104 protein-coding genes, 9 tRNA genes and 1 riboswitch (1 of these 114 running past the window's edge) are annotated in these 113,921 nt (G+C 72.5%); of the genes, 63 read left to right on the top strand and 50 right to left on the bottom strand.

Annotated elements, in window-relative coordinates; translation table 11 throughout:
• From B085_RS41880 to B085_RS0109505, 3 genes are all read left to right on the top strand, one after another.
• Positions 1–714: replication initiator (locus tag B085_RS41880; RefSeq protein ID WP_018558342.1), on the top strand; the 714-nt coding region annotated here is incomplete at its 5' end.
• Entirely contained in the window at positions 711–923 is a 213-nt protein-coding gene (locus B085_RS0109500; protein ID WP_018558343.1) for an excisionase family DNA-binding protein, read from the top strand. The genes B085_RS41880 and B085_RS0109500, both read left to right, overlap by 4 nt.
• Positions 923–2,083 carry a tyrosine-type recombinase/integrase gene (locus B085_RS0109505; RefSeq protein ID WP_018558344.1) on the top strand — a complete coding sequence of 387 codons (1,161 nt, stop codon included), beginning with the start codon at positions 923–925 and terminating at the stop codon, positions 2,081–2,083. The genes B085_RS0109500 and B085_RS0109505 overlap by 1 nt, the downstream gene beginning before the upstream one ends.
• Before the next feature lie 51 nt (positions 2,084–2,134).
• On the opposite strand, the gene B085_RS0109510 is transcribed toward B085_RS0109505, so the two are convergent.
• A tRNA-Gly gene (locus B085_RS0109510) sits at positions 2,135–2,208 on the bottom strand.
• Positions 2,209–2,707: 499 nt separating this feature from the next.
• On the opposite strand from B085_RS0109510, the gene dcd reads away from it, so the two are divergent.
• Both dcd and B085_RS0109520 read left to right on the top strand, forming a co-directional pair.
• The gene (dcd, locus tag B085_RS0109515) at positions 2,708–3,283 is read left to right on the top strand and encodes a dCTP deaminase (protein ID WP_018558345.1); all 576 of its coding nucleotides are present in this window, start codon (positions 2,708–2,710) and stop codon (positions 3,281–3,283) included.
• A gap of 4 nt (positions 3,284–3,287) precedes the next feature.
• On the top strand, positions 3,288–3,788 hold the full coding sequence (locus B085_RS0109520) for a phosphoribosyltransferase (RefSeq protein ID WP_018558346.1): 501 nt from the start codon (positions 3,288–3,290) through the stop codon (positions 3,786–3,788).
• 120 nt (positions 3,789–3,908) lie between these two features.
• Here the strand turns inward: B085_RS0109520 and B085_RS0109525 are convergent, their stop codons facing one another.
• Together B085_RS0109525 and B085_RS0109530 are read right to left on the bottom strand one after the other, a co-directional pair.
• Positions 3,909–4,766: a Yip1 family protein gene (locus B085_RS0109525; RefSeq protein WP_026250852.1), complete on the bottom strand. Its 858-nt coding sequence runs from the start codon at positions 4,764–4,766 to the stop codon at positions 3,909–3,911.
• A gap of 106 nt (positions 4,767–4,872) precedes the next feature.
• Positions 4,873–6,354 carry an FG-GAP and VCBS repeat-containing protein gene (locus B085_RS0109530; RefSeq protein WP_158689701.1) on the bottom strand — a complete coding sequence of 494 codons (1,482 nt, stop codon included), beginning with the start codon at positions 6,352–6,354 and terminating at the stop codon, positions 4,873–4,875.
• A 184-nt stretch (positions 6,355–6,538) separates the two neighbouring features.
• Here B085_RS0109530 and B085_RS41885 point away from each other — a divergent pair, with 184 nt between their 5' ends.
• Complete coding sequence (locus B085_RS41885) at positions 6,539–7,348, top strand: thioredoxin domain-containing protein (protein ID WP_018558349.1); 810 nt, start codon at positions 6,539–6,541, stop codon at positions 7,346–7,348.
• A 96-nt stretch (positions 7,349–7,444) separates the two neighbouring features.
• On the opposite strand, the gene B085_RS0109540 is transcribed toward B085_RS41885, so the two are convergent.
• Positions 7,445–9,712: a (Fe-S)-binding protein gene (locus B085_RS0109540; protein ID WP_018558350.1), complete on the bottom strand. Its 2,268-nt coding sequence runs from the start codon at positions 9,710–9,712 to the stop codon at positions 7,445–7,447.
• Positions 9,713–10,066: 354 nt separating this feature from the next.
• Between B085_RS0109540 and dnaK the strand changes: the two genes are divergently transcribed.
• From dnaK to B085_RS0109560, 4 genes are read left to right on the top strand one after another with little or no spacing between them, the layout of a single operon-like run.
• On the top strand, positions 10,067–11,911 hold the full coding sequence (gene dnaK, locus B085_RS0109545; protein ID WP_018558351.1) for a molecular chaperone DnaK: 1,845 nt from the start codon (positions 10,067–10,069) through the stop codon (positions 11,909–11,911).
• Positions 11,908–12,579, top strand: coding sequence for a nucleotide exchange factor GrpE (gene grpE / locus B085_RS0109550; protein ID WP_018558352.1), 672 nt, complete (start codon positions 11,908–11,910; stop codon positions 12,577–12,579). Before dnaK ends, grpE (B085_RS0109550) begins: the two co-directional genes overlap by 4 nt.
• Positions 12,580–12,612: 33 nt before the next feature.
• Complete coding sequence (dnaJ, locus tag B085_RS0109555) at positions 12,613–13,791, top strand: molecular chaperone DnaJ (protein ID WP_026250853.1); 1,179 nt, start codon at positions 12,613–12,615, stop codon at positions 13,789–13,791.
• A gap of 4 nt (positions 13,792–13,795) precedes the next feature.
• Positions 13,796–14,260, top strand: a complete 465-nt coding sequence (locus B085_RS0109560) for a heat shock protein transcriptional repressor HspR (protein WP_018558354.1) — start codon at positions 13,796–13,798, stop codon at positions 14,258–14,260.
• 28 nt (positions 14,261–14,288) lie between these two features.
• On the opposite strand, the gene B085_RS0109565 is transcribed toward B085_RS0109560, so the two are convergent.
• Both B085_RS0109565 and B085_RS0109570 read right to left on the bottom strand, forming a co-directional pair.
• On the bottom strand, positions 14,289–14,831 hold the full coding sequence (locus tag B085_RS0109565; RefSeq protein WP_018558355.1) for a hypothetical protein: 543 nt from the start codon (positions 14,829–14,831) through the stop codon (positions 14,289–14,291).
• Positions 14,828–15,994 (bottom strand): ImmA/IrrE family metallo-endopeptidase, encoded by a 1,167-nt coding sequence (locus B085_RS0109570; RefSeq protein ID WP_106434905.1) that lies wholly within the window; start codon positions 15,992–15,994, stop codon positions 14,828–14,830. Before B085_RS0109570 ends, B085_RS0109565 begins: the two co-directional genes overlap by 4 nt.
• Positions 15,995–16,444: 450 nt before the next feature.
• Here B085_RS0109570 and B085_RS45535 point away from each other — a divergent pair, with 450 nt between their 5' ends.
• Entirely contained in the window at positions 16,445–16,909 is a 465-nt protein-coding gene (locus tag B085_RS45535) for a hypothetical protein (RefSeq protein ID WP_158689702.1), read from the top strand.
• Here the strand turns inward: B085_RS45535 and B085_RS41895 are convergent.
• The 5 genes from B085_RS41895 to B085_RS0109600 all read right to left on the bottom strand — a co-directional run bounded on the left by B085_RS41895 (position 16,867) and on the right by B085_RS0109600 (position 21,120).
• Positions 16,867–17,079 (bottom strand): hypothetical protein, encoded by a 213-nt coding sequence (locus tag B085_RS41895; protein WP_018558358.1) that lies wholly within the window; start codon positions 17,077–17,079, stop codon positions 16,867–16,869. The genes B085_RS45535 and B085_RS41895 overlap by 43 nt on opposite strands.
• A gap of 132 nt (positions 17,080–17,211) precedes the next feature.
• Positions 17,212–17,856: a nucleotide exchange factor GrpE gene (grpE, locus tag B085_RS0109585; RefSeq protein WP_018558359.1), complete on the bottom strand. Its 645-nt coding sequence runs from the start codon at positions 17,854–17,856 to the stop codon at positions 17,212–17,214.
• The gene (locus B085_RS0109590) at positions 17,853–18,992 is read right to left on the bottom strand and encodes a tetratricopeptide repeat protein (RefSeq protein ID WP_026250855.1); all 1,140 of its coding nucleotides are present in this window, start codon (positions 18,990–18,992) and stop codon (positions 17,853–17,855) included. Before B085_RS0109590 ends, grpE (B085_RS0109585) begins: the two co-directional genes overlap by 4 nt.
• Before the next feature lie 22 nt (positions 18,993–19,014).
• Positions 19,015–20,610, bottom strand: coding sequence for an Hsp70 family protein (locus tag B085_RS0109595; protein ID WP_026250856.1), 1,596 nt, complete (start codon positions 20,608–20,610; stop codon positions 19,015–19,017).
• 105 nt (positions 20,611–20,715) lie between these two features.
• Positions 20,716–21,120: a pyridoxamine 5'-phosphate oxidase family protein gene (locus B085_RS0109600; RefSeq protein ID WP_018558361.1), complete on the bottom strand. Its 405-nt coding sequence runs from the start codon at positions 21,118–21,120 to the stop codon at positions 20,716–20,718.
• Positions 21,121–21,463: 343 nt separating this feature from the next.
• Between B085_RS0109600 and clpB the strand changes: the two genes are divergently transcribed.
• The gene (clpB, locus tag B085_RS0109605; protein WP_018558362.1) at positions 21,464–24,061 is read left to right on the top strand and encodes an ATP-dependent chaperone ClpB; all 2,598 of its coding nucleotides are present in this window, start codon (positions 21,464–21,466) and stop codon (positions 24,059–24,061) included.
• Between the two features lie 106 nt (positions 24,062–24,167).
• Positions 24,168–24,692, top strand: coding sequence for a YbjN domain-containing protein (locus B085_RS0109610; protein ID WP_026250857.1), 525 nt, complete (start codon positions 24,168–24,170; stop codon positions 24,690–24,692).
• Between the two features lie 112 nt (positions 24,693–24,804).
• Here B085_RS0109610 and B085_RS0109615 read toward each other — a convergent pair whose 3' ends face one another.
• Complete coding sequence (locus B085_RS0109615; RefSeq protein WP_018558364.1) at positions 24,805–25,968, bottom strand: pyridoxal phosphate-dependent aminotransferase; 1,164 nt, start codon at positions 25,966–25,968, stop codon at positions 24,805–24,807.
• 111 nt (positions 25,969–26,079) lie between these two features.
• Here B085_RS0109615 and B085_RS0109620 point away from each other — a divergent pair, with 111 nt between their 5' ends.
• From B085_RS0109620 to B085_RS0109685, 14 genes are all read left to right on the top strand, one after another.
• Positions 26,080–26,364, top strand: coding sequence for a hypothetical protein (locus B085_RS0109620; protein WP_026250858.1), 285 nt, complete (start codon positions 26,080–26,082; stop codon positions 26,362–26,364).
• 295 nt (positions 26,365–26,659) lie between these two features.
• A complete protein-coding gene (locus B085_RS0109625; protein ID WP_018558366.1) occupies positions 26,660–27,202 on the top strand; it encodes a DUF2617 family protein in 543 nt (180 codons plus the stop codon).
• A gap of 110 nt (positions 27,203–27,312) precedes the next feature.
• Complete coding sequence (locus tag B085_RS0109630) at positions 27,313–28,881, top strand: polyamine aminopropyltransferase (RefSeq protein WP_018558367.1); 1,569 nt, start codon at positions 27,313–27,315, stop codon at positions 28,879–28,881.
• Positions 28,882–28,938: 57 nt separating this feature from the next.
• The gene (locus tag B085_RS0109635) at positions 28,939–29,847 is read left to right on the top strand and encodes an SRPBCC domain-containing protein (RefSeq protein ID WP_018558368.1); all 909 of its coding nucleotides are present in this window, start codon (positions 28,939–28,941) and stop codon (positions 29,845–29,847) included.
• A 9-nt stretch (positions 29,848–29,856) separates the two neighbouring features.
• Positions 29,857–30,687, top strand: a complete 831-nt coding sequence (locus B085_RS0109640) for a hypothetical protein (RefSeq protein WP_018558369.1) — start codon at positions 29,857–29,859, stop codon at positions 30,685–30,687.
• Between the two features lie 10 nt (positions 30,688–30,697).
• The gene (gene pyrE, locus B085_RS0109645; protein WP_037731532.1) at positions 30,698–31,237 is read left to right on the top strand and encodes an orotate phosphoribosyltransferase; all 540 of its coding nucleotides are present in this window, start codon (positions 30,698–30,700) and stop codon (positions 31,235–31,237) included.
• Positions 31,238–31,427: 190 nt separating this feature from the next.
• A complete protein-coding gene (gene fbaA, locus B085_RS0109650; protein ID WP_018558371.1) occupies positions 31,428–32,450 on the top strand; it encodes a class II fructose-bisphosphate aldolase in 1,023 nt (340 codons plus the stop codon).
• Positions 32,451–32,525: 75 nt separating this feature from the next.
• Positions 32,526–32,939, top strand: coding sequence for a DUF3151 domain-containing protein (locus B085_RS0109655; RefSeq protein ID WP_018558372.1), 414 nt, complete (start codon positions 32,526–32,528; stop codon positions 32,937–32,939).
• A 206-nt stretch (positions 32,940–33,145) separates the two neighbouring features.
• On the top strand, positions 33,146–33,979 hold the full coding sequence (locus B085_RS0109660) for a tryptophan 2,3-dioxygenase family protein (RefSeq protein WP_018558373.1): 834 nt from the start codon (positions 33,146–33,148) through the stop codon (positions 33,977–33,979).
• Complete coding sequence (gene kynU, locus B085_RS0109665) at positions 33,972–35,198, top strand: kynureninase (RefSeq protein ID WP_018558374.1); 1,227 nt, start codon at positions 33,972–33,974, stop codon at positions 35,196–35,198. Before B085_RS0109660 ends, kynU begins: the two co-directional genes overlap by 8 nt.
• A 3-nt stretch (positions 35,199–35,201) precedes the next feature.
• Positions 35,202–36,146, top strand: a complete 945-nt coding sequence (locus B085_RS0109670) for an alpha/beta hydrolase family protein (protein ID WP_018558375.1) — start codon at positions 35,202–35,204, stop codon at positions 36,144–36,146.
• A gap of 96 nt (positions 36,147–36,242) precedes the next feature.
• Complete coding sequence (locus tag B085_RS0109675; RefSeq protein WP_018558376.1) at positions 36,243–37,538, top strand: histidine kinase; 1,296 nt, start codon at positions 36,243–36,245, stop codon at positions 37,536–37,538.
• Positions 37,535–38,203, top strand: coding sequence for a response regulator (locus B085_RS0109680; RefSeq protein ID WP_018558377.1), 669 nt, complete (start codon positions 37,535–37,537; stop codon positions 38,201–38,203). Before B085_RS0109675 ends, B085_RS0109680 begins: the two co-directional genes overlap by 4 nt.
• A 24-nt stretch (positions 38,204–38,227) precedes the next feature.
• The gene (locus B085_RS0109685; protein ID WP_018558378.1) at positions 38,228–39,445 is read left to right on the top strand and encodes a cytochrome P450; all 1,218 of its coding nucleotides are present in this window, start codon (positions 38,228–38,230) and stop codon (positions 39,443–39,445) included.
• Between the two features lie 79 nt (positions 39,446–39,524).
• Here B085_RS0109685 and B085_RS0109690 read toward each other — a convergent pair whose 3' ends face one another.
• Both B085_RS0109690 and B085_RS0109695 read right to left on the bottom strand, forming a co-directional pair.
• A complete protein-coding gene (locus B085_RS0109690) occupies positions 39,525–41,108 on the bottom strand; it encodes an ABC transporter permease (RefSeq protein ID WP_018558379.1) in 1,584 nt (527 codons plus the stop codon).
• Complete coding sequence (locus B085_RS0109695; protein WP_037731521.1) at positions 41,105–42,061, bottom strand: ABC transporter ATP-binding protein; 957 nt, start codon at positions 42,059–42,061, stop codon at positions 41,105–41,107. Before B085_RS0109695 ends, B085_RS0109690 begins: the two co-directional genes overlap by 4 nt.
• Before the next feature lie 101 nt (positions 42,062–42,162).
• On the opposite strand from B085_RS0109695, the gene B085_RS0109700 reads away from it, so the two are divergent.
• Positions 42,163–42,624, top strand: a complete 462-nt coding sequence (locus tag B085_RS0109700) for a GbsR/MarR family transcriptional regulator (protein WP_234018538.1) — start codon at positions 42,163–42,165, stop codon at positions 42,622–42,624.
• Positions 42,625–42,640: 16 nt separating this feature from the next.
• Here B085_RS0109700 and B085_RS0109705 read toward each other — a convergent pair whose 3' ends face one another.
• Positions 42,641–43,429: a hypothetical protein gene (locus tag B085_RS0109705; RefSeq protein WP_018558382.1), complete on the bottom strand. Its 789-nt coding sequence runs from the start codon at positions 43,427–43,429 to the stop codon at positions 42,641–42,643.
• A gap of 188 nt (positions 43,430–43,617) precedes the next feature.
• Between B085_RS0109705 and B085_RS0109710 the strand changes: the two genes are divergently transcribed.
• The 4 genes from B085_RS0109710 (at position 43,618) to B085_RS0109725 (ending at position 47,910) form a co-directional block, all read left to right on the top strand.
• Positions 43,618–44,901 carry an adenylosuccinate synthase gene (locus tag B085_RS0109710; protein ID WP_026250860.1) on the top strand — a complete coding sequence of 428 codons (1,284 nt, stop codon included), beginning with the start codon at positions 43,618–43,620 and terminating at the stop codon, positions 44,899–44,901.
• Positions 44,902–45,026: 125 nt separating this feature from the next.
• A complete protein-coding gene (locus B085_RS0109715) occupies positions 45,027–46,385 on the top strand; it encodes an aspartate aminotransferase family protein (RefSeq protein ID WP_018558384.1) in 1,359 nt (452 codons plus the stop codon).
• 127 nt (positions 46,386–46,512) lie between these two features.
• Positions 46,513–47,199 carry a GntR family transcriptional regulator gene (locus tag B085_RS0109720; RefSeq protein ID WP_018558385.1) on the top strand — a complete coding sequence of 229 codons (687 nt, stop codon included), beginning with the start codon at positions 46,513–46,515 and terminating at the stop codon, positions 47,197–47,199.
• 57 nt (positions 47,200–47,256) lie between these two features.
• Positions 47,257–47,910: a hypothetical protein gene (locus B085_RS0109725; RefSeq protein ID WP_018558386.1), complete on the top strand. Its 654-nt coding sequence runs from the start codon at positions 47,257–47,259 to the stop codon at positions 47,908–47,910.
• A gap of 30 nt (positions 47,911–47,940) precedes the next feature.
• Here B085_RS0109725 and B085_RS0109730 read toward each other — a convergent pair whose 3' ends face one another.
• Entirely contained in the window at positions 47,941–48,690 is a 750-nt protein-coding gene (locus B085_RS0109730; RefSeq protein ID WP_037731522.1) for an SLATT domain-containing protein, read from the bottom strand.
• 203 nt (positions 48,691–48,893) lie between these two features.
• On the opposite strand from B085_RS0109730, the gene purD reads away from it, so the two are divergent.
• The 4 genes from purD to B085_RS0109750 all read left to right on the top strand — a co-directional run bounded on the left by purD (position 48,894) and on the right by B085_RS0109750 (position 54,633).
• Entirely contained in the window at positions 48,894–50,144 is a 1,251-nt protein-coding gene (purD, locus tag B085_RS0109735; RefSeq protein WP_018558388.1) for a phosphoribosylamine--glycine ligase, read from the top strand.
• 190 nt (positions 50,145–50,334) lie between these two features.
• Positions 50,335–52,014 carry a hypothetical protein gene (locus tag B085_RS0109740; protein ID WP_234018539.1) on the top strand — a complete coding sequence of 560 codons (1,680 nt, stop codon included), beginning with the start codon at positions 50,335–50,337 and terminating at the stop codon, positions 52,012–52,014.
• Between the two features lie 144 nt (positions 52,015–52,158).
• Positions 52,159–53,667, top strand: coding sequence for a N,N-dimethylformamidase beta subunit family domain-containing protein (locus B085_RS0109745; RefSeq protein WP_037731533.1), 1,509 nt, complete (start codon positions 52,159–52,161; stop codon positions 53,665–53,667).
• 69 nt (positions 53,668–53,736) lie between these two features.
• Positions 53,737–54,633 (top strand): phosphoribosylaminoimidazolesuccinocarboxamide synthase, encoded by an 897-nt coding sequence (locus B085_RS0109750; RefSeq protein WP_018558391.1) that lies wholly within the window; start codon positions 53,737–53,739, stop codon positions 54,631–54,633.
• 209 nt (positions 54,634–54,842) lie between these two features.
• Here the strand turns inward: B085_RS0109750 and B085_RS0109755 are convergent.
• From B085_RS0109755 to B085_RS0109770, 4 genes are all read right to left on the bottom strand, one after another.
• Positions 54,843–54,915, bottom strand: a tRNA-Gly gene (locus B085_RS0109755).
• A gap of 402 nt (positions 54,916–55,317) precedes the next feature.
• Positions 55,318–55,390: transfer RNA gene (locus tag B085_RS0109760), tRNA-Gly, on the bottom strand.
• A 45-nt stretch (positions 55,391–55,435) separates the two neighbouring features.
• A tRNA-Gly gene (locus tag B085_RS0109765) sits at positions 55,436–55,507 on the bottom strand.
• 141 nt (positions 55,508–55,648) lie between these two features.
• Positions 55,649–55,966, bottom strand: coding sequence for a histone-like nucleoid-structuring protein Lsr2 (locus tag B085_RS0109770; RefSeq protein ID WP_018558392.1), 318 nt, complete (start codon positions 55,964–55,966; stop codon positions 55,649–55,651).
• Positions 55,967–56,227: 261 nt separating this feature from the next.
• Between B085_RS0109770 and purS the strand changes: the two genes are divergently transcribed.
• The 9 genes from purS (at position 56,228) to purM (ending at position 65,470) form a co-directional block, all read left to right on the top strand.
• On the top strand, positions 56,228–56,473 hold the full coding sequence (gene purS / locus B085_RS0109775) for a phosphoribosylformylglycinamidine synthase subunit PurS (RefSeq protein ID WP_026250862.1): 246 nt from the start codon (positions 56,228–56,230) through the stop codon (positions 56,471–56,473).
• Positions 56,470–57,153 (top strand): phosphoribosylformylglycinamidine synthase subunit PurQ, encoded by a 684-nt coding sequence (gene purQ / locus B085_RS0109780; protein WP_018558394.1) that lies wholly within the window; start codon positions 56,470–56,472, stop codon positions 57,151–57,153. Before purS ends, purQ begins: the two co-directional genes overlap by 4 nt.
• The gene (gene purL, locus B085_RS0109785; RefSeq protein WP_018558395.1) at positions 57,150–59,399 is read left to right on the top strand and encodes a phosphoribosylformylglycinamidine synthase subunit PurL; all 2,250 of its coding nucleotides are present in this window, start codon (positions 57,150–57,152) and stop codon (positions 59,397–59,399) included. The genes purQ and purL overlap by 4 nt, the downstream gene beginning before the upstream one ends.
• A 97-nt stretch (positions 59,400–59,496) precedes the next feature.
• Positions 59,497–60,435, top strand: coding sequence for a hypothetical protein (locus tag B085_RS0109790; RefSeq protein ID WP_018558396.1), 939 nt, complete (start codon positions 59,497–59,499; stop codon positions 60,433–60,435).
• Entirely contained in the window at positions 60,396–60,599 is a 204-nt protein-coding gene (locus B085_RS0109795) for a DUF4177 domain-containing protein (RefSeq protein WP_018558397.1), read from the top strand. The genes B085_RS0109790 and B085_RS0109795 overlap by 40 nt, the downstream gene beginning before the upstream one ends.
• 46 nt (positions 60,600–60,645) lie before the next feature.
• Entirely contained in the window at positions 60,646–61,443 is a 798-nt protein-coding gene (locus tag B085_RS0109800; RefSeq protein WP_018558398.1) for a maleylpyruvate isomerase family mycothiol-dependent enzyme, read from the top strand.
• Between the two features lie 49 nt (positions 61,444–61,492).
• The gene (locus tag B085_RS41900) at positions 61,493–62,656 is read left to right on the top strand and encodes a hypothetical protein (protein WP_158689703.1); all 1,164 of its coding nucleotides are present in this window, start codon (positions 61,493–61,495) and stop codon (positions 62,654–62,656) included.
• A gap of 200 nt (positions 62,657–62,856) precedes the next feature.
• Positions 62,857–64,374 (top strand): amidophosphoribosyltransferase, encoded by a 1,518-nt coding sequence (gene purF / locus B085_RS0109810; RefSeq protein WP_018558400.1) that lies wholly within the window; start codon positions 62,857–62,859, stop codon positions 64,372–64,374.
• Between the two features lie 28 nt (positions 64,375–64,402).
• Positions 64,403–65,470: a phosphoribosylformylglycinamidine cyclo-ligase gene (gene purM / locus B085_RS0109815; protein WP_018558401.1), complete on the top strand. Its 1,068-nt coding sequence runs from the start codon at positions 64,403–64,405 to the stop codon at positions 65,468–65,470.
• A 79-nt stretch (positions 65,471–65,549) separates the two neighbouring features.
• On the opposite strand, the gene B085_RS0109820 is transcribed toward purM, so the two are convergent.
• Both B085_RS0109820 and B085_RS0109825 read right to left on the bottom strand, forming a co-directional pair.
• Entirely contained in the window at positions 65,550–65,918 is a 369-nt protein-coding gene (locus tag B085_RS0109820; protein WP_234018540.1) for a DUF3073 domain-containing protein, read from the bottom strand.
• Positions 65,919–66,244: 326 nt separating this feature from the next.
• Entirely contained in the window at positions 66,245–67,351 is a 1,107-nt protein-coding gene (locus tag B085_RS0109825) for a Leu/Phe/Val dehydrogenase (RefSeq protein WP_018558403.1), read from the bottom strand.
• Positions 67,352–67,490: 139 nt separating this feature from the next.
• Here B085_RS0109825 and B085_RS0109830 point away from each other — a divergent pair, with 139 nt between their 5' ends.
• Both B085_RS0109830 and bldC read left to right on the top strand, forming a co-directional pair.
• Positions 67,491–68,381 carry a hypothetical protein gene (locus tag B085_RS0109830; protein WP_051102021.1) on the top strand — a complete coding sequence of 297 codons (891 nt, stop codon included), beginning with the start codon at positions 67,491–67,493 and terminating at the stop codon, positions 68,379–68,381.
• A 485-nt stretch (positions 68,382–68,866) separates the two neighbouring features.
• Positions 68,867–69,073, top strand: a complete 207-nt coding sequence (gene bldC / locus B085_RS0109835) for a developmental transcriptional regulator BldC (RefSeq protein ID WP_003949541.1) — start codon at positions 68,867–68,869, stop codon at positions 69,071–69,073.
• 263 nt (positions 69,074–69,336) lie between these two features.
• Here bldC and B085_RS0109840 read toward each other — a convergent pair whose 3' ends face one another.
• From B085_RS0109840 to B085_RS0109875, 8 genes are all read right to left on the bottom strand, one after another.
• The gene (locus tag B085_RS0109840) at positions 69,337–69,516 is read right to left on the bottom strand and encodes a DUF6274 family protein (protein ID WP_018558405.1); all 180 of its coding nucleotides are present in this window, start codon (positions 69,514–69,516) and stop codon (positions 69,337–69,339) included.
• A 166-nt stretch (positions 69,517–69,682) separates the two neighbouring features.
• Positions 69,683–69,757: transfer RNA gene (locus B085_RS0109845), tRNA-Asp, on the bottom strand.
• 72 nt (positions 69,758–69,829) lie between these two features.
• On the bottom strand, positions 69,830–73,756 hold the full coding sequence (gene hrpA / locus B085_RS0109850) for an ATP-dependent RNA helicase HrpA (protein ID WP_018558406.1): 3,927 nt from the start codon (positions 73,754–73,756) through the stop codon (positions 69,830–69,832).
• 262 nt (positions 73,757–74,018) lie between these two features.
• Positions 74,019–74,095, bottom strand: a tRNA-Phe gene (locus B085_RS0109855).
• A gap of 4 nt (positions 74,096–74,099) precedes the next feature.
• A tRNA-Asp gene (locus B085_RS0109860) sits at positions 74,100–74,174 on the bottom strand.
• Positions 74,175–74,492: 318 nt separating this feature from the next.
• Positions 74,493–74,565 (bottom strand) — tRNA-Glu (locus tag B085_RS0109865).
• A 79-nt stretch (positions 74,566–74,644) separates the two neighbouring features.
• A complete protein-coding gene (locus B085_RS0109870) occupies positions 74,645–76,225 on the bottom strand; it encodes a metallophosphoesterase family protein (RefSeq protein WP_037731523.1) in 1,581 nt (526 codons plus the stop codon).
• Positions 76,226–76,305: 80 nt separating this feature from the next.
• A complete protein-coding gene (locus B085_RS0109875; protein WP_018558408.1) occupies positions 76,306–76,656 on the bottom strand; it encodes a metallopeptidase family protein in 351 nt (116 codons plus the stop codon).
• A 275-nt stretch (positions 76,657–76,931) separates the two neighbouring features.
• On the opposite strand from B085_RS0109875, the gene B085_RS45540 reads away from it, so the two are divergent.
• The 5 genes from B085_RS45540 to B085_RS0109900 all read left to right on the top strand — a co-directional run bounded on the left by B085_RS45540 (position 76,932) and on the right by B085_RS0109900 (position 82,317).
• Entirely contained in the window at positions 76,932–77,420 is a 489-nt protein-coding gene (locus tag B085_RS45540) for a hypothetical protein (protein WP_018558409.1), read from the top strand.
• Positions 77,421–77,652: 232 nt separating this feature from the next.
• The gene (locus tag B085_RS0109885) at positions 77,653–79,785 is read left to right on the top strand and encodes a DEAD/DEAH box helicase (protein WP_026250865.1); all 2,133 of its coding nucleotides are present in this window, start codon (positions 77,653–77,655) and stop codon (positions 79,783–79,785) included.
• 237 nt (positions 79,786–80,022) lie between these two features.
• Positions 80,023–81,570: an amino acid permease gene (locus B085_RS0109890; protein ID WP_026250866.1), complete on the top strand. Its 1,548-nt coding sequence runs from the start codon at positions 80,023–80,025 to the stop codon at positions 81,568–81,570.
• Between the two features lie 89 nt (positions 81,571–81,659).
• A tRNA-Lys gene (locus B085_RS0109895) sits at positions 81,660–81,732 on the top strand.
• 291 nt (positions 81,733–82,023) lie between these two features.
• Positions 82,024–82,317, top strand: coding sequence for a hypothetical protein (locus B085_RS0109900; protein WP_158689704.1), 294 nt, complete (start codon positions 82,024–82,026; stop codon positions 82,315–82,317).
• Between the two features lie 9 nt (positions 82,318–82,326).
• Here B085_RS0109900 and B085_RS0109905 read toward each other — a convergent pair whose 3' ends face one another.
• The 3 genes from B085_RS0109905 to B085_RS0109915 all read right to left on the bottom strand — a co-directional run bounded on the left by B085_RS0109905 (position 82,327) and on the right by B085_RS0109915 (position 83,369).
• Complete coding sequence (locus tag B085_RS0109905; RefSeq protein WP_037731524.1) at positions 82,327–82,527, bottom strand: hypothetical protein; 201 nt, start codon at positions 82,525–82,527, stop codon at positions 82,327–82,329.
• Positions 82,528–82,992: 465 nt separating this feature from the next.
• Positions 82,993–83,175 carry a hypothetical protein gene (locus tag B085_RS0109910; RefSeq protein ID WP_018558414.1) on the bottom strand — a complete coding sequence of 61 codons (183 nt, stop codon included), beginning with the start codon at positions 83,173–83,175 and terminating at the stop codon, positions 82,993–82,995.
• Positions 83,172–83,369: a hypothetical protein gene (locus B085_RS0109915; protein ID WP_158689705.1), complete on the bottom strand. Its 198-nt coding sequence runs from the start codon at positions 83,367–83,369 to the stop codon at positions 83,172–83,174. Before B085_RS0109915 ends, B085_RS0109910 begins: the two co-directional genes overlap by 4 nt.
• A 148-nt stretch (positions 83,370–83,517) precedes the next feature.
• Between B085_RS0109915 and B085_RS0109920 the strand changes: the two genes are divergently transcribed.
• The gene (locus tag B085_RS0109920) at positions 83,518–83,766 is read left to right on the top strand and encodes a GntR family transcriptional regulator (protein ID WP_026250868.1); all 249 of its coding nucleotides are present in this window, start codon (positions 83,518–83,520) and stop codon (positions 83,764–83,766) included.
• A 407-nt stretch (positions 83,767–84,173) separates the two neighbouring features.
• On the opposite strand, the gene B085_RS49980 is transcribed toward B085_RS0109920, so the two are convergent.
• Positions 84,174–84,332, bottom strand: coding sequence for a hypothetical protein (locus B085_RS49980; RefSeq protein ID WP_018558417.1), 159 nt, complete (start codon positions 84,330–84,332; stop codon positions 84,174–84,176).
• Between B085_RS49980 and B085_RS41905 the strand changes: the two genes are divergently transcribed.
• Positions 84,331–84,744 carry a hypothetical protein gene (locus B085_RS41905; protein WP_018558418.1) on the top strand — a complete coding sequence of 138 codons (414 nt, stop codon included), beginning with the start codon at positions 84,331–84,333 and terminating at the stop codon, positions 84,742–84,744. The two genes, B085_RS49980 and B085_RS41905, sit on opposite strands and share 2 nt — an antisense overlap.
• 85 nt (positions 84,745–84,829) lie before the next feature.
• Here B085_RS41905 and B085_RS0109935 read toward each other — a convergent pair whose 3' ends face one another.
• The 3 genes from B085_RS0109935 to B085_RS0109945 form a co-directional block, all read right to left on the bottom strand.
• Positions 84,830–85,252: a hypothetical protein gene (locus B085_RS0109935; RefSeq protein ID WP_018558419.1), complete on the bottom strand. Its 423-nt coding sequence runs from the start codon at positions 85,250–85,252 to the stop codon at positions 84,830–84,832.
• A gap of 183 nt (positions 85,253–85,435) precedes the next feature.
• The gene (locus tag B085_RS0109940) at positions 85,436–87,343 is read right to left on the bottom strand and encodes a SpoIIE family protein phosphatase (protein WP_018558420.1); all 1,908 of its coding nucleotides are present in this window, start codon (positions 87,341–87,343) and stop codon (positions 85,436–85,438) included.
• 18 nt (positions 87,344–87,361) lie between these two features.
• A complete protein-coding gene (locus B085_RS0109945) occupies positions 87,362–88,042 on the bottom strand; it encodes a class I SAM-dependent methyltransferase (RefSeq protein ID WP_018558421.1) in 681 nt (226 codons plus the stop codon).
• A gap of 307 nt (positions 88,043–88,349) precedes the next feature.
• Between B085_RS0109945 and B085_RS0109950 the strand changes: the two genes are divergently transcribed.
• Entirely contained in the window at positions 88,350–90,179 is a 1,830-nt protein-coding gene (locus B085_RS0109950) for a hypothetical protein (RefSeq protein ID WP_026250869.1), read from the top strand.
• Between the two features lie 12 nt (positions 90,180–90,191).
• Here B085_RS0109950 and B085_RS0109955 read toward each other — a convergent pair whose 3' ends face one another.
• Positions 90,192–91,358 (bottom strand): Ig-like domain-containing protein, encoded by a 1,167-nt coding sequence (locus B085_RS0109955; protein ID WP_018558422.1) that lies wholly within the window; start codon positions 91,356–91,358, stop codon positions 90,192–90,194.
• Between the two features lie 349 nt (positions 91,359–91,707).
• On the opposite strand from B085_RS0109955, the gene B085_RS0109960 reads away from it, so the two are divergent.
• Entirely contained in the window at positions 91,708–94,086 is a 2,379-nt protein-coding gene (locus B085_RS0109960) for an endonuclease/exonuclease/phosphatase family protein (RefSeq protein WP_026250870.1), read from the top strand.
• 53 nt (positions 94,087–94,139) lie between these two features.
• Here the strand turns inward: B085_RS0109960 and B085_RS0109965 are convergent, their stop codons facing one another.
• Complete coding sequence (locus B085_RS0109965; RefSeq protein ID WP_018558424.1) at positions 94,140–95,024, bottom strand: helix-turn-helix transcriptional regulator; 885 nt, start codon at positions 95,022–95,024, stop codon at positions 94,140–94,142.
• A gap of 553 nt (positions 95,025–95,577) precedes the next feature.
• Here B085_RS0109965 and B085_RS41910 point away from each other — a divergent pair.
• The 4 genes from B085_RS41910 (at position 95,578) to B085_RS0109985 (ending at position 101,513) form a co-directional block, all read left to right on the top strand.
• On the top strand, positions 95,578–95,946 hold the full coding sequence (locus B085_RS41910) for an effector-associated constant component EACC1 (RefSeq protein ID WP_018558425.1): 369 nt from the start codon (positions 95,578–95,580) through the stop codon (positions 95,944–95,946).
• 37 nt (positions 95,947–95,983) lie between these two features.
• Positions 95,984–98,470: a caspase, EACC1-associated type gene (locus B085_RS0109975; protein ID WP_018558426.1), complete on the top strand. Its 2,487-nt coding sequence runs from the start codon at positions 95,984–95,986 to the stop codon at positions 98,468–98,470.
• Positions 98,467–99,885, top strand: coding sequence for an extracellular solute-binding protein (locus tag B085_RS0109980; protein ID WP_018558427.1), 1,419 nt, complete (start codon positions 98,467–98,469; stop codon positions 99,883–99,885). The genes B085_RS0109975 and B085_RS0109980 overlap by 4 nt, the downstream gene beginning before the upstream one ends.
• Before the next feature lie 217 nt (positions 99,886–100,102).
• A riboswitch (cyclic di-AMP (ydaO/yuaA leader) is annotated at positions 100,103–100,242 on the top strand.
• An 11-nt stretch (positions 100,243–100,253) separates the two neighbouring features.
• Complete coding sequence (locus B085_RS0109985; RefSeq protein ID WP_018558428.1) at positions 100,254–101,513, top strand: M23 family metallopeptidase; 1,260 nt, start codon at positions 100,254–100,256, stop codon at positions 101,511–101,513.
• Positions 101,514–101,637: 124 nt separating this feature from the next.
• On the opposite strand, the gene B085_RS0109990 is transcribed toward B085_RS0109985, so the two are convergent.
• Positions 101,638–101,919 (bottom strand): hypothetical protein, encoded by a 282-nt coding sequence (locus B085_RS0109990; protein ID WP_018558429.1) that lies wholly within the window; start codon positions 101,917–101,919, stop codon positions 101,638–101,640.
• A gap of 166 nt (positions 101,920–102,085) precedes the next feature.
• Positions 102,086–102,850, bottom strand: a complete 765-nt coding sequence (locus B085_RS0109995; protein ID WP_018558430.1) for a DUF6227 family protein — start codon at positions 102,848–102,850, stop codon at positions 102,086–102,088.
• Positions 102,851–103,011: 161 nt separating this feature from the next.
• Between B085_RS0109995 and B085_RS0110000 the strand changes: the two genes are divergently transcribed.
• Complete coding sequence (locus tag B085_RS0110000) at positions 103,012–103,881, top strand: PfkB family carbohydrate kinase (RefSeq protein ID WP_018558431.1); 870 nt, start codon at positions 103,012–103,014, stop codon at positions 103,879–103,881.
• An 18-nt stretch (positions 103,882–103,899) separates the two neighbouring features.
• On the opposite strand, the gene B085_RS0110005 is transcribed toward B085_RS0110000, so the two are convergent.
• Positions 103,900–104,130 (bottom strand): hypothetical protein, encoded by a 231-nt coding sequence (locus tag B085_RS0110005; protein ID WP_018558432.1) that lies wholly within the window; start codon positions 104,128–104,130, stop codon positions 103,900–103,902.
• Between the two features lie 15 nt (positions 104,131–104,145).
• Positions 104,146–104,658: a hypothetical protein gene (locus B085_RS49230; protein ID WP_158689706.1), complete on the bottom strand. Its 513-nt coding sequence runs from the start codon at positions 104,656–104,658 to the stop codon at positions 104,146–104,148.
• 356 nt (positions 104,659–105,014) lie between these two features.
• On the opposite strand from B085_RS49230, the gene B085_RS0110010 reads away from it, so the two are divergent.
• Both B085_RS0110010 and B085_RS0110015 read left to right on the top strand, forming a co-directional pair.
• Complete coding sequence (locus B085_RS0110010; protein ID WP_158689707.1) at positions 105,015–105,398, top strand: hypothetical protein; 384 nt, start codon at positions 105,015–105,017, stop codon at positions 105,396–105,398.
• A gap of 25 nt (positions 105,399–105,423) precedes the next feature.
• Positions 105,424–105,642 carry a DUF2277 domain-containing protein gene (locus B085_RS0110015; protein WP_018558434.1) on the top strand — a complete coding sequence of 73 codons (219 nt, stop codon included), beginning with the start codon at positions 105,424–105,426 and terminating at the stop codon, positions 105,640–105,642.
• 178 nt (positions 105,643–105,820) lie between these two features.
• Here the strand turns inward: B085_RS0110015 and B085_RS49985 are convergent, their stop codons facing one another.
• The 7 genes from B085_RS49985 to B085_RS0110055 all read right to left on the bottom strand — a co-directional run.
• Entirely contained in the window at positions 105,821–107,830 is a 2,010-nt protein-coding gene (locus B085_RS49985; protein ID WP_234018547.1) for a DUF6114 domain-containing protein, read from the bottom strand.
• A 20-nt stretch (positions 107,831–107,850) separates the two neighbouring features.
• On the bottom strand, positions 107,851–108,507 hold the full coding sequence (locus B085_RS0110030) for a DUF6230 family protein (RefSeq protein WP_018558436.1): 657 nt from the start codon (positions 108,505–108,507) through the stop codon (positions 107,851–107,853).
• An 86-nt stretch (positions 108,508–108,593) separates the two neighbouring features.
• Positions 108,594–109,247: a DUF6230 family protein gene (locus B085_RS0110035; RefSeq protein WP_018558437.1), complete on the bottom strand. Its 654-nt coding sequence runs from the start codon at positions 109,245–109,247 to the stop codon at positions 108,594–108,596.
• A gap of 41 nt (positions 109,248–109,288) precedes the next feature.
• Positions 109,289–110,917, bottom strand: coding sequence for a PrsW family intramembrane metalloprotease (locus B085_RS0110040; protein WP_018558438.1), 1,629 nt, complete (start codon positions 110,915–110,917; stop codon positions 109,289–109,291).
• Positions 110,918–110,984: 67 nt separating this feature from the next.
• Positions 110,985–111,743 carry a tRNA (guanosine(46)-N7)-methyltransferase TrmB gene (gene trmB / locus B085_RS50635; RefSeq protein WP_018558439.1) on the bottom strand — a complete coding sequence of 253 codons (759 nt, stop codon included), beginning with the start codon at positions 111,741–111,743 and terminating at the stop codon, positions 110,985–110,987.
• A gap of 12 nt (positions 111,744–111,755) precedes the next feature.
• A complete protein-coding gene (lhgO, locus tag B085_RS50640) occupies positions 111,756–112,985 on the bottom strand; it encodes an L-2-hydroxyglutarate oxidase (protein ID WP_018558440.1) in 1,230 nt (409 codons plus the stop codon).
• Between the two features lie 193 nt (positions 112,986–113,178).
• A protein-coding gene (locus tag B085_RS0110055; RefSeq protein ID WP_018558441.1) for a hypothetical protein crosses the window boundary here: on the bottom strand, positions 113,179–113,921 show its 3' portion. The gene runs 670 nt beyond the window's last position; 743 of the gene's 1,413 nt are visible here — the last part of the coding sequence; the start codon falls outside the window, past its right edge — the gene reads right to left on this strand; its stop codon occupies positions 113,179–113,181.

Below are 113,921 nucleotides of genomic sequence, written 5' to 3' on the forward strand. Positions count from 1 at the left end.
GTCCGCTTCGACGGCCCGGACGGACCCGACTCACCGCCCCCGCCGTGGGCGACCCTCGACCTGCTCACCGACGCCATTCACGCCGCCGCACGCCGCGTCACCGTTCCCGTCCCTGCCGCTGAGAATCAGCCTGCTCGCACCCTGCGCTGGGGCACCCAGCTCGACGTGCAACCTATCCGGTCCGCCGACGCCGGTACGGACGGGGAGCTGACCGAGCAGGCTGTGGCCTCCTACGTGGCCAAGTACGCCACCAAAGCCGCCGAGACCACCGGCACCGTTGACCGCCGGGTCGGCAACCGCGAAGCCCTCGAACTCCTCGGTGTTCCCCCGCACCCGCGGCGGCTGATCGAAGCCTGCTTCGACCTCCACCGCCTCTACCCCGACCGCAAGCTCCTCGACTGGGCCCACATGCTCGGCTTCCGCGGCCACTTCTCCACCAAATCCCGCCGCTACTCCACCACCCTCGGTGCCCTGCGCCAGGTCCGCGCCGACTACCGCGCCGCCCAACAACGCCAAGCCCTCGGCCTGCCCGACCCCGACGACTCCCCGGAGGCCACCACTCTCGTCCTCGCCCACTGGGCCTACGCCGGCCACGGACACACCCCCGGCGAATCCCTCCTCGCCGCCACCATCCACCGCGACATCCAGACCAACCGCGAAACCGCCCGCGAAGCCCTGCAAGACCTCCGCGCCACGGAAGGAGACCTGCTGTGAGCGACGTTCTGCTGACCGTTGAGCAAGCCGCCGAACGCCTCGGTACGACCGCCCGCTTCCCGCGTCGGCTGATCGCCGAACGCCGCATCGCGTTCGTGAAGGTGGGGCGTCACGTGCGCATTCCGGCGGGTGCCCTGGCTACCTACATCGAGAGCAACACTGTGCAGCCCATTCGCCGGGCTCGCGCTCGCCAGGGGAGGGCTGCCTGATGGCCAACAGGAAGGGAAGGCGTCGTACCTTCGGCGCGGTCCGAAAGCTGCCCTCCGGTCGCTACCAGGTGCGCTATCCGGGCCCGGACGGCGTGATGCGGCCGGCCCCTGACACCTTCGAGACGACGCGGGACGCGGACGACTGGCTCGCGGAGAAGCAGACTGAGATCCGCCGTGGCGACTGGCAGGACCCGGATACGGGCGCGGTCAACTTCGAGGAGTACGCCCTCCGCTGGGTCAAGGAGCGTCGTCTCTCTCCGACCACCGATGAGCTGTACCGACGACTGCTCCGCCTGCACATCTTGCCCAACCTTGGGGACTTGGACCTTGATAAGATCACCGCCCCGCGCGTCCGGAGCTGGCGGTCCGAACGGCTCGACGTCACGGGTGCGGAAACCACGATCGCCAAGAGCTACCGACTGCTCAAGGCAGTGATGGAGACGGCCGTAGAGGACGAACTGATCCGGCGGAACCCCTGTCGTATTCGGGGCGCCGGCAAGGAGTCCGCGGCTGAACGGCCCGTCGCCACCGTCGACCAGGTCGACGCGCTCGCTCAGGCGCTCGGCCCGCGCTGGCGGTTGATGGTCTACCTCGCCGCCTACGGACCGCTCCGCCCGGAGGAGCAAGCGGAGCTCCGCCGCGGAGACGTCGACCTCGACACCCTGACGGTCCGGGTCCGGCAGGCCGCTCCCGAGCTGACGACCGGCAAGCGTGCCGAGGGACCCACCAAGTCCGAAGCGGGCAGGCGGCTCGTGGTCCTGCCGGCCTTCGTGCGTATCGAGCTGCGGCGGCATCTCGACTGGTACGCAGAGAAGGGCGCCGACGGGCTGCTGTTCGTGGGGGAGAAGGGCAAGCCGTTCCGCCGGTCCACCTTCGGGCGAAAGTGGCGGAAGGCCCGTGCCGTCGTCGGGCTGCCGGAGAGCTTCCGCTTCTACGATCTTCGTCACACCGGGCACACCCTGACGACCCGCTCCGGCGCCACGCTCAAGGACACGATGGTGCGTGCGGGCCAGTCGACGGAGCGGGCCGCGCTGATCTATCAGCACTCGGATCTGGAGCGGCAGAGGGAGGTCGCGGCCGGCCTGGATCGCCTGGTCCGCGAGCGGCGTGCGGCGGCAGATGACACGGCATCTGGCACGGATCTGGCACGAGACGCTTGATCCGGTCTAGACAACAAAGAAGCCCCGGGCTGCTTGCCTGGGGCTTTCTGCTGGAGCGGGTGACGGGAATCGAACCCGCGCTCTGAGCTTGGGAAGCTCATGTTCTACCATTAAACTACACCCGCGTAAGACGCCTGTTGAGGCTTCTGACCTCGCACACTGTACCCCATGCCAGGCCCCGGACGCATGCTGCCCGGGGCCTTCGTGTTGCTTCGAAAGGTGTGCGCCGGGAGGTGCGGGGGGCGTACGGTGAGGGGGACCCGAGGTGCCCGAGAGGGCGGAGTGCCGCGTGAGGCGGGGGTGGGTTCATCCCCTAATGTGGCTTTCGTCGTTGAGGTACCGGGGAGAAGGGGAGCGATGGATCGCACCGTCGTTCGTTGTGCCGAAGGGCACGTTTTCAGCACCGCTACGTTCCCGATGCAGAACCTGGGCGCCGGAAGACTCGGCCCCGGGCGGTTGATCAGGTGTCCGCGGTGTGCGCGGCTGCGCAGCGCCGTCCCCGTGGCGGCTGACATCGGGAAGTAGCAGCGGACGTCCTGACGCGCAGGTCGGGCGTGACGTGGGGGCTCCGGGCCGGGTCGGCTCGATTCGGCCCGGAGCCCCGTCCCCGCGTAACCTGCTTGCGTGCTTCTCTCTGACAAGGACATCCGGACCGAGATCGACAACGGGCGGGTCAGGATCGACCCGTACGAGCCGTCGATGGTGCAGCCGTCGAGCATCGACGTCCGGCTGGACCGCTTCTTCCGGGTGTTCGAGAACCACCGGTACCCGCACATCGACCCGGCCGTCGAGCAGCCGGACCTGACGCGGCTGGTGGAGCCGGAGAAGGACGACGCGTTCATCCTCCACCCCGGGGAGTTCGTGCTGGCCTCGACGTACGAGGTGATCTCCCTTCCGGACGACATCGCCTCGCGTCTGGAGGGCAAGTCGAGCCTCGGCCGGCTGGGGCTGCTGACGCACTCGACCGCGGGCTTCATCGACCCCGGTTTCTCCGGCCACGTGACGCTGGAGCTGTCGAACGTCGCCACGCTGCCGATCAAGCTCTGGCCGGGCATGAAGATCGGGCAGCTGTGCCTGTTCCGCCTCACCTCGGCGGCGGAGTTCCCGTACGGCTCGGACAAGTACGGCTCGCGTTACCAGGGGCAGCGGGGGCCGACGCCGTCGCGTTCCTACCTGAACTTCCACCGGACGCAGGTCTGAGCGCATGGGCGGGCCGGCGCGGGAGAACCTGACGTACGAGGCCTTCGGGCAGGCGGTGCGGGATCTGGCGCGGACGATCGCCGACGACGGATTCGCGCCGGACATCGTGCTCTCGATCGCCCGTGGCGGGGTGTTCGTGGCGGGCGGTCTCGCCTACGCGCTGGACTGCAAGAACATCCACCTCGTGAACGTGGAGTTCTACACCGGGGTCGGGACGACGCTGGACATGCCGGTGATGCTGGCTCCCGTGCCGAACGTGATCGACTTCTCGGACAAGAAGGTCCTGATCGCGGACGACGTCGCCGACACGGGCAAGACGCTCAAGCTCGTCCGGGACTTCTGCGCGGAACACGTCGCCGAGGTGCGCAGCGCGGTGATCTACGAGAAGTCGCACTCGCTCGTGAAGTGCGACTACGTCTGGAAGCGCACCGACGAGTGGATCAATTTCCCCTGGAGCGTCGACGGCCCCGTCGTCCGTCGTGAGGGTCAGATCTTCGACGCCTGACCGGCGGCGGCAAGGGCCATGGGCACCGGACGGGCGCACAGGTAAGGGGCGCCACTCAAGGAGTGGCGCCCCTTACCTGTGGTCCGTCTCGCGCGCGCCGGAGGGGCGCGGCGGACGGCCTCAGATCACCGGTAGCTTGAAGAGCACCAGCAGCGCGATCAGCTGGATCGACGCCGCGCCCAGGGCCTTGGGCCAGGGCAGGTCGTGGGACTTGGAGACCATGGAGGTCAGCAGGGCCGCGCAGCCGAGCCAGGTGGCCCAGCCGAGGAACTGGACGAAGCTGTTGGCGCTGCCCAGGAAGACGGCGAAGGCCAGTCGCGGGGCGTCCGTCAGCGAGGTGATGAGCATCGCCATGCCGACGGTGGGCGCCCAGGCTCCGTCGCCGCCGAGCTGGCGGGCGAGGGCGTTGGTGACGGCGCCGAGCATCAGGCCGCAGAGGATGACGGCGATGGCCGTGCACACCACCCACGGGACGCTGTTGGAGAGCGTGGCGTCGAGTACGTCCTCGCGGGCGCTGTCGAAGCCGAAGACGGCGAGCAGCCCGTAGAGGAAGGTGACGATGAGGGCGGGGCCCCACACCTGGTAGTCGCGCATCTGCCAGAAGGTGGCGGACGGGCGCATGACGATCCCGCTCAGCAGCGGCTTCCAGCGGAGCCGGGGGCCGGCCGGGGGCGCCGTGGTGTGGCCCGCGCGGTAGGTGGACACCTGGTCCGGCTGTGGGGACTGTGGTTCGTAGGGGTCGTAGGCGTCGGGCGCGTCGCCGATGGAGAAGGCGCGGGTGTGCCCGGGGTTGTCGTCGTACGTCGGCGTCGACGCCGCGGAGCCGAAGTACTCGGGCTCGCCCTCGGCGGCCGGCGCGAAGCCGTGGTGGGGCTGCCGCCCGCCCGGCGAGGTGTTCTGCTGCGGGTTGCCGCCGTACTGCTGATGCGGGTGCTGCACGTCCCCGTCCCGTCCGCGTCCGTTCCTGAATCCAGCCACGCTTCGAACGTACCCGGTCCCGGGGGCGGAGGACGGTGACCCCCGCCCCGGGAGGGGCTTTGCTGCCAAGCTGTGACAGATTCAGCGTCCGCCGGACGGCGGCACCTCAGGGGCAGAGCGTCGATCCGAAGGCCAGGCCGCCGGTCGGGCCGGGCAGCCCGAGGCCGGCCGCGGAGAAGGCGGCCGAACCCGCGGTGGTGATCCCGGTGGCGGTGCCGCGCAGGGTCCACACGCGGCCGCTGCCCGCGTCCTCGCCGGTGGCGGCGACGGTGAGGTCGGCGCGTCCGTCGCGGTTCAGGTCGCGCAGGAGGAGCCCGCAGCCGGTGGCGCCGCCGAAGCCGTCGCCGCGCTCGCCGCCCCCGGCCACCCCTGCGGTGTCCTGGTGGACGGCCCGGGAACCGGCCGTGGACAGGCCGGAGGGGGAGCCGAGCAGCACGGTCACGCTGCCCGCGTCGACCACGGCTCCGACGTCCTCGCCGGGCACGCCGACCGCGAGGTCCGCGCGGCCGTCGCCGGTGAGGTCCGCCGCCGCCAGGGTCAGGCCGAAGCGGTCGCCGGCCTCGTCGCTGCCGGGCACGCCCGCCGTGTTCTGGTCGAGATCGACCGGGAGCCGTGTGGCGGCGGGGCCCTGGGCACTGCCGTACAGGACGCGGACGATGCCGCCGGCACGCGTGGGAAGCGGATGCTCGGGCACCCACGGCTCCTCGGTGTCATGGGCGCCGAAGGCCGCGAGGCCGACAGCGAGGTCCGCGCGGCCGTCCCCGTCGAAGTCGCCGACCGCCAGGGACTCGCCCGTGGTCTCGCCGTACCAGGACGGTGCCCGGACCAGCCCGGCCGGGGTGCCGCGCAGGTAGGCGGTGCCGCCGCCTTCGAGGCCGTTGTACGCCACGGCCACGTCCGTGCGGCCGTCGCCGTCGATGTCGCCCGCCGCGAGGCGTATGCGCTTGACGAAGTGGGGGATGCCGTCGTCGGTGACGGTGGTGAGGGCCGCCGGTGCCCGGCCGGGGGCGAACGGGCCGAGGGCCACGGAGAGGCCGCCGCTCTCGTCGCCCCTGTTGCCGGTGACGATGTCGAGGTTCCCGTCGCCGTCGACGTCGGCCGTGGCGAGGCCGGCGAAGCCCGTGCCCTTGTAGGCGACCGACCCGGGCAGGATCGTGCCGCGGGTGAAGCCGGAGGCGCTCCCCCACAGGACGGTGATGCGGCCGGTGTCCTCCAGGGCGGACAGGTCCTCGCCGGGCGCGACGACGATCAGGTCCGCGTAGCCGTTCCTGTCGAGGTCGCCGCTGGTCAGCCGGGCCCCGAAGCGGTCGCCGGTCTCGGAGGAGCCGGGGATGCCCGCGGTGGACTGGCTGACGGTGGTGCGGGCCGAGGTGCGGGGGCCGTTCGCGGAGCCGGGGATCACGGCGATGTACCCGGCGGCCTTCTTGCCGGCCGCGGTGCCGTCCGGCACGCCGATCGCGAGGTCGGGGTGGCCGTCGCCGTTGAAGTCGTACGGCTTGGCGGGTGACGCCGCCACGGCGGTCTGTGAGGGCAGGGCGAGACAGGCCGCCGTCGCGGTGAGGGCAAGGGCGAGGACGCGGACACGCACGGCGGCTCCCATCGGGTGAGGAACTGGTGACTGTGTGACACCGCGGGTGGCCGGAAGGTTGTGTCCGGGTGCATCCGGGGTGAACGTCCTCGGGGGCGCCGGACGGCCGGTGCGCGGTTGGGCATGCGGGCCCGCGAAGGCCTACCGTTCGGGGCGTAGCGGATCGAAGGGACGGGAAGTGCCGATGGTTGTCAGGGCCGTACGGAATGCCGCGCGCGGGACCGCGCGCACCTCAGCGCGGGCCGCGGCGGGCGCGGCGGTCGCGGGGCTGGTGGCCCTGGCGGTGACGGGCTGCGGGCTGCTGACCACCGACTCCGGTTCCCCGCACGCTCCGGCGGCCGCGAGTTCCCCCGCCTCGTCCTCCGCCGTGGGCGACGTGCCGGTGAAGGCGGACCCCGCGGTGCTGGCCGCGCTGCCCGCGCGCCTGGAGTCGGACGGGACGACGATCACGGTGGGCGACCCGGCGGCGCCGAGGACCGTCCACATCTACGAGGACCCGCGCTGCCCGATCTGCAAGGCGTTCGAGGCGTCCGCCGGGCCCCAGTTGGCGGCGCTGGCGAAGGCCGGTGAGGTCAAGCTGCAGTACACCCTGGCCTCGTTCCTGGACGAGAACCTCAAGGGCAGCGGTTCCAAGAAGGCCGCGGGCGCCCTGCGCGCGTCCGTGGAGGCGGGCACCGGCGCCTTCGCGACGTACCACGAGCTGCTCTACGCCAACCAGCCGCAGGAGCAGGTGGACGGTTTCACCGACGCGTACCTGCTGGAACTCGCCGGAAAGGTGAAGGGGTTGCGCGGGGCGGCCTTCGACTCCGCGGTGCGCGAGCAGTCCCACGCGGACTTCGTGACCGCGTCCGAGGACGCCTTCGTCAAGAGCGGTGCCACGGGCACCCCTTACGTGAAGATCGACGGTAAGGCGGTGTCCCAGGCCGACCTGCAGAAGCTGTTCGACCCGGTCTCCTTCGCGGCGCTGCTGCGGCAGTCCGGCATCGGCGGCTGAGGACGCCGGGGAGCGGGAGGAGCACACGAACGCCGGTGGGCGCGTACGGGATCCGTACGCGCCCACCGGCGTTCCCACGTGCGTCCGCGGGAGGTGCTACGTCGCGGGCTCCGGCTGCGGCTCGTCCGCCGTCTCCGGCTCGCCGTCGGGGTCGAGCGGGGTCCTCACGGAGTCGAGCAGCAGCTGGGAGACGTCGACGACCTGGAGCGACTCCTTGGCCTTGCCCTCGTTCTTCCGGCCGTTGACGGAGTCGGAGAGCATCACCAGGCAGAACGGGCACGCGGTGGAGACGATGTCCGGGTCGAGGGACAGCGCCTCGTCGACGCGCTCGTTGTTGATGCGTTTGCCGATCCGCTCCTCCATCCACATGCGGGCGCCGCCGGCGCCGCAGCAGAAGCCGCGCTCCTTGTGGCGGTGCATCTCCTCGTTCCGCAGGCCCGGCACCTTGGCGATGATCTCGCGCGGCGGCGTGTAGACCTTGTTGTGGCGGCCCAGGTAGCAGGGGTCGTGGTAGGTGATGATGCCCTCGACCGGGGTGACGGGGACGAGCTTGCCCTCGTCGACCAGGTGCTGGAGCAGCTGGGTGTGGTGGATGACCTCGTACTCGCCGCCGAGCTGCGGGTACTCGTTCGCCAGGGTGTTGAAGCAGTGCGGGCAGGTGGCGACGATCTTCTTCTGCGCCTTGGGCTTCCTGGTGCTCTCGTCCTCGTCGTCCTCGCCGAAGGCCATGTTCAGCATGGCGACGTTCTCGGCGCCCAGCTGCTGGAAGAGGAACTCGTTGCCCAGGCGGCGGGCGGAGTCACCGGTGCAGTTCTCCTCGCCGCCCATGATCGCGAACTTGACGCCCGCGATGTGGAGCAGCTCGGCGAAGGCCTTGGTGGTCTTCTTGGCGCGGTCCTCCAGGGAGCCGGCGCAGCCGACCCAGTACAGGTACTCCACCTCGGTGAGGTCCTCGATGTCCTCGCCTACGACGGGGACCTCGAAATCGACCTCCTTGACCCAGGCGAGCCGCTGCTTCTTGGGCAGGCCCCAGGGGTTGCCCTTCTTCTCCAGGTTCTTGAGCATCGTGCCCGCCTCGGACGGGAACGAGGACTCGATCATGACCTGGTAGCGGCGCATGTCGACGATGTGGTCGATGTGCTCGATGTCCACCGGGCACTGCTCGACGCAGGCGCCGCAGGTGGTGCAGGACCACAGGACGTCCGGGTCGATGACGCCGTTCTCCTCGGCGGTGCCGATCAGCGGGCGCTCGGCCTCGGCGAGGGCGGCTGCGGGGACGCCGGCGAGCTGCTCCTCGCCCGCCTTCTCCTCGCCCTCCGCGGTCTTGCCGCCGCCGGCGAGCAGGTAGGGCGCCTTGGCGTGCGCGTGGTCGCGCAGCGACATGATCAGCAGCTTCGGGGAGAGCGGCTTGCCGGTGTTCCAGGCGGGGCACTGCGACTGGCAGCGGCCGCACTCGGTGCAGGTGGAGAAGTCGAGGATGCCCTTCCAGGAGAACTGCTCCACCTGGCTGACGCCGAAGACGTCGTCCTCGCCCGGGTCCTCGAAGTCGATCGGCTTGCCGCCGGAGGCCATCGGCAGCAGGGCGCCGAGCGCCACGGCGCCGTCGGCGTTCCGCTTGAACCAGATGTTGGGGAAGGCCAGGAAGCGGTGCCAGGCGACGCCCATGTCGGTCCTGAGCGAGACCACGATCATCCAGACGAAGGACGTCCCGATCTTGATCATCGCGGTCAGGTAGACGAGGTTCTGCAGCGTGCCGACGCTCAGCCCCCTGAAGGCCGCGACCAGCGGGTACGACGCGAAGTAGGCGGCCTCGTAGCCGTGCACCCCCGCCAGGGCGCCCTCCAGGCCGCGCAGGGTCATGATCGCGAGGCCGATGATGAGGATGACGGACTCGACGAAGTAGGCCTGGCCGGTGTTGGAGCCCGCGAAGCGGGACTTGCGGCCGGCCCGGCCCGGCCGGGACAGCTGGCGGATCGTGATCAGCGTGAGGATGCCGAGCGTGGTCATCAGGCCGATGAACTCGACGAACACCTCGTACGGCAGCCAGTGGCCGATGACCGGCAGCACCCACTCGGCCTCGAAGAGCTGGCCGAAGGCGTTCACCAGGGTGAGCACGAGCGAGAAGAAGCCGACGGCGACGAACCAGTGCGCGACGCCGACCACGCCCCAGCGGTTCATACGGGTGTGGCCGAGGAACTCCCGGACCACCGTGACGGTGCGCGCCCGCCAGTCGTCCGTGCGGGTGCCCGCGGGGACGTCCTGGCCGAGGCGTACGAACCGGTAGATCTGGGCGATGGCGCGGCTGAACAGCGCAACGCCGACCACGGCGAGTACCAGCGACACGATGATCGCGGCGAGTTGCATTTCGGGGCTCCTCGGACCTGCGAGAGGGGAGGCTCGGGGCTGTGCCCGGCTGAATACTAAGCAGTAACTTATGTGGTTCTCCTGAGACTACCCAGTATCGGCGTGCGTGCGCAGCCGCGCCGCCGGTGATCTGTGTCGCTGAGGGGCGCCTCTCCTCGGCCCCGCCGGGGCTGTGGGGCCTCCGGAGTCCGTGGAGGCGCACGAAGGGACCCTGCGGTCGCTCGCCGTGGCCGCCCGTGCGCGGAGGGGTGGCCCATAAGTTGAGTCGCCACGACTCAGGTCTGTTGACAGGAACGGAGGTGTGGGGCACCCTTGAGCCAGTTCCACTCAAGTAGGCAGCTGGAGGGTTCCACCATGGCACGTGCGGTCGGCATCGACCTGGGCACGACTAACTCCGTCGTCAGCGTTCTCGAAGGCGGCGAGCCCACCGTCATCACCAACGCCGAGGGCGCCAGGACCACGCCGTCCGTCGTCGCCTTCGCCAAGAACGGCGAGGTGCTCGTCGGCGAGGTCGCCAAGCGCCAGGCCGTCACCAACGTCGACAGGACCGTCCGGTCGGTCAAGCGCCACATGGGCACCGACTGGAAGATCAACCTGGACGGCAAGGACTTCAACCCGCAGCAGATGAGCGCCTTCATCCTGCAGAAGCTGAAGCGGGACGCCGAGGCGTACCTGGGCGAGAAGGTGACCGACGCGGTCATCACCGTCCCGGCGTACTTCAACGACTCGGAACGCCAGGCCACCAAGGAGGCCGGCGAGATCGCGGGCCTGAACGTCCTGCGCATCGTCAACGAGCCCACGGCCGCCGCCCTGGCGTACGGCCTGGACAAGGACGACCAGACCATCCTCGTCTTCGACCTCGGTGGCGGCACCTTCGACGTCTCGCTGCTGGAGATCGGCGACGGCGTCGTCGAGGTGAAGGCCACCAACGGCGACAACCACCTCGGTGGTGACGACTGGGACCAGCGCATCGTCGACTACCTGGTGAAGCAGTTCGCCTCGGGTCACGGCGTGGACCTGTCGAAGGACAAGATGGCGCTGCAGCGTCTGCGCGAGGCCGCCGAGAAGGCGAAGATCGAGCTGTCCTCGTCCACCGAGACCTCGATCAACCTGCCTTACATCACGGCGTCCGCCGAGGGCCCGCTGCACCTGGACGAGAAGCTCACCCGGGCCCAGTTCCAGCAGCTGTCCACGGACCTGCTGGAGCGCTGCAAGATCCCGTTCCACAACGTGATCAAGGACGCGGGCATCCAGCTCTCCGAGATCGACCACGTCGTCCTCGTCGGCGGCTCGACGCGTATGCCCGCCGTCGCCGAGCTCGTCAAGGAGCTGACCGGCGGTCAGGACGCCAACAAGGGCGTCAACCCGGACGAGGTCGTCGCCATCGGCGCCGCGCTCCAGGCCGGTGTGCTCAAGGGCGAGGTCAAGGACGTCCTGCTCCTCGACGTGACCCCGCTGTCCCTCGGCATCGAGACCAAGGGCGGCATCATGACCAAGCTGATCGAGCGCAACACCACGATCCCGACCAAGCGCTCGGAGATCTTCACCACGGCCGAGGACAACCAGCCGTCGGTGCAGATCCAGGTCTACCAGGGCGAGCGCGAGATCGCGGCGTACAACAAGAAGCTCGGCATGTTCGAGCTGACCGGTCTCCCGCCGGCCCCGCGCGGCATCCCGCAGATCGAGGTCGCCTTCGACATCGACGCCAACGGCATCATGCACGTCTCCGCCAAGGACCTCGGTACCGGCAAGGAGCAGCGCATGACGGTCACCGGTGGCTCGGCGCTGCCGAAGGACGACATCGACCGCATGATGCGCGAGGCCGAGCAGTACGCGGAGGAGGACCACAAGCGCCGCGAGTCCGCCGAGACCCGCAACCAGGCCGAGCAGCTCGTCTACCAGACCGAGAAGTTCCTCAAGGACAACGAGGAGAAGGTCCCCGGTGACGTCAAGACCGAGGTCGAGGCGGCCGTCGCGGACCTGAAGGAGAAGCTGAAGGGCGAGGACTCCGCCGCCATCCGCGAGGCGACCGAGAAGGTCGCCGCCACCTCGCAGAAGCTGGGCCAGGCGCTGTACGCCAACGCCCAGGCCGAGGGCGGCGCGACCGGTGCCGCCGGTGCCGAGGGCGGGGCCCAGGCCGACGACGACGTCGTCGACGCCGAGATCGTCGACGAGGACAAGAAGGACGGTGCCGCGTGACGGAGGAGACCCCGGGCTTCGAGGAGGAGCCTGTCGTCCCCTCTGCCGAGGCCGGTTCCACCTCGCCGGGGGAGTCCCCCGGCGAGGCGGGGCCCGGCGCCGGACCCGCCGACCAGGCGGGCCCGGCGGGCCCGGCCGGGGACGCGAACGTCAACGTCGCTCTGCAGGCGCAGCTGGACCAGGTGCGGACGGCGCTCGGTGAGCGCACGGCGGACCTCCAGCGGCTCCAGGCGGAGTACCAGAACTACCGCCGCCGGGTGGAGCGGGACCGCATCGCGGTCCGCGAGATCGCGGTCGCGAACCTGCTCACCGAGTTGCTCCCGGTGCTCGACGACATCGGTCGCGCCCGGGACCACAAGGAACTGGTCGGTGGCTTCAAGTCGGTCGGCGAGTCGCTGGAGACGGTGGCCGCGAAGCTGGGCCTGCAGCAGTTCGGCAAGGAGGGCGAGCCCTTCGACCCGCTGGTGCACGAGGCCCTGATGCACAGTTATTCGCCGGATGTCACGCAGACCACCTGCGTGCAGATCCTGCAGCCCGGGTATCGCATCGGTGAACGCACCATCCGCCCCGCGCGGGTGGCCGTCGCCGAGCCCCAGCCCGGCACGCAGGGCCCGCAGAAGGACGATGACACGGCGGACGAGGAGAACGGTGGCCCCGAACAGGGCTGACGTAGGTCATGTGAGGAAGGAGGGACGCCGGGGATGAGCATCAGCAGGGATTTGTTCGAGAAGGATCTCTACAAGGTCCTCGGCGTCCCGAAGGACGCCACCGAGGCGGAGATCAAGAAGGCGTACCGGAAGCTCGCCCGCGAGTTCCACCCGGACGCCAACAAGGGCGACGCCAAGGCCGAGGAGCGCTTCAAGGAGATCTCCGAGGCCAACGACGTCCTGTCGGACGCCAAGCGCCGCAAGGAGTACGACGAGGGCCGCGCCCTCTTCGGCAACGGCGGCTTCCGCGCCGGCCCGGCCGGCGCGGGCGGGTTCGGCTTCGACCTCGGTGACCTCTTCGGCGGTGCCCCCGGTGGCACGGCCCCCCAGGGCGGCGGCTTCGGCGGCGGCCTCGGGGACGTGTTCGGCGGGTTGTTCAACCGCGGCGGCGCCACCACCCGTACCCAGCCGCGGCGCGGCCAGGACATCGAGACCGAGGTGACGCTGAAGTTCACCGAGGCCGTGGACGGCGCCACCGTTCCGCTGAAGATGACCAGCCAGGCCCCCTGCAAGGCCTGTTCCGGCACCGGCGACAAGAACGGCACGCCCAGGGTGTGCCCGACCTGCGTCGGCACGGGCCAGGTCTCGCGCGGCGGCAGCGGCAGCTTCTCGCTCACCGACCCGTGCACCGACTGCAAGGGCCGCGGCCTGATCGCGCAGGACCCCTGCGAGGTCTGCAACGGCAGCGGCCGGGCCCGTTCGGCGCGCACCATGCAGGTGCGCATCCCGGCCGGCGTCACCGACGGGCAGCGCATCCGGCTGCGCGGCAAGGGCGCGCCGGGTGAGCGCGGGGGCCCGGCCGGCGACCTCTACGTCACCGTGCACGTCGACGCGCACCCGGTGTTCGGCCGCAAGGCCGACAACCTCACCGTCACCGTGCCCGTCACCTTCGTGGAGGCGGCGCTGGGCGGGGAGATCAAGGTCCCGACGCTCGGCGGTCCCCCCGTGACCCTGAAGCTGCCCCCGGGCACGCCCAACGGGCGTACGCTGCGGGCCCGCGGCAAGGGCGCGGTCCGCAAGGACGGCACCCGCGGGGACCTGCTGGTCTCGATCGAGGTCGCCGTCCCGGCGGCCACCGAGGGCAAGGCGCTGGACGCCCTTGAGGCGTACCGGGAGGCGACCGCGGACACCGACCCGCGGGCAGAGCTGTTCCAGGCCGCGAAGGGAGTCTGACTTGATGAACACGAGCGGCGGCATGCGTGGTGGGCGGGGTCGCAACCCGTACGAGCTGACCGACGAATCCCCCGTCTACGTCATCTCGGTGGCGGCCCAGCTCTCGGGGCTGCACCCGCAGACGCTGCGCCAGTACGACCGTCTCGGACTGGTCTCGCCCGACCGTACGGCCGGGCGGGGACGCCGTTACTCCGCTCGTGACATCGAACTCCTGCGCGAGGTCCAGCGCCTCTCCCAGGACGAGGGCATCAACCTGGCCGGCATCAAGCGCATCATCGAACTGGAGAACCAGGTGGCGGCCCTGCAGTCGCGGGTGGCCGAGCTCTCCGCGGCACTCGAGGGCGCGGCGGTGGCCATGCAGCAGCGCGAGGCCGCCGTCCACGCCTCGTACCGGCGCGACCTGGTGCCCTACCAGGACGTCCAGCAGACCTCCGCGCTGGTGGTGTGGCGGCCCAAGCGGCCGGAGTGAGCGGCGGCCGCTCATGGGGCGACACGGCCTAGGGGAGCAGGTCGGCGGGGCCGCGCGAGACGTGGTGCAGATGACGCCCCGAGGCGACCATCGCCTCCAGCAGGCGGTGGCCCTCCGCCGCGGGCACGAACCCCTCGGCGCAGGCCTGACGCATCAGGTCGAAGGTCTCCTTGGTGGTGATGCCGCGCCGTCGCGCGAAGTCGCGGGCCGAGCGGTCGTCGGTGATCCAGACCGCGCCCCGGAACTCGCGGCGGCGGGTGATCAGCACACATGTCTCGGCCTCGCCGAGGTGCTTGGTCGGCTGGTGGGACGAGCCGCCGAAGGCGGCCCGGCGCAACCGGTCGACCTCCCGCAACTCGGCGCCGTCGGTGATCTCCACGGGCTCGCCGAGCCATCCGGCCTCCCCGAGACCGGCCAGCCGCGGCAGGAAGCGCGCGGAGCGGGCGGCCTCCCAGGCCACGGCCTGGGTCCAGCGGCCGCGGCCGTCCAGCACCTTCTCCAGCAGGAGCAGCCGGTCGACGGCCGCGAAGTTGCACAGGACGGTGTTGTCGGGGAACCACCACGTGGTCATGGCTGGAAGACCGGATCCCCTTCTTCCGCGTCCTGCTGCTCGACGCCGTTGCCCGGGGGCGGTTCGGGCGCGAGGAGATCGTGCAGCCGCTCCACGTCCGTGTCCAGAAGCGCGGCGAGCGGGCGCAGGGTCGTCTCCCCCGCCAGGTAGGCCTTGTACAACTCCGAGGCGATACGGGGCGGGAAACGCTCCGCCGAGGCCCGCGAGGCCTGCTTCTGGTAGGCGTCACCGGCGCCGGCGAGCAGGTGGCAGGCCTCCGTGGTGAGGGCGCGCAGCCGCTTGCGGTGGGCGGCGTCGACGAGCCCCAGCTGGTGCAGCCGGGCCGCGAGCGCGCTCGGCGAGACCCGGAAGCGGACGACCAGGCGCTGGAAGCCGGCGTCCGAGAGTCCGCCCCCGGCCGCCTCCTTCGCCGCGGCCCGCGTCAACTCCCGGGCGGGCATCAGCAGATGCGAGGCGAAGACGTTGGCCCTCACCTCGGCCAGGTCCTTCTGCCTGCCGGGGGCGACCCGGGACTCCACGACCACGCTCCGCGCGTCCTTGGCGAGGATGTGGCAGAGCTCGTGGGCCAGGGTGAAGCGCTGCCGTGTCCACAGGTCGGTGGGCGCGAGGAGGACCAGGCGGAAGGAGTCGGCCTGCCACGCCAGACCGTCCACACCCTGGGGAAGCGCGGTGAGGGCGACGTCCACGCCGAAGCGGTCCTCCATCGCCGCGATCAGCTCGTCCGTGCCCAGCTCCGCAGCCGGCAGCAGCTCCAGCACCCCGGCCGCCAGCCGCTCGCCCTGCGCCGCGTACCGGTCCGCCGTCGCGTCCACCTCGGGTACGGGCGGCAACTGCGCGGCACGACCGAGCAGTTCCAGCACCTCGTAGGCGGCGGCGAACCGCGCCGCGACCTCCTGCGCCCCCGCCGGGTCGGCGGCGGTGTCGCCGCGCGTACGGGCCGCGAGCGCGGGGCGCAGCGGCTCGGTGCCGGTCAGCAGCCAGTCCACGGTCGTGCCGCCCGCCTCGGCGATCAGCGCCAGGTCGAGCGAGGTGAAGCGGCGCACGCCGCTCAGCGACTTCGACAGCTTGTCGGGCGTGAGCCCCACCGACCGGGCGAAAGCGGCCTTGGTCATCGCCGCCGCGTCCATCACGGTGCGTACGCGTTCGATGACAAACGGGTCCATGCCTACAGAGTAAGGCGGGCCTTGCGAAAATCGCAAGGCCTGGCTTTTCCCGGTCGTCCTGGGACGTCACGGCGTCAGGATCGCGTGGCCCCCGCCGGGCAGCGACTCCGTGCCGTCCGCGTACACGGCGCGCACCCCGTAGAAGTGGGTGGTGCCGCGGGCGGCGGTGGTGTCGGTCCAGGCGGTGCCGGTGACGGCTCCGGGGTGACGCTCTCGTAGCGGCCGGTGTCGCGGTCCCAGCGGTGGACGAGGTAACCGACGGCGTCGGCCACGTCGTTCCATCCCTGAGGAGCCGAATCCTGGCAGGCCCCGAGGACCCGTGCCAAGTCGATTCGGTTGCTCGTGATCAGGCCGTGCCGCGCGGTGCCGGCCCGGTCCCGCGTCCGCCGAAAAGGTGGGCTCCCGTGGCGGGGCGGGCGTGTGGGGCGCGTGGTGGGGAAGACGCTCCGTATGCCGCATAAGGGCGTCGGAGCGGGGATCGTGGCGGGACTGGCCGTGGGAATGGTGGCCGGTGCGATGCCGCTCGGCGCGAGCTGGGGCGCCGAGGGCCTGGACGTGGGGCTGGCGACCGTGGCGATGTGGGCCGGGCTGCGGCTGGCCGCGCGGCGGCAGGGGCCGTGGTGGATCGCCGGCCTGATGGCGTTGGTCCTGGTGAGCGTGGGCGTCGCGGCGTACGGCGACGTGGGCGTGCCGCGGTACGCGGGGCTGGTGCCGGTCCCGGTGGTGGCGGCTCTGCTGGTGGTGGGCGGCGCAGGGTCCGTGTGGGCGCGGCGCCGGGGGATCGGCGTCGCGGGTGCGGCGGCCGGGGCGGGGGCCCTGGTGGCGACCGCGTGGCTGCCGGTGTGGGTGGCGGCCGCGATGTGGGCGGCGGCTCAGGCGGGTTCGACGTCGCGGACCTCACTGCCGACGAGGTAGTCCTCGGGCTGCAGCGGCATCCGTTCGCGTTCGGGGCTGTTCCGGTACCGGGTGTCGCCCGCGGCGAAGCCGTCCTCGCCGTCGTAGGCGATCAGCCAGACGAACCGGCTGTGTCCGCGGTCCACCCAGGCCTGGCCGATCTCGAAGCCGTGAGCACGGCGCGGCGGCACGATCTCCGCGTGCCACAGGCCGAGTCAGGCGTCGAGCATCTCCGGCTGGTGTACGTCCGCAGCTGAGTGGTCCTGGGCAATGCGGGGCTCCCTCGGGTGCTCGGCCCGGTGCTCGCTGCTCGTTCCCCCCGGTTACGCGGGCGCGTGCACGCGGACCTGCTGGGGGCGGACGACGCGGTCCCCCATGCGGTAGCCGTGCCGTACGACCTCGGCGACGTCCCCGGCGAGCTCCGGGCGGGGCGCGGGGACGGTGCCCACGGCCTCCTGGAGGGCGGGGTCGAAGCGCCCGGCGGTGACCGGGATCCTGGTCATGCCGTACTTCTCCAGGAGTGTCAGCAGCTCGGCGCCGACCGAGTCGGCGAAGCCGCCGTCGACGCCGAGGTGGCGGTCGACGCGGTCCAGGAGCAGGACGAGGTCGTAGAGGAGCGGCTGCGCCAGCCGGCCCTCGGCGGCCCTGCGGGTGTGGTCGAGTTCGGCGCGCAGCTCGTCCAGACCGCGCCGCCCCTCGCGGTCGTTGAGCAGCCGGCGGCGGAACTGGTCGCCGAGCGCGGCCATCTCCTCGCGCAGCCCGTCGACGGCGTCGGCCACCACCGCGAACGGGTCGGACGCGGGCTCGTCCGCGCCCTGCGGGACGGAGTCCGCGGCGGTCTCCTCCCGCGGTGCCGGCGGCACCGGCGGTGCGGGGGGCGGCGGCATCTCCGGCAGGGGCGGTGCCCCCGGCGGAGCCACGGGCGGCACGGGCGGGACCAGCGACGGCTGCGGCGGCGGGATGCTCATGCGCGGCTCCAGGACTGCTGCGGCGGGGTGAGGAGGTTCCGGGGGAGCGAGGCGCGGGTGTGCCACCAGCGCGGCCGGAAGCCGATCCACGCGACGAGTGCGAGGGCGGCGAGCGCCACGAAGACGACATAGGGCCTGGCCGGCGTGAGCGGCACCACGGCGGCCGGGACGAGGACCCAGAGCATGCTCTTGTGCCACCGCCAGGTCTTGCCCAGCGACTCGGCGGCCAGTCCCCGGTAGAACTCCAGCCGCCCCACCAGGTCCGGGTCCGCCGGGCGTACGGCCAGGCCCTGGTCGACGCAGTGCAGGATGCGCCGGGCGGCCTCCTCGGAGGCGACGACCAGCCGGCGGCTGACCGGGTGCGTGATCATCGCGCCCTCGGCGCGCAGCGACCAGATGCGGCTGATCTGGTCGCGCAGCCCGGTGTGGCCGGGGCTGTGCGCGAGGGCCTTCTCGTACCAGGTCAGCGCCTCGTCGAAGCGGGAGGAGGCGTACAGGCCGTCACCGATGGCGAGCTCGGTCGCGAGGTCGCCCGGGGACAGCTCGTCGGCCTTCATGTACCAGGTCAGGGCCGTGTGGTGGTCGCCGAGCGCGGTGTGGACGTTTCCGATCAGGACGTGGTTCGCGGCGTCGTCCGGGGCCAGCTGGAGCGCCCTGCGGTGCTCCTGGAGGGCGTCCTGGTACGCGCCGAGGTCCTGGTGGACGGCGCCCAGCAGCCGCCAGGCGTAGGCGTTGCGGTCGTCGTGGTGCACGGCCTGCCGCAACTCGTACTCGGCGGCCTGGAGGTCGCCGTCGGCGATGTTCCGCTCGGCGATGCCCACCCAGTCGCGTACGGTGCCGCCGGGGGCGGGCCGGGGGGCCCTGGGCTCCCGGGGCTCCGGCGCCTTCTTGCGGGAGCGTGCCAGCCGCTGGTCGTACAGGGCGCGCGCGGAGGGGTCGGTGAGCGCCTTGCGGGCCTCCAGCACGCGCCGCACCTTGTCCTCGGCCTCGCGGCGCTTGTCGGAGGTGGGGGCCTTGCTCGCCTTCCCCGCCCAGCTGCGGTGCTCGCGGTCGAGTTTCCTGCCGATCTCCTCGGCACTGTCGCCGGTGCCGATGCCGAACTCGGCGTAGTAGTCGGGCACGTCCGTCGTGGTCATGGCGTGTCGGCTCCCGCTCCGGTCAGAGGGCCGCGGTGCGGGACACGCGGTCGCTGAGTTCCTCCAGCTCCTCGCCGCCCAGGTTGTCCGGACGCTCGACCTCGAACTCGCCGAGCCACTCGCCCGAGGTGAGGTCCTTGACCTCGACGTGGATGATGCCGTCCACGTCGTAGGCGTAGTACACCTCGAAGGGCGCGCCCCTGGGGTACGGCGGGATCCTCAGGGTGCTCTCGCCGACGACCTTCACGTAGTCCAGGTCCTCGCCCTCGCCCTCGGTGACCTGCACCCGCAGCGCTGCCTGGCGCTCGCGGACCGTGTAGAAGGTCTCGCTCTCCTTCGCGGGCACCGTGGTGTTGTGCGGGATGATCACCGCGTTGTACTCCGGCGAACGCGGGGCGTCGTCGTGGACGGCGACCATGCCGAGGGACTGCGAGGTGACGTCCTTGATGGACTTCACCCTGCCCTTGGTGAGCCGCGCGAGGCCGTCGCCGGGGGCGGACTCCACGTGCGCGCCGCTGCCGATGTACTTCTTGCGCTCGGCGGCCTGTTCGGCACGGACCTCCGCGTCCAGGGCGATCAGCGCGGCCCCCAGGGCCACCACCTCGTCCTGGTTGACGCCGCGTTCCGCGCTCTTCCCGGACAGCCGCCCGACCAGGGCCGGGACCTGCGGCATCCGCGTGGAGCCGCCGACGAGCAGCACCTTGTCGATGTCGTCCCAGGTGAGGCCGGACTCCTCCAGCACGCCCTCGGTGAGGATGCGGGTGCGGTCCAGCAGTTCCGCGGTGAGCTCGTCGAACTTCTCGCGGGTGATGCGGATCTGCTCGTGCCGGCCGCCGGCCGAGAGCATGACGACCGCCTGCGGGGCGTTGGACAGGGTGCGCTTGGCGATCTCCGCCTTGTCGCGCAGTTCGGCCAGGGTGGCGGTGTCGTCGGTGAGGTCGGGGCCGCCGGCCGCCATGAAGGCGCCGTTGAGGTGCTCCATCAGCGCCCCGTCCCAGTCGAATCCGCCGAGGTTGCGGTCGCCGTCGGTGGCGACGACGTCGTACTCGCCGTCCTCGACCTTCATCACGGTGACGTCGAAGGTGCCGCCGCCCAGGTCGTAGACGAGGACGGTGCCGACCCGCTCGTCCTCGTCCTGGTCGAGGCCGTACGCGAGGGCGGCGGCGGTCGGCTCGTTGACGATCCGCAGCACCTCCAGGCCGGCGATCCGGCCGGCGTCCTGGGTGGCCTTGCGGCGCGCGTCGTCGAAGTAGGCGGGGACGGTGATCACGGCGCGCTCGACGGGCTCGCCGAGCATCATCTCGGCGTCCTCCTTGAGCCGCTTGAGGATCAGCGCGGAGATCTCCTCGGGGCGGAAGGGAGTGCCGGACTCCGAGGTGTAGACGGGGGTGGGCTCGCCCATGTAGCGCTTGACGAACTGCACCACGTGGTCCGGGGCGGTGGCCGCGGAGCGCTTGGCCTGCGAGCCGACGACGACGACGTCGCCCTGGAACATCACCACGGAGGGGGTGATGTTCTCGCCCTCGCGGTTGCGGACGATGGACGCGGTGCCGGTCCGGTCCGCCACCGCGACCGCGGAGTACGTCGTGCCCAGATCGATTCCCACAACCCGTGCCACAGCCGGGCACCTCCCCGTAGCCGTACGTCGTCCGAATCTGCCGGAGCGTCAATCATGCAGCACGCAGGGGTGTTTGCGGGACGGGATCGACGGGGCGGGTGAGGCTCAGGCGCGGCCCATGGCGCGGGTCAGCGCGATCTCGACGACGACGCGGTCCGGGTTGGGGGCGGGGGTGCGGCCGTAGCGCTCGGCGTAGCGCCGCACCGCGTCGGCGACGGCGTCCGGGTCGGTGTTGATGCGGGCCACGCCCTCCAGCGTCGCCCACCGCCCCTTGTCGACCTGGCACAGCGCGACCCGGGCGCCCTCCGGCCCGGCCGCCAGCACGTTGGCCACCTTGCGGCTCGCCTTGTTGGTGATCACCCGGGCCAGTCCGGCCTCCGGGTCGTACGTCACGCCCACCGGCACGACGTGCGGGGTGCCGTCGAGGCGGTGCGTGGTGAGGGTGCTCATGAGGTACTCCCGCCAGAAGGCGAGGTAGCCGGGGTCGGGGCTGCGGGGGTCGATGGCCATGTTCGCGAGGTTACGTCACCTCGTGGCCGCGCCCCCGGCCCCAAAGGCCGATCTTGCGGGTGCCTCGAGGCGGACGCGGATGTCGCGGGTGGCACGAGGCAGGTCGCGCCGACGTTGACGCTCATGGCCGCGGCCTGGGCCGCCCTGATGCGTAAGGACGGTGGAAGACCCCCTCCCGGAAGGATGCTCGCACGTGTGACACCGGTGGGTGGCCTTTCCGTCCCAGCGTGGGCCGGATGGCGGGCGCCCTTGGAAAACCAACCTTGAGTGGAATAGACTCAACTTGTCTTACGCTGGAAAAAGCAGCTTCGATGGTGAGGTCGAGAAGGAGGAGTAGGCGGACGTGGACACCGAGCTGACCAACAAGAGCCGGGAGGCCCTGAACGCCGCCAACAGCAAGGCGGTCTCGGCCGGGCATGCGGATCTGACCCCCGCGCACCTGCTGCTGGCGCTGCTGGAGCAGCCGGAGAACGACAGCGTGCTGGACGTCCTCGCGGCGAGCGGCGCGGACGCCGCGGCGGTGCGCTCCGGCGCCGAGCGGCTGCTGGGCGGGCTGCCCAGCGTGCAGGGCAGCACGGTGGCGCCGCCGCAGGCTAACCGCGAACTGCTCGCCGTGATCGCCGACGCGGCGGCGCGGGCGAAGGAACTCGGGGACGCGTACGTGTCCACCGAGCACCTGCTCATCGGCGTCGCCCTCAAGGGCGGAGCCGCCGGTGAGCTGCTGAACCACAACGGTGCGACCGGCAGCGGGCTGCAGGACGCCTTCGAGCAGATCAGGGGAGGTCAGCGCGTGACGACACCCGACCCCGAGGGCACGTACAAGGCGCTGGAGAAGTACGGCACGGACTTCACCGCGGCGGCCCGCGAGGGCAAGCTCGACCCGGTGATCGGCCGGGACAACGAGATCCGGCGCGTGGTGCAGGTGCTCTCGCGGCGAACCAAGAACAACCCGGTGCTCATCGGTGAGCCCGGCGTCGGCAAGACCGCCGTCGTCGAGGGCCTGGCGCAGCGCATCGTCAAGGGCGACGTGCCCGAGAGCCTGCGCAACAAGCGCCTGGTCGCCCTCGACCTGGGCGCGATGGTCGCGGGCGCCAAGTACCGCGGCGAGTTCGAGGAGCGGCTCAAGGCCGTGCTCGCGGAGATCAAGGCGAGCGACGGCCGGATCATCACCTTCATCGACGAGCTGCACACCGTCGTCGGCGCGGGCGCCGGCGGCGACTCCGCCATGGACGCGGGCAACATGCTCAAGCCGATGCTGGCGCGCGGCGAGCTGCGCATGGTCGGCGCGACCACCCTCGACGAGTACCGCGAGCGGATCGAGAAGGACCCGGCCCTGGAGCGCCGCTTCCAGCAGGTGCTGGTGGCCGAGCCCAGCGTCGAGGACACCATCGCGATCCTGCGCGGTCTGAAGGGGCGCTACGAGGCACACCACAAGGTGCAGATCGCCGACGCAGCCCTGGTCGCGGCGGCGACGCTCTCCGACCGCTACATCACCGCCCGCTTCCTGCCCGACAAGGCCATCGACCTGGTCGACGAGGCGGCCTCGCGGCTGCGCATGGAGATCGACTCCTCGCCGGTCGAGATCGACGAGCTGCAGCGCTCCGTCGACCGTCTGCGCATGGAGGAGATGGCGCTGGACAAGGAGACCGACGAGGCCTCCAAGCAGCGCCTGGAGAAGCTGCGCAAGGACCTCGCCGACAAGGACGAGGAGCTGCGCGCTCTGACCGCCCGCTGGCAGAAGGAGAAGGAGGGCCTGAACCGGGTCGGCGAGCTCAAGGAGCGCCTGGACGACCTGACGACCCGGATCGAGCGCGCCCAGCGCGACGGCGACTTCGAGGCCGCCTCCAAGCTGCTGTACGGCGAGAAGCCGAAGCTGGAGGAGGAGCTCGCCGAGGCCACCGAGGCCGAGGAGGTGGCCAAGCGGGGCACCATGGTCAAGGAGGAGGTCGGGCCGGACGACGTGGCCGACGTGGTCGCCGCCTGGACCGGCATCCCGGCCGGCCGCCTGATGGAGGGCGAGACCCAGAAGCTGCTGCGTATGGAGGAGGAGCTCGGCAAGCGCCTGATCGGCCAGTCCGAGGCCGTGCGCTCGGTGTCCGACGCGGTGCGCCGCTCGCGCTCCGGCATCGCGGACCCCGACCGTCCGACCGGTTCGTTCCTCTTCCTCGGCCCGACCGGCGTCGGCAAGACCGAGCTGGCCAAGGCGCTGGCGGACTTCCTCTTCGACGACGAGCGGGCCATGGTCCGCATCGACATGAGCGAGTACGGGGAGAAGCACTCCGTCGCCCGCCTGGTCGGTGCCCCGCCCGGCTACGTCGGTTACGAGGAGGGCGGTCAGCTGACCGAGGCGGTGCGCCGCCGCCCGTACTCCGTGGTGCTGCTGGACGAGGTGGAGAAGGCCCACCCCGAGGTCTTCGACGTCCTGCTCCAGGTGCTCGACGACGGCCGGCTCACCGACGGGCAGGGCCGTACGGTCGACTTCCGCAACGCCATCCTCATCCTCACCTCCAATCTCGGCAGCCAGTACCTGGTCGACCCGGTGCTCGGCGACGAGCAGAAGAAGGAGAGCGTGCTGGAGACGGTGCGGGCGTCCTTCAAGCCCGAGTTCCTCAACCGGCTCGACGACATCGTGGTCTTCAGCGCCCTGAACAAGGACGAGCTGCGCCGCATCGCCCGACTGCAGACCGACCGCCTCGCGGTCCGGCTGCGCGACCGGCGGATCGCCCTCGACGTCACCGACGGGGCCCTGGACTGGCTCGCCGAGGAGGGCAACGACCCCGCCTACGGAGCCCGTCCGCTGCGCCGCCTGGTGCAGACCGCCATCGGCGACCAGCTGGCCAGGGAGATCCTGGCCGGCGAGGTCAGGGACGGCGACACGGTGCGGGTCGACCGGGCCGGCGACCGGCTGCTGGTGGGCGCCACCACCGGCAAGACCCTCTGAGTCCTCCCGCGCGAATCCCACGCGAACGGGCTACGGCGGGCCGCGCTTGCACGGAGCGGCCCGCCGTGAGGGAGGATGGGTGTATCCGTACGAAGGGAACTCCAAGGTGAGCATCGACCCGTCCTCGATTCCGAATTTCGGGGGCCAGCCGGACCCCCAGCCCGGCTCCGCCGGGAACGTGGTCATTCCTGACCAGGATCTGGTCAAGCAGCTGCTGGAGCAGATGGAGCTCAAGTACGTCGTCGACGAGGAGGGTGACCTCGCCGCGCCGTGGGAGGAGTTCCGCACCTATTTCATGTTCCGAGGTGAGGAGGACCAGCAGATCTTCGCGGTCCGCACCTTCTACGACCGGCCGTACAGCATCGAGGACAAGCCTCAGCTGCACGAGGCGCTCGACGACTGGAACCGCCGCACCCTGTGGCCGAAGGTCTACACCCACACCCACGACGACGGCACGGTCCGCCTGATCGGCGAGGCCCAGATGCTGATCGGCCTCGGCGTCGGTCTGGAGCACTTCGTCTCCAGCACCGTCAGCTGGGTCCGGGCCTCCATCGAGTTCGAGAAGTGGATCCTCGAGGCCCTCGGCCTGGAGAAGGACGCGGAGTCCACGGACGACGACGGCGAGGACTGAGCCCGCCCCGCACGGGCGCGCACCGACCGCATCGGGGCAGCCCGTCCGCCACGCGACCGCCGCCCGGCGGGCGTGCGCGGGCGGGCTGCCGTCTTCCGCTCCTCATGCGGCCTCAGAGCCGGCGCAGCCGCTCAACGCTCTCCCGCAGCACGTCCTCGCGCTTGCAGAAGGCGAAGCGCACCAGGCTGCGGCCCTCCTCCGCGTCGTCGTAGAAGATCACGTTGGGCACCGCGACGACCCCGCAGCGTTCGGGCAGCGCCCGGCAGAACGCCAGGCCGTCCTTCTCGTCGAGCGGGCGGATGTCGGTGGTCACGAAGTACGTGCCCTCCGGGCGGAAGACCCGGAACCCGGCCTGCTCCAGGCCGTCGGAGAGCAGGTCCCGCTTGCGCCGCAGGTCCTCGCGGAAGTCCCGGTAGTAGGCGTCGGGCAGCCGGAGCGCCTCGGCCACGGCGTACTGGAACGGGCCCGCGCTCACGTACGTCAGGTACTGCTTGGCCGCCCGCACCGCGCTGACCAGGGCGGGGGCGGCCGTAACCCAGCCGACCTTCCAGCCGGTGAACGAGAACGTCTTGCCCGAGCTCGAGATGGTGACCGTGCGGTCGCGCATCCCCGGGAAGGACGCGAGCGGCACGTGCTCGACCCCGTACGTCAGGTGCTCGTAGACCTCGTCGGTGACCACGATCAGGTCGCGTTCGACGGCCAGCTCCGCGATGGCCGCCAGCTCCTCGCGGGTCAGGACCATGCCGGTCGGGTTGTGCGGGCTGTTCAGCAGCAGCAGCCGGGTCCGCGGGGTGACCGCCGCGCGCAGGGCGTCCAGGTCGGGGCGGAAGGACGGCGCGCGCAGGGTGAGCGGGACGCGCCGGGCGCCGGCCATGGCGATGCAGGCGGCGTACGAGTCGTAGAAGGGCTCGAAGGCGATCACCTCGTCCCCGGGTTCCAGCAGCCCGAGCATGGCGGCCGCGATGGCCTCGGTGGCGCCCGCGGTGACCAGCACCTCGGTGTCGGGGTCGAAGCCGAGCCCGTGGAAGCGCGACTGGTGCTCGGCGACGGCCTGCCGCAGTTCGGGCACACCGGGCCCGGGCGGGTACTGGTTGCCGCGGCCGTCGCGCAGCGCGCGTACGGCGGCCTCGCGTACCTCCTCCGGACCGTCCGTGTCCGGGAAGCCCTGGCCCAGGTTGATCGCACCGGTACGGAGGGCGAGGGCGGACATCTCGGCGAAGATCGTGGTTCCGAACTCGGCGAGTGCGCGGTTGAGCGGGGGTCGCGAGGAGGTCATGACCGCTATCCTCCGCCGAACCTCTGGACTTCCTCAACTCAGCTTTCGGCCCCGGACGTCGGGGGCATCACCGTCGCACAACGGAAAGCAAGGAAAACGGGGGTGGGAACGATGGAGGCCTTCATCATTGTGCTGGTCTTCGGCGCGATAGGGCTGCTCGTCCTGGTGGCGCGGAACACCGGCCGCGGCCACCGGCGGCGGCGTTCGCGCGGCTCCGGCGTGGCTGGGGCCGAGGCCGGGGGCGGGATGAGCTGGTGGGCGGGGGACTCGGGTTCCGGGGACGGGGGAGGCGGTGGCCACCACGGGGGAGGCCACCACTCCTGCGGCGGCGGGAGCTCGTGCGGCGGAGGCGGCGGCTCGTGCGGTGGGGGCGGCGGCTGCGGCGGCGGAAGCTGACGATAGGAAATTGCGTATTGCCCGTGCCGAATCGCATATGCGCCCGCCGGGTTGTTCACCCGTCGGGCGCATTTGTAGTGAACACCTGAACCCGTCCGGGCCCTTGGGGATGTAAAGCGGGTGGAGATGGGTAAAAACGCTGAAGGCGACGCGCCATTCATGATTGCGTATTCACCGACCCCCCGTGGGCACGAGCCGACGGACGTCCTCCCTCACAGGCGCGGGTCGGCGTGTCCTCCCCCCATGCCCGTGACCTTCCCTCGCTTGCTCGCGATGTGCCTGCGGAGCCGACTTCATGCTCACCACGCTTCAGACCGCCTACACCGACACCCGCGCCGGCGACCTGGCCTGGTGTCTGGGGAAGGACGAACTGCCGGCGCTCGCCGTGCTCGACCGCGAGCTGCCCGGCACCGCTGCCGTGCCCGCCGTGCCCGCCGCGCCCCGCGTGCAGGTCCAGTTGCGGCTGCTCGGCGCCTCCCACCAGGTCATCCTGGACTCGCCGCGCGGCCGCTGCTCGGAGACCGTCGCCTGCATGCCGGGCAGCAGCGCGCCCCTGCCGTTCGGCGTGGCGCGGCGGATCGCCGGCTGGGACTACGAGTTCGCGGCACGGATCGAGACGCTCTCCCGCGGGTGCTTCGCCGGGCGGGCGCAGGAGCTGCTGGCCCTGGTGGCCGATCACCCCAACGGCCTGGCGGGGACCTTCCCGGGTGATCCGCTGGCCTTCACCGCGATGCTGCTGCAGTACCGCGGCGGCAGCGTCCTGTGGCGCACCTGGCACGCGTACCCCCAGGAGGGACGGCTGGTGGCGACCCGTTCGACCCTCAGCGCGCACCCGTGAGCGCGGTGGTACGCAAGCGCCCGGCACGGCGTCAACGCGCCGCCGGCGTGACACGAATTGCACCCCTGTGGGTGACGTGGACCGGCAAAAACCTGACATAGCGTTCAGTCATGATCGACCAGTCCGCCTCCCGTACGGCCAGGGCAGCCCCGCGCTTGCGCCGGTCGCGGTTCCCCGTCCCGCCGGCCGCGGCCAGGGCGCTGGTCCTGGCCGCGGTCTTCGTCTGCGCCGCCTGCGGCCTGGTGTACGAACTCGAACTGGTCGCCCTCGGCTCGTACCTGGTCGGCGACTCCGTGACCCAGGCCTCGATCGTGCTGTCCGTGATGGTCTTCGCCATGGGCGTCGGCTCGCTGCTGGCCAAGCGGCTCAGTTGCGCGCCGGCCATCGGCTTCGCGGCCGTCGAGATCGCGCTGGCGCTGGTCGGCGGGCTCTCGGTGATGGCGCTGTACGCGAGCTTCGCCTGGTTCGGCCAGTCGCGGCCCGCGATGGCGGTCTTCGCCTTCGTCATCGGTGTGCTCATCGGCGCCGAGATCCCGCTGCTGATGACGCTGATCCAGCGGATCCGGCGGCAGGACGCGGGCGGCGCCGTCGCCGACCTCTTCGCCGCGGACTACGTGGGCGCGCTGGTCGGCGGCCTTGCGTTCCCCTTCCTCCTGCTCCCCTGCTACGGCCAGCTGACCGGTGCGCTCGTCACGGGCGCGGTCAACGCCGTGGCGGGCGGCGCCGTCGTGCTGTGGCTCTTCCGCGGTGACATCACGCCACGGGCCCGCGCCCGGCTGCTCGCCGCCGACGTCGTCGTCCTCGCGGTGCTCGCGGGCGCGGCCTGGGCGGCCGGACCCTTCGAGCGGGCCGCCCGGCAGGCGGTGTACGGCGGTGACGTACGGCTCGCCGAACAGACCGGGGTCCAGGAGGTCGTGCTCACCGCGGCGCCCCTGCAGCTCTTCCTCGACGGCCGGCTGCGGGTGCGCGGCCGGGACGAGTACCGGTACCACGAGGCACTGGTGCACCCCGCGATGACGGGGCGGCACCGCCGGGTGCTGATCCTCGGCGGCGGTGACGGCCTGGCGCTGCGCGAGGTGCTGCGCCACCGGGGGGTCGGCTCGGTGACCCTCGTGGACCCCGACGCCCGGCTGGTCGCCCTGGCACGCGACGATCCCGCGCTGGCCCGGCTCAACCGGCACGCCTACCGCGACCCCCGGGTCCGGGTGGCCGCCGCCGACGTCTTCGACTGGCTGCGGCGGGAGCGGCCGCCGCGGCCGCCCGGCGGGTACGACGTCGTGCTCGCCGACCTCCCCGACCCGGGGATCTCGCGCAGCGCGAAGCTGTACTCGCAGGAGTTCTACGGACTGGTCCGGCGCGCGCTCGCCCCGGGCGGCCGGCTCGCGGTGCACGCGGGCGCACCGGGTGCCGACCGGCGCGGCTTCTGGACGGTCGACGCGAGCGTACGCGCGGCCGGACTGCGCACCGCCGACTACTGGATCGGCACCGGCCGCGGGGACGAGGACTGGGGCTTCGTCCTCGCCGCCCCGCTCCGGGCCCCGGCGCTGCGGCTCGCCGCGGACGCGCCGCGGCCGCGGTCGCTGTCCCCCGCGGCGCTCGCCTCGGCGGCCCGGCGCGCCGCGCGTGCCCCGCTGCGGGACCTGCCCCCGTCGACACTGATGCATCCGCGCTCCGGGTGAGGGCGAACCGGCGGTGAAAGGGCACCGAAGGGCCGCCCGGCGGATTAGGCTCGCGGCATGGAGCCGCATGAGGTGTTCGTTCCGTTTCCGGCCGAAACCATTCGCCGGTCCCTCGCCGATCTGGAGCGCGTGGCCCGCTGCGTGCCCGGCCTCCAGCGCGACGCCGGCGCTGAGGACGGGCTCGCCGGCCGGCTGAGGCTCAGGATCGGCGGCTCGACCATCACCTACCGCGGCACGCTGCGGCTGGTGCCGCGCGGCGGCGGGCTCACCGTCGAGGGCGAGGCGGTGGAGGCGCGCGGCGCCGGCACGGTCAAGCTGGCGCTGGAGCTCGGGGTGGACGGCGTGTCGGGCGGTGCGCTGCTCACCGTCACCGGCTCCGTGCAGGCCGACGGGCGGCTCGCCGACCACGACGAGGCGACGGTCACCGCGGCGGGTCACCGCCTGCTGGACCGTTTCGTCGCCGCGCTCACCTCCGACCTGGAGGAGCATGCCCCGGCCGGGGCGTCCGAGCCCGCCGACGCCTCCGCCGACTCCCCCGTCGAGCCCTTCGCGCAGGACACCGTCGAGGACCTCACCGACGACCTGCCCGCCCAGCTCGACGAGTTCGCCGGGCACGACGCCCAGGAGCTGCAGGACCTGCAGGGACTTCCCGAGCCGGAGGACGCGGACGGCGAGGCTGCCGGGGAGGTGCCGCCCGCGGGCGGCACGGCGGCCGCGATCCCCGAGGACCCGGCCGGGATCGACCTGCCTGCCGAGGCCGCGCACGCCCGCCGCACCCTGATCGGCCGCAGCGCGGAGGAGGTCGACCACGCCCCGCCGCGCGGCCGCTACGCCCCGGTGCCCGCACCGCAGAGCGGTGCCGCGACCGCCTCTCTGCGCCGCTACGCGCCGGCCGCGGCGGCGCTGCTGCTGTCCGCCGTGGTCGCGGGGCGGGTGCTGCGGCGGCGCAGGCGTTCGTTCCCGTAGGGTCTCACCGTGGCCACGGATGAGACCCCTGACGGGCGAGACGACGAGCACGCTGTCCAACTCGAAGCCGGACCGGCGCGGCTGACGATCCTTCCGGATCTCGGCTGCCGTGTCGGCTCGCTGACGGTCGGCGGCGTCGAGCTGCTGCGGCAGGGCCCCAACTTCGGTTCCTTCCCCATGGTCCCGTGGTGCGGCCGCACCAGGGACGGGCAGTTCAGCAACGGCGGGGTGCTGCACCAGATGCCGCGCGACGCGGGCCCGCACGCCATCCACGGCACCGGCCGGCACGTCGCGTGGCACACGGCCCCGGGCACCACCGGCGGCAGCGCCTGCTTCTACTACGACCTGGCCGAGCCCTGGCCGTACACGGGCCGGGTCAGCCAGCGCTTCGAGCTGTCCGAGGACCGCCTCGACCTCACGATGAGCGTGGAGACCACGGACGACTCCTTCCCGGCCCAGGCGGGCTGGCACCCCTGGTTCCTGCGCAATCTCGGCCGGGGCGGGCAGGACGCCCTGATCGACTTCACCCCCGGCTGGATGGAGGAGCGCGGCGACGACCACCTGCCCACCGGCCGCCGGGTGGAGCCGAAGCCCCGCCCCTGGGACGACTGCTTCGGCATGCCGGACGGTGTGGACGTCACCCTGACCTGGCCGGACGAGCTGCGGCTGCGGATCACCAGCCCCGCCGAGTGGGTGGTCGTCTACGACGAACAGCCCCCGGCCGTCTGCGTGGAGCCGCAGTCGGGTCCCCCCAACGGGCTGAACACCGCGCCGCGCCTGGTCACCCCGATCGATCCGCTGGAGATCCGCGCGACCTGGGCCTGGGAGTCGCTGGGCTAGGCTCGTGACCATGAGCGACGCGCGTGATGCCCTGCTGCAGCAGATCAAGGACAAGGCCGTGGTGCACGGCAAGGTGACCCTCTCCTCGGGTCTCGAGGCCGACTACTACATCGACCTGCGCCGGATCACGCTGGACGCCGAAGCCGCTCCGCTGGTGGGCCAGGTGATGCTCGACGTCACCGCCGACCTGGACTTCGACGCCGTCGGCGGTCTCACCCTGGGCGCCGACCCGGTCGCCACCTCGATGCTGCACGCCGCCGCGGCCCGCGGCCGCAGGCTGGACGCCTTCGTGGTGCGCAAGGCGCAGAAGGCGCACGGTATGCAGCGGCGCATCGAGGGGCCGGACATCAAGGGCCGCCGGGTGCTGGTCGTCGAGGACACCTCGACCACGGGCGGCTCGCCGCTGACCGCGGTGGAGGCCGCGCGCGAGGCCGGGGCCGAGGTCGTGGCCGTCGCCGTGATCGTCGAGCGGGGTGCCGCACCGGCCATCGCGGAGGCGGGTCTTCCGTACGTCCGCGCGTTCGGTCTGGACGATCTCGACCTGGGCTGACTGGTCGTCTGACCTGCGCTTTTCCTCAGGGGTGAAGGGTTTCACGTGAAACCCTTCACCCCTGAGGTATGTCCGTGGTGCGCAGTGTGTGGAGCTCTCGCGCGAGTCTGCCAAGATGGGGTCGACGATGACGTCGATCCCAGGTCAGGGTCACTCACCGAACAACCCGCACATCACAAGGAGCGGACACATGCCCATCGCAACCCCCGAGATCTACAACGAGATGCTCGACCGGGCGAAGGCCGGCAAGTTCGCCTACCCGGCCATCAACGTGACCTCGACCCAGACCCTGCACGCCGCGCTGCGCGGATTCGCGGAGGCGGAGAGCGACGGCATCGTCCAGATCTCGACGGGCGGCGCGGAGTTCCTCGGTGGCCAGTACAAGAAGGACATGGTCACCGGTTCGGTGGCGCTGGCCGAGTTCGCGCACGTCGTCGCCGAGAAGTACCCCGTCAACATCGCGCTGCACACCGACCACTGCCCGAAGGACAAGCTGGACGGCTACGTGCGCCCGCTGCTGGCGATCTCCCAGGAGCGTGTGGCGGCCGGCCGCAACCCGCTGTTCCAGTCGCACATGTGGGACGGCTCCGCCGAGACCCTCGACCACAACCTGGCCATCGCCCAGGAGCTGCTGGCCGAGGCCGCCAAGGCGAAGATCATCCTCGAGGTGGAGATCACCCCCACCGGCGGCGAGGAGGACGGCGTCACCCACGAGATCAACGACAAGCTCTACACCACGGTCGAGGACGCCATCCGCACCGCCGAGGCGCTCGGTCTGGGCGAGAAGGGCCGCTACCTGCTCGCCGCCTCCTTCGGCAACGTCCACGGTGTCTACAAGCCGGGCAACGTCGTGCTCCGCCCCGAGCTGCTGAAGGAGCTCGCGGAGGGCGTCGCCGCCAAGTTCGGCAAGCAGGACCCGTTCAACTTCGTCTTCCACGGCGGCTCCGGCTCCACCAAGGAGGAGATCGCCACCGCGCTGGAGAACGGCGTGGTCAAGATGAACATCGACACCGACACGCAGTACGCCTTCACCCGCCCCGTCGCGGACCACATGTTCCGCAACTACGACGGCGTGCTGAAGATCGACGGCGAGGTCGGCGACAAGAAGACCTACGACCCGCGCAGCTGGGGCAAGCTGGCCGAGGGCGGAATGGCGGCCCGCGTCCTCGAGGCCTGCCAGGACCTGCGCTCCGCGGGCACCAGGCTCAAGTAACCGCCCCGCTCGGCGGCACGCACCGGGCCCGGCCCTTCCACGTGGAGGGGCCGGGCCCCGGCCATACTGGAACCCATGGCCATTCACGAGAACCTGCTCGGGGGACCGCCCCCGACGAACCTGCCCGACGACCCCGAGCCGCGCGAGCTGCTCGCCTCGGGAGCGGCCCCCTCCGAGGTCGCCGCCAAGTACCCGGTGTCCTCCCTGGCCTGGGCGCAGCTCGCGGACGACGCCTTCGAGGCCGGCCGGGTCGTCGAGTCGTACGCCTACGCCCGCACCGGCTACCACCGCGGCCTGGACGCGCTGCGCCGCAACGGCTGGAAGGGCCACGGTCCGGTGCCCTGGGAGCACGAGCCCAACCGCGGCTTCCTGCGGGCGCTGCACGCCCTGGCGCGAGCCGCCCAGGCGATCGGCGAGCAGGAGGAGTACGAGCGCTGCAGCACCTTCCTGCGGGACTCCTCGCAGACCGCCGCCGACACCCTCGGCTGAGCCACCGCCCCGTCGCCGACCACGGCATCCGCCCCCGACCTGCCCGGCGAGCCCGCCGGGCAGGTCTTGCCGTAGCGGGCTCTGACCACGCATGATGCCCGTTGGGCCCGGCGCCGGTAGAGCGCGGGCCCGAGGGGACCGGGGTCCCGCCGCGACGGCGTGCGGGACAGACCGCTACCTGGTAGCTCGTATCCACGGAGACACCGATGTCCCACCGCCCCGACGTTTCCCAGGCGGCCCCCGAGGCCCCGAACCTGGACTTCGAAGGGACCACCCCGTACGAGGACTACGTCCAGGCGGACGTCCTCACCCATCTGCAGCACCCCCGCTCCGACGACCCCGGCGAGATGGTCTTCCTGGTGACGACCCAGGTCATGGAGCTGTGGTTCACCGTCATCGTGCACGAATGGGAGACCGCCTCCCGTGCGCTCGCGGCCGACGACCTGCCCACGGCGCTGGCCGCGCTCAAGCGCAGCACCTACGAACTGCAGTCGCTCAACGCCTCCTGGGAGCCCATCGCGCACCTCACCCCGGCGCAGTTCAACGCCTACCGCGCCGCCCTGGGCGAGGGTTCGGGCTTCCAGTCGGCGATGTACCGCCGCATGGAGTTCCTGCTCGGCGAGAAGTCCGCGTCGATGCTGGTCCCGCACCGCGGAGCGCCGCGGGTGCACGACGAACTGCAGAAGGCGCTGCACGAGCCCAGCCTCTACGACGAGGTGCTGCGGCTGCTCGCCCGCCGCGGCCACGACATCCCGCAGCGCGACGACCTCTCGCAGCGCTACGAGGCCGACCCGGCCGTCGAGCGGGCCTGGCAGGCCGTGTACTCCGGTGACCAGGAGAGCGAACTCGTCCGGCTGGGCGAGGCGCTGACCGAGGTGGCCGAGCTGGTGTGGCGCTGGCGCAACGACCACCTGGTGGCGACCCGCCGCGCGATGGGCGCGAAGACCGGCACCGGAGGCTCCGCCGGGGTCTCCTGGCTGGAGAAGCGCGCCACCAAGAACGTCTTCCCCGAGCTCTGGACGGCCCGCAGCCATGTCTGACGCGACGAAGCCCACCGAGTCCCCCGCGGCGAAGGCCGCCCGTCTCGACACCGCCGACGAGCTGGCCAAGCTCCGCGACCGCTTCGTCCTGGACGACGCCACCGTCTACCTGGACGGCAACTCGCTGGGCGCGCTGCCCGCTGGCGTGCAGGACCGCATGGCCGACGTCGTCGCGCGCGAGTGGGGGCGTTTGCGCATCCGCTCCTGGACCGAGAGCGGCTGGTGGACGGCGCCGGAGCGGATCGGCGACCGCATCGGCGCGCTGACCGGTGCCGCCCCCGGGCAGATCGTGGCCGGCGACTCCACCAGCGTCAACGTCTTCAAGGCCGTCGTCGGCGCCGTCCGGATGGCCCAGCAGACCGATCCGGCCCGCGACGAGGTACTGGTCGACGCCACCACCTTTCCCACGGACGGGTACATCGCGGAGTCCGCGGCCCGCATGACCGGGTGCGCGATCCGCGCGGTCGACGCCGCGGACGTCGCCGCCGCGGCGGGCCCGCGCACCGCCGTCGCGCTGGTCAACCACGTCGACTACCGCACCGGCCGGCTGCACGACCTGCCGGGCACCACCGCCGCCGTGCACGCGGCCGGCGCCCTGGTGGTCTGGGACCTCTGCCACACGGCCGGCGCCCTGCCGGTGGGCCTGGACGAGCACGGCGTGGACCTGGCCGTCGGCTGCACGTACAAGTACCTCAACGGCGGCCCCGGCGCGCCCGCGTACCTGTACGTCCGCCGTGACCTGCAGCCTCGTTTCGACTCCCCGCTGCCCGGCTGGAACTCCCACCGCGACCCGTTCGCGATGGAGGCCGCCTACCGGCCCGCCGACGGCAGCGTCCGCGGCCGGGTCGGCACCCCGGAGATCCTGTCGCTGCTGGCGCTGGACACGGCCCTCGACGTCTGGGACGGCGTGTCCCTGGACGCCGTCCGGGCCAAGAGCCTCGCCCTCACCGACTTCTTCCTGGAGTGCGTCGCGGCGTACGTGCCGGACGGCGTCGTACGGTCGGTCACCCCGGCCGCGCACGCGGAGCGGGGCAGCCAGGTAGCGCTGCGCTGCTCCGACGCGGGCGCGGTGATGGGGGAGCTGATCGCCAGGGGCGTCGTCGGCGACTTCCGTGAGCCGGATATCCTCCGCTTCGGATTCACCCCGCTGTACACGCGCTTCGCCGACGCGGAGCGGGCGGCGCGGGTACTGGCCCAGGTCCTGGAAGGGACGCGGTAACGCATGTCCGACCCCACCTCGTCGAGCGACACCATTCCGGCACGCGCCGACGGCCGCGCCGACGCGGTGGGGCCGGCGTCCGCTCCGCGGGACCGCGCGGAGCGGATCGCGGCCGAGGAGGCGTCCGCGTTCGCGCACGCCCCCGTCCCGCCGGACGCCACCGCCGCCTACGGTGAGCACCCGGACCAGGTCGTGGACTTCTACCGCCCGCGGCACGCGGCCGGCGGCGCACGGCCGGGGCCGCTGGTCGTGCTGCTGCACGGCGGCGCCTGGCGGGCGGCGTACGACAGGACGCACGTCTCGCCGCTGGCCGGCCTGCTCGCCCGGCACGGCTTCGCGGTGGCCTCGGTGGAGTACCGCAGGGGCAACGGCGGTACGGCCGCGGGCCGCTGGCCGGACACCTTCGACGACGTCGCGACCGCCACCGACGCGGTGCCGGAGCTGGCCGAGACCGCCCTCGGCGCGGACGCCGTGGACGTCCGGCGGATCGTGCTGACCGGTCACTCGGCGGGCGGGCACCTCGCGTTGTGGGCGGCCGCCCGGCACGTGCTGCCGGCCGGGTCGCGCTGGCACCGCCCCGTCGCGCCCGCGCTGCGCGGTGTGGTGGCACTCGCTCCCATCGCCGACTTCGAGGCCGCGCTCGCGCGCGACGTGTGCTCCGGAGCGGTCGCCGAACTCCTCGGCGGGCCCGAACTGCTCGCCGGGCGCCGGGCGGAGACCGACCCGGCCGTGCTGCTGCCGACCGGCATCCCCGTGACCGTCGTGCACGGCGACTGCGACGAGGTCGTTCCGCCGCAGGTCGCGGAGGCCTTCGCGGCGGCCTCGGCGAAGGCGGGGGAGGAGGTCCAGCTGACGCTGCTTGAGGGCGTGGGCCACTTCCCGGTGATCGACCCGGCGGCGGACGCGGCGGCCGTGGTCGCCGAGGAGATCGCCCAGCTCGCCTGGTGAGGCCTCCTCCCGCGTGGGGGTCCTCCTTGAGGATGACGCCGGTACATCGTCTTCGCAGGTGACGACGGCGACGCACGGAGTCCCTACCGTGAGAGCGTGACCGAGACAAGCCAGACCTCGCTGCGGACCGAGCTCCGCATGGCCCGCGGCGCCCTCAGCGGGCTGCGGCACGACCTGATCACCGACGCCTTCGCCTTCCGGCCGATGGCGCCGCTGCGGGAAGGGCACGCGCTGCTCGCCCTGGTGCCGCGCAGGCTCCGGGGGTACGGGCGCTGGCTGCCGCACGCGGCGCTGACCGCCTTCACCTTCTTCCTGATGTTCGTCTCGCTGGAGACCCAGGGCGGGCCGGGCGGCCTGGTGCTGGCCCTGCTGATCGCCGTGCCCCTGCTCACCACGATGTTCCGGCCGATCGGGGCGTGGTGGCTGTCCGTCGGGGCCACGGTGCTCACCGGCGTGTTCACCGGTGACTCGTGGTCGTCCACGTACCCGTGGACGGACACCGGCTTCGTCGCGCACCTGACGGTGCTGGCCGTGGTGGCGGCGCGCACCCGGGCGCGGGTGGCTGCCGAGATGTGGCTGCTCACCGCCGCCTTGGCGCTGGTCTTCCAGCCGCTGTCGGGCATGTACGGCTCGGACCCGTTCATCATGATCTTCCTCTCCGCCGTCGTGCTGTCGGTCGTGTCGGCGGTGCGCGGGCTGCGCCAGTCCCGGCAGGAGGTCGCCGCCCAGGTCGCCGTGACCGAGGTCGAGCGGACCCGGCGCACGCTGCTGGAGGAGCGCACGACCATCGCCCGCGAGCTGCACGACGTCGTCGCCCACCACATGTCCGTGATCGCGATCCAGGCGGAGGCCGCGCCGTACCGCGTGGAGAACCCGCCCGAGGAGCTGACCAAGAGCTTCTCGATCATCCGCGAGAACGCCGTCATAGCCCTGACCGAGCTGCGCCGCGTCCTCGGGGTCGTACGCGCCGAGGACTACCAGGCCCCCGACGCGCCGCAGCCGACCCTCGCCGACCTCGACCGGCTGGTCGCCAACGTGCGCGAGGCGGGGCTGGACGTGGAGCGGACGGGGACCGGCGCGGTGCGCGAGCTCCCGCAGGGCGTGGAGCTGTCGGCGTACCGGATCATCCAGGAGGCACTGAGCAACACGCTGCGGCACGCGCCGGGCGCCGCCGCCCGGGTGGAGGTCAGCTACGTCCTCGGCGGGCTCGGGCTGCGTGTCGTCAACGGGCCGCCGCGCGGGCTGGTCAAGCCCTCACCGGGCGCCGGGCACGGGATCGCCGGCATGCGGGAGCGGGTGGCGATGCTGAGCGGCGAGATGACCGACGGGCCGACCGAGGACGGCGGCTACGAGGTCAGCGTGTTCATCCCGGTCCCCGGGGAGCGCGCATGAGCGGGAACACCATCCGGGTGCTGATCGCGGACGACCAGATGATGGTCCGCGAGGGCTTCTCGGTGCTGCTGGGCGCCCAGCCGGACATCGAAGTGGTCGGCGAGGCCGTCGACGGGCGGCAGGCGATCGAGCAGGTCGCGGCGCTGCGGCCGGACGTCGTGCTGATGGACATCCGCATGCCCGAGCTCAACGGGCTGGAGGCCACCCGGGAGATCGTCGCCGCGGACGCCGACGCGAAGGTGCTCGTGCTGACCACCTTCGACCTCGACGAGTACGTCTACCAGGCGCTGCGCGCGGGCGCGTCCGGCTTCCTGCTCAAGGACGCCTCGGCCCGCCAGCTCGCGGACGGCGTGCGGATCGTGGCCGCCGGCGACGCGCTGCTCGCCCCGGCGATCACCAAGCGGCTGATCACCGAGTTCAACCGGCTGGGCACGCCCCGGCCGCCCGCGCAGGACCGGGTCGGGGAGCTCACCGAGCGGGAGACGGAGGTGCTGGTGCTGGTCGCCCAGGGGCTGTCCAACGCGGAGATCGCCGACCACCTGGTGGTCGCCGAGTCGACGGTCAAGACCCATGTGAGCCGGGTCCTGGTGAAGCTGGGGCTGCGCGACCGGACCCAGGCGGCGGTCTTCGCGTACGAGGCGCGGCTGGTCACCCCGGGAGGCTGAGCGGGCGGAGGGTAGTCTCCGCACATGAGCAGCACCGCCACCGCCTTCGATCCCTGGTCGCCGCAGTTCGTCGCCGATCCCTACCCGGCCTACGCCCGGCTGCGCGCCGAGGGGCGCGCCCACTGGTTCGAGCCGAGCGGGCAGTGGCTCATCCCGCACTTCGCGGACGTCAGCGCGCTGCTGCGGGACCGGCGGCTCGGGCGGACGTATCTGCACCGCTTCACCCACGAGGAGTTCGGCAGGACCGCGCCGCCGCCTGAGCACGAGCCCTTCACCACGCTCAACGGCAACGGCCTGCTCGACCTCGAGGCCCCCGACCACACCCGTATCCGGCGGCTGGTCTCCAAGGCGTTCACCCCGCGCACGGTCGAGCGGCTCACGCCGACCGTGCAGCGGCTCGCCGGGGAACTGGTGGAGCGGCTGGTCGCGGAGGGCGGCGGCGACCTCGTCGCCATGGTCGCGGAGCCGCTGCCGGTGGCCGTCATCGCCGAGATGCTGGGGATACCGGCCGCGGACCGGCACCTGCTGCGGCCCTGGTCGGCCGACATCGTCGGGATGTTCGAGCTCAACCCCTCCGAGGAGGCCGCGCGCAAGGCGGTCCGCGCCAGCGAGGAGTTCTCCGCCTATCTGCGCGAGCTGATCGCCGAACGCCGCCAGACGCCCGGCGAGGACCTCATCAGCGCGCTGATCGCCGCGCACGACGAGGGCGACCGGCTCAGCGAGCAGGAGATGGTCTCCACCTGCGTGCTGCTGCTGAACGCGGGCCACGAGGCGACCGTCAACACCACCGCCAACGGCTGGTGGACGCTCTTCCGGCACCCCGCCCAACTGGCGGAGCTGCGTGCGGCACCGGAGGAGCTGCTGCCCACGGCGATCGAGGAGCTGCTGCGCTTCGACACCCCGCTGCAGATGTTCGAGCGCTGGGTGCTGGACGACATCGAGGTGGGCGGCACGGTGATCCCGCGCGGCAGTGAGGTGGCGCTGCTCTTCGGCTCCGCCAACCGCGACCCGGAGCGCTTCGCCGACCCCGACCGGCTGGACCTCTCCCGCGCCGACAACCCGCACATCACCTTCGGCGCCGGCATCCACTACTGCCTCGGCGCGCCGCTGGCCCGTATCGAGCTCGCCGCGTCCTTCACCGAGCTGCTGCGCCGCTCCCCGCGACTGGAGCTCGCGGCGGAGCCCGCCTGGAACGAGGGCTACGTCATCCGGGGTCTGCGCGAACTGCGCGTCACCTGCTAGGACGACACGGTCTGGGCCCGGCCGGGGCCCCGGCCCCGTACGACCGCGGGACCGGCCCCGGTGGGCCGGGTCCCGCGGCTCACGTCGTGATGTCGCGGCGGCGCAGCGCCGCGAGGCCCAGGGCGGCGAGCGCGAGGGCCAGTACGGTGAGCACCGCCAGCGGGGCCACGGTGACGTCCGCCGAGGGCACCTTCGGCAGGTGTGTGAAGACGGACAGGTCCATCACCCAGGGCGAGAGCCTGAGCGCGGGCCCGTAGAGCCCGATGGCGAGCGTCAGTGACGCCACCCCCCAGCTCGCCCGCGCGGCCTTCGGCGCCGCGCCGTACAGCAGCAGTGCCACCGCGGCCACGAACCAGACCGCGGGCAGCTGCACCAGGCCCGCCATCGTCAGCCGAGCTGTCTGGCCACCGGCGTCGCCGGTCGTCACGCCGTAGCCGAGCCCCATGGTGAAGCCGGAGACGGCCATCAGGAGGACGGAACCGGCGAAGGCGAGCAGCGCGTGGCCCGCGGCCCAGCGCACCCGGCCCACCCCGGTGGCGAGTACGGGCTCGGCGCGGCCGGAGTTCTCCTCGGCCTGGAGCCGGAGTACGGCCTGGACGGCGTAGATCGCGGCGATCATCCCCATCACCCCGGTCATCGAGGCGAGGTAGGAGTCGACCAGCCCGGAGGCGCCGCCCATGTCGCGCATGACGTCGGCGAGCCGCTCGTTGTCCCGGACGAGGTCGGCGGCTCCGTCCGCGAGGCCGCCCAGCGCGGCGCCGCCCGCGGCGAAGCCCGCCGTCCATCCCCACAGCGAGCCCCGCTGCAGCCGCCAGGCCAGCCCCTGGGCGGAGCGCAGACGGCGACCGGCGGTGGCCGGACCGGGGCGGGACGGCAGCAGGGAGGCGTCGATGTCGCGCCGGGCCACCAGGGCGTACGCGACGGCGACGAGACCGGCGGCCCAGGCCGCGAACAGGGCGGCCACCCACCAGCGTTCGTCCGCGAAGGGGCGGATGTTCTCCGCCCAGCCCAGCGGCGAGAGCCAGGTCAGGGTGCCGCTCCCGGCGTCGCCGACGGCGCGTGCCAGAAAGGCGAGGCCGAGGACCGCGCCCGAGATGCCCCGCGCCGCACGGGCGCTCTCCGTCAGCTGCGCCGCGACGGCCGCGACCGCGGCGAAGGAGCAGCCCGCGCCCGCGAAGGCGATCCCGAAGGCGACCGCGCCCCGCGCACCCTGCCCGAGCAGGGCCAGGGTGACCAGCAGCCCCAGGAGCAGCGCGGCGCCGAAGCCGGTGACCAGGGCGGCGGCCAGCGGCGCCCGGCGTCCGACGGCGCCCGCGCCGACCAGCTCCAGTCGGCCGGCCTCCTCTTCCTCCCGGGTGTGCCGCACGACCAGCAGGATCGCCATCAGCCCCGCCAGCGCCGAGCCGAAGGCCATCATGCGCCAGGCCGTCAGGCCTCCGATACCGGTGTCGAACACCGGCCCGTACAGGGCGCGCAGCGAGCCGTTGCCCGCGGTGCTCGCCGCGACCCCGGCCCGTTCCGCCGGGGTGTCGTAGAGGCCGCCGAAGGCCGAGGCCGTGGACGCGACCAGCAGCGCGATCGGCACGACCCAGGCGGGGATCATGACGCGATCCCTGCGCAGCGCGAGCCGGGTGAGCGTGCCCGTCCCGGTGAGGGCGTTCATCGCCGGGCCTCCGCGTCCGCCGCGAGGGCGCCGGTGGAGACGGCCGGGCCCTCGGGGCCGACGGCGCCCGGGCCGTTCTCGTAGTGCCGCAGGAACAACTCCTCCAGCGTCGGCGGAGTGCTCGTGAGGCTGCGCACTCCCGTCTCGCCCAGCCGCAGCAGCACGGCGTCGAGCTTGTCGGTGTCGACCTGCAGCCGCACATGGTCGCCGCGCACCTCGAGGTCGTGCACGCCCGGCAGCCCGCCGAGGCCTTCCGCCCGGCCCGCCAGCTCCGCGGTGACCGAGGTGCGGGTGAGGTGCCGCAGCTCGCCGAGGCTCCCCGTCTCCACCGTGCGGCCGCCCCGGATGATGCTGACCCGGTCGCACAGCGCCTCGACCTCGCCGAGGATGTGACTGGACAGCAGCACCGTCCGGCCGCGGTCGCGTTCCTCGCGGACGCACTCGCGGAAGACCTCCTCCATCAGCGGGTCGAGGCCGGAGGTGGGTTCGTCGAGTATCAGCAGGTCCACGTCGGAGGCGAACGCCGCCACGAGCGCCACCTTCTGACGGTTGCCCTTGGAGTACGCCCGCCCCTTCTTCGTCGGGTCCAGCTCGAAGCGCTCCAGCAACCGCCGCCTGCGCGCCTCGTCCAGCCCGCCGCGCAGCCGGCCCAGGAGGTCGATGGCCTCGCCCCCGCTGAGGTTGCGCCACAGGGTGACGTCACCCGGGACGTAGGCCAGGCGCCGGTGCAGCGTGACGGCGTCGCGCCACGGGTCGCCGCCGAGCAGCCGGGCCGCCCCCCGGTCCGCGCGCAGCAGCCCGAGCAGGATGCGGATGGTGGTGGACTTGCCGGCGCCGTTGGGCCCCAGGAAGCCGTGCACCTCTCCCTCTTCGACGGCCAGGTCGAGGCCGTCCAGCGCGTGCGTGCGGCCGAAGGACTTGTGCAGTCCGGCCACGCTGATTGCCTTCGTCATGATTCCGAACGTACAGTACTTTCACAAATTTGTGAAGTTAAGGAAATGTATAAACTTCGGGACGGGAGGCGATGACGGTGGCGGAGGATTCCTTGGAGCCGATGACGTTCGTCGAGCGCTTCGCGGCGGAGCTGGTCGAGGCGGGCATGCAGCGCATGGCGGCGCGCGTGTTCGCGGCGCTCCTCGCCTCGGACACCGGCGTGCTGAGCGCCGCCGAGCTGTCCGAACGGCTCCAGGCCAGCCCGGCCGCCGTCTCCGGCGCGGTCCGCTACCTGGCGCAGGTCGGCATGCTCACCCGCGAACGCGAGCCGGGCTCACGGCGCGAGCGCTACCGGGTGCACAGCGACCAGTGGTACGAGACCTTCACCCGCCGCGACCAGGTCCTCGCCCGCTGGGAGAACACCCTGCGCTCGGGCATCGACGCGCTCGGCCCGGAGACCGCGGCCGGCCGGCGGCTCGCGGAGACCGCCGCCTTCTTCGACTTCCTGCAGGACGAACTCGTGGACATGATGGCCCGCTGGCGCGAGCGCAAGTCGGAGCTGCGGGAACAGGGCGTCCTGTGACGGCCCTCCGGCCGGCCTAGTAGGCCGACCGCGGGACGGTCAGCCGCCAGGCGGAGGGCACGACCGTCCAGGTCCGGCGCCGGACGGGGCCGGCCGGCGCGGTGTCCGCCGTGTAGCGGAAGTCCCGTCCGGAGACGGTGACGCTCCGGGCGTGCACCGGGCCCGCGGGTGCCACACCCTCCCTGCGGACCAGCACCTCGGCGACGCCGGGCACCGCCGTGGAGACCGACACCTCTTCGACGCAGTCGTCCAGGTCGGCCAGCACCATCCCGTCCGCCTCGATCCGCAGCCGGTGGCCGCCGCGCATCCCAAGCCCCAGGTGCGGGGAGTGGCCGTTCAGGCTCAGCGTGCGGGCCAGTGAGCGGGCCCGCCGCTCCACCGGCGTCCACCAGGCGGGCGTCGCCGAGCCGATGCGCAGCGCGCCCAGCACGATGCCGCCGCTGTCGTCGAGCAGCAGGTCCAGCTCCCGCTCCGCCCCGTCCAGCACCGCCCGGGCCGCGCTCACCGCCCCGCCCGGCACGCCCAGCGCCCGCGCCAGGCCGGTCCGCCGTCCGACCGGCACCAGGCCGACGACGGCCTCGCCCAGCCCCCGGGCCGAGTGCAGCGTCCGTACCGTGCGCAGCAGCGCCGCGTCGTCGCCCACGACCACCGGGCGCCGCCGGCCCCGGTGCTCCAGCACCCGGACGGCCTCCTCCTCGGACTCCGGAAGAGCGATCTTCACGGAGGGGGCTCCCCCGCACAGCACGTCCTTCGCGATGCGTACGGATTCGCCGTCCATGACGCGGGCGGCAGGGTCGATGACCACGAGCAGAGGCTGCCCGGACGGTCGCTGAGCCGACACCTTGGTCCTTCCTCAGGTAACATCTCGGTGCAAGAGCCCCTTGCGCTGCCTTGCGCCAGGGGCTTCGTCTATTTCCGGGGCACCGGTCCGACGGCTCTCCCCGCCATGGGGAGCCACGTTGGACATGCCCCGCCCGGAAGGGGTGTACGCCTGTGCCCGCACTTGTGCTGCTCGGTGCTCAGTGGGGTGATGAGGGCAAGGGAAAGGCCACCGACCTGCTCGGTGGCTCCGTGGACTACGTGGTGCGCTACCAGGGCGGCAACAACGCCGGCCACACGGTCGTCGTCGGCGACCAGAAGTACGCGCTCCACCTCCTGCCTTCCGGGATCCTGTCGCCGGGGTGCACCCCGGTCATCGGCAACGGCGTCGTTGTCGACCCGGCGGTCCTGCTCTCCGAGCTGAGCGGGCTGAACGAGCGCGGCGTCGACACGTCCAAGCTCCTCATCAGCGGTAACGCGCACCTGATCACGCCGTACCACCAGACGCTCGACAAGGTGACGGAACGCTTCCTCGGCAAGCGCAAGATCGGCACCACCGGCCGCGGCATCGGCCCCGCCTACGCCGACAAGATCAACCGTGTGGGCATCCGCGTCCAGGACCTCTTCGACGAGTCGATCCTCCGTCAGAAGGTCGAGGCGGCACTCCACGACAAGAACCAGGTCCTGATCAAGATCTTCAACCGCCGTGCCATCGGCATCGACCAGGTGGTCGAGGAGTACCTGGGCTACGCGGAGCAGATCAAGGACTACGTCGCCGACACGACGCTGGTCCTCAACACCGCGCTCGACGAGGGCAAGGTCGTCCTCCTCGAAGGCGGCCAGGGCACCCTGCTGGACGTCGACCACGGCACGTACCCCTTCGTGACCTCGTCCAACCCGACGGCCGGCGGCGCCTGCACCGGCTCCGGCATCGGCCCCACCAAGATCAGCCGGGTCATCGGCATCCTGAAGGCGTACACGACCCGCGTGGGCGCGGGCCCGTTCCCGACCGAGCTGTTCGACGAGGACGGCGACGCCCTGCGGCGTATCGGCGGCGAGCGCGGGGTCACCACCGGCCGCGACCGCCGCTGCGGCTGGTTCGACGCGGTGATCGCCCGCTACGCGACCCGGGTCAACGGCCTCACCGACTTCTTCCTCACCAAGCTCGACGTGCTCACCGGCTGGGAGCAGATCCCGGTCTGCGTCGCCTACGAGATCGACGGCAAGCGCGTCGAGGAACTCCCGTTCAGTCAGACGGACTTCCACCACGCCAAGCCGGTCTACGAGACCCTGCCCGGGTGGAGCGAGGACATCAGCAAGGCGAAGACCTTCTCCGACCTGCCGAAGAACGCCCAGGCGTACGTCAAGGCGCTGGAGGAGATGTCCGGGGCCCCGATCTCGGCCATTGGCGTCGGCCCGGGCCGCACCGAGACCATCGAGATCAACTCCTTCCTCTGAGAGACGCCTCCGGGCGACGTTTCCGAGGGACGGCGGCGGCGCGCGCTACAACCTGTCGGCGCGCCTGGCCACCGTCATACAGGGTGCCAATGTCGTGCGCCCGGGCCGTTGCTTAGCCTGGGCGCATGACCCCTCCTTTCGCCGACCCCGAGACCGGTGCCGCCGTCAAGGCCGCCGACCGCGCCCACGTCTTCCACTCCTGGTCCGCGCAAGGACTGATCGACCCGCTGCCGGTCGCGGGGGCCGAGGGCGCCTACTTCTGGGACTACGACGGCAACCGCTACCTGGACTTCACCAGCGGCCTGGTGTTCACCAACATCGGTTACCAGCACCCCGCGGTCGTCGCCGCCATCCAGGAGCAGGCCGCGAAGCTCGTCACCTTCGCGCCCGCCTTCGCCCTGGAGTCGCGCTCTGAGGCCGCCCGGCTGATCGCCGAGCGTACGCCCGGCGACCTGGACAAGATCTTCTTCACCAACGGCGGCGCCGAGGCCGTCGAGAACGCGGTACGGCTCGCCCGGCTGCACACCGGCCGCCCCAAGGTGCTCTCCGCGTACCGCTCGTACCACGGTGCCACCTCGGCCGCGATCAACCTCACCGGCGATCCGCGCCGCTGGCCCTCCGACAGCGGCTCGGCCGGCGTCGTGCACTTCTGGGCGCCGTTCCTCTACCGTTCGCCCTTCCACTCGGAGACCGAGGAGCAGGAGCGCGACCGGGCGCTTCAGCACCTCGAGGACACCATCGTGTTCGAGGGCCCGCAGACCGTCGCCGCGATCGTCCTGGAGACGGTGCCGGGCACCGCGGGCATCATGGTGCCGCCGCCGGGCTACCTGGCCGGCGTGCGCGAGATCTGCGACCGGTACGGGATCGTCTTCGTCCTCGACGAGGTCATGGCCGGGTTCGGCCGCACCGGCAGCTGGTTCGCCGCCGAGCGGTTCGACGTCATCCCCGACCTGCTCACCTTCGCCAAGGGCGTCAACTCCGGCTATGTGCCGCTCGGCGGTGTCGCGATCAGCGAGGAGATCGCCGCGACCTTCGCCACCCGCCCCTACCCGGGCGGACTCACCTACTCCGGCCATCCGCTGGCCTGCGCCGCGGCCGTCGCCACGATCCGGGTGATGGAGGACGAGGGCGTCGTCGAGCACGCCGCCGCGCTCGGTGAGAAGGTGATCGGCCCCGGCCTGCGGGAACTCGCCGAACGCCACCCCTCGGTCGGCGAGGTGCGCGGCCTGGGCGCCTTCTGGGCGGTGGAGCTGGTGCGCGACCGCGGAACCCGCGAGCCGCTGGTCCCCTACAACGCGGCGGGCGAGGCGAACGCCCCCATGGCGGCCTTCGCGGCGGCCTGCAAGAAGAGCGGACTGTGGCCGTTCGTCAACATGAACCGCACCCATGTGGTGCCCGCCTGCAACATCACCGAGGCCGAGGCCAAGGAGGGCCTGGCGCTCCTCGACGCGGCGCTGGCCGTCGCCGACGAGCACACGCGCTGAGCGCGCCCGGCGGGTGCAGGGGCCGTCGGTGAGCCGCACCACAGGTGTGGACCACTCGCGGCCCGGCCTCGCATAGGGTGTGGCGGAGCCGTAAGCGCACCGCCACATCTTGTAGGGAGGCACCGGCATGCCGGAAGGCCCAGCGGGCGGAACCGTCCGTCGGAGCAGTCTGCGGCAGCAGATAGCCGACGCGCTCCGCGACGAGGTGCTCACCGGGCGCATGACGGCCGGGCGGCACTTCACGGTCAAGGAGATCGCGGAGCTGTACGGCGTGTCCGCGACCCCGGTCCGCGAGGCCCTGGTCGACCTGGCGGCGCAGGGGCTGCTCGACGTCGAGCACCACCGCGGCTTCCAGGTACGGCGTTTCACCGACGCCGAGTTCCGCTCCATGGTGGAGGCGCGCACCCTCGTCGTCGAGGGGATCTTCCGCCGCATCGCCGCGCGCGGCATGCGCGAGGTGGACCCCAAGGAGCTGGCCTCCGTACGGCGCCGGGCCGAGGCGGCCTCGCGCGCCTCCCGGGCCGGCGAGCTGGACGTCCTCATCGGCTACGACATCCGCTTCTGGCGCGAGTTGACCGCGCTGGCCGGGAACGCCCACGTCGGCGACTTCCTCGACCGGATCCGCACCCAGACCTGGGTGTACGCCGTGCCCTATCTGCGCGGCCGGCCGGACGTGGCGGGTCTGTGCTGGTCGGACCACGTGGCCCTGGTCGCCGCGATCGAGAAGCGGGACACGGAGGCGGCCCAGCGCGTCGTCGAGGAGTTCAACGACCACTCCCTCGCGCTCATGCGGCGACTGGCCGCGGGCCGGTAGGAACGGCCGCCGCCCACTACGCTGGTCCGACCACGCACGGAAGGACTTTGAGCGCCTGTGGCCTGCGACTTGTGGCTGGTTCCCCTGGTGGACGTGCTCTGCCACAGCCCCGACAACCCGTTCGCCGAGGAGATCGCCCGCTATGACAAGGCGTTGAACGACGCCGGGCTCCCCCCGGTGCCCGTCTACAGCTACATGCCGGGCCTGTCCGGCGACGTGGCCCCGGTCGCGGGCTTCGACTACGACGCGCTGCACTTCCTGCGCCGCGCGTACCTGCTGCACATCCAGGGCCTCGCGGTCGCCCCGGTCGACGAACTCGGCGGCGACTACGAGCAGTTGCTGGAGATGTTCGAGACCACCGCCCAGCAGTCGCATCTCGTCTGGCACTACGACCACGCGGGCGCGTACGTCCCCCTCGACTTCGCCCACCCGCTGGTCAACGACGAACTCCTCGACGCCGGCGGCCCACTGGGCTCCGCCCACGGCCTGCTGCGCGAGCTCGAGTTCGTCGCCCCGGTGATCGGCATCGACCCGCGCAACCCTCCGCCCGCCCCGGCGCCGCCTGCCGGACCCACCGAGCTGGAGGAGCCGGCGGCCCCGCCGGCGTACCACGACGGCAGCCCCTTCGCGCGGGAGCGCCACGTGTGGCTCGGGCTGCACGCGGCGGCGACGCGTGCGCTGGGTCAGGGTTCGATGATCGTCTTCAGTTAGGCCCGGGTCCGGGGGCGCTCCCGGCGGTGGTCAGCTCGCGCGGGGGCCCTCCGGAGGGCGCTGGCGCGGCATGCTCGGCCGACCGCCGGGCAGCAGCGGGAACCGGCCGCCGCTGCCGGACGAGGCGCCCTCAGCGCCCCGGGTGCTCCCCGCCCAGGTGAGGGACTGGGTCCGCAGCGGGGCGGCACCGGCCCGGAAGTCCACCATCCAGTCGGCGGTCTCGCAGCGCACCAGCTCCGAGACGTCCTCACTGAAGCGGCGCAGCACCGAAAGGCAGCGCTCGGCGGCCTCGGCCGCCGTGCCCTCCGTCGGGCCCAGGACCTCGCGGACCGACTCGGACGCCCAGTCGAAGCGCAGCGCCTCCATCCGGCGCTGCACGGCCTGGGCGGTCGCCATGTCCCGCATCCAGCCCGCCGTCAGCCCGAGGTAGCGGTCCAGGCCCACGCACACGACCGCCAGCACCAGCGCGGCGTACGCCCAGCGGATGCGGCCGCCCGCGCCCATGACGGCGAGCACGGCGCCGGACGTGGCGAAGAGGGCGGCGCCGACCCGGAGCGACCTGGCCCAGCGGCGCTTGCGCAGGCGGTCGGCGAGGTACCACTCGACGGTGCGCAGGGCGTCCGCCTCCACCCAGCGGTAGAGCTCCTCCAGCCGCTCGGCCGGCTCCCCCCAGTCGCCGAGCGGGAAGGGCAGCGCCCGCAGGTCCTCCTGCCTGTGCAGCGCGCGCCGCTTCGGCTTCTCCCGGGGGACCTCCTCGGGATACATGTCCGGCTGGCTCACCTGCACGCTCCCTCGCGACTTCCGATGACGAGGCACCTTCTTACCGCCGAACGGCTGACCCCGCGAGCGTCATCCGGCAGTTTCCGCCCTTACGAGTTGCTTGATCAGGTATGGGTTCGCGCCGCGGGCACCCGAAAGAGTGAGCCGGGAGCCGTGGCGACCGGCCCGCGGGGCGGAGGCCGGCAGCCGATACCCTGGGCACCGTGAACGTGCTTGTGATCGGCGGCGGAGCCCGCGAACACGCCCTGTGCCGTGCCCTTTCCCTCGACCCCGACGTGGAGTCGCTGCACTGCGCGCCCGGGAACGCCGGCATCGCCGAGGTGGCGGAGCTGCACGCGGTCGACGCCCTGGACGGCGCGGCCGTGGCGGATCTCGCCGAGCGGCTCGGCGCCGACTTCGTCGTGGTGGGCCCGGAGGCCCCCCTCGTGGCGGGTGTGGCCGACGCCGTGCGCGCCCGCGGCATCGACTGCTTCGGTCCTTCCGGGCAGGCGGCGGCCCTGGAGGGCTCGAAGGCGTTCGCCAAGGACGTGATGGCCGCGGCCGGCGTGCCGACCGCCCGTTCCTATGTGTGCACCACCCCCGCCGAGGTGGACGACGCGCTGGACGCCTTCGGCGCCCCGTACGTCGTGAAGGACGACGGTCTCGCCGCGGGCAAGGGCGTCGTGGTGACCGACGACCTGGAGGCCGCGCGGGCGCACGCCAACTCCTGCGAGCGCGTCGTCATCGAGGAGTACCTGGACGGCCCCGAGGTCTCCCTGTTCGCCGTCACCGACGGCGAGACGGTGGTCCCGCTGCAGCCCGCGCAGGACTTCAAGCGCGCCCACGACGCCGACGAGGGTCCCAACACCGGTGGCATGGGCGCGTACAGCCCGCTGCCGTGGGCCGATCCGCGGCTGGTCGAGGAGGTGGAGCGCACGGTGCTCCAGCCCACCGTCGACGAGCTGCGCCGCCGTGGCACCCCCTTCGCCGGACTGCTCTACGCGGGGCTGGCGATCACCTCGCGCGGTGTGCGGGTGATCGAGTTCAACGCGCGCTTCGGCGACCCGGAGACGCAGGTCGTGCTGGCCCGGCTCAGGACCCCGCTGGCGGGCCTGCTGCGCGCCGCGGCGACCGGCCGGCTGGCCGACTTCCCCCCGCTGCGCTGGAGCGACGGCGCCGCCGTGACGGTGGTCGTCGCCTCGGAGAACTACCCCGGCACCCCGCGCACCGGCGACCCGATCACGGGCCTGGACGAGGTCGCGGAGCGGGACGAGCACGCCTACGTGCTGCACGCGGGCACCGCGGCGGACGCGGAGGGCCGCGTGGTGAGCGCCGGGGGCCGCGTACTGTCCGTCACGGCCACCGGTGCCGATCTGGCCGAGGCCAGGAAGCGCGCCTACCGGGCGGTGGGACGTATCGGGCTGAAGGGCTCGCACCACCGTTCGGATATCGCAGAGAAGGCCGCCCAGGCCTGAATCAGCGGGCAAGGCCACTCCAAGGGGTGATGCCTTCGCCATCCTGCTGACGTGAGCCCCGAGCCCAACTACTGTGCCCGGCAAGCGCACTGTGGCACCCCGTCATCACCGCACTATCGGCCCTACCGGCATTGCGGTGTCGGTGGGCGGTGCGACAGTGGGGGCATGCAGTCGCGTCAGCAGCTTGGGGGTGAGCACACCGTTGGCCGGGGAAGCAGGTGAGGGTCACGCGCGGTCACGCGCGCTCGCCGTCCTGCGCATCCGCAGCGCCGCGCTGGCGGTCGCGCTGCTGCCCGCGGCGGTGGCTGTCGTACTGCTGGTCGGCGGCGCGACGGGCCGCATCGTCGGCGACGCCTCCGAGGTGCTGCGCTGGGCGGTGGTCGCGGGCGCGCTGCTCGTGCTGCTGCTCGCGGCCGGTGTCGCGGCGGTGATCGTACGGGCCAGGCCGGCCGTGAGCCCGACCGTGGCCGTCTCCGAGGCATCCGCCCCCGACCTGTACCGCATGGTGCGTGACCTGGCCGTCCGCCTGCAGGTACCGGCCCCCTCGGCGATAGAGCTGACCCCGGACTGCGACAGCTGGCTGGAGGACCGCACCCACCGGCGGCGGCGCAGCGCGCCGTCCGAGGCGCCCGCGCTGGTGATCGGCTCGCCGTTCATGTGGTGGATGCGGGTCGCGGAGCTGCGCGCCCTGCTCGCCCCCGTCGTGGCGGGTACGGGCCCGGCCGCCGATCCCGACATCGCGGCCGCCCGCCGCTTCGTGCGCGGCCTGGACGCCGCCGTCGGCGTGGCGACCGCCCCCCGGGAGTCCTCGGCGGTCGGCCTTGTGCGCCGCCCCGCGTACGGGTTCCTGGGCTGGGTCGCCAAGCTGCTGCTGCGCGGCTGCCGGGCGCACGCGGCGGAGATGGAGCGCGCGGTGGCCGCCTCCGCATCCGAGCGGGCCCAGGCCGTCGACTACGGGCTCCGCATCGTCGCCCAGGAGCAGGTGGGGCTGGCCTACGCGGGGTGGGACCGGCTGCTGACCCGGGTCGCGCTGCCCGCCTGGCGCATGGGGCGCTGGCCGTCCCGCCTCGACGCGGGCGTGGTCGCGGCCCTGACCGAGCTGTCCCGGCGGGACCGGCTGGCCGAGGGCTTCGAGACCCGCCTCGGCGAGCGCCCGGCGTGCGACCTGCTGGACGAGCCCGGCACGGTGGACGAGGCGGCCTCGCTGCTCGCCGCCCGGCTGTTCCACGGCGGCCCGCGGCGGTCCGGCCCGGAGTGGGCGCCCGTCGGCTGGGACACCTATCCGCAGGAGGTCGTGGACCGCATCTGGCGCAGCGACGCCTCCCGCCTGGTCAGCGTCCTGGACGAGGTGCACGAGCCCGCGGGGGTCCCCGGGAGCCGGCGCATATCCGTGGCCTCCGGCGGGTCCAGGAGCGCGGTGGACGACTGTGACGCACCGGGGCGTGCGACCCTGGCCCGGGTGCTGGAGCGGCTCGCCGCGGGCGGCGGCGAGGAGCTGGCGGCCCGCATCACCCGGCACGTGGCCCGTGAGGAGGCCGTGCGCGATGCGGCCGTGCGGGAGGAGTCCGCCGGCCAGGTCCCGCCCGAGGGCGCTTTCACGCCCGTCTACCACCTGCTCCCGCCGCGGACCGGCCGCGAGCTGCTCACCGACCACGTGACCGCGATGGTCTGCTGCGCCGCGGTGGACACCGCCGGCGCCGCCCCGGGCCTGGACTGGCTGGACGGACCGGCCCTGCTGGTCGGCGGGGTACGCAAGGGAGATCTGGCCTGGCCCGTGCTCCGGCTCGTGGAGAACGGCGACGCCGCCCCCCTGCGTTCCTGGCTCAGTGCCGTGGGCGTACGCCCCGAGAAGCCGATACGGCTCATCTGACGGAAAATTGGCGGGGTTTGTCCGCCCCGGCGTGAAATCCTGGCGATAATGCACCACGAACAGTAACCAAGTCAGCGCATCCTGTGATGTGCTGGATGTGCGCACATGCACACCACCTCGGGGGACGACGAGGAGGGGACCATCGTGGTGAAGGAGCAGGTCCGCCGCTGGCAGTCCGGGGCACTGGCGCACGGGGTCACCGACCCCTTCGGGCAGGGCCCGGTGCCGTGGCTGCGTGGTGCGGTGCAGTATCTGGACGACACCGGCCAGGTCGTGCCGTGGTACGTCGACCTGGCGGCGAGCCGCGGGGAACCCGGGGGCTCCCCGGGCGACACCGTGGGGCGTACGCCCCGCGTACCCGGTCCGCGCGCCGCCGACGACGTGCGGTGCCAGGTCAAGGGCTTCGCGCCGGGCGCCTCCGTGGCCCCCGGCGACGCCATCGACTTCCGGATCACCGTCGACCCGCCGCAGAGCTTCGGCATCGACGTCTACCGGATCGGCCACTACAGCGGGGACGGCGCCGCCCAGTTCACGTCCAGCCCCCGGCTGTCCGGCATCGTCCAGCCCACACCGCTGGCGGCCGGGCGCACGGTCTCCTGCCACCACTGGTGGCAGTCCTGGCGGCTGCAGGTGCCCTCGCACTGGAAGCCCGGCGCCTATGTCGCCGTCCTCACCACCCAGGACGGCTACCGCAGCCACATCCCGTTCACCGTGCGCGACGACCGGCCGGCCGATCTGCTCCTACTGCTGCCCGACGTCACCTGGCAGGCGTACAACCTCTACCCCGAGGACGGCCGCACGGGCGCCAGCCTGTACCACGCGTGGGACGAGAAGGGCCGCCTGCTGGGCGAGGAGGAGGCCGCTGTCACCGTCTCCTTCGACCGCCCGTACGCGGGCGCGGGCCTCCCGCTGCACGTCGGCCACGCCTACGACTTCATCCGCTGGGCCGAGCGCTACGGCTACGACCTGGCCTACGCCGACGCCCGCGACCTGCACGCGGGGCGGATCGATCCTTCGCGCTACCGGGGCATGGTCTTCCCCGGTCACGACGAGTACTGGTCGGTCCCCATGCGGCGCGCCGTCGAGGCGGCCAGGGACGGCGGCACCTCACTGGTCTTCCTGTCCGCCAACACCATGTACTGGCAGACCGAGCTGGGCCCCTCCCCGTCCGGCGACCCCGACCGTTTGCTCAGCTGCCGCAAGCGCCGCGGCCACCCGCCGGGCCGCAGCGCCCTGTGGCGCGACATGGGCGAGCCCGAACAGCTGCTGATCGGCGTGCAGTACGCGGGCCGGGTGCCCGAACCGTCCCCGCTGGTGGTGCGGAACGCCGGCCACTGGCTGTGGGAGGCCACCGGCGCCGAGGAGGGCGAGGAGATCCCGGGCCTGGTCGCGGGCGAGGCGGACCGTTACTTCCCGCGTACACAGCTGCCCGACTACATGGAGCGGATCCTGCTCGCGCACTCCCCGTACGAGGACTCGGCGGGCCGCCGGGCGCACCAGGAGACCTCCCTGTACCGGGCGCCCGGCGGGGCGCTGGTCTTCGCCTCCGGCACCTTCGCCTGGTCCCCGGCGCTGGACCGCCCGGGCCACGTCGACCCCCGTATCCAGCGCGCCACCGCCAACCTCCTGGACCACATCTGCAAGCACGGCTGACCCCGCGTCGCGCCCGCCTGGCACGAGTACGGGAGAATCGGGAACCGAACCGCCGATCGGGGAGGACCCATGTCCGGATTCGTCCACAAGCCCGAGCCCGCGCAAGTACCGGGCCTGGTGCACCTGCACACCGGCAAGGTGCGCGAGCTGTACCAGAACGAGGCAGGGGAGCTGGTGATGGTCGCCAGCGACCGGATGTCCGCGTACGACTGGGTGCTGCCCACCGAGATCCCGGACAAGGGCCGCGTCCTGACCCGGTTGTCGCTGTGGTGGTTCGACCAGATCGCCGACCTGGTGCCGCACCATGTGCTGTCCACCGACCTCCCCGAGGGCGCCCCCGCCGACTGGGTGGGGCGGACGACGGTCTGCAAGCCGCTGGACATGGTCCCCGTCGAGTGCGTGGCGCGCGGCTACCTGGCCGGCTCCGGCCTGCTCGAGTACGACGCCGACCGCACGGTGTGCGGGGTGACCCTCCCCGAGGGCCTGGTGGACGGCTCCGAGCTGCCCGCGCCGATCTTCACCCCGGCCACCAAGGCCGAGGTGGGCGAGCACGACGAGAACGTCAGCTACGAGGAGGTCGCCCGCCAGGTCGGCGCCGACACCGCGGCGCAGCTGCGCCAGAGCACCCTCGCGGTCTACGGCCGGGCCCGGGACATCGCCCGCGAGCGCGGCATCCTCCTGGCCGACACCAAGTTCGAGTTCGGCTTCGACGGTGAGGTGCTGACCATCGCCGACGAGGTGCTGACCCCGGACTCGTCGCGCTTCTGGCCCTCGGACCTGTGGGAGCCGGGCCACGCCCAGCCCTCCTTCGACAAGCAGTTCGTCCGCGACTGGCTGACCTCCGCGGAGTCCGGCTGGGACCGCCGCGGCGAGCAGCCCCCGCCGGCCCTGCCGGAGCGGGTGGTGGAGCAGACCCGCGCCAAGTACATCGAGGCGTACGAGCGGCTCACCGGCCTCAGCTGGTAGCCCGTCCGCGGCCCGCCGTGCCCGCCGCTTCTCTCCGTGCGGCGGGCGTGCGGCGGGTGTGTGCCGGGTGTGTGCCGGGTGTGCGGCGGGTGTGGCCGGGACGCCACGGGCACGCGGTCCGCGTGCGGTGTCCGCGCCGGACGCCGAACGGCCCAGCCGCCCCAGGAACACCGAAGGCCCCGGTCGTCCCGACCGGGGCCTTCCTGCTGAGCGGACGACGAGGCTCGAACTCGCGACCTCAACCTTGGCAAGGTTGCGCTCTACCAACTGAGCTACGTCCGCCTGCTCCGCGCGTTCCCGTGCGGTGCGTCATCCACTATAGCCAACGCGCGGGGCCTTGGGCACACACCCCGGCACGGCGGGTTGCCCGCGTCGTGTCCCGCAGTGCCGGCGACGGGCGCACCGCGCGGGCGAGAGCCCCTTCGCGGACCTGCGGGCGCCCGTGGCCGTGTTCGCCGGCGGACGCCAACTCCGGTCCCACGGCGTGCCGCAGGGCGGCCCACGGCACGCTCGGGCGCCCGGTGCGCGGCCGGCCCCGGAGCGGACAGGGACACCGCGTCGCGGCGATCACCGCCCGCCGGAGGGGAGTTCGGGTGTCCGCCCTGTGGGAACCGTCACACGCCGCCGCGGCCGGGAAAACGAAGAGGACCCCGGTCGATGATTCGACCGGGGTCCTCTTTCAAGAGCGGACGACGAGATTCGAACTCGCGACCCTCACCTTGGCAAGGTGATGCTCTACCAACTGAGCCACGTCCGCACGGCGACTACTGTACCCGATCCTCAGGATCGGTCGAGCAATCAGAGCGGGTGACAGGGATCGCACACTGCGCCTTCCCCCTGGAAGGGGGATGTTCTGCTACTGAACTACACCCGCGTCGCCCGGGAGCCTGGCCTTTCGGCCCGCCCTCGGCGTGCTCCAGACTCTAGCGGATCAACAGGGGTCGCTGTCCAATCGCTTCTTCCGGGTGATTCCCGCGGCGCCCCCGCCTTGCGGTCCGGGGCGCCGCCCGGAGGGTCATCCGGCCTCGGCGTACGCCTCGTAGAGCTTCTTGGGGATGCGGCCGCGCGGCGGCACGTCGAAGCCCCGGGAGAGCGCCCAGGCGCGTACGGCGGCCGGGTCGGGGGCGAGCGAGGTGTGCTTGAAGGCCTTGCCGAGCCGGCTGCGGCGGCGTCCCGCCTCGACGTAGGGCGCGAGGGCCTCGCGGAGCTTGTCGGCGTTGCCGGCGGACAGGTCGATCTCGTACGACTTGCCGTCGAGGCCGAAAGAGACCGTTTCCGCCGCTTCACCGCCGTCGAGGTCGTCGGAGAGCGTGACCACTACGCGCTGCGCCATGGATGCCGGTCCTTTCAATGGAGAAGGCCTGGGGCCTGCGTTGGCCCCGTTGTTGTATCGAAGCCTCAGGGCCGGGGTCAATGCTTTTCCATTTACCGGTCCGCTCTTTTTCGCCGCAACCGCTCGGCCAATTCCTCCGGGCGTCCCGGAGGCAATCCGGCCGACGGATATACCGTGACCATCCTGGAATATCTACCCGCGTAGATTTTTCGGCGGGGTACGGTGGGGACATCTCACCGCAGCACACCACCGGGAGTGACCGTGGCACGCGTCGTAGTCGACGTCATGCTCAAGCCGGAGATCCTCGACCCCCAGGGCCAGGCGGTGCAGCGCGCGCTGCCGCGTCTTGGGTTCGAGGGAATCGCCGACGTCCGCCAGGGCAAGCGTTTTGAGCTCGAACTGGAGGGGCCGGTCGACGACGCCGCCCTCGCCCGTATCCGCAAGATGGCCGAGACCTTCCTCGCCAACACCGTGATCGAGGACTTCACCGTGAAGGTGGAGTCGTGACCGCACGTATCGGTGTCGTCACCTTCCCCGGGACGCTCGACGACCGGGACACCCAGCGCGCGGTCCGCGTCGCCGGCGCCGAACCGGTGCCGCTGTGGCACCGTGACAAGGATCTCCACCAGGTGGACGCCGTCGTCCTGCCCGGTGGATTCAGTTACGGCGACTATCTCCGGGCCGGGGCGATTTCCCGCTTCTCGCCCGTGATGGAGTCGATCATCGCCGGTGCCAAGGACGGCCTTCCCGTCCTCGGTATCTGCAACGGCTTCCAGGTGCTCACCGAGACGCATCTGCTGCCGGGCGCGATGCTGCGCAACAATCACCTGCACTTCATCTGCAGGGACCAGAAGCTGCGCGTCGAGAACAACTCGACCTCCTGGACCGCCGATTACGAGCAGGACCAGGAGATCAGCATCCCGCTGAAGAACATCGACGGCCGCTACGTCGCCGACGAGCGCGTCCTCGACGAGCTGGAGGCGGAGGGCCGTGTGGTGTTCCGCTACGCGGACTGGAACCCCAATGGCTCGCTCCGGGACATCGCCGGCATCACCAACGCCGCGGGCAATGTCGTGGGCCTCATGCCGCATCCCGAGCACGCCGTCGAGTCGCTGATCGGGACCGGCCGCACCGACGGCCTCGGATTCTTCACCTCGATCCTCAAGAAGCTGGTTCACGCGTCATGACACTCGATTCCGTGAAGCACGCCACCGAGACTCCGGACACCGAGCAGCCGTGGTCCGAGCTCGGTCTGAAGCAGGACGAGTACGACCGCATCCGCGAGATCCTCGGCCGCCGTCCCACCGGTGCCGAGCTCGCCATGTACTCCGTCATGTGGTCCGAGCACTGCTCGTACAAGAGCAGCAAGATCCACCTGCGCCAGTTCGGCGAGAAGGCCCCCGCCAACGACGCCCTGCTGGTCGGCATCGGCGAGAACGCCGGCGTCGTGGACGTGGGCCAGGGCTACGCGGTCACCTTCAAGGTCGAGTCGCACAACCACCCCTCGTACATCGAGCCGTACCAGGGCGCGGCCACCGGCGTCGGCGGCATCGTTCGCGACATCCTCGCCATGGGCGCCCGCCCGGTGGCCGTCATGGACCCGCTGCGCTTCGGCGCGCCGGACCACCCCGACACCAAGCGCGTCCTGCCGGGAGTCGTCGCGGGGGTCGGCGGCTACGGCAACTGCCTGGGCCTGCCCAACATCGGCGGCGAGGTCGTCTTCGACGCCTGCTACCAGGGCAACCCGCTGGTCAACGCCCTGTGTGTCGGTGTGATGAAGCACGAGGACATCCACCTGGCCAAGGCCTCCGGGGCCGGCAACAAGGTCATCCTCTACGGCGCCCGCACCGGCGGCGATGGCATCGGCGGCGTCTCCGTGCTCGCGTCCGAGACCTTCTCCGACACCGGCCCGACCAAGCGCCCCGCCGTCCAGGTCGGCGACCCCTTCCAGGAGAAGCTGCTCATCGAGTGCACCCTGGAGATCTTCAAGGAGAAGCTGGTCGCCGGCATCCAGGACCTCGGCGGCGCCGGCCTGTCCTGCGCCACCTCCGAGCTGGCCTCGGCCGGCTCCGGCGGCATGCGGGTCGAGCTGGACACCGTGCCGCTGCGCGACGCGACGCTCTCGCCGGAGGAGATCCTCATGAGCGAGTCGCAGGAGCGCATGTGCGCCATCGTCGAGCCGCGGTACGTCGACCGCTTCCTTGAGATCTGCGAGAAGTGGGACGTGATCGCCACCGTCATCGGTGAGGTCACCGACGGCGACCGGCTGGAGATCTTCTGGCACGGCGAGCAGATCGTCGACGTCCCGCCGCGCACCGTCGCCCACGAGGGCCCGGTGTACGAGCGCCCCTACGCCCGCCCCGCGTGGCAGGACGCGCTCCAGGCCGACGACGCCAACAAGCTGCCGCGCCCGGCATCCGCCGAGGAGCTGCGGGCCCAGGTCCTGACCATGGTCGCCCACCCCAACCAGGCGTCGAAGTCGTGGATCACCGACCAGTACGACCGCTTCGTGCAGGGCAACACCGTGCTGGCCCAGCCGGAGGACTCCGGCATGATCCGCATCGACGAGGACACCAACCTCGGCGTCGCGGTCGCCACCGACGGCAACGGCCGCTACGCCAAGCTCGACCCGTACACCGGGGCGCAGCTGGCGCTGGCGGAGGCGTACCGCAACGTCGCCACCTCCGGCGCCAAGCCGCTGGCGGTCTCGGACTGCCTCAACTTCGGCTCGCCCGAGGACCCGGCCGCGATGTGGCAGTTCGCCGAGGCCTGCCGCGGCCTCGCCGACGGCTGCCTGGAGCTGGGCACGCCGGTCACCGGCGGCAACGTCTCGCTCTACAACCAGACCGGTGACGTCGCCATCCACCCGACGCCCGTCGTGGCGGTGCTCGGTGTGATCGACGACGTCACGCGCCGCACCCCGGTCGCCTTCAAGGACCAGGGCCAGCTGCTCTACCTGCTGGGCGACACCAAGGAGGAGCTGGGCGGCTCCGCCTGGTCCCAGGCGGTCCACGACCACCTCGGCGGACTGCCGCCGGCGGTGGACCTGGAGCGCGAGAAGCTGCTCGGCGAGATCCTCATCTCGGCCTCCCGCGACGGCATGGTCGACGCGGCGCACGACCTGTCGGACGGCGGGCTCGTCCAGGCCGTCGTCGAGTCCTGCCTGCGCGGCGGCAACGGGGCGCGGCTGGTCGTGCCGGACGGCCTCGACCCGTTCGTGTTCCTCTTCTCGGAGTCGGCGGGCCGGGCGGTCGTCTCGGTGCCGCGCAGCGAGGAGCTCCGCTTCACCGACATGTGCGGTGCGCGCGGTCTGCCCGCGACGCGGATCGGTGTCGTCGACGGTGACGCGGTCGAGCTGCAGGGCGAGTTCAGCATCGGCCTGGACGAGCTCCGCACGGCTCACGAGGACACGATCCCGGCCCTCCTGGCCTGATCCGTCCGCCCTCCGCACGCGCCCCCGTGCCGCCAGGCGCGGGGGCGCGTTGCCTGGGCCCTGACCGCGCGGCGGTGCTTGGCCTCATACTCCAGGCGTGAGCGAGCGCGACACCCCCGGCGAACTGCCCCGGTGGCGCAGCCGTGACGCCATGCGCTGGACGGCGTGCCGCCCCGCCGCGTGGGCCCGGCCGCGCTGGGGTGCCCTGGCGCTCGTGGCGGCCGCCGCAGCCGCCGCCGTGGCGGCCCCGGAGACCTTCGGGGCGGCGCACTACGGGCTGGCGGCCGTCCAGTTGTACTGGCTCCGCAGACTGCCGGGACTCACCCTCGTGACGGCCCCGGTGCTCGCCGCACTCCTGGTCTGGCGGGTCGAACCGCAGGCCGCGGTCCCCGCCGTCGCCGCGCTGCTGCTGTGCTGGTGCGGGGCCCGGCACCGTACGGCGTTCCACCGCCGGCAGCGGCTGCTCGCCGCCAACGCCGCCCGGGGCGTACGGCTTCCGCTCCCCGAGCCCCTCCCGGCGCTGCGCCGCGGTCTTGCCACCATCGCCCTCGGCTCGCTGCTGTGCGCGGCCGCCGTTCCGACGCCGACCCGCCTGGCGGCGCCGGCGGGCGGTGCCCTGCTCGCGGTGGGCGTCGTGGCCCGGGTGCGGGCGGGCGCCCTGCGGCGCGGCGCCCATCCGGTGCCGCGCGTGCTCACCCCGGAGGACGAGGACGGCCGTACGTGGGTGTTCGCGGCCGACGACCACGCGGGCCGCAGGGCGCTGTTCTCCTGCCCGGTGGACCCCGAACCCGAGCCGCCGTCCGGGTTCCGCGGCGACGCGCTGCGGACCTCCCTGCTGTTCGGGACACCGTACGAGGGCGCCGAACTGGTGCTGCTCTCCGCCGACTCCGAGGACGGCACCCCTCGTCGACCGGGCGGCGGGACCGGTCCGGCCCGCGTAACCCGGCGGTACTACTGTGCGTTCCGCAACCACCGGTACGACAAAGGGTGTCAACGATGCACGAGTACAAGGTCGTCAGCTTCCGCGAGTCGCTGATAGGCGACGCCATCGACGACGACAAGCTGGAGAAGACGCTCAACAAGCACGCCGAGGACGGCTGGCAGCTGAAGGCGATCACCTCGGCCGACGTCAAGGGCCGCATCGGCCCGGGCGCCGTGCAGGGGCTGCTGCTCACCTTCGAGCGCCCGCGCCAGGCCTGATCGCCGGGTCGGGGGTGCGGGCCGGGCCGGCGCGTAGGCTGCGGGCATGCCGCCCGCCGCCCGCAAGGCCCGCACCTACGACCCCGCCAGGACCCGTGCCGCGCTCACCGCGCAGGTAGGCCACGTCGTGGGCGCGGCCCGCGGACTGACGGAGGATCGGCTGACCGCGCCCTCCGGGCTGCCGGGGTGGGACGTGCGCGTGCTGGTCCTGCACGTCGCCCGGCAGGTGGAGGCCGTCGCCCGGGTGGTGGCCGCGCCCGCCCCGGCGAAGGCTGACCTCGACCTCGCCACGTGGGTCCGCTCGGCGGCGTGCTTCGCCGGCCCGCCGGCCGACGGCACCCGGGAGGCCGCTACGGAGGGCGCGGACGCCGCCGCCCGGCTGGAGGAGGCCGCCCAGGGGCTCGCCGGGGTACTCGACGAGGCGGTGGCGCCCGAGCGACTGGTGGCCGTCCCGCCCGGCGCGATGCGGTCCACGGACTTCCTGGTGACCCGGCTCTTCGAACTGGTCGTCCACAGCGACGACCTCGCCCGGGCGACCGGTGTGCCCGTCCCGCTGGAACGGCAGGCCGTCGCCGCCGTCGTACGGCTCCTGGCGGACACCCTCGCCGTCGCGGTGCCCGGCAACTCCGTCGAGGTCCGCGTCCCGCCGTACGCGGCCGTGCAGTGCGTGCCCGGGCCCCGCCACACCCGGGGCACCCCGCCCAACGTCGTCGAGACGGACCCGCTGACCTGGATCCGCCTCGCCACCGGCCGTACGTCCTGGGCCGAGGCCCTCGCCTCGGCGGCCGTCTCCGCGAGCGGCGAGCGCGCCGACCTGGCCCCGTACCTCCCCCTGCGGGGCTGAGGCCGCCCCTGCCGCGGGCAGGTCGTACGCGCGCGTGCAGAATGCGCTCGTGAATCCGATCACCTCGCCGGAGGACATACCGGCCCGCCCCTGGCTCCGTGCCGACACCCATCGATGGGCCATGGCGCGGCCGGCCGTGTGGGCTCGGCCCTGGTGGCCCGCGTCCGCCCTGCTGATCTCGGTGATCGCGGCCATCGGGCTGGCCCCGGTCGAGCCGTGCACGGGCGCCGCGCCCTGCGGTCCGGAGTGGCTGGACGCCGTGGGGTCGATCGGCTTCTTCGCGCAGGTGGTGTGGCTTGTCGTGCTGCCGGAGGCAGCGCTGGTGGCGGGACCCTTGCTGCTGCTGTGGATGCTCGATCCGTCCACGTGGTCCGGCGGGCCGGCCGAGTGGGCGGCGGACACGGGCGTGGTGGTCTCGCTGTGCTGGGGCTGGGCCGCAGTGGTGCTGCGGCTCAGGGCACGGCGGGTGCAGCGTGGTCTCGCGTCGGAGGCGTCCGGCGGCGTGACGTCCGCGGTGCCGGCACCGACCGTGCGGGTGCGGCGCGGAGCGGTCCGGATCGTTGCGGGGCTGGCTGGGCTGGCGGCCGGAACGGCTGCCGGTGTGTTCGCGGTCCTGGGGGATCGTGCGGACGAGGCGCACATGGCGGTGGCCGAACGGGTCGACGCGAAGCTGTTGGACAACCGCGCCGACGCCCAGGTCGTCGTCCGCCTCGCGGACGGGACCCGGCGACGCGTCGACGTGATGTTTCCCGAGGACTACGAGCGCGGCTCGACCGTCACTGTCCTCGTCGACGGCGACTGGGTACGGCTGGCGGCGGAACCGTACGGGGACCGCCTGGGCCTGCAGCTCCTCACGCTGCTGGGAGGCGCCGCCGGCGGCGGTGTGCTGCTCTCCGGGGGCCTGACCGCCGCCCGCGCGAGGGTCCTGCGCGGCGGGCCGGCTCCCGTACTGCGGGTGGTCGCGGTGCGGCACGGTGGGTTCACCGGGATCTTTCCCGCCGACGGAGGGCAGGCCGACCCCGTGCTGACGTTCCGGACGGTCGGGCCGGCCGCGCAGTGGCCGCGTGAGGGTGTGCTCTACGGCCTGCCGTCCGAAGGGGCGGAGCTCGTGCTGCGGACCACGACGCCGTACGGGCAGGTGGTGGCCGAGGCCACCACATCCCCGGTACGCGCGCGGCCGCTCCAGCGTCACCCGGAACACGTTCGCGAGTAGCGCAGCCCTGGGCGGGGCGGGCCGGGCGGGCAGTCCACGCGCTGACCCCGGGGAGCCGACCGCCATGGTCCGCGACCCCGGACTGCGTCCCTAGACCAAGGTCACATGCCCAAGTGCCCCATGGGTTTACGCGCATAGAACGCGCTTTTGTCGGGTTCCCCCGTTCGGACGACACCGGAACCTGCCCTAGACTCGGTGCCGTGCCACGTGGTGACGGACGACTCAACCACGACCTGCTCCCCGGCGAGAAGGGCCCCCAGGACGCTTGCGGCGTCTTCGGTGTCTGGGCCCCCGGCGAAGAGGTCGCCAAACTCACCTACTTCGGGCTGTACGCCCTGCAGCACCGCGGACAGGAGTCCGCGGGCATCGCAGTGAGCAACGGCTCCCAGATCCTGGTCTTCAAGGACATGGGCCTTGTGTCCCAGGTCTTCGACGAGACCTCCCTCGGCTCCTTGCAGGGCCACATCGCGGTCGGGCATGCCCGTTACTCGACCACCGGCGCGTCGGTCTGGGAGAACGCCCAGCCCACCTTCCGCGCCACGGCCAGCGGCTCCATCGCGCTCGGCCACAACGGGAACCTCGTCAACACCGTCGAGCTGGCCGAGATGGTCGCCGCGCTGCCCCAGGGCAACGGCCGGGCGACCAGGGTCGCGGCGACCAACGACACCGACCTGGTGACGGCGCTGCTCGCCGGGCAGGTGGACGAGGACGGCAAGCCGCTGTCCGTCGAGGACGCCGCCCGCAAGGTGCTGCCCGACGTACAGGGCGCCTTCAGCCTGGTCTTCATGGACGAGCACACGCTCTACGCCGCCCGCGACCCGCAGGGCATCCGCCCGCTGGTGCTGGGCCGCCTGGAGCGCGGCTGGGTCGTCGCCTCGGAGACCGCCGCGCTGGACATCGTGGGCGCGAGCTTCATCCGCGAGATCGAGCCGGGCGAGCTGATCGCCGTCGACGAGAACGGGCTGCGCGCCTCCCGCTTCGCCGACGCCCGCCCCAAGGGCTGCGTCTTCGAGTACGTGTACCTCGCCCGCCCCGACACCGACATCGCGGGCCGCAACGTCTACCTCTCCCGGGTCGAGATGGGCCGCCGGCTGGCCAAGGAGGCCCCGGTCGAGGCCGATCTGGTGATACCGACCCCGGAGTCCGGCACGCCGGCCGCGGTCGGCTACGCCGAGGAGAGCGGCATCCCGTACGGCTCGGGCCTGGTGAAGAACTCGTACGTGGGCCGGACCTTCATCCAGCCCTCGCAGACCATCCGGCAGCTGGGCATCCGCCTGAAGCTGAACCCGCTCAAGGAGGTCATCCGGGGCAAGCGCCTGGTGGTCGTGGACGATTCGATCGTCCGCGGCAACACGCAGCGCGCGCTGGTCCGGATGCTCCGCGAGGCCGGGGCCGCGGAGGTCCACATCCGGATCTCCTCGCCGCCGATCAAGTGGCCGTGCTTCTTCGGCATCGACTTCGCCACCCGCGCGGAGCTGATCGCCAACGGCCTGTCGGTCGACGAGATCTGCAAGTCCCTGGACGCGGACTCGCTGTCGTACATCTCGATCGACGCGATGGTCGAGGCGACCACGATCGCCAAGCCCAACCTCTGCCGGGCCTGCTTCGACGGCGAGTACCCGATGGAGCTGCCGGACCCCGAGCTTCTCGGCAAGCACCTTCTGGAGACCGAGCTGGCCGGCGGCCCCGACGCGGCCGACGCGCTCCGTCGCCCGTAAGCATTCGACGCAAGGACACAACACAGCCATGTCCGAGAACACCGGTGCCAGCTACGCCGCGGCGGGAGTCGACATCGAGGCGGGCGACCGCGCGGTCGAGCTGATGAAGGAATGGGTGGGCAAGGCCACCCGCCCGGAGGTCGTGGGCGGTCTCGGCGGCTTCGCCGGGCTCTTCGACGCCTCCGCGCTCAAGCGCTACGAGCGGCCCCTGCTGGCCTCCGCCACCGACGGCGTGGGCACCAAGGTCGACGTCGCCCGGCGCATGGGCGTCTACGACACCATCGGCCACGACCTCGTCGGCATGGTCGTCGACGACCTGGTCGTCTGCGGCGCCGAGCCGCTCTTCATGACCGACTACATCTGCGTCGGCAAGGTCTTCCCGGACCGGGTCGCGGCCATCGTCAAGGGCATCGCCGAGGGCTGTGTGCTCGCCGGCTGCGCCTTGGTCGGCGGCGAGACGGCCGAGCACCCGGGTCTGCTGGGCGAGGACGAGTTCGACGTCGCCGGCGCCGGTACGGGCGTGGTCGAGGCCGACCGGCTGCTGGGCGCGGATCGCATCCGTAAGGGTGACGTCGTGATCGCCATGGCGTCCTCCGGTCTTCACTCCAACGGGTACTCGCTCGTCCGGCACGTGCTCTTCGACCGGGCCGGCTGGGCACTGGACCGGGACGTGCCGGAGTTCGGCCGCACCCTCGGCGAGGAGCTGCTGGAGCCGACCCGCATCTACTCGCTGGACTGCCTGGCGCTGACCCGTACGACCGAGGTGCACGGCTTCTCGCACATCACCGGCGGCGGTCTGGCCAACAACCTGGCCCGGGTCGTCCCGGACCACCTGCACGCCACGGTGGACCGTTCGACGTGGACGCCGGGCGCGGTGTTCGGCACGGTCGGCGAGCTCGGCGGCGTGGAGCGGCTGGAACTGGAGAAGACCCTGAACATGGGCGTCGGCATGGTCGCCGTGGTGCCCGAGGGCTCGGTGGACGTGGCGCTGACGACGCTGGCCGACCGTGGCCTCGACGCCTGGGTGGCCGGCGGGATCGTGGAGCGCGGCGAGCACGCCGAGGCCGTCGAGCTGACCGGGGACTACGCGGGCTGACGGGTCTGAGCAGCACAAAGCCCGGTCCGGACGGTGCCCGGACCGGGTCAGTGGTCAAGCTGGAACGGAATGTGCTGCGTCAAGCGCGACGGCGTTGCGATGAGGACTGGGACTCGTCGTCCTCGTCGTCGTCCTCGTCGTCGCCGTAGAGATCCGCGTACCGTGCGTACGGGTCGTCTTCCAGCTCGTCGTCATCGTCGTCTTCCTGTACCTCCGGATTGACCGGCAGTGTCGACGATGCGCCCAGCTCTTCGGCCAGACGTGAAAGGTCCGTACCGCCGCTGTTGTACTTCAGCTGGCGGGCGACCTTCGTCTGCTTGGCCTTGGCCCGGCCGCGCCCCATTGGCTCGACCCCCTCAACGGTGGGGCTCGACGGCCCCGAGTCTTGACACGCGTTCACGATGTGGAACGGGCCCTCGGGTGAGAGTCCCGGTCCGTAGGACTTCAACGGTACCTGCTTCCGAGGCCGCACGGTACGTCGCCCGCACGACGCGCGTCGGAGCAGGAGCCGTCGATGGCCCCGTCCTGGCTGGTCAGTCGCGATTTTACCTTCTTCCGCCGCGGTCTGGCTGCCGGGGCGTGGTAACGGTCGGATGTCCGGCCCGCCGTCCTCGTCGCCGAGGCCCGCCGGAAGCCGCCCCGACACGCGAGGACGCGCGCACACCGTACGTCGGGAGCGCCCCGCGGGTGTCCGCTTTGTGATGTAAGACACGCCCCTTCACGCGCGGACGGGGGCGTGCCGGAGGGGCCGCGGACGTGCCGCGGCCCCGTGGGTCACGGGCGCAGCCAGCTCTCCGCCGAGGTGCGCTCGGCCATGCGCTGCTCGGCCAGCCGGTCGGCGGCGGCGGCCGGCGGGATGCCGTCGGCGGCGGCGCGCTCGAAGATGGCGAGCGTGGTGTCGAAGATCTTCGTCGCCTTGGCGCGGGCCCGGTCGAAGTCGAAGCCGTGCAGCTCGTCCGCCACCTGGATCACGCCGCCGGCGTTCACGACGTAGTCGGGGGCGTACAGGATGCCGCGGTCGGCCAGGTCCTTCTCGACGCCCGGGTGGGCGAGTTGGTTGTTGGCCGCGCCGCAGACGATCGAGGCGGTGAGGGCGGGCACCGAGTCGTCGTTCAGGGCGCCACCGAGCGCGCAGGGCGCGTACACGTCCAGCGGCGTGCGGACCAGGACGTCAGCGTCGGAGACGGCGGTTACCCCCGGGTGACGGGAGATGATCCGGTCGACGGCCTCGCCCCGAACATCGGTGATCACCACCTCGGCGCCGTCCTTGAGCAGGTGCTCCACCAGGTGGTGGCCGACCTTGCCGACGCCCGCCACGCCCACCCTGCGGCCGCGCAGCGTGGGGTCGCCCCACTTGGCCTGGGCGGAGGCTCGCATGCCCTGGAAGACGCCCCAGGCGGTCAGCACGGAGGAGTCGCCGGCGCCGCCGTTCTCGGGCGAGCGGCCGGTGGTCCACTGCGGGGCGGTGCGGGAGACCACGTCCATGTCGGCCACGTAGGTGCCGACGTCGCAGGCCGTGACGTAGCGGCCGCCGAGCGAGGCGACGAAGCGGCCGTAGGCCAGCAGCAGCTCCTCGGACTTGTCCATGTCCGGGTCGCCGATGATGACGGCCTTGCCGCCGCCGAGGTCGAGGCCGGCGAGGGCGTTCTTGTACGACATGCCGCGGGCGAGGTTGAGCGCGTCCTCGACCGCCGCATCGTCGGAGGAGTACGCGTGGAAGCGGGTGCCGCCGAGGGCCGGGCCCAGGGCGGTGGAGTGGATCGCGATGACGGCCTTGAGGCCACTGGCGCGGTCCTGGCACAACACGACCTGCTCGTGACCGCCCTGCTCCGATCGGAACAGCGTGGAGACGATGCCGGGTGTCTGACGTACGTCGGTCACTGTGGTGACTCCCGAATGTCCAGAGGTCGCCCTCCGGGTGGGTGGGGGAGGGCCGGTCGGCAGAAGACTAGAACCACCCGGCCCTGAACATCTTCCCAGTGTCGTGGATCACTCCCCGTGCCGGAAGCGACGTGGGACGATGCCAGGGCGCGGAAGCCGTCACGAGGGAGCGGGTGTGGGCTTGTCATCGGTGCTGGTCCCGTACGCGGCGTATCTGCGGGTGTACGAGCCGCTGGCGGCCTTCCCGGAGCCCGACCGCGGCTACTGGTACCGGTACGCCGCCCAGGGCGTGCAGCGGACCGCACAGGACGAACTGCGCCAGTCGCTGGCCGGTCTGCTCTCCGTCCCGCCCCTCTCCGTCCCGGTCCGGGAGAGCGGGGAGGCCTTCGTCGCCGTCGTGGACGGCGTGACCCACGTATGCCCCTGGCGCACCCGGTTGCGCGGCTGGCTCGCCCTGTCCGAACTGGTCGAGGAGTTCCCCGTCCCCGTGGTGGACGCGGTGCTGCCCAGGGCCACGCGCGAGCAGGCGGAGGCCGACTTCGCGGCGTGGCGGGCGGAGAAGCCCGAGAACGCCGACGCCCGGCCCTGGATCCGCGGGGCGACGTGGCACGTCCCGGTGCGCTGGTTCGCGCTGTTCGACGACTCCGAGCGGGAGTACGAACCCGCGGGCGCGGGCGAGTCCAAGCAGCCGGTGATGCGTTACCGGACGCCGATGGTGCAGGCGCGCCGGCGGACGGCTCGGGCGCTGCGGGTGCTCAAGGATTCACTCGAAGAGGGACCTTTGATCGACGGCCTGGTAGATGTAGGGCGTTGGCTCGAGGAGTTCCACCCGCGTTCCCTGGTCGAACTCGACTACGGGGGGCTCGTCCACGCCATCGCACCGGACTCCCTCGCGGGGGACCGGTCCGCCGCCGACGTGGCGGACGCGTTGGCGGCGCTGCGGGACGAGGACGGCACCCGGGCCGGCGAGGCGTACGAGCGGCTCACCGACCGGTGGCGGGCCGTCCGGGAGCTCCAGTACGCGAGTTGAGGGACCGTCGGGAGCCGGCGGGTGGGCGGCGGGACTTTGGTCCTGAGTCCGGCCGACCGGTACCTTTGGCCTAAGCGTGACCTAAAGCACGTTTAGGGGTCTTGCCCTCATCCCCACCCCCCATGACAATATGGGACATCGGGTCCGGAAGGACCTCTTTCCGCTCGCTCTGAGTGGAATGTCCGGTATTGCATCCCCTTGAGGTGGGGCTGTGGCTCGTGGGTTGGCTGTGACTGATCGTCACCCAGGTGTGACTGTCCGTTATGGCCCGGTCCATCGGCTTCCGTCGAGCTTAGACACCTCAGAGGGCAAATCCATCGGTTTGGCCGACACGGCTGGACAGATGGTGTAGTTGTAGTGCCAAGGACAAGCCGTTCGTCCTATTACCGACTCGGCCCGCGTCCGCCATTTCGGGCAACGCGGGTCAAGGTGCAGAATTTAGAGGAAAGAACCGTGTTGGTTCGGTTCTCTCGAGGAGGCCGCTCATGACCGCTCGCACCCCTGATGCCGAGCCGCTGCTGACCCCCGCTGAGGTCGCCACGATGTTCCGCGTGGACCCGAAGACGGTCACGCGCTGGGCCAAGGCTGGCAAGCTCACGTCCATCCGCACGCTCGGCGGGCACCGCCGCTACCGCGAGGCGGAGGTCCGTGCACTGCTCGCGGGCATTCCGCAGCAGCGCAGCGAGGCCTGACCTGAACAAACGGACGTCCGCGCGGGGCCCCCAACCCGCCACGACGTCCGATCCGAAGGGTCCCTGCCCCCATCAGGGAAGCCCGTAGGAACGTTGATCGCATCGGAGTCCGCCGGCTCCGGTGCGATCTTTTTTGTGCGTGTGGTGTGTCCGTGTTGTGAGGACTGGGCCCTCTGTCATGAGTGCAATTGCACATATTAAATTGACGGTCCCACAGGAGGCCCCAAGTTCCCTCAGAGTCAGAACTTTTCGCGTGACTCCCGTCACACGCCGGAGTCCTGTTCCTCTCCGCTCTCCTGCGGTAGTGGGACGGCCGCGCGCCGCAGCGCCGGCCGCATCAGCCGGTGGCACACCGGGCAGTGCCGGGTGAGGTGCCGGCGCCCGCCGCCCGCCGCGGCCGCCAGGTGCGCGCGCAGCAGTGCCCGCGTCACGTCCCGGGGCATCGGGCCCGGTCCCTCGGCGTCGCGCTCATGTGCCAGGGGTACCACGCGTGAACGGACGGAACCAGGGGACCGGTCCCCTCCGCAACCGCATCGCGGCCACGGCGGCCGCCGCGCGCACAGCAAGAAGGCCCGCGTCCTTCGCTGGACGCGGGCCTTGCATTTGCTGCGGTCCTGACGGGATTTGAACCCGCGGCCTCCACCTTGACAGGGTGGCGAGCACTCCAAACTGCTCCACAGGACCAGGTTTCGCGGCCGTCGTTCCTTGGCCGCGAGGAAGACTGTACAGCAGGTCAGAGGGTGATTGCGAACCCGATCAGCCCCAGGCTTCGTCGAGGGCCTTGAAGATGCGTTTGTCCGATACCGGGAACGCCGTGCCGAGGGCGTGCGCGAAGTAGCTGACCCGCAGTTCCTCGACCATCCAGCGGATCTCGCGCACCCGTTCGGGGAGCGGCCGCCCTGCCGGCTGGGCGGCCAGCAGCTCGGCGTACTCGGTCTGGATCTCCCGGACCTTCTCCATGCGCGTGGTGTCCCGCTGGACGCCCGTGGGCATCTGCTGCAGCCGCCGGTCGACGGCCACCAGGTAGCGGAGCAGGTCCGGCAGCCGGCGCACCCCCGTGGACGTCACGAAACCGGGCCCCACGAGGGCCTCCAGCTGCTCCTTGACGTCCGCCAGGTTCGCCACCAGGGCGAGGCTCTGGGTGGCCTTCAGACGGCGCTCACAGGCCTGCCAGGCGGCCAGCACCTGGCGCACCTGGGCGACCGTCCTGACGGTCAGCTCGACGAGGTCGGCGCGCACCGAGTCGTACAGCTTGCGGAAGGACTCCTCGTCCCAGGCGGTGCCGCCGTGCTCGGCCATGAGCCGGTCGGCGGCCGCGGTGACGCAGTCGTCGAAGAGGGCGTTCACCGAGCCGTGCGGGCTGCGCGACAGCGCGAGCTTGTCCTGGTTGGACAGCCGGTCCGCGGCGAACTTCGCCGGGTTCGCGGGCACGTTCAGCAGGATCAGCCGGCGGGTGCCGCGCCACATCGCCGCGGCCTGCTCGGCCTCGGTGTCGAAGAGCTGCACGCCCACGCTCTCGCCTTCGTCGACCAGCGCCGGGTACGCCTTGACCGGCTGCCCGGACCGCCGCGTCTCGAAGGTGCGCGGCAGGGTGCCCACCGTCCACTGCTTCAGCCCCGTGCGGCGCTCGATGCCGATGGACCCCGCGGCGTCGAAGGCCTTGCTGATCGCGGCCTTGGTCTTCGGCCGCAGCTGCAGCTTCAGCGCCTCCAGGTCCTTGTCCTCGGCGAGCTTGCGCCGGCGCTCGTCGGTCACCCGGAAGGTGATCTTCAGATGGTCCGGGACCTTGGCGAGGTCGAAGTCCTCGGCGGTGACGGGCACGCCCACCATCCGCTGCAGTTCGCGGGCGAGCGTCTCGGGAAGGGGATCCTGCACGGGCACGACCCGGTCCAGGAATGCCTTCGCGTAGTTCGGCGCCGGCACGTAGTGGCGGCGGATCGCCTTGGGCAGCGAGCGGATCAGCTCGGTGACCACGTCCTCGCGCAGGCCCGGGATCTGCCAGTCGAAGCCGTCCGGGGTCACCTGGTTGAGCACCTGCAGCGGGATGTGGACGGTCACGCCGTCCGCGTCCGCGCCCGGCTCGAACTGGTACGTCACGCGGAGCTTGAGCTTCCCCTGGCGCCACGAGTCGGGGTAGTCGTCCTTGGTGACGGCCTCGGCGTTCTCGTTGATCAGCATGGACTGCTCGAAGTTGAGCAGCTCCGGCTCGTCGCGGCGCTTGTGCTTCCACCACGAGTCGAAGTGCGCGCCCGACACCACGTGTTCGGGGACCAGGCGGTCGTAGAAGTCGAAGAGCGTCTCGTCGTCGACGAGGATGTCGCGGCGGCGCGCCCGGTGCTCCAGCTCCTCCACCTCGGCCAGCAGCTTCCGGTTGTCGTGGAAGAACTGGTGGTGGGTGCGCCAGTCGCCCTCGACGAGCGCGTTGCGGATGAACAGCTCGCGGCTGGTCTCCGGGTCGATCTTCCCGTAGTTGACCTTGCGGTCGGCGACGATCGGCACGCCGTACAGCGTCACCTTCTCCAGCGCCACGACCGCCGCCTGGTCCTTCTCCCAGTGCGGCTCGCTGTAGGAGCGCTTCACCAGGTGCTGGGCGAGCGGCTCGATCCACTCGGGCTCGATGCGGGAGTTGACCCGCGCCCACAGCCGTGAGGTCTCCACCAGCTCGGCGGACATGATCCACCGCGGCGGCTTCTTGAAGAGCGACGAGCCGGGGAAGACGGCGAACTTGGCGCTGCGGGCGCCCAGGTACTCGTTCTTGCTGTCGGTGTCCTTCAGCCCGACGTGCGACAGCAGGCCCGCCAGCAGCGACTGGTGGACGTGCTGGGCGTTGACCTCGTGGTCGCCCTCGGCGAGGTGGATGCCCATCGTCTTGGCGACCGTGCGCAGCTGGCTGTAGATGTCCTGCCACTCGCGGATGCGCAGGTAGTTCAGATACTCCGTGCGGCACATCCGGCGGAAGGCCGAGGAGGACAGCGCCTTCTGCTGGTCGCGGACGTAGCGCCACAGATTGAGCAGCGCCATGAAGTCGCTGGTCTCGTCGGCGAAGCGACGGTGCTTCTCGTCCGCCTGCTGCTGCTTGTCCTGGGGGCGTTCGCGCGGGTCCTGGATCGACAGCGCGGCCGCGATCACCATGACCTCGCGTACGACGCCGTTGCGCTCCGCCTCCAGCACCATGCGGGCCAGCCGCGGGTCCACCGGCAGCTGGGAGAGCTTGCGGCCGGTCTGGGTGAGCTTCTGCCCGTCGAGGGCGCCAAGCTCCTGGAGCAGCTGCACGCCGTCCTTGATGTTCCGGGCGTCCGGCGGGTCGATGAAGGGGAAGCGCGAGATGTCGCCCAGCCCGGCCGCGGTCATCTGCAGGATGACCGAGGCCAGGTTGGTGCGGAGGATCTCGGCGTCGGTGAACTCCGGGCGGGACAGGAAGTCGTCCTCGGAGTACAGCCGCACGCAGATGCCGTCCGCGAGCCGGCCGCAGCGGCCCTTGCGCTGGTTGGCGCTGGCCTGGCTGATCGGCTCGATCGGCAGCCGCTGCACCTTGGTGCGGTGGCTGTAGCGGGAGATGCGGGCCATCCCCGTGTCGATCACGTAGCGGATGCCCGGGACGGTGAGCGAGGTCTCCGCGACATTGGTGGCCAGCACGATGCGGCGGCCCGTGCCGCGCTGGAAGACCCGGTGCTGCTCGGCGGAGGACAGCCGCGCGTACAGCGGCAGGACCTCGGTGAGGCGCAGCTGCCTCTTGTTCAGGGCGTCGGCGGTGTCGCGGATCTCCCGCTCACCGGAGAGGAAGACCAGGATGTCGCCCGGGCCCTCGGCCTGGAGCTCGTCCACCGCGTCGCAGATCGCGGTGATCTGGTCGCGGTCGATGTCGTCGGCGTCCCCGTCTCCTTCCGCCAGCAGCGGGCGGTAGCGCACCTCGACCGGATACGTACGCCCGCTGACCTCGACGATCGGGGCGTCGCCGAAGTGCCGGGAGAAGCGCTCCGGGTCGATGGTGGCGGAGGTGATCACGACCTTGAGGTCGGGGCGGCGGGGCAGCAGCTGGGCGAGGTAGCCCAGGATGAAGTCGATGTTGAGGCTGCGCTCGTGCGCCTCGTCGATGATGATCGTGTCGTACTGCTGCAACTCGCGGTCGGTCTGGATCTCGGCCAGCATGATGCCGTCGGTCATCAGCTTGACCAGCGTGTTGTCGCCGACCTGGTCGGTGAAGCGGACCTTCCAGCCCACCGCCTCGCCCAGCGGGGTGTGCAGCTCCTCCGCCACGCGCTCGGCCACCGTGCGGGCGGCGATCCGGCGGGGCTGGGTGTGGCCGATCAGGCCGCGGACGCCGCGGCCCAGCTCCAGGCAGATCTTGGGAATCTGCGTGGTCTTCCCGGAACCGGTCTCGCCGGCGACGATCACGACCTGGTGGTCGCGGATCGCCGCGAGGATCTCGTCCTTCTTCCGGCTGACCGGCAACTGCTCCGGATAGCTGATCGCGGGTATGGCGGTGCGCCGCGCCTCGACCTTCAGCGCGGCCTTGTCGATCTCCGCCCCGATCTCGGTCAGCACGGCCGAGCGGGCCTCGGGCTTGCGGATGCGGCGTGCGCCGTCCAGGCGACGGCCGAGGCGGTGCGCGTCGCGCAGGGAGAGCTCGGCCAGTCGTGCGCCGAGCTCGCCGAATGCGGGGGAGGGGGGCTGCGTAGACATACGCGTTCCAGCATCGCATCCGCCGCGCCCCACGGGCGAACGCATTACGCCCGTGCGTTCCCGCCCCGCGGGCCCGGGCGGCCGGGGTGCGGCGGTGCCGGTGGGGTCCGGTCACGGCACCGGTGCCGCGGCGCGACTCGGCGCCGCGTGACGTCAGTTGCCGCCGGGCCGGCGGGCACCCGGTCGGCCGCCACCACGAGGGCGACGGCGCCCACCGTGCGGGCAACGCGAAACCCCCGCCGAGGATCTCGACGGGGGTTGCTGGTGGCTGGGGCCGGGGTCGAACCGGCGACCTATCGCTTTTCAGGCGATCGCTCGTACCAACTGAGCTACCCAGCCAGCGCGGTCCTGACGGGATTTGAACCCGCGGCCTCCACCTTGACAGGGTGGCGAGCACTCCAAACTGCTCCACAGGACCTTGCTTTGCGCTCTGCGCGAGAGACAGTCTCCCACACGTTCGTGCGTGCTCCCAACGGGATTCCGCCGCGCTGTGCGAGGGACGGATCGCCGTATGCCTGGCTCCCGGTCGATGATTCTCGGTGACCGGTCGGACACGCACTGGCGGGCCGATCTCGCTGGACCAGCGTATCAGACCCAGGGTGGTGCGACGCACGTGTGACCTGCGGGCCTGCGGCGGACGGCACCGGTGCGGGCCCGGAAAACACAGAAGGCAGCGCCGCCGGTGAACCGGCTGCACTGCCAACGCGCATGGCCTGCGGGACGACGCAGACGTATGTGCCCCCAACGGGATTCGAACCCGTGCTACCGCCTTGAAAGGGCGGCGTCCTGGGCCACTAGACGATGAGGGCTGAACGGTCCGCCGGCGGATCTTCGGCCATCGGACGCGTCAGCAGCATATGGGATGCCAGGGGGGATCGCCAAAACGGTTTACGGGCTGCTCGTCGCGGTCGTGGAGGGCGTGACGAGGGGACTCCCGGAAGGGGAGGCGAAGGGCGGCGAGGGGGACGGGGCGCGGCCCGGCTCCACCTCCTCCGGGAGGTGGCGGGAGACCTCGGCGGTGGACAGTCCGAGCCCGCCGAGGGTGATCTCGTCCCAGGCCTGGAGCGCGTGGGTGTCCTGGTCCAGGTAGAGCACGGAGGCCTCCACCTTCTGGGGGGTGTCGCCCTCGACGGCGCGCAGTCCGCCGCCGCCGGTCGTGCCCTGCACCATCAGCCGGCTGCCGTTCTCGAGGACGCCGACGTTCCGCGTGTGGGTGTGCCCGGCGAGGATCAGGGGGACGATGCCGTCCGTCTGGGCGGCGGCGATGGGGTTGTGGGCGACGGCGATGTCGACCTTGGCGCCCGAGGCGTTCTGCCGCCGGACCGCCTCGGCGAGTTTCTGCCCGGCCACCCGTTCCGACGGGTCGCCGGCCGCCTCGACCGAACGGTCCGGGGTGAACTGCGGGTCGCCGATGCCGGCGATGCGCAGCCCCTTGACGACCACCGACCGGCCGTCGTCGACCACGTGCGCGTTGGCGCGGCCCGCGACCGCGCGCTGGCTGTCCATGGAGTCGTGGTTCCCGCGGACGAAGACGTAGGGCGCGCCGAGGTCGGGGATGGCGGAGGTGAAGCCGTTCTCGGCGGCGGTGCCGTGGTCCATCAGGTCGCCGGTGTCGATGATCACGTCGATCTTGTACTCGGTGACGACGGACTCGATGATCTGCCAGGCCACGGGGTTGAGGTGGATGTCCGAGACGTGCAGCACCCGCAGCGTGGTCGGGTCGGGGTTGTAGGCCGGCAGCGTGGACGTCGCGTCGTACAGCCGGGTCATGTTCGTCACCAGGCGGGCGAGTTCCTGCTGGTAGATGTCGAAGTCGCTGACGATGCTGCGCGCGTTGCCGACGACCGAGGGGGCGCTGCTCAGCAGCCCGGAGAACCGGGGCTCCAGGACGCTGCGCGGGTTCCAGGTGCCGTACGCGGTGCCCGCGCAGGCCACCAGCACCGCGAGGGACAGCCCGCCCGCGGCCAGAGCGCGGCGGGGCCTGCGGTAGACGGCGAGGCCGAGGGCGGTGGCGCCGGTCAGCGCGGCGACCGAGGACCGCAGGGCGAGTTCGGCCGTGCTGTGCTGCACGTCGGCGGTGACCTCGCTCTGCAGTCCGCTGATCCGCTCGGGGTGCCGTACGAGGGTCCGGGCCCGTTCGGGGTCGAGCGTGTCGACGTCCACGACCAGGCGGAGCGGGCCGTCGTGGCTGTCCAGCCGGAGGGCGCCCAGCGGAGAGACGTTGACCTCGGTGTCCCCGGTCCAGGACGGGTGCAGCGACATCCGGGTGTTCATCGGGCCGACGGGTTCCTCGATGCTGCCCAGCACCACCAGGCCGAGCCAGCCGCCCACCAGCGTCACCGCGAGCAGCCCGAGGGCGCCCAGGTACGGGTGGGCCGGGGAGGCGGTGAGCGACGGGGCGGGTGGTGCGGCGGTTCGGCGCCGCCACAGGTCACGGATACGAGGCACACGGGATCGAACACGGACCATTGCCGACGTATGCCCCGGGCCGTCGCGAGGCATGCGCCGCCGGACGGAGTCCCCCGCGGGCCCGCGGGGGTGACCGGGGCTCACCCCCAGCCGAGTTCGTGCAGGCGCTCGTCCTCGATGCCGAAGTGGTGTGCCACCTCGTGGACGACGGTCGTGGCGACCTCCTCCACGATCTCCTCCTTGGTGCCGCACATGCGCAGGGTCGGGCCCCGGTAGATCGTGATCCGGTCCGGCAGGACGCCCGCGTACCACTCCCCGCGCTCGGTCAGCGGCGTCCCCTCGTACAGGCCCAGCAGTTCCGGATCGGCGGGGTCGGGTTCGTCCTCGACGAAGACCGCCACGTTGTCCATGACGCGGGCCAGCTCGGGCGGGATCCGGTCCAGCGCGTCGCTGACCAGTTCCTCGAACGCTTCGCGTGACATCTCCAGCACACCGCCATTGTCCGGGACGGACGGCCGTTCGGGCAGCGTCCGGCGCGGATTCCGGTGCCGGGGACGCGCCAAGGGGTCGCGGGGCGGAAGCCGTTCGGGTGCGCCCGCCGGGGCGGGCGGGCCGCCGTCCGGCCGTGCTCCCGCCCGTACGGGCGTGTCCCCGAGGGCCGCGTGTCCGTTGGGCAGCGCGGAACCCGATCCCGCGACGGCCGTCCGCCGGACCCGTGGGACCCACCGGCCCCACCCGTCCCGCCATATCCATCAGAGGTGCCCCCGTGACCCCTGCCACCGCCCGCGCGCGAACGGCGGCCGTGCTGCTCCTGCCCGTGTTCGCCCTGGGCTCCGTGACCGGCTGCGTGAGCGTGGGCGGCGCGGACGACGACGCCCAGCCGAAGGGTGTCTCCTCCGGTGTCGCCGGGGAGGCCGGGGGCGCCGGCGGCACCTGGCAGGACGGCGGAATGGTCATGCCCGGCGGCGGCTCGGGCGGGGTGGAGGGGCGGCCCGGGGCCTTCGCGCCCGGGGCCGGTTCGCCCTCGGTGTCGGCGCAGGAGTCGGTGCCGGGGCCGACCCAGGGCCCGGGCCGCTCCCACAGTGCCAAGCCCTCGGGGCGTCCATCGTCCTCGGGGCGGCCCTCGCAGTCCTCGCCCCCGTCGGACCGGCCGTCGGCGACGTCCTCGCCCGGCGACAGCTCCCCGCCGCCGTCCGGGGACGGCTCGCCCGAGCCGTCCCCGTCCAGCGCGCCCTCGGTGAACGGTGCCGCGTGAGGACGATGAGGAGCGGGAGAGCGGGGAGCATGAGGGACCGAGTGGACCGAATTGGCCAAAGCGGTCTCGTATGCGTATGCTGGCAGATCGTTTGATCCCACTGCCCGGCGCCGAACCGAAGCGCGCCGCGTTGGCGCGTTCCTTTTCTCCTGTGGCTGACCGCATCGAGGCGGTTGTAAGCAACCTCCGGAGCTGGCGCGTGCCGAAATCTCCGAGAGGTTTTAGCTTCAGCATGTCTATTGACACTGCCGACCGTTCCGCCATGCCCATCGACACCGACGGCGCCGACGAGGCCGTCACCGACGAGGCCCTCACCGACGAGGCCCTCACCGACGAGGCCGTCACCGAGGAGCCCACCGCTCCCGAGACCCCCACCGTGACCTTCGGCGACCTCGGGCTGCCCGAGTCGATCGTCCGCAAGCTGGCGCAGAACGGGGTCACCACCCCCTTCCCGATCCAGGCGGCGACGATCCCCGACGCCCTGGCCGGCAGCGACATCCTCGGCCGTGGCCGCACCGGCTCCGGCAAGACCCTCTCCTTCGGTCTGCCGCTGCTCACCTCCCTGGCCGAGGGCCGCACCGAGCGGAAGCACCCGCGCGGTGTGATCCTCACCCCGACCCGCGAGCTGGCGATGCAGGTCGCGGACGCGCTGCAGCCGTACGGTGACGTGCTCGGCCTGAAGATGAAGGTCGTCTGCGGCGGCACCTCCATGCAGAACCAGATCTACGCCCTGGAGCGCGGTGTCGACATCCTCGTCGCCACCCCGGGCCGGCTGCGCGACCTGATCGAGCGCGGCGCCTGCGCGCTGGACCAGGTGCAGATCGCCGTCCTCGACGAGGCCGACCAGATGGCGGACATGGGCTTCCTGCCCGAGGTCACCGAGATCCTCGACCTGGTCCCGCAGGGCGGCCAGCGGCTGCTGTTCTCCGCCACGCTGGAGAACGAGATCGACACGCTGGTCAAGCGGTACCTCAAGGACCCGATCACGCACGAGGTCGACCCCTCGGCGGGCGCGGTCACCACGATGACGCACCACGTCCTGGTCGTGAAGCCCAAGGACAAGGCGCCCGTCACCGCCGCCATCGCGGCGCGCAAGGGCCGCACGATCATCTTCGTCCGCACCCAGATGGGTGCCGACCGCGTCGCCGAGCAGCTGCGCGACGCGGGCGTCAAGGCCGACGCCCTGCACGGCGGCATGACCCAGGGCGCCCGCACCCGCACGCTGGCGGACTTCAAGGACGGTTACGTCAACGTCCTCGTCGCCACCGACGTCGCGGCCCGCGGCATCCACGTGGACGGTATCGACCTCGTCCTCAACGTGGACCCGGCCGGCGACCACAAGGACTACCTGCACCGCTCGGGCCGTACCGCCCGCGCCGGCCAGTCCGGCACGGTCGTCTCGCTCGCCCTGCCGCACCAGCGCAAGCAGATCTTCCGCCTGATGGAGGACGCGGGCGTCGACGCCTCACGCCACGTCGTCGGCGGGGCCGGGGCGTTCGACGAGGACGTGGCCAAGATCACCGGGGCCCGGTCGCTGACCGAGGTGCAGGCCGACGCGGCCGGCAACGCCGCCCAGCAGGCCGAGCGCGAGGTCGCCGACCTCACCAAGTCCCTGGAGCGCGCTCAGCGCCGTGCCGCCGAGCTGCGCGACGAGGCCGACCGCCTCACCGCCCGCGCCGCCCGTGAGCGCGGCGAGGACCCGGAGGCCGCCGTGGCCGCCGCCCAGGCCGAGGCCGCCGAGGCGGTCGCCGCCGCGGCGGCCGTCCCCGCCCCCGCCGCGGAGTCGTCCGCGCCGGAGCAGCGCACCTTCCAGCGCCGCGACGACCGGGGCAACTACGAGCGCCGCCGTGACGACCGCCCGTCGTTCCGTGACCGCGACCGCGACCGCGGCGAGCGCGGTGACCGCGGTGACCGCGGGTACGAGCGCCGTGACGACCGTCCGTCGTTCAACCGGGACCGTCGTGACGAGCGTCCGTCCTTCAACCGTGAGCGCCGTGACGACCGTCCGTCGTTCAACCGGGACCGTCGTGACGAGCGTCCGTCCTTCAACCGTGAGCGCCGTGACGAGCGTCCCTCGTTCAACCGCGACCGCGACCGTGACCGCGGTTTCGACCGTCGTGACGACCGCCCGGCGCGCTCGTACGACCGCCGCGACGACCGTCCGGCGCGCTCCCACGAGTCCCGCGACCGGCACTTCGGTGGCGACCGCCCCTTCAACCGGGACCGCCGCGACGACCGCCCGGCGTTCAACCGCGACCGTGACGCCAACGACCGCCGCCCGTACGGCCGTCGTGACGACCACCGCCCCGGCGGCAGCGGCTTCGACCGCCGTACGGACAAGCCGCGCTGGAAGCGCAACGGCTGACCTCGGGTCCGGGTGGACGACCGGACGACCGAACAGCTGAACACCCGGGAGCCCGGCAGCACTTCGCTGCCGGGCTCCCGGCGTTCGTTCAGCCCTCCGGACGCCGTGTCGTCTCCACACCACCGGAGTGTCCGTTCGGCCACCGATTTCCCTGTGACCTCGGTCACGGGAGTTTCCGTCCACTTCCGGACAGGATATGGCGCATGTCATGCCCCAGCCGGGGGAATCGCTGGGGGCATGACAATTCCTAAAGGACCGGACGAGGCCGCCAGGCCCCCGGGCGCGGTCACCGACGAGGAACGCCTCCGCCAACTCGGCTACACCCAGGTGCTGGCCCGCCGGATGTCCGCGTTCTCCAACTTCGCGGTCTCCTTCACCATCATCTCGGTCCTCTCCGGCTGCCTGACCCTCTACGCGTTCGGCATGAACACCGGCGGCCCCGCCGTGATCACCTGGGGCTGGCTGGTCGTGGGCCTGATGACGCTGGTCGTCGGCCTGGCGATGGCCGAGATCTGCTCCTCGTACCCCACCTCCGCCGGTCTGTACTACTGGGCCCACCGGCTCGCCCCGCCGCGCAGCGCCGCCGCCTGGGCGTGGTTCGCGGGCTGGTTCAACGTGCTCGGCCAGGTCGCCGTCACGGCGGGCATCGACTTCGGCGCCGCGAGCTTCCTCAACGCCTATCTGGACCTGCAGTTCGGGTTCGGCAGCACCCCGGGCCACACGATCCTCCTGTTCGCCGCGATCCTGGTGCTGCACGGACTGCTCAACACCTTCGGCGTCCGCATCGTCGCTCTCCTCAACGACATCAGCGTCTGGTGGCACGTGCTCGGCGTCGGCCTGATCGTCGGCGCGCTCGCCTTCGTCCCGGACCGGCACCAGTCGACGTCCTTCGTCTTCACCCACTTCGTCAACAACACCGGCTGGGGCAGCAGCTTCTACGTGGTCCTGCTCGGCCTGCTGATGGCGCAGTACACCTTCACCGGCTACGACGCCTCGGCCCACATGACCGAGGAGACCCACGAGGCCGCCACCGCCGGGCCGCGCGGCATCGTCCGCTCCATCTGGATCTCCTGGATCGCCGGCTTCGTGCTGCTGCTCGGCTTCACGTACGCGATCCGGTCGTACGACGAGGTCCTCGGCACGCCGACCGGCGTCCCCCCGGCGCAGATCCTCATCGACGGCCTCGGCGACGTCGGCGGCAAGCTCCTGCTGCTGGTCGTCATCGGTGCCCAGCTCTTCTGCGGAATGGCCTCCGTCACCGCCAACAGCCGCATGATCTACGCCTTCTCGCGCGACGGGGCGCTGCCCTTCTCCGCGCTCTGGCACCGCATCAACCCGCGCACGAAGACGCCCACCAACGCCGTCTGGCTGGCCGCGCTCGGCGCGCTCGTCCTCGGCCTGCCGTACCTGATCAACCTGACCGCGTACGCCGCCGTGACCTCCATCGCCGTCATCGGCCTCTACATCGCGTACGTCATCCCGACCTTCCTGCGCCTCGGCAAGGGCGACGACTTCGAGCGCGGCCCCTGGCATCTCGGCCGCTGGTCCCGCCCGATCGGCGTCATCGCCGTGTCCTGGGTCGTCTTCATCACCGTGCTCTTCATGCTGCCCCAAGTCAGCCCGGTCACGGTCGACACCTTCAACTACGCGCCGATCGCGGTCCTGGTGGTCCTCGGCTTCGCCGCGACGTGGTGGTTCGTCTCGGCCCGCCACTGGTTCCTGCGCGACCGCGGTCCCGCCTCCGTCGAGGTCCCCGCACCCGCCCCGGCCGACACACCCGGGTGACCGTTCCCGCCCCTCGCCGGCGGCGGCCGCGCCGCACGGGCCGAATGCGCTCGGAGCCACGGCCGCCGTCGGGCTATGCTGCGGGGTGCGGGCCGTTAGCTCAATTGGCAGAGCAGTGGACTTTTAATCCATTGGTTGTGGGTTCGAGTCCCACACGGCCTACCCGCAGGCGGTTGGTCTCGCCACCGCTGTCCTGCGTGAATGCGGCCCCACCGGTCTCGACCGGTGGGGCCGCAGCCCGTTTCACGGCCTCAAAGATCGGTAGCTCGGCCAAAGCTCGGCCGAGATGCAAACGATCACCAGCCCGGGTATGTCGGGGGCTGCCGCTAGGGTCGGCGGCATGACGACATCTGACCAGATGCCCACCGATCTCGTCGCTATAGCCGACGATGGCGAAAATGCCACGATTGTCGTTTCTTTGCCATAGGTGGAGAGACCGTGGAAGGCCGCCTCGTGAACGAAGTCACCTTCTGGGAAGACGTCGCGGAGACAGTCGAGTCCGGCACTGCCGCAAACGTCGCGACCATGTACCGGCAACTTGCCGCGATGGCTCTCGCGAAGCGTGAAGAGAACGCGCGGCGAAGGGAGGTCCGGCCCCATTCGAAGCTCCCCGACCCTCCGGAGTACCTGCACATCGTGCTCGACGACGGCGACCCGGAGGGCGGCGCCCGAATGTGGCGCCTGAACTTCGAGGCCGTCTCCGGCTGGTCGCACCGTGAGTTCAACCTGGCACCGGCTCCGGCCTAGGGGTAGCACTCACCAGGTGTCGGGGCCGCCGCCGCGCCATTCGATCAGCTCGGGGTCAACGACGTCGGCCATGTCGGCATCGAAGCCGGCACGGCGCAGGAACTCCAATAGGTCGGCCATCCCGTACGCGGTGCCGAGGACCTCGTTGTCCACGCGCACCACGCGGCCGCCGGTATCCCCGGGTGGCATCACGACTACGCGGTGCTCCATGCCGCCAGGATGCCCCTGCGGCGGTCGAGGCGCAGTGTGGAAGTGCGGCGGCCAACTTCGCGTCTGGACATCATGCGAGGGCTGCAGGTTTTGCTATCCGAACGGTCCAATGACGCAGGTCAGGGTGTATACCTGAAGTAACAGTTCATAACTCCCATATCGGTCGCGTCGCTGCGCCTCTAAGGAGCCCCCAATGCCCTATGGAGCAGACGATGCTTCCCGTCCCCCGCCCCGTGCTGACGTGGTGCAAGCTCGCGGCTGCGAGAAGTGCCGCGGATGGGGAACCGTGATCACGCCCCGGGGACGCCATGAACTCTGCACGGCCTGTCAAAGCCGGTGCAGCAAGGTGGGGTGCGCGAACTAAGGAACGCCCCACCATTCCGAGACCCCCACCGCGGCAACTGCGGTGGGGGTCTCGGGCCGTCGGCCTCCCGTGGTGCTTGCCGTCGGAGACCGGCGGCAGCTCTACAGGGAGTACATGCGCGGCCTGGCGGCGCCCTCGCGTCGCCGGCACGCCCTGGTGTCAGCGCAGAGGACGAAGATGCCGCCCGGCCCGGAGCCGGACTCCACCAGGTAGGACCGGCCGTCCTCTGTGTGCTTCTGGCAGCGGGCGCAGGTGCCTGTGACGCGCTCCTCGGCGGCGCTCACCGCTGGCCAGCCCGGGCGGCGGTGTACGCGGCCCACAGTGCGTCGGCGTCAGCGCATCGGGTCTGTCGGGAGGCGCATGCTGCGCATGCCGCGAGGTGGTCCAGGTAGGCGCGGTGGGTGGTGTGGACGACCCCTTCAAGCCGCTGCAGTTGGGCGGCTACGCGCGGGGCGTGCTGGGCGGTACCGTGAGCCATGTCGACCCCTTCTCGGTCGGCCGTGCCCTCGGGGCCGTTGACGCGGCCGCCGGGGGCCATCTTGGCTTCGACCTTACCGCGCCTTACCGCACCTTGCCGAGGGTTGCTGCGGTCGCGCGGCATAGCGCGGGAACCTACGGTCGCCACCATGGGATCGGATCTTGATCGCACGCGCGCGGTGTGGAAGCAGGTCGTGGCGCTCGTCGTCGATCGCATCAATGACGGCACCTACCCGCCGGGCAGCCGCGTCCCGTCCACCCTTGAGCTGGCCACCGAGCTGGGCATCGCCACTTCGACGAGCCAGAAGGCGCTTGCCCACCTGCGGAACGAGGGCTGGCTGCGGGGCGAGACCGGCATCGGGACGTTCGTCGCCGACCAGCCGCCGACCGATGACTGATCACCCTGGCTGAATGCGATCTAGCCGCCCCGGCATGATCCCCATAGCGTTGCCCCGACCCAGAACCGCACACAACGGGAGGGCGCATGCGCGACATCGGATGGTCAGCGGCTGACATCCAGTGGGGCTACGACATTCAGTGGTAGACGCCTGAACGCACGAAAGCGCCCCCTGCCCGACCCGTGATGGGCCGGGCAGGGGGCGCAGTCAGTGCTGGAGTAGGGCGAATAGGGCCGTGGCGACGCCTGCCACGCCCGCGAGGGCACCGATGGGGTGATGGCCTTGTTGTCGTCGCGCAGGGTGTCGAGCTTGATCTCCACACGGGACACGGTGTCGTGCAGCGATCTCATCTCCTGGAACATCTGCGCCGGGCTGATGTATACGCCCGGGTCTTGCGGCGTCACGGGTCAGACCTTGGTGGACAGCGACGCACTATTCGGGTCGCCGAAGACCCTCGCGGCGATGCCCTTCACGAGCGACAGCGCCGCGGCGATACCGCCCATGGCGGCGGACTGCCACATGTCCAGGTTGAACGCCGTTGCCTGGAAGGCCGGAGCCCTGGCCATGGCCTTCAACGGTCAGGACCCGCTCAGCCCCGACTTCGACATGACCCAGGTCGGTTACGCCGACCAGGGCGGCCTCGCCTCGACCCGGGTGCAGCGCTACTCCCGGCTGACGGTCAACGCGGCTCCGGAGCCCGTCCGCAAGGGCAAGACCCTCACGGCGACCGGCAAGCTGACCCGCGCCGACTGGGAGACCAACACCTACAAGGGCTACACCAAGCAGGCGGTCGAGCTGCAGTTCCGCAAGGCGGGCACCAGCACGTACAAGACCGTCAAGACGGTGTACTCGGACTCGTCCGGCAACGTGAAGGCGACCACCACCGCCAAGTGCGACGGCTACTGGCGCCTCCGCTTCGAGGGCACCTCGACGACCCCGGCGGTCTCCGCCACCGGCGACTACGTCGACGTGCGGTAGCAACCGCGTCGCATCGCCGCAGGGCCCCCGGCCGGAGTGCATCCGGACGGGGGCCCGAGGCGTTCCGGGAGCCCGGACGGCGAGGTCAGGCGCCGCAGAACTTGAGGCGCTTGAGGGCGTCGTTGATGGCCTTGCCCTGGGCCTCGGTGAGCTCGTTGCCGTGGTAGGTGAAGCGCTTGGCGGCCTCCGCGTCGGCCTGGGCGCTGTTGCTGTTGATGGCGCTGCACTGCTGGCGCGCGGCGTCGATGGCCTTGTCGGGGTCCTTGGCGAAGTCGGGGTTGATGGCCTGGAGGGCCGCGATGAGCGTGACCCGCTCGGCGTCCGTGAGCGCGGACGGCATCCCGGCGTCGGGCAGGGTCTTGTCCTGGTCGGTCCTGGCCACCGGGGACTGGGAGGACACGGCGGACTCGGGGGCCGTGGCGGTGGTGTCGGAGGAGGAGCCGCAGCCGCCGAGGGCGAGGCCGGTGACGGCGAGCAGCAGTGCGGTCGCGGCGATGTGTGTGCGCATGTCGGGATTATTACGTTTCGCCCTGCCTTTTATGGCGGAGGCGGTCCGCGGCAGGGGTGTGACATGTCCGAGTCCCCACCGGATGGGTGCCGGGCCCCGGTGGGTGGCCTGCGGGGCCAAGTCGTCCCCCGCGGTGAGGTGCTCGACGGACGCGCACGCCGACGGCCGCCGGGACGGCGCGGCCTACGCCGGGGTCGCGCCGCGGCGGCGGACCTCGTCGGGGATGGGGAGTTCGAACCAGACGACCTTGCCCGTGCCCAGGCGCCGCGCGCCCCAGTGGGCGGCGAGGCGGTCGACGACGTACAGGCCGCGGCCCGTCTCGTCCTCCGGTCCGGCCCGGCGCAGCCGGGGGACCAGGGAGGAGTCGTCGCCGACCTCGCAGCGCAGCACGTCGGTGCACAGCAGACGCAGCGTGATGGGGCGGGAGGCGAGGCGGACGGCGTTGGTGACGACCTCGCTGACGAGGAGTTCGGTCGTCTCCAGCATCGGGTCGAGGCCCCAGCGGTGCAGGGCGCGGCGGGTGAGGCGGCGGGCGCGGCAGGCGGTCTCGGGCTGGGGGGCGAGGTACCAGTAGGCGACGCTGTGCGTGGGGAAGCCGTCGAAGCGGGCGGCGAGCAGCGCGATGTCGTCGTCGCGGGAGCCGCCGGGGCCGAGGTCGCCGAGCGCCTGGTCGCACAGGGCCTCCAGCGGCGTTGGGACGAGGTCGCGTCCGGGCGTCTGGACGCGGGCGAGCAGGTTCTCCACCCCGGTCCAGATGTCGTGGCCGCGGGACTCGACCAGGCCGTCGGTGTAGAGGAACAGCGTGGCCCCGGTGGGCGCGGGCATCTCGACGGTCTCGAAGTCGACGCCTCCGACGCCGATCGGCGCGCCCGCGGGCACGGGCAGCACCTCGCCCTTGCCGCCGGGGAGGAGGAGGACCGGTGGCGGATGGCCGGCGTTGGCGATGAGCAGACGGTGCGAGATGGGGTCGTAGACCGCGTACAGGCAGGTGGCGATGTGCTCGATGCCCAGCCGCTGGGCCTGGTCGTCGAGGTGGTGCAGGACCTCGTCCGGGGGCAGGTCGAGTCCGGCGAGCGCCTGCACGCTGGTGCGCAGTTGACCCATGATCGCGGCCGAGGTCATCGAGTGGCCCATCACGTCGCCGACGACGAGCGCGACGCGGCTGCCGGGCAGCGGGATGGCGTCGTACCAGTCGCCGCCCACCCGCGCGGTCTCCGAGGCGGGGAGGTAGCGGCTGGCCAGCCGGACCCCGGTGGGCTCGGGGAGGGAGGCCGGGAGCATGGTGCGCTGCAGCGCGTCGGCGACGGACGCCTCGTGGCCGTACATCAGCGCCTTGTGGGCGCCGAGCGCCGTGTGGGTCGCAAGTTGCGAGGCGACCAGCAGGTCGTCGGCGGTGAACGGGGCCCGCTCGGGGCGGCGCAGCAGGGCGAGGGTGCCCATGAGGCGGTTGCGGCCGTGCAGCGGGGCGATGATCAGGCGGCGGCCCGGCGGCAGCGTGCCGGGCGGGCCGGCCACGGGACCGAGCAGTTCCCCGGCGGCGGGGGCGATGCCGGGCGCGTCGCCGAAGCACGGGCGGCCCTCCCTCAGCAACCGGGTGAGCCGGCCGGTGGTGCTCAGCCGTACGCACTCCGACACCCCCTGCGGTGCGGGGCGGTTGACGCACCGCAGCGCGATCTGCGGCGGCTCGGGCGCGGCGGCCTCCGCGTCCGGCGACGGCAGCCCCGGCGAGGGCCCTTCCGGGGCGCGCCGCCGGGTGGGGTGCAGATGCAGGACGACGTCGTCCGCGGCGTCCGGGCCCTCGACCCCTTCCCCCGTCAGCAGCGGGTCGTGCAGATGGACGAAGATCGCGTCGGCGAAGGCGGGGACGGCCGCCGCGTCCAGTTCGCGCAGGGTCTCGTCCAGGTCCATGCCGGCGGCGATGCGCCGGGTCGCCGCGTCGAGGTAGCGGAGCCGGTCCGTCTGCGGCTGCCCGGGCGTGCGGGGCGCGTCGGCGTCCCTGGGCCAGGGGGTGCCGTGGGTGTGCCGCTCGGGCCGTTCCGCTCCGCCCCCGGCCGGGCCGGGGTCCTCGCCGGGGGTGCGGTGCCGCGCCACGCCCTGGTCCCGCCCGCCTCAGCCGGTCCGCCGGCAGCAGAGGAAGACCTGTTCCTCCGGCGGTACGTCGCTGAAGGCCGGGGCGTAGGTGTACGAGAACTCCTTGACGATCTCGAAGCCGCCCGACTCGATGACGTGGAGCAACTCCTCCCGGAGGTAGCCGGAGACGCGGATGGTGAAGCCGAGGAACGGGATGGAGAAGTCGTCCACGTCGGCCTCCACCATCGCCAGGGCGAACAGCCCGCCCGGGACGAGCAGATGGTGGATCGTGCGGAGCGCGTGCGGGATCTCGGCACGCGGCAGCATCAGCAGGGAGAAGAAGGCCGCGACGGCGTCGAAGCGGCCGAGCCGGACCGGGCCGCCGGGCCGCAGGTCGGCGATGTCCAACTGGTGGAAGACGGCGCCGGGGACGTACGTCCGGGCGAGTTCGAGCATGCCCGCGGACAGGTCGACCCCGACGACGTCGAACGCGGCGTCGCTCAACTGCCGGGCGGTGGGCAGTCCGGTGCCGCAGCCGAGGTCCAGTACACGGGATCCGGGCGGCAGGGTGTCCACGAGCCACAGGCCGGCGGAGAACTGCCCCTCCTTGTGCGGGAAGGCCTCGTCGTAGCGGTCACCGATGGCGTCGAACGCCTCGGCCTGGCCGCTCCGGTCAGGCCGGCCGCTCTCGTAACCGCCCCACACGGTCTTGTCGATCACGAAAATATCCCTTTCGTGCCCACTTCGAATTATCCCACGGAGTCCTTCTGTTGCCTCCTGATGCAATTTGTCCCTTTGGTCGCGGGGGTCGCAGGAGTCCCGGAACGGCACCGGGGTCACATGGGGCGTCCGGCCCGTCTCTCTCCGTGCATGGCGGTACCGCCGTGCCCGCCGTTACGGACGGGGCGCGTGCGCCGGGGTGTGCCGCGCCCGTATCGTGGGGCCACCACGCTCACGCCGGCCCGGGGCCGCTCCGCCGCGCGTACGCCGCCGACGCCCACCGCACTTGCCAGGAACCGGACCTCATATGACCGCACCCTCCTTGCACAGCACCGCCGACATCGCCTCCCTCCCCGAGGAGACGCGCGACGACCTGCGCGCCTACGCGGAGCTCGGCGGTTTCACGCTGACGAGCGACACCCACGCCTGGTACGCCGCCGTGGACACCGTCGCCGGCCCCGAGGAGGCCCGCGCCGCCTCCACCGTCCTCGCGGAACTGCGCGGCCGCGACCTGCCCGCGCTGCGCGCCGCCGCCCAGCGCCTGGAGGCGGCCGAGGCCCTGGGCATCGACATCCCCCGTACGGTGGCCGAGTGCGGCCGGACCGTGTCGCTGCTGCTGCGCGTACGGCTCACCCTGCGGACGCTGAACGCCGACGTGTACGACGTGGCCGAGGCCGAACTGGACGAGTTCGTCGCCGCCACCGCGAGCGGCGCCTGGCGCCGGGACCGCGGTGTGAAGGTCGCCTGGCTGCGCCGCCGTTCCCTGCGGGGACGCGTGCGTGGGCTGGCCACCGGACGGCCGCGGCGCGACGCCGTGCACACCGCCCTCGCCTCCGCGGCCACCGAACGCACCGACTGGGCCGCCCTCGGCGGCGCCGGCCGCCCGGCGCTCCCCGCGGACCCGGACTTCCTCGACGAGGCCTCCCGCGCCGCCGAGGCCGCCGGTACCGGGCTCACCGAACTGGGGCGCCTCCTGCGCCCCGAGGCCGCGCTGGACACCCTCCCCTTCGAGGAACTCGCCGAGCTGCTCGACCGCCTCGCCGCGGACGAGGGCACGCTGTACCGGCTGCCCAACCTCAAGGCCACCCGTGACCGCCTGCGGCATCAGGGGCTGGGTGAGGTGCTCGAGGAGCTGAGGGAGCGACGGGCGGACACCGCCGAGGTCGTCGCGCTGCTGGGCGAGACGGAGACCCCCGTCGTCCCCGAACCGCGCGCCGCGTCGGCGTCGGAAGCGCCGGAGGGGGTGGCTCGCGCGGAGGCGGATCCGGTCGTCGAGGCGGAGGTCGCCCAGGAGGCTGCTGCGGTCGAGGCCGAGCCGGTCGTCGAGGCGGAGGGCGGGCCCGAGCCGGTTGCCGAGGCGGACCCTGAGCCTGAGCCGGTGGTTGAGGCCGCTCCCGTGGTGGAGGCCGAGCCCGAGGCGGTCGTCGAGGCGCCCGTCGAGGCGGAGCCCGTTGTGGAGCCCGAGCCGGTGGTTGAGGCCGCTCTCGCGGTGGAGGCCGAGCCCGAGGCGGTCGTCGAGGCGCCCGTCGAGGCGGAGCCCGTTGTGGAGCCCGAGCCGGTGGTTGAGGCCGCTCTCGCGGTGGAGGCCGAGCCCGAGGCGGTCGTCGAGGCGGAGGCTGTGCCGGTGGCGGAGGCCCCGGTTGCGGCGGAGGCGCCCGTCGAGGTGGAGCCCGAGCCGGTGGCTGAGGCCGCTCTCGCGGTGAAGGCCGAGCCCGAGCCGGTCGTCGAGGCGGAGGTCGTCGAGGAGGCTGCTGCCGTCAAGCTTGAGCCGGTTGCCGAGGCGCAGCCTGAGCCGTTGGCAGAGGAAGCCGCCCCCGTGGCGGAGCCCGAGCCCGAGGCCCCGGTGGCGGAGGAAGCTCCCGCCGCCGAGCCCGAGCCCGAGCCCGAGCCCGAGGCCGTCGCCAAGGCGAAGCCGGCCGCGCGGCGGCCGCGGAAGCCGGCGGTCACGCCGGGGAAGGCCGTGACGGCGTACTCGGCGAAGGAACTGACCGCGCTGGTGCGGTGGATCGACGGTGACGGCGAGACGCGTTCGGACGACGAGCTGCTGCGTGCCGCGATGAAGGAGCTGGGCTTCGCCCGGCTCGGCCCGCGCATCAAGGAGGCCCTCGGCGCGGCCGTGGCCGAGGCGCGCGGCTGACGGGGCCGCGCGTCACCCGGCGCGCGGCAGGGGTTTGGCGACGACCCGCACCAGGACGGTGCGGGTCGTCGCGTTCCGGCAGGCGTCGGTGATGGTGGCGGTGAACGCGTCGGTGCCGGAGAAGTTCTCGCGCGGGGTGTAGGAGAAGAGGCCGTTGGCCTGCTGGACGAGGACGCCCCGCACGGGTTCGCTGTGGGCGGTGACGGTCGTCCCCTTCCCGGCGACGCCTTTGAGGACGTCGCCGGTGGCGTGGCCGTGCGGGCCGGACGTGACGCGCAGCCGCCCCGGTACGAGGACGGGCCGGGCGACGACGTAGACCCGGTGGGCGGCGTGGTCGGAGACGTAGAGCCGCCCGCCGGGGGCGAGGGCGGTGCCCCAGGGGCGGTTCAGCGGGCCGGTCCCGGAGGTGCGGGCGCGTGGGGACGGGTAGAAGAGGGAACCGTCCTCCGTGACTGCGAGGCCGTGGACGTCGTCCGCGGTGAGCCGGGCGGCGCCGGCTACGGGGGTGGCCCGGCCGTCGTGGTCGATGCGCCGGACGCGGCCGTCGACGACGGCGTAGACGTTGCCGGCCCCGTCGGCGGCGAGGGCGCCCACGGTCGCCCCCGGGAAGTGGCGGACCGGGGCCTTGCCGCCGGGTGGGATCCGCCGCAGGCCGCCGCCCGTGCCGCCCGAGACGTACACGGAGCGGTCCTTGCCGACGGCGACGGCGTCGTGGCGGCCGGCTTCCGTGAGCAGCGTCTTGACGCCGTGGCCGTCGGGGCGCACGGACACGGCCTTGCCCTCGCCGGAGACGTAGACCGTGCCGTCCGGGCCGACCGCGAGGCCGTACGGGGCGAAGTCGGTGGTCGCGAAGGTCGTGATGACGGGCGCGGCGCCCGCCGCGCCCGGGGTGACGCGGCGGACGGCGCGGTTGGCGGAGTCCGCGATGTAGAGGCGGCCCGTGGTGTCGGTGGCGAGCCCGGCCGGGTCGTGCAGTGTGGCCGCGGTGGCGGCAGCACCGTCGCCGCCGCGGCCGGGCTTGCCGGTTCCGGCGTAGGCGACCGGGGCGCATCCGGCGACGGGGGCCACCGGTGCGGCGGTGCCCGGGGCCGGGGTGAGCAGGACGCCGGCGGCCGTCAGCAGGGCGGTGGCGAGGGCGGGCCGGTGACGGCGGCAGGGCTGTCCGGGGGGTGGGCGCACGTCGGGCTCCGCGGGGGTGAGGTGGACGACGGTTACTGACGGGACGTCATCAATGTGGCAATCCCTGCCGGTCCCGGCGCGCCGGGTGACCCATCGGGGGGTCGCCCGAACGGTGGCGCCCGCGCACCGGAGGGGGCTCACCGGTGGCCCCGGTGGCACGGCGCGCGCCCGGACGGACTCGCAGAATTCACCCCGGCGCCCTTGTCATGTCTGGTTCTACGCGCGTAACTTGAGCCGGTCCGCCGTGCGCTGCCCATCGTCGACGGGCAGTTGGACCCCGATAGGAGAAACCCTCGTGCCGATCGCCAGACCGAGCCGACACCGCAACCGCGCCGCGGCGCTCGCGCTCATATCGACCGGAATCGCCGCGTCCGTCGTTCTGACCGGGCTGCCCGCCGCCCACGCGACCCCCTCCAGCCAGGCGGTCGTCGCAGAGGTGTACGGCGGTGGCGGCAACTCCGGCGCGACGCTGACCAACGACTTCGTGGAGCTCGCGAACGCCGGCACGGCCGCGTACGACCTGTCGGGCTACAGCGTGCAGTACCTGCCCGGTTCGCCGTCCGCCTCCTCCAAGTGGCAGGCGACCGCGCTGACCGGGGCGATCGCCCCCGGCGGCCGCTACCTCGTGTCGGAGTCCGCAGGCACCGGCGGCACGACGCCCCTGCCGGCCGCCGACGCCAGTGGCTCCATCGCGATGAGCGGCACCAGCGGCACCATCGCCCTGGTCAACGGCACCACCCCGCTGACCTGCATCACCGCCGCCGACTGCACGGCCGACCCGCGCGTGGTCGACCTCGTCGGCTTCGGCACCGCGGTCGTGCGCGAGGGCAGCGGCCCCGCGGCCGGCGCGAGCAACACCGCCTCCGTCGCCCGCGGCGCGTCCCTGGCCGACACCGACGACAACGCCGCCGACCTGACCGCCGGCGCGCCGACCCCGGTCAACGCCGCCGGGCAGACCCCGGGCGGCGGCACCACGGACCCGACGCCCGACCCCGAGCCGACCGAGCCCGGCACCACCCGGATCCACGACATCCAGGGCACCACCCGGGTCTCCCCGCTCAAGGGCCAGACGGTCACCCGGGTCCCCGGCATCGTCACCGGCGTCCGCACCACCGGCTCCAAGGGCTACTGGATCCAGGATCCGGAGGCCGACGCCGACGCCCGCACCAGCGAGGGCGTGTTCGTCTACACCGGCTCCGTCACGCCCACCGTCGCCGTCGGCGACAAGGTGCTGGTGACCGGCAAGGTCTCCGAGTACTACCCGGGCGCCGGCAGCCAGTCGGTCACCGAGGTCACCGCCCCGACCACCGCCGTGCTCTCGGCGGGCAACGCCCTGCCCGCGCCGGTCACGCTGGACGCGTCCACCGTCCCGGCGGCGTACGCGCCCGACGCCGGCGGCGGCAGCATCGAGGGCCTGCCGCTCGACCCGGCCGGGTACGCGCTGGACTTCTACGAGGCCCACGAGGGCGAGCTGGCGCGGTTCTCCGACGCCCGCGTCGTCGGCGGTACCACCCAGTACCACGAGGTCTGGGTGACGGTGAAGCCGGACGAGAACCCCACCCGCCGCGGCGGCACGGTGTACGGCTCGTACGACCAGCCCAACACCGGCCGTATCAAGGTCATGTCGATCGGCGCGGGCGCGGGCGTCCCGGCCGCCGACGTCGGCGACCGGCTGGCGGGCACCACCACCGGCGCGATCGACTACGACGGCTTCGGCGGCTACAGCCTCCAGGCCACGCAGCTCGGCACGCTGGTCGACAAGGGCCTGCAGCGCGAGGTGACCCGCAAGCAGAAGGGCGGTGAGCTCGCGGTCGCCACGTACAACGTGGAGAACCTCGACCCCACCGACCCCGTCGACAAGTTCGCGCGGCTCGCCGACGGCGTCGTCACCCACCTCTCCTCGCCCGACGTCGTGGCCCTGGAGGAGATCCAGGACAACAACGGTGCCACCGACGACGGCACCGTCGCAGCCGACCAGACCCTGCGGAAGTTCACCGACGCGATCGTCGCGGCCGGCGGCCCCCGCTACAGCTGGCGGGCGGTCGACCCCACGGACGGCACCGACGGCGGTGAGCCCGGCGGCAACATCCGCCAGGTCTTCCTCTTCAACCCGCACCGCGTGCAGTTCACCGACCGCGCCGGCGGCGACGCCACCACCGCGGTCAAGGCGGTCAAGACCCGCGAGGGCGTCGAGCTGTCGGTCTCCCCGGGCCGGATCAATCCGGGCAGCGAGGCGTGGAACGCCAGCCGCAAGCCGCTGGTGGGCGAGTTCCGCTTCCACGGCAAGCCGGTCTTCGTCATCGCCAACCACTTCAACTCCAAGGGCGGCGACCAGCCGCTGCACAGCGTCAACCAGCAGCCGGTGCGCAGCTCCGAGACCCAGCGGAAGCTGCAGGCCACCGAGGTCAACACCTTCGTGAAGTCGCTGCTCGCGGCCGACCGGGACGCCAACGTCGTGGTCCTCGGCGACCTCAACGACTACGAGTTCTCCGGCACGGTGTCCACCCTCACCTCGGGCGGCGTGCTGAAGGACCTGCTGACCACGCTGCCGAAGCCGGAGCGCTACACCTACGTCTACGAGGGCAACTCGCAGTCGCTGGACCACATCCTGCTCAGCCCGGCGCTGCGCCGCTTCGACTACGACGTGGTGCACATCAACGCGGAGTTCGCCGACCAGGCGAGCGACCACGACCCGCAGATCGTCCGCATCAAGCCGGACGGCTGCTGAGGCACCCCCGCCGAGGGCGGCACCGGCGCGACGCCGGTGCCGCCCTCGCGGCGTCACCGGGGGTCGGGCTCGGGGTCGGGGAACCCGCTGGCGGGTGTGTCGGAGCCGGTCCACGCGGCCAGCAGCTGCAGGGCCGCCTCGGAGGTGGAGCCGGGCTCGGCGGTGTGGATGCACACGAGCTGGTCGCTGTCGCCGGGGAAGAGCGCATGCTCGTACGACAGGGTGAGGTCGCCGACGACGGGGTGGTGGTAGAGCTTCACCCCGTGCGACCGCTGCCGCACGTTGTGGTCGGCCCACCAGGCGCGGAACTCCGCGCTCTTGATGGTCAGTTCGCCGACCAGCTCGGTCAGCCCCGGGTCGTCGGGATGGCGTGCCGCGTCCAGCCGCAGGGCGGCGACCGTCTCGGCGGCGTGCTTGTCCCACTCCCGGTGCAGGTCGCGGGCCGCGTCGTCGAGGAACATGAAGCGGGCGAGGTTGCGGTCGCGGTGCGGCAGTGTGGAGAAGTCCGTGAGCAGCGTGCGGGCCAGCCGGTTCGCGGCCAGTACGTCGGTGCGGCGGCCGATGACGAACACCGGGGTGAGGTCGCCCAGCAGGTCCAGCACGCGGTGGACCTCCGGGCGCACCCGCTGCGGCCGCACCGGTCTGCGGCGGGGCGGCGTGCGGTGCCGCGCCAGCTCGAAGAGGCAGGCGCGCTCGGCCGCGTCCAGCCGCAGGGCCCGGGCGACGGCGTCCAGCACCGCCTCCGAGACATTCAGGTGCCTGCCCTGCTCCAAACGGGTGTAGTAATCGGTGCTCACCCCGGCCAGCCGCGCCAGCTCCTCCCGCCGCAACCCCGGCACACGGCGCGGCGCACCGCTGACGGTGATGCCGGCGTCCTGCGGGCTCAGCCGGTTCCTGCGGGCCCGCAGGAAGTCCCTGAGCTCGGCGTTGTGCTCCATGTGTTCCAGTATGGGCGGCCGATCATGAGGCGGCCCGGCACGGCCGGACGGGCCGGCGGCCACCCGGAGGGAGGGCTCTCCTCCGGGCGGTCCGGCCCTTGCGTCCGCTCCCGGAAGCGGCCGGGCCTCCCGCCGGGCCTCCCGCCGGGCCGGAGTGCCGCCGTCCGCGGCCGTACACGGCGCCGAGGGCGCCGTACGGGTCCGCCCGCGCCGCGACCACGCCCCGGAAGCCCGCGCGGGCGCCCCGTCGATTGGCCCGCCTCGGGAGGGCCGGCCGGCGAGCCCCCTCCTCGTCCGGGGGCGACTCCCGGCGCGGGGCTCGCCTCGCTCCTGCGTGCAGCCGTTGGCCAGTGCTCCAGGACCGGGGGAGTCGCCCGGACCGGGGGATTCGCCCGTACCGGGGGTACCCGGGCGTCGGGGCCCGCCGTACCGCTGCGGGCGGACAGCCGGCCCCGCCCGGACGCCGCGACTTCCTGCTGGTTACACACAACTCCGCGCATAGGTCGTGTGAATGACGGTACGTCAGCGTAAGCTGGGGATGAGGGGAGGCGTCATGGACACGTACGTGACCATTGAGCTGGAGGGCGGCAAGGACGCGGCGGAGGACCTGCGCAGACTTGAGGTCTGGCTGCGGGCCGACGAGGAACTGGCGCCGCTGGTCGTCCGCAGGGAGCGGCCCGCCGACGAGAGCATGGGCGTCGCCTACGACCTCCTGCTGATGATCCTCCAGGAGACCCTGCAGGCCACCGCGCTCACGCTGCTCCGCGCCCTGCGCAACCACCTGCGCAACCAGCCCGGCGACTCGCTCAGCGTCACCGTCCGCGCGGGCGACGTGGAGTGCGTCCTCACCGGCAGGGACGCCCTGACCCGAGGCGAGCTGGAGGCGATGGCGGCCCGTATCCGCCAGACGCTCGAGAACTAGATCCGGAGGAAGACGGCCCTGGGGAGGTCCGGCGGGCATGCCGTACGAACCGTTCGCGTCCCGGTCGCGGGCGGTCCTGATCGGGGTGTCCCAGTACGAACACGCCCGGGACTTCTCCAACATCCCCTCCGCCCGGGCCAACGTGGCCCGGCTGCGCGCCGCACTCGTCGCCGGCAGCCTCGGCCGGTTCATCCCGCGCACCGTGGAGACCCTCACCGAGCCGCGCACCCGCGACCGCGCGCTGGGGCTGATCGGCACCGCCGCCGCCCAGGCCCAGGACCTGCTGCTGGTCTACTTCACCGGGCACGGCTACGTCGACCTGGGCAGCGGTGAGCCCGAGCTCTACCTGATGACCCGGGAGTCCACCAAGGACGGCGCCCGTCTCGACGGCATCCCGTACCGCGACCTGCTGAGACTGCTCGCCTCCTCGCGCGCGGAGCGCGTCGTCCTCGTCCTGGACTGCTGCTACTCCGGCAACGCCGGTCTGGTGCCGCTGCCCGAGCGGCCGTTCTCCCTGATCACCTCCTCGGCGGTCGGCTCGCGCATCCACAAGGGCGACGGGATCGACCCGACGCCCTTCACCGGTGCCCTGGTCCGGGTGCTGAGCGAGGGCACCGACCCGTACGACCCGGTCACCGTGCAGCGGCTCGGGGTCCGGCTGCACGAACTGGCCGGCGAGTACGCCGCCACGCTCGACGAGCGCGTGGACTACGACCCCTGGTTCCCGACCGAGCGCTCCAGCAACAGCGCCGGCGACACCGTCCTGTCCCAGGCCCGGCTCACCCCGCGCCCAGCCCGCGGGGCCCGCGGGCTGGCGCCGCTGCGCAGGCTCGCCCAGTACGCCGGGTTCACCTGGACGTGGACGGCGGGCCCCCACCAGCCGCTGTGGCACCGGGCCGTCGGCGCCGGCACCGCCCTGGCGCTCCTCGCGGCCGGAGTCACCGGCTGGACGTGGGCGCACCGCCCCGCACCGCTGTGCCCCGCCCCGCTCGAACTGCGGGTGCTCACCTCGCCGGAGACGCGCGCCGCGCTCACCTCCGTGCTGGACGTATTCCAGGACAGCGAGGCCACCGGCACCACCGCCTCACTCGGCGGCCGGCCCGAGGGCTGCGGCCAGATCAACACCACCGTCTACGCGGCGCCGGCCGACCGCACCATCGCCGCCTTCCGCGCCTCCGCCGCCTGGGCCGAACCGGAACGCGCCTGCGAGGACGGCGGGAGCGGCGGGGACTGCGCGCTGCCGCTGCGGGACGTGGGGCCGCACCCGGACGTGTGGATACCGGCGGCCGGCACCGCCCCCACCCAGGTCGCGGCCGAGACCCGGCGCCCGGAGAGCGTCGTCGCCCTCGGCCGGCCGGTCACCCTCGCGCACTCCCCGGCCGTCGTCGCCGCGACCACCTCGCTGGAGGGCGTCGGGCGCACCGGCAGCACCGCGCAGCAACTGGTGGACGCCGCCCACGCGCAGGATGTGGTCGTCCGCAGCGCGGAACCGCACTCCTCGGACGCGGCCCTGGACCAGTTGCTGCACCTGAGGCCCGGCACCCGGGTCACCACCGACGCCGTGCCCCCGGCGGACGACCGGGCTCTTGCCTGCTCCGCCCGCACCTGGCTGGTCGAACGGCGCGGTACCCAACAGGCGCTGCTCACCGCCGAGTCCACTCTGGCCGGCCTCGTCACCCCCGCCCTGGAGTCCCGTCCCCCCTGCCTGGGCAACCAGTCCGACCCGTACACCGCCTACTACCCCGCCGACGTGCCGCCCCTCGACCTCACCCTCGTGCCGGTGACCTGGGAGACCGGCCGGGCCGACCGCGCCGACCGGGCCGAGGCGGTGCGCCGGCTCGCCGGTTGGCTCCGTTCGGGCCCGGGGCAGCGGGCGCTGGCCGCGCAGGGCTTCCGCACGGACGTCAGCGGGACGGACGCGGCCGGCGACACCCCGCTGGACAGCGCCGTATTCGTCGCCGACCCCCCGGCGGGCGGTGAACCGGCCGGCCGCGGGGACATCGAGGCCGCACTGCGGGACCACGGCGGGGCCGCGGGCACCCGGCGGGAGGTCCTCTTCGCCGTCGACGTCTCCAGCTCCTCCTACTCCGGCGCCAACGTCCCCGCGGTGCGCTCCGTGCTGGCCCGCGCCTCCGGCTACCGGTACGGCATCGCCGCGGTGCCCGGCCGCACCCTCCTGCCGATCGGGCCGAACGACGCGGCCGCGCGGGACGCCGCGATCCGCGCGCTGGCACCGGTCGAGCGGGACGCCCCCGTGGCCGCCGCCCTGAGCCGCTGGTCGCGCGCCCTCGCGGATTCCCCCGGCGCCCTGATCGTCCTCGTCACCGACGACGAGGACAGCGCCCGCGAGGAGCCGCCGGACGTGGACGTCCCCGTGCTGGTGGTCTCCCTGGAGAGCTACGGCTGCTCGCTGCGCTTCAACAAGGCGGTGACGGAGGGCGGCGGCGCCTGCCTCGCGGCCACGCAGGACCTGCCGAACCGGGTCGCGGAGACCATCACCCGCCTCACCTCGGGAGGGTCATGACCGCCATGGCCCCCGCAGGCGCGGGCGGCAGCCTCCGGCCCCCGCTCTCCGTACGGCGCCGGCGCCGCGCCCTCGGCGTGCTGCTCGCGTTGCTCGCCCTGCTCGCGCCGGCCACCGCGGCCTGCGGCGGCCCCGCCACCGCCCCGGCCCCGGAACCCGACCGCTCCCGGCCGCTGATCGTCGCCAGCGACGCCGACCTCACCGCCGGCGGGCAACCCGGCGTCCGGCGCGCCCTGATCGACCAGTGGAACCGGCGCAACCCGGACCGGCCCGCCCGGCTCGTCGAGCTCCCCTCCGCCTCCGACGAGCAGCGCAGCGAGCTGATCGGCGCCTTCCAGTCCGGTACCGCCGCGTACGACGTGGTCAACCTCGACATCAGCTGGATCGCCGAGTTCGCCGACAGCGGGCTGCTGCGTCCGCTCGACCCCGCCCTCGTGGACGGTGACTTCCTGCGCCAGGCCGCGGACGCCGGGCGCTGGAAGGGCCGCACCTACGCCGTGCCCTTCAACACCGACGTCGGCCTGCTCTACTACCGCACGGACGACCTCGCCAAGGCCGGCCGCCGTCCCGCGGACCTGCGCGGCTACGCCAAGATCGGCGACCTGCTCGCCGACGTCCGCCCGCTCGGCCACGCCGCCTACACCACCCAACTGCGCGCGTACGAGGGCCTGACCGTCAACACCCTGGAGACCTTCTGGACCGCGGGCGTCGAACTCGTCGACGGCGACGGCCGCTACATCGGCACCCAGGACGGGCTGCGCGAGGGCCTGGACGAGCTCGGGCGGCTGGGCGCGGCCAACAACCTCAACCCGGAGTCCCTGGAGGCCGACGAGTCGGTCACCCTCGCCCAGTTCACCGAGGGGCAGAGCGTGCTGATGCGCAACTGGCCGTACGCCTACAACCGGCTCGACGCCGCCCTCGCCCCCGGCGTCCGGTTCGGCGTGGCCCGGCTCCCCGGAGTCGCCGCCCTCGGCGGGCAGAGCCTGGGCGTGGCGGCCACCAGCGACCGCCCCGGCGACGCCGCCGACCTGATTCGCTTCCTGACTGGACGCGGCGCCCAACATGCCCTGCTCAGCGCGGGTTTCGCCCCCGCCCGACGCTCTGCATACGGGGCCGGGGATGTCAACTGTGACGATCCTCACGACCCCCGCGCCTGGTTCTACGACCGCCCCGCGGGCCGCGGCTCGGAGCCCTCGCCCTCGCCGTCCGCCGCGACCCCCGGTTACACGACCCTGCTGTGGTGCGCGCTGCAGGCCGCCAGGGCCCGTCCGGCGACCGCGCACTACGTCACGTTCACCCGGGTCCTGCAGCGTGAAGTGCACGGAATGCTCGCGGCACACCGCTCCGCCGACGCGTCGGCGGAGCGTCTGGGCGGCCGTCTGGGGCGCGCGCTCGGCGGCCGGGGCCCGGGGTGACCATCACTCCTCGTGAGCGCGGCACTCCCTTCCGCATAACGACTGATGCACACTCACATTTCCCGTAGGTCACGGCAGTCACGGCTCAATGTCCGCTTATGCCCTGTCCATCCCCATAGATTCCCGTCATGAACTCGCTTGAGTGGCTTGGAATTGGCGGGCGCCTCTATTAACGTTCGATAACGCAGCGCGGTTATTCCGCCGCCGACAGGGCGGCGCCGTGCGCTTGCCGAATCCCGTCCGCGGGAACCGGGGAACCACTTCCTGGGGTGAATCGGGGGCCGTTCGCGGTCCTCGTAGGAGACCTTCCTGCTCCGAACCCGTCAGCTAACCCGGTAGGCGAGAAGGAAGGAAAGGAGCGCGCCCGCGTGGCGTCGAACGAGCCTGCCCTGATACCCGGACAGCAACAGGGGTCCGCGACCGCGTACTCCGAGTGGGACACCGCCGAGTGGAACATCGCCGCCGGCTGGAATCCCCCGGCCGCCGAGCAGGCACCGCCGACGAAGAACGCCATCGACGGCTGGGACACCGGCCAGTGGAACATGGCCGCCGGCTGGCTCGACGCGGCCGCCGCCGTGGAGACGCCCTCCCCGGACGCCGGCGCCGCGCAGCCCGAGGCCGCCGGTCCAGAGGCGTACGAAGCCCCTGCCGCCCTCCCGCGGCAGGAGGATATCGAGGCCTTCGAGGCCTTCGGCAGCACCCGGGACGCCGAGGGCGTACCCCGCGAGGACCCGCAGGCCGAGCCGTGGAACCCCACCGAGGAGTCCCCCGGCCCCCGTCGCGCCCGGCACCGCGTCGCCAAGCAGCGTTCCATGGGCCGCGGTTCCGCGGTCTTCGGGGTCGCGGCCGTGGCCGTGCTCGGCGTCGGAGGGGTCGCCACCGCCGAGGGCAAGAACCCGCTCCCCGTCTCCCTGCCCCATCTGCCCGACGCGTCGCAGCTGCCCGGCATCGGAGCCCTCGTCGAGGACGACAGCGCCCCCGAGGCCAAGCAGGTCGCCGAGGCCCTGAGCCCCGACGCGGGTGAGGCGCTGCGCAACCGCATCCTCGACCAGGCCCAGCAGCAGCGGACCGCCGCCGACCGGGCCGCCAGGACCGCCGCACAGCAGGAGGCGTCGGCCAAGGCCGCCAAGTCCGCCGCGCAGGAGCGGGTCCGCGCCGAGGCCGCCGCCAAGAAGAAGGCCGCGGCGGAGGCCGCGAAGAAGATCGAGGCCGAGCGCCTGGCCGCGCTCGCCAAGAGCTTCGTCAAGCCGGTCTCCTCGTACACGCTGACCGCCGGCTTCGGCGAGTCCAGCTCGCTGTGGGCCAACACCCACACCGGCCAGGACTTCGCCGCCCCGACCGGCACCCCGGTCAAGGCCATCCACAGCGGCACCATCACCGAGGCGGGCTGGGCCGGTTCGTACGGCTACCGCATCATCCTGACCCTCGACGACGGTACCGAGCTCTGGTATTGCCACCTCTCCTCGATGATCGTCACCTCCGGCAAGGTCGACACCGGTGACACCATCGGCCGGGTCGGCGCCACGGGCAACGTCACCGGTCCGCACCTGCACCTCGAGGTGCGCCCCGGCGGCGGCGACCCGATCGGCCCGATGGGCTGGCTGCGCAGCAAGGGCCTCTCCGTCTGAGGCGGCCGGCCGGGACGCGAACGGCCGCGGCTCTTCGCGGCAGACCGTGAACGGCCCCGTACGACCACACGAACTCCGGCGGTCCTGGTGACACCCCCCGTCATCCAGGGCCGCCGGTCCGTGTCTACGGGACGACGAAGTTGTAGAGCTCCGAGATCCTCGGCGGCCCGCTCGGCTCCGGGAAACCGGACTCCTTCGCGACGGGCATCATGATCTCCATGAAGGCCTCGAGCGCCTGGGCGGACTGCCAGACGTTCACCAGCCGCAGCCCCTCATTGGTGATCACGGCGGAATGGGCGAGCAGGCCCGCGGGAGGATGCTCGGGCCCGAACCCCGCACGGTGGTTCGCCTCCTCGTACTGCAGGGCCGTCACACCGGGGAACTCGACCTCCGCCAGGACCGGCATGGGAACCTCCCGCCTCCCACCGACACGCCTATGCCCCAATTTCCTCCGGCTGCACCCCGGCCGCAATCCGGAACCCGGCCGGAACCCGGCCGGAACCCGGCCGGAACCCGGCCGGAACCCGGCCGGAACCCGGCCGGAGCCGGGTCCGAACCCGGCCGGAACGCGCTCAGAGACCTTCCAGCCGCACGTCGGCGGAGTCGCAGGCGGCCGTCTCGTCGGCGTAGACCTCGCAGACCGGCCGCCCGTCGGGGGTCATCGTGTGCTCGACCTCCCAGAGGCTGATCTCCTCGCCGGTCTCCAGCAGGAAGGCGTGCTCGTACAGCGTCCAGCCGGCGACCCGGCCGGTGCCGATCCTGGTGTGCCGCCCGGTGACGTACGCGATGTCGTGGCCGACCGCCGAACCCAGCCGGCTGCGCAGCTCCTCGCCCGGTACGTCCGTGTTCTCGGCGCGCCGCAGCACCCGCCACGCGTGCTCGGCGGAGTGGTCCTCCGTGTACTGCCGGGGCCCGGGCGTCAGGTCCATCGCCAGCTGCGGCAGCCGCGCCAGCCAGTCCGCCGCCTCCGCCTCCAGCTCCTCCGGGGAGGGTTCGCCGAAGCGCGCGTCGATCATGTGCTGCGCGGTGGCCAGCGCGTCCGGGTCCGAGTACACCTCGTAGAGCGGTTCGTCGCCGCCGGGGCCGGTGTTGTGCTCGATCTCCCACAGCATCTGCGTACTGCCGTCGGCCAGCAGGAACGAGTGCCGCAAGGTCCTGCGGCTCAGCCGGCGCGGCGGGCCCTTGCGCTGGCGGAAGGACGCCAGCTCCGTGCAGCCCATCAGCGCGGTCGCCAGCCGTCCCAGCACGCGGTCGTCGACGTCGAAGGCGTTCTGCGCTCTGGCCAGCACCACCTCGACGTCCGCCGGACCCGCCCCACCTGGTCGCGCGTTCCCCATGCGGTCCTCCTGCTCACGGCATTCCCCGCGCACCATTGCGAGCACTCAGCGTAGTGGTACCGACGCTCTGCGCGTCGGGTCTCGCGGAAAAATGGTGCACCCCCACCCGTAGGAGGCGCGTAAGACGGGAAACGCACGCCCCCTGCTGCCACTATGCGCCCATGCGCGCACTCTTCGTAGGCCTCTGCACTCTCGATGTCATCACGCTCGTCGACCACGTCCCGGCCCCGAACGAGAAACTCACCGCCCGCGCCCAGACCGTCGCCGCCGGCGGCCCCGCCACGGGCGCCGCCGCCACCTTCGCCCACCTCGGCGGCGAGGCCGTCCTGCTCACCGCCTTCGGCGGCCATCCCCTCGCCGGCGCGATCGACGCGGACCTCGCGGCGCTCGGCGTCGACGTCATCAACCTCACCGCGGACTCCCCCGAACCCCCCGCGGTCTCCACGATCCTGGTCACCGCCGCCACCGGCGACCGCGCCGTCGCCTCCACCAACGCGGCCTCGGGACCCTCCGTCTCCCCGCCGGGAGACCTCTCCGTCCTGGTCGGCGACGCGGACGTCGTCCTCGTCGACGCCCACCACCCGGCCCTCGCCGTTCCCGCGGCCCGCCTCGCGCGCGCGGCCGGGGTCCCCACCCTCCTGGACGCGGGCAGCTGGCGCCCCGCCACGCCCACCCTGCTCCCCTACGTCGACGTCGCCGTCTGCTCGGCCGACTTCCACCCCCCGGGCACCGCCACTCCGGCCGAGGCGCTTGCCTTCCTCCACGACGCCGGTGTCCGCTGGACCGCCGTGACGCAGGGCGCGTCCCCCATCCTCCGGCCCGGCGGCCAGGTTCCCGTCCCGGCCGTCGCCCCCGTCGTCGACACCCTCGGCGCCGGCGACGTCCTCCACGGCGCCCTCGCCCACCACCTCGCCACCCAGATCACGACCCGCCTCACCCCGCCGACCTTCGACGCCGCCCTGGCCTTCGCGGCCACGGTCGCCTCCGGCTCCTGCGGTTCGTTCGGCACCCGGGAGTGGATGCGGGCCTGAGGGGGTCTGCGCCGGGGGTCAGGACCGCCTGCGGCTTTTTGTTTTGTTGGCGATCAAGGCGAACAGGATCGCGCCGACACCCAGCACAAGCCAGCCAACCGCCGACTCGGACACGGTCATTTGAGTGCGCTTCGGCAGCAACGATAGGCCCCCGAGGACCATGAACATCGCGAACATGTAGCTGAGTCCGGCCATCAGCAGCCAACGCAGTAGGCGGCTCGTCCGTACGTTCGGCGACTTATCGGTCATGGGGTTCCGCCTCGCTCATTTGACGATGTTGTGGCACTGGGTTCCGCGCTTCTGTCCGCTGGCAAAGAAGTCAGCGCATGCTTTCCCGTAGTGCTTCAACGTCCGCCTAGAGTCGTCGACACGCCCTACGGACTTCATGAATGTGCACGAGTGGTGCATGGGACCCCGCCGAATGAGGTATGTCTTGCCGTCGGTGTCCGAGTAGCGCCAGTCGATTCGCCAGTTGCACCACTTTCCACCTGCGGAGTCGGCGCCAAAGATGTCCTGAACAGACGCCTCTTCCCGTGTGATGCTTAGGCCATTTCCCTTGATGACGTGACCGATCGTGGCGCCTGGAGCGCAGAGCTGTACGCCCTTCACGTCGAAGCAGAAGCTTCCAACCTTGCCGTATCCGACCGCAGTGGCCGACGCTGGCGAAGCCGTGGCCACCAGGGCGGTGACTGCCGTCGACGTCAAAGCGACCCACTGCCTGGCGCGTCCGCCGAAAGCGCGTCGAGCAGGGAAGGTGCGGTCCTCGTTACGGCTCATTTGGCACTCCGATGCTTGCTGCCTACGTACGCATCGGAAACGTGGTCCCCGGTCGACGCGATACGTGGTGTTGCGTGCCGGTGACAGAAGGTCGCTCGGGGGAGTGGTGCAGGAACCTTAAAGCATCAGTTCTGCAACAGGAGTTAGGCCATCAGCCTGCAGCGATGGCGGAGAAGGTCCAGGCGTCCGCGGCCTGTTCGTGCCCATGGGGTTGCTGCCCTGTGTTCGATGTATGCGGCCGAGCCGAGGAGCCCCCAGGGTCGAGGGCAGCCGGCTGCATCCGGTTGCCAAGGGGCGACCGACACGTGTGGCGCGCAGTGCGCGACGCACTCGCCGTGCGGGCGGAGCATGGGGCCATGAGGCAGAGCGAGACGCCGGTCACGGATGGGTTCGAGCGGGCCATGGAGGCGTTGCGGAGGGCGCCGTACGGGGAGGTGGACGAGGCGTTGTGGGAGGTGGAGGGGAGCGTGCTGCGGGAGGCGCGGGGGCATTTGGAGGCGTGGGAGCGGGTGGTGCGGGGGCTGGAGACCGGGCAGGGCGCGGCGCGGGGGGAGCTGGTGTGCCGGGACGGGGTGGCGGGGCTGGTGCGGAGGCTGCCGGGGCCGGTCGCGGAGTTGTTCGGGGAGTCGCTGGGGGAGGTGGACGGCCGGTACATGGAGCTGACGGTGGAGGACGCGGCCGCGCCGGGCGGTGCGGGCGGCTGGTGGTGGGGCCGGCGGCCGCGCGCGGGGTGGGCCTGACAGTGGGCGCGGGCACACTGGAGCCATGTGCCGAAGCATCAAGACCCTGCGCCCGCCGATGACGCCCGAGGTCGGCGACGAGGACATCCGGGCCGCGGCCCTGCAGTACGTGCGGAAGATCTCCGGGTTCCGGGCGCCGGCGGCGCACAACCGGGAGGCTTTCGAGGAGGCGGTGGACGCCGTGGCGGCGGCCACGCGCGAGCTGCTCGCCGGGATCCAGGTCCGGGGTCAACGGACTTCGTAGCCCTGGCGGATGGCTCCCCACGGCGCCGTGACGTTGAGTGGTGCCGTGATGACGGTAAGTTATGGCCTGCTCGAATCAGTCCGCCGCTGTACTGAGGTGTGCCATGTCCGTTGTTCGTAGGGCCCTCGTCGTCACCGCTCTGACCGCCGTGCTGCTGGCCAGCGCCGTCGTGTGCCAGTCAGCGGAGTGACGCCGACGCCTGCTGGTGCATGCCGGGGATCGTGATCCGGTGCGCGGTCAGCAGCTGGTTGTAGGCCACTGCCTGCGTGAAGAACAGCGGGATGGGGATCGTCAGCCCGGGTGGCAGCGGAGGCGGCATGTCCGGGGTGAACGTGACCGGGAGCAGCCCGAGGAGGTTGCCGCTGAGGACCCGGGTGAGCAGGACGACCGGGCGCCCGGTGGCGGTCGTGGTGCTCCAGGGCCGGGCGTCCGTTTCGAGTTCGCCCTGGCAGGGGGCCCACGGCGGCGGCTCGGGAGAGACGCGCCCGATGCCGGGCAGCCCGATGTCAAGCAGCGGCAGGCCGATCCCGGGCAGGCCGTGGAAGGGTGGCGTCCAGTCGCGGGCGTGGCGGCGGGCGCAGGCGGGGGAGAGCAGGGCCGCCGTCTGGCGCAGGCTCGCGATGTCGGCGCGCCAGGCGGTGAAGACCAGGACGCGTTCGGCGCCGGCGCGCGTGGGGACGGCGGTGATGCCGTGGTACGTCAGCCCGGTCAGGACCAGCAGCGGGGTGAGTACGCGGAACGGCTGCTCCGCGGTGATCACGCGGTCGCGGTAGCCCGCCGCGGCGATGGACAGTTCCAGGGAGACCTTCGGCAGGCACCAGGGGGAGTCTGGGGTGCCCAGGCGGATGCGGGCGGGGAGCAGGGAGAGCGGTTCGTCCATGCCGCCGTCGGAGGGGCGGCGTGGGACGACCAGGTCCAGCAGCGAGTCGGGGCCGATCCTGTTGCCGGACAGGAGGCCGGTGGGCGGGGTGCCCGCTGACGGCGCGGGGACCTCGGGCCGCGTACGCCGCGTGGACCCTCCCGCGCGGGGTGCGGGCGGCGCGTAGGGGATGGCGCCCGGCCGCCGCGGGGCCGGTGCCTGCGCGGACGGCTGCCTGCCCCGCAGCCCCAGCAGGTCGCCCACCGCTCCCAGCAGCCCGCCCGAGGGCTGCTGCGGCGCCGCGCGCTGGGACGGTACGGGGCCGGGCCCGGCGCCTTTCGGTGTGCCGCCGGGCGAGATGTCGAGCGTGCCGCGGACCGGGAGCGGGGCCTGCGCCTCGATACCGGCGTGGAGCCCGCCCGGGGCCCGGTTCCTGGACTTGCCCGTGGCGGTTCCGGTGCCGTGCGCGGTGGGGTTGCGGGCGTGGTAGAGGCCGTCCAGTACGTCGCACACGGCCTCGCCCGCGCTGCGGTAGCCCTTGGCGGACCGGGCGGTGCCGTCGCCCCTGGGCGCACCGGCGGCGTGGGCCATGGCCATCGGAGCCAGCGGAGCCATCGGCTGCAGGCCTCCGGCGAGCAGCGCCCCGCCGACGGGGAGGGCGCCGATGGCCCGCAGCCTTACGGCCCGGTTGCGGACGGCCTGCGTGCGGACGGCCGAGCGGAGCGCCGCCGTGTCCTTGCCGTCAACGGAGCCGGAGCCGGAGCCGGAGCCGGAGCCGGAGCCCGAGGCCGTGGGAGGCGCCTGCTCCGTGCCGCCCGCGGGGGCGGCCGGCGGGACCGCCGGGGGCGGGGTGCCATCGGGGGTGCTCGCCGGGGTGCCGCCCTGCGGAGCGCCCACCGCGGGCCCCGCGGCGCCGCCTCCGCCGCCCCAGTCGGGCACCGGCCGGGAACGCCCGCCGCGGCCGTCGTCCCCGTCCGGCACCCAGCTGACGGCCATGGCCCCGCCGATGACGCCCAGCAGGAAGCCGATCAGGAACCCGCCGAAGTTGGACAGCACCAGCGAGGCGACGGAGAAGACGAGGGTCGCGATGCCGGCGAAGGCGCGGTAGTGCGGGGCCAGCCACAGGGTGAGGCCCAGGACGACCAGGAAGACGCCCATGAGCAGGCCGGAGACACCGGCGATGCCCTCGTGGATCATGAGCGAGAGCGGGGCGAGCGGGATGGAGAGGATCTCCACCCCGGCGAGGAGGGTCCATAGGCCGGCCCAGAAGGGACGGCTGCGGCGCCAGGCGCGGAAGCGGGAACGGAGGGCTCCGGCGCGGCTCAGCATGCGGGTCACGGCGGCGTCTCCTAGAAGCAGGAGTGGTCGCCGCGCAGCACCTGCACGTGCAGGTCCGGCAGCCGGAACGTGGCCGCGCTGACCGACCGGTTCTCCTGCCGCAGGTCGCGGATGCGGATGGTCGTGGCCTGCTGCGCGAAGGCCCCGGCCGGCTCCCGGACGCCGGGGACCTGGTCCACCGTCGAGGCGTCCTGGCCGATGTGGATGTTCTCGAAGACGGCGTCGCCCTTGATGTCGTGGGTGTCCGCGATGAGGCGGTCGGCGCTCGCCGGGTCCGCGGTCAGCCGCAGCGTGACCGGGCCGATGACCGGTACCGGCTGGACGACGGACTGGCACAGGTCGTGCAGGGTGGCCCGGCGGACGGCGGAGAGCGCCTCCGGGTAGACCGCGTCACGGCCCCGGTCGAGGACGCCGAACTGGACGAAGCCGTCGCCCTCCAGGAGGGAGGAGGAGATCTGGAAGCTCTCTCCGGCGACGGTGAAGGAGTTGGCGGACACCCCGAAGGAGGCGGCGAGCGCGCCGGTGGCCAGGCTCGCGACGACGGCGCCCGCGGCGGCGACGGTCGGCACCATGACGAGGGCGAGCCGCTTCCAACTGGTGCGGCCGGAGGCGGCGACGGCGGCCGGGGACGTGGCGGGCCGTGACCCGGTGGGCTCGGTGGTCAGCACATCCCGTCAACCGGGGGACAGTCTGATCGGTCGCTCGGGCGAGGTTCCCAATCACCCCGATGGTCGTACGCACTCGCCCAATCGGGTCAGAAGCAGGGGTCGGCGCCCCTTTTGACCGTCATGTGCAGGCCGTTCAGGCGGAAGGTGGCCGCGCTCACGGACTTGGTGGTCTGCCGCAGGTGGTCGATGGTGACGCTCTCGGCCTGCTGCCCCACGGCGCCGGCCGGGCCCTGGGCCCGGCCCTCGGTGTCCGTCCTCGAGGCGTCCACACCGATGCGGATGTCGTGGAACTCGGCGTCGCCCGAGAGGTCGTCGCTGTCGACGATCAGCTGGTCGGCGTGGACGGGCTTGTCACCTGCGCCCGCGCCGATCCGCAGGGTGACCTGGCCGAAGCCGGGGACGGAGCCCACCACGGACTGGCAGAGATTGTGCAGCTCGGCGGAGGCGATGGCGGAGACGAACTGGGGGAAGTCGCCCTCGGCGGTCTGGTCGATGGTCACGTACTGGGTGAAGCCGGTGCCGGTCAGGCGGTCCGCGGCGATCTGGATGTTCTGGCCGGACAGGGCGGTGGTGGTCGGTGAGATCGCGAAGGAGACGGGCACCACCCCGGCGCCCGCGGCGACGGCCACGGCGGTGGAGACGGCGAGGACCGGTACGAGGACGACTGCCGTGCGCGTCCAGCTGGTGCGGCCGGACGGACGGTGGCCGGAGCGGCTCGTACCTCGTATCAGCGGGCTCACCCGGTCATTGCATCCCCGGCGGCGGGGGCGGGCAACCGGAGTCAGCGGTGGCGGCCGCCCCGCGGGTCCCGGTAGGGGGCGGCCTGCGGGTACCACCCCTGCTGCGGCGGCACCTGGGGGTGGCGCGGGCCCCACCGCTGCGGGTACGGAGCCCCCTGCTGCGGGGGTTGTTGCGGCGACGGCTGGGGCTGCGGCGACGGCTGGGGCTGCGGCCACGCCTGGGGCTGGGGCCACGCCTGGGGCTGGGGCGACGGCTGGGCCTGTGGCCACGCCTGGGGCTGCGGCCACGGCTGCCCGTACGGCTGGACCTGCGCCGGATAGGGCCCGTACGGGGTCCCCGGCGGGGGTGCCGCCCACGGGTACACGGGCGGGAACGCGGGCCGGATGGCATGGGCCGCGTGGGTGAGCGCGGGCTGGGCGACGGCCTTGCGCTCCCACAGATGGTGCAGCAGCTCCTGCTCCCGGGCCTGGAAGTCCGCGCCGGCGGCCCCGCGGTTCGCGCGGGCGCGCAGGAAGGCGAGCGAGGTCGCGAACGACACGTACTCGCGCACCGTGCGGGCGGCCTCCTTCCCCTGCGCGCCGCGTGCGGCGGAGCGGGCGAGGCCGCGGCCCTTCATGGAGCCGATGGCGGCGGGCTCGGGCGGGCTGAGCCAGCCGGCCATGGCGTACAGCGGCAGCTGGGTGCGGATGGTCCTCAGTTCGTTCGAGCGGGACCAGATCGCGAGCCAGACCAGCAGGCCGAACAGCGGGATCATCACCGTCGCGTAGACGGCGAGGAAGCCGAGCGGGCTGAACGAGGCGGAGCCGTTCCAGGTGCCGTGCAGGACCATCGCCAGCAGCCAGCCCCCGAGCGGGGCCAGCCAGCGGCGGGCCCGGCCGGGGCGGGAGGTGGCGGCGATGGCGAAGCCGATGCCGGTGAGCGAGGTGAACAGCGGGTGCGCGAAGGGCGTCATCACGATCCGGACGATGAACATCGCCGCCGTCGTGCCCAGGCCGCCGTCGGTCCCGTACGCCTGGTCCTCGGCGAAGCCGGAGCCCAGGTAGAGGATGTTCTCGGTGAACGCGAAGCCGGTGGCGGTGAGCCCGGCTATGACGACGCCGTCGACGATCCCGGTGAAGTCGCGGCGGCGGAAGAGGAAGAGCAGCAGGACGGCGGCGCCCTTGGCGCTCTCCTCCACGACGGGGGCGACGAAGGTGGCGCCCCAGATGTCGCTCTGCGAGTCGCTGGCCGTGAAGGTCGTCGCGAGCAGTTCCGTCGCGTACTCGTTGGCGAGGATGGCGACCAGGGTGGCGGCGCACGCGCCCCAGGCGAAGGCGAAGACCGCGTTGCGCAGCGGGGTCGGCTCCACCCGGTCCAGCCAGAGGAAGGCGCCGCCGAGGATCGGGACCGGCAGGACCGCCAGGAGGAGACCGACGAGGAAGCCCTCCGTGCCGGTCTGGCGGCGCACCAGCGCCAGGATGAGCACCCCGCACAGCGCCAGCACGGAGAAGAGCGCCACCAGCCGGAACGTCCGGTTCTCCCAGAAGTGCCGGCGCGGCTTGTAGTGCCACTGCCCGGGCGCGGGCAGGGCGAACTGCGGTCGCTGCTGGTGTTCCGGATACTCGGGTACGGCGGGTTGGGCCGCCGGGCTCGGGAGGGGCGAGTCGGGCGAATGCGAGTACGAGGACACCCGATGACCTTACGGCGCGCCGGCCGCGCGGCGCGATGGTGTTACCGATTACCGCACCGCCGGGCGATCACCGGCGCTCGAAGACCAGGTCGTGGACGACGTGGCCCTTCGCGATCCCCTGGCGCTCGAACTTGGTCATCGGACGGAAGGCCGGGCGCGGCTCGGCGTAGCCGCCGGCGGTCGCGTAGGCGTTCACCAGGCCGGGCTCCGCCGTCAGCACCTCCAGCATCTGCTCGGCGTACGGCTCCCAGTCGGTAGCGCAGTGCACGGTGGCGCCGGGCCGCAGCCGCGACACCGCGAGCGCCACGAACTCCGGCTGGATCATGCGGCGCTTGTGGTGCCGGGCCTTGGGCCACGGGTCGGGGAAGTAGACCCTCAGGCCGGCCAGCGATTCCGGGGCGAGCATGTCGCGCAGCAGGACGACGGCGTCGCCGTTGGCGACCCGGACGTTGCGCAGGCCCTCGCGCTCGGCGAGGTGGACGAGGTTGCCCTGGCCGGGGGTGTGCACGTCCGCGGCGAGGATGCCGGTGCCGGGGTCGGCGGCGGCCATCGCGGCGGTGGCGTCGCCCATGCCGAAGCCGATCTCCAGGACCACCGGGCGGTCCGGGGCGAGGTCCGCGTCGGCGAAGAGCTTGTCCAGGTCCAGCGGCGTGCCGTCGAGGTCGACGCCCCAGTCCGCCCAGCGCCGCTCCAGCGCCGCGCGCTGGCCGTGGGTGACCCGGCCACGACGCGGGTGGAAGGTGCGGATGCGCTGCTCGGTGTGCGCGTCCGGATGCGGGTGGGAGGCGGGGCCGCCGGGGAAGTGGGGGGTGCGGGGCTTCGACATGATGCGTCGATTTTACGTACGCCCCAGCACCGCCAGTGCCCTGCGGGCGATCTCCCGGCCGATCGGCAGCGAGGCCGTCGCGGCGGGAGAGGGGGCGTTCAGCACGTGGACGAAGGGCCCGTCGCCCGCGATGAGGAAGTCGTCGACGAGCGTCCCGTCGCGCAGCACGGCCTGCGCCCGCACCCCTGCCGCCGCGGGCACCAGGTCGTCGGCGGTCACCTCGGGCAGCAGGCGCTGCACGGACTCCACGAAAGCCCGCTTCGACAGCGAGCGGCGGATCTCGCCGGCCTCGTACCGCCACTGGCGCAGGGCGATCCGCCAGGTCCCGGGGAACGCGGCCGTCTCGACGAGGTCGCGCGGGTGCACCGTGCGCCGCCGGTAGCCCTCGCGGGCGAGCGCCGGGACGGCGTTCGGGCCGACGTGCACGGAGCCGTCGACGCTGCGGGTCAGGTGCACGCCGAGGAAGGGGAAGGCGGGGTCCGGTACGGGGTAGACCAGGCCTCGGACGAGGCCGGCGCGGTCGGGGCGCAGCTCGTGGTACTCGCCCCGGAACGGCACGATGCGCACGCCCGCGACGTCCTCGTTCGCGGTCCCGGCCATGCGGGCGACGCGGTCGCAGTACAGGCCCGCGCAGTTCACGAGCGCCCCGGCCCGGACCGGCGGGCCGCTGTGGGGCTCGACGATCACGCTGCGCCCGTCGCGGTGGAGGGCGCGGACCTCCCTGCCGTACGCGATGCGGGCCTCGCCGCGGCCGCCTTCGGTGGTGAGGCGGGCCATGGCCGCGGCGACCGCGGTGAAGTCGCACACCCCCGTCGTGCCGACGTGGATCGCCGCCAGGCCGCGCACGTGCGGCTCCCGCTCGGTGATCTGGGCCGGGCCCAGTTCCTGTACCGGGATGTCGTTCTGCCGCCCCCGCTGGACGAGGGCGTGCAGCCGGGGCAGCTCCTCGCGTTCCGTGGCGACGATGAGCTTGCCCGTCACGTCGTGCGGGATGTCGTTGCCGGCGCAGAACTTCACCATCTCCGCGGCGCCCTGCGTCGCGTACCGGGCCTTGAGGGATCCCGGGCGGTAGTAGACGCCGCTGTGGATCACGCCGCTGTTGTGGCCGGTCTGGTGGCGCGCGGGGCCGTCCTCCTTGTCCAGGACCAGCACCGACGTGCCGGGGGAGGTACGGGTGATCGCGTACGCGGTCGCCAGGCCGACGATGCCGGCGCCGATGACGACGATGTCCGCGGTGTCCATGCGCGCGGTCACCTCCCGCGTAAGGCTTGGCCCGTCGGGGCGCCCGGCAAACCTGTCGGCGGCGCGTGTTGTTCGCGCCGCGTTGTTGAGTGCGGGTTGTTGCGCCTGCGGCGGGGAAACCGCCCGCCGCAGGCGCAACAACCCGTACACGACAACCGGGCCGCAAGGGGCACCCCCCCCGCACCCCGAAGGGCTACGCGGGGGCCGCCAGGAGGGGACGCGCCCGCTCCCGCAGCTCCGCGACGCGCGGCTCGTTCCCGTACGGCTCCAGCCGGTGCAGGAGGTCCCGCACGTACTCCGTCGTCCGGGCCGACGAGATCCGCCCGGCCACCTCGACCGCCTTGACCCCGGCCGCGCAGGCCGCGTCCAGGTTGCCGGACTCGAGCTCCGCGACCGCCGAGACGACGAGCCGCAGCCCGTGCGACCGCACGAACTCCTCCGTGGGCCGGGCGAGCGCCGTCTCCGTGAAGCGGCGCACCTGCCCGGGCACGCGCAGGTCGCGGTAGCACTCGGCGGCGTCCGCGGCGAGCCGGTCGTAGGAGTAGAAGCCGAGCCAGGGCGGGTCGGCGTCGCCGTCGCGGGCGCGGTCGAGCCAGGACTCGGCGGCGGCCAGGGCCGTGGCGCAGGCGGCGCTCTCGCCGGCCTTGGCGTGGGCGCGGGCCTCGACGAGGTGGAAGAAGGACATCGTGCGGGCCGTGGCGAGGCCGCGGTTGCGTTCGAGGGCGGCCTGGGCCAGGTCCACGCCTTCGTCGGCGAAGCCGCGGTACGTGGCCTGGAGGGACATCGACGCCAGGACGTATCCGCCGAGGGGGACGTCGGCGGCGGCGCGGGCGAGCCGCAGGGCCTGGATGTAGTACCGCTGGGCGGCCTCCTGCTGGCCGGTGTCGAAGGCCATCCACCCGGCGAGTCTGGTGAGTTCGGCGGTGGCCCCGAAGA

The organism is Streptomyces sp. BoleA5, assembly GCF_000373665.1.
Taxonomy (GTDB): domain Bacteria; phylum Actinomycetota; class Actinomycetes; order Streptomycetales; family Streptomycetaceae; genus Actinacidiphila.

Coding starts and splice junctions, on each gene's coding strand:
- B085_RS0109505 (WP_018558344.1), top strand. CDS start 923: ATGGCCAACAGGAAGGGAAGGCGTCGTACCTTCGGCGCGGTCCGAAAG.
- B085_RS0109520 (WP_018558346.1), top strand. CDS start 3,288: ATGGGCGGGCCGGCGCGGGAGAACCTGACGTACGAGGCCTTCGGGCAG.
- B085_RS41885 (WP_018558349.1), top strand. CDS start 6,539: ATGGTTGTCAGGGCCGTACGGAATGCCGCGCGCGGGACCGCGCGCACC.
- B085_RS0109540 (WP_018558350.1), bottom strand. CDS start 9,712: ATGCAACTCGCCGCGATCATCGTGTCGCTGGTACTCGCCGTGGTCGGC.
- dnaK (WP_018558351.1), top strand. CDS start 10,067: ATGGCACGTGCGGTCGGCATCGACCTGGGCACGACTAACTCCGTCGTC.
- dnaJ (WP_026250853.1), top strand. CDS start 12,613: ATGAGCATCAGCAGGGATTTGTTCGAGAAGGATCTCTACAAGGTCCTC.
- B085_RS0109560 (WP_018558354.1), top strand. CDS start 13,796: ATGAACACGAGCGGCGGCATGCGTGGTGGGCGGGGTCGCAACCCGTAC.
- B085_RS0109565 (WP_018558355.1), bottom strand. CDS start 14,831: ATGACCACGTGGTGGTTCCCCGACAACACCGTCCTGTGCAACTTCGCG.
- B085_RS0109570 (WP_106434905.1), bottom strand. CDS start 15,994: ATGGACCCGTTTGTCATCGAACGCGTACGCACCGTGATGGACGCGGCG.
- B085_RS45535 (WP_158689702.1), top strand. CDS start 16,445: ATGCCGCATAAGGGCGTCGGAGCGGGGATCGTGGCGGGACTGGCCGTG.
- grpE (WP_018558359.1), bottom strand. CDS start 17,856: ATGAGCATCCCGCCGCCGCAGCCGTCGCTGGTCCCGCCCGTGCCGCCC.
- B085_RS0109590 (WP_026250855.1), bottom strand. CDS start 18,992: ATGACCACGACGGACGTGCCCGACTACTACGCCGAGTTCGGCATCGGC.
- B085_RS0109600 (WP_018558361.1), bottom strand. CDS start 21,120: ATGGCCATCGACCCCCGCAGCCCCGACCCCGGCTACCTCGCCTTCTGG.
- B085_RS0109615 (WP_018558364.1), bottom strand. CDS start 25,968: ATGACCTCCTCGCGACCCCCGCTCAACCGCGCACTCGCCGAGTTCGGA.
- B085_RS0109620 (WP_026250858.1), top strand. CDS start 26,080: ATGGAGGCCTTCATCATTGTGCTGGTCTTCGGCGCGATAGGGCTGCTC.
- B085_RS0109625 (WP_018558366.1), top strand. CDS start 26,660: ATGCTCACCACGCTTCAGACCGCCTACACCGACACCCGCGCCGGCGAC.
- B085_RS0109630 (WP_018558367.1), top strand. CDS start 27,313: ATGATCGACCAGTCCGCCTCCCGTACGGCCAGGGCAGCCCCGCGCTTG.
- B085_RS0109635 (WP_018558368.1), top strand. CDS start 28,939: ATGGAGCCGCATGAGGTGTTCGTTCCGTTTCCGGCCGAAACCATTCGC.
- pyrE (WP_037731532.1), top strand. CDS start 30,698: ATGAGCGACGCGCGTGATGCCCTGCTGCAGCAGATCAAGGACAAGGCC.
- fbaA (WP_018558371.1), top strand. CDS start 31,428: ATGCCCATCGCAACCCCCGAGATCTACAACGAGATGCTCGACCGGGCG.
- B085_RS0109655 (WP_018558372.1), top strand. CDS start 32,526: ATGGCCATTCACGAGAACCTGCTCGGGGGACCGCCCCCGACGAACCTG.
- B085_RS0109660 (WP_018558373.1), top strand. CDS start 33,146: ATGTCCCACCGCCCCGACGTTTCCCAGGCGGCCCCCGAGGCCCCGAAC.
- kynU (WP_018558374.1), top strand. CDS start 33,972: ATGTCTGACGCGACGAAGCCCACCGAGTCCCCCGCGGCGAAGGCCGCC.
- B085_RS0109670 (WP_018558375.1), top strand. CDS start 35,202: ATGTCCGACCCCACCTCGTCGAGCGACACCATTCCGGCACGCGCCGAC.
- B085_RS0109680 (WP_018558377.1), top strand. CDS start 37,535: ATGAGCGGGAACACCATCCGGGTGCTGATCGCGGACGACCAGATGATG.
- B085_RS0109685 (WP_018558378.1), top strand. CDS start 38,228: ATGAGCAGCACCGCCACCGCCTTCGATCCCTGGTCGCCGCAGTTCGTC.
- B085_RS0109690 (WP_018558379.1), bottom strand. CDS start 41,108: ATGAACGCCCTCACCGGGACGGGCACGCTCACCCGGCTCGCGCTGCGC.
- B085_RS0109695 (WP_037731521.1), bottom strand. CDS start 42,061: ATGACGAAGGCAATCAGCGTGGCCGGACTGCACAAGTCCTTCGGCCGC.
- B085_RS0109700 (WP_234018538.1), top strand. CDS start 42,163: ATGACGTTCGTCGAGCGCTTCGCGGCGGAGCTGGTCGAGGCGGGCATG.
- B085_RS0109715 (WP_018558384.1), top strand. CDS start 45,027: ATGACCCCTCCTTTCGCCGACCCCGAGACCGGTGCCGCCGTCAAGGCC.
- B085_RS0109720 (WP_018558385.1), top strand. CDS start 46,513: ATGCCGGAAGGCCCAGCGGGCGGAACCGTCCGTCGGAGCAGTCTGCGG.
- B085_RS0109750 (WP_018558391.1), top strand. CDS start 53,737: ATGTCCGGATTCGTCCACAAGCCCGAGCCCGCGCAAGTACCGGGCCTG.
- B085_RS0109770 (WP_018558392.1), bottom strand. CDS start 55,966: ATGGCGCAGCGCGTAGTGGTCACGCTCTCCGACGACCTCGACGGCGGT.
- purL (WP_018558395.1), top strand. CDS start 57,150: ATGACACTCGATTCCGTGAAGCACGCCACCGAGACTCCGGACACCGAG.
- B085_RS0109795 (WP_018558397.1), top strand. CDS start 60,396: ATGCACGAGTACAAGGTCGTCAGCTTCCGCGAGTCGCTGATAGGCGAC.
- B085_RS0109800 (WP_018558398.1), top strand. CDS start 60,646: ATGCCGCCCGCCGCCCGCAAGGCCCGCACCTACGACCCCGCCAGGACC.
- purM (WP_018558401.1), top strand. CDS start 64,403: ATGTCCGAGAACACCGGTGCCAGCTACGCCGCGGCGGGAGTCGACATC.
- B085_RS0109830 (WP_051102021.1), top strand. CDS start 67,491: ATGCCAGGGCGCGGAAGCCGTCACGAGGGAGCGGGTGTGGGCTTGTCA.
- bldC (WP_003949541.1), top strand. CDS start 68,867: ATGACCGCTCGCACCCCTGATGCCGAGCCGCTGCTGACCCCCGCTGAG.
- B085_RS0109840 (WP_018558405.1), bottom strand. CDS start 69,516: ATGCCCCGGGACGTGACGCGGGCACTGCTGCGCGCGCACCTGGCGGCC.
- hrpA (WP_018558406.1), bottom strand. CDS start 73,756: ATGTCTACGCAGCCCCCCTCCCCCGCATTCGGCGAGCTCGGCGCACGA.
- B085_RS0109870 (WP_037731523.1), bottom strand. CDS start 76,225: ATGGTCCGTGTTCGATCCCGTGTGCCTCGTATCCGTGACCTGTGGCGG.
- B085_RS0109885 (WP_026250865.1), top strand. CDS start 77,653: ATGTCTATTGACACTGCCGACCGTTCCGCCATGCCCATCGACACCGAC.
- B085_RS0109890 (WP_026250866.1), top strand. CDS start 80,023: ATGACAATTCCTAAAGGACCGGACGAGGCCGCCAGGCCCCCGGGCGCG.
- B085_RS0109905 (WP_037731524.1), bottom strand. CDS start 82,527: ATGGAGCACCGCGTAGTCGTGATGCCACCCGGGGATACCGGCGGCCGC.
- B085_RS0109915 (WP_158689705.1), bottom strand. CDS start 83,369: ATGGCTCACGGTACCGCCCAGCACGCCCCGCGCGTAGCCGCCCAACTG.
- B085_RS0109920 (WP_026250868.1), top strand. CDS start 83,518: ATGGGATCGGATCTTGATCGCACGCGCGCGGTGTGGAAGCAGGTCGTG.
- B085_RS41905 (WP_018558418.1), top strand. CDS start 84,331: ATGGCCTTCAACGGTCAGGACCCGCTCAGCCCCGACTTCGACATGACC.
- B085_RS49980 (WP_018558417.1), bottom strand. CDS start 84,332: ATGGCCAGGGCTCCGGCCTTCCAGGCAACGGCGTTCAACCTGGACATG.
- B085_RS0109935 (WP_018558419.1), bottom strand. CDS start 85,252: ATGCGCACACACATCGCCGCGACCGCACTGCTGCTCGCCGTCACCGGC.
- B085_RS0109950 (WP_026250869.1), top strand. CDS start 88,350: ATGACCGCACCCTCCTTGCACAGCACCGCCGACATCGCCTCCCTCCCC.
- B085_RS0109965 (WP_018558424.1), bottom strand. CDS start 95,024: ATGGAGCACAACGCCGAGCTCAGGGACTTCCTGCGGGCCCGCAGGAAC.
- B085_RS41910 (WP_018558425.1), top strand. CDS start 95,578: ATGGACACGTACGTGACCATTGAGCTGGAGGGCGGCAAGGACGCGGCG.
- B085_RS0109975 (WP_018558426.1), top strand. CDS start 95,984: ATGCCGTACGAACCGTTCGCGTCCCGGTCGCGGGCGGTCCTGATCGGG.
- B085_RS0109980 (WP_018558427.1), top strand. CDS start 98,467: ATGACCGCCATGGCCCCCGCAGGCGCGGGCGGCAGCCTCCGGCCCCCG.
- B085_RS0109990 (WP_018558429.1), bottom strand. CDS start 101,919: ATGCCGGTCCTGGCGGAGGTCGAGTTCCCCGGTGTGACGGCCCTGCAG.
- B085_RS0109995 (WP_018558430.1), bottom strand. CDS start 102,850: ATGGGGAACGCGCGACCAGGTGGGGCGGGTCCGGCGGACGTCGAGGTG.
- B085_RS0110000 (WP_018558431.1), top strand. CDS start 103,012: ATGCGCGCACTCTTCGTAGGCCTCTGCACTCTCGATGTCATCACGCTC.
- B085_RS0110005 (WP_018558432.1), bottom strand. CDS start 104,130: ATGACCGATAAGTCGCCGAACGTACGGACGAGCCGCCTACTGCGTTGG.
- B085_RS49230 (WP_158689706.1), bottom strand. CDS start 104,658: ATGAGCCGTAACGAGGACCGCACCTTCCCTGCTCGACGCGCTTTCGGC.
- B085_RS0110010 (WP_158689707.1), top strand. CDS start 105,015: ATGAGGCAGAGCGAGACGCCGGTCACGGATGGGTTCGAGCGGGCCATG.
- B085_RS0110015 (WP_018558434.1), top strand. CDS start 105,424: ATGTGCCGAAGCATCAAGACCCTGCGCCCGCCGATGACGCCCGAGGTC.
- B085_RS49985 (WP_234018547.1), bottom strand. CDS start 107,830: ATGCTGAGCCGCGCCGGAGCCCTCCGTTCCCGCTTCCGCGCCTGGCGC.
- trmB (WP_018558439.1), bottom strand. CDS start 111,743: ATGTCGAAGCCCCGCACCCCCCACTTCCCCGGCGGCCCCGCCTCCCAC.
- lhgO (WP_018558440.1), bottom strand. CDS start 112,985: ATGGACACCGCGGACATCGTCGTCATCGGCGCCGGCATCGTCGGCCTG.